Genomic DNA, 107,423 nt, shown 5'->3' with positions numbered 1-107,423 from the left:
CGTTATTGGAACGGGATTGTACCCCCGGCCGAAAGTTATCCACAAAGGATAAGTCTGTGGATAACCTGTGGAGCTGCTGTGAGTACCGGTGGACAACCGATTTTTCCCATTGGCCGCAAACCCAATTCCCGCAAGGTTTTGCGCAGAGCACACCAAGCCGCACAAGGCACTGGGGACAACTCATCACGGGGTGGATTATCGGCGCCGGACTTACGTTATCCCCAGTCAGTCATGCTTGACAGATGCGGAAAATGCCGCTTAAATGTCGGGTTCTGCGATGCGCAGCAGGGGAGCGCACGCTTGTTCGTGTCAGATGCGGGGCGAGGAACACTTCGTCGCGACTGATCCGGCTTAGGCCCGATGCTCTCGGTGCCCGATGTTCCGGTGACACCCTAGACCTGAACAACACAGCGCACGGCGGTCTGCGTGGGCGATTTCTCTGACTGAATCGACACCAGGCCGCGGGGGCAGCCCTAGGCCCGGCGCGTGCGGCGATGTCCGCACCACCCATTAACAAGAGAGTGCATCATGAAGCGTACTTATCAACCTTCCGTTACCCGTCGCAAGCGCACCCACGGTTTCCGTGTCCGCATGAAGACCCGTGGTGGCCGTGCCGTGCTGAACGCACGCCGCGCCAAGGGCCGTAAGCGCCTGGCCATCTAAAGACGGCCGCGCCGAGGGTGGCGGCTCATGGCCGTTGCCTATGGCTGTCGCGGCACACTGGCGATGGGCTTGCACGCCTACCCCAAGGCCGCAAGGCTGACAAAAACGGATGAGTTTTCATCCGTTTTTGCTTTGCGGCCGGTCCGGCGTAGTCGTCACTTCGTGCTGTATGTGCGGGCCAACGGGCATCCGCAAGCCCGCTTGGGCGTGGTGATCGGCAAGAAATTTGCCAAGCGCGCCGTCGAGCGCAATCTCATCAAGCGTCAGTGCCGCGAGTTGTTCCGCCTGCGGCAACCCTTGTTGGGCGGGCGCGACGTGCTGATCCGCCTGCAAGCCAAGTTTCCGCGCCAGGACGTGCCCACTGTGGCCGCCTTCAAGCGCATCTGCCGCGAGGAGCTGGTTCATCTCTTTGAGATTGCCACGCGCCCGCTGCCGGCACCGCCTGCCGCCGCTCCTTCCCAGTCCGCCGCTGGGAGCACGCCATGACGCGCGTGCTGCTGTTTCTGTTGCGCATCTACAAAGTGGCGTTCAGCCCGTTTGTGGGCGCGCAATGCCGTTTCCTTCCGACCTGTTCCGACTACGCGCGCGACGCCGTACTCACGCACGGGCCGGGTTACGGCAGTTATCTTGCGGCAAAACGTCTATGCCGCTGCCATCCGTTCGCACAAGGCGGGTATGATCCTGTGCCGCCCGCCGCTGGCGACGCTGTGCCCCGCTCCACCGATCCCGCATCGACCGACGCGACCGCAGCTGACTCCCAGCCTGCGCGGCCGTCGATTCACCTTCCCAGACCGTAATCCGACATGGATATCAAACGCACCATTCTCTGGGTGATCTTCTCGCTGGCGGTTGTCCTGCTGTTCGACAACTGGCAACGCGCGAATGGCCACCAGTCGATGTTCTTCCCGACGCCGCAAACGGCCACGACCACGGCCGCCGCACCGGGCAGCACACCCGCAGGCGATGTGCCGAGCAGCAGCGCCTCCACGCCGGCAGTTGCTGGGGCGCAAGCCGCCCCGGCCACAGGCGCCGCTTCGCAGGCACCGGCTTCGGAAAAGATCGTCATCTCGACCGACCTGCTGCGCGCCACCATCGACACCAACGGCGCCAGCGTCACCAAGCTCGAACTGCTCAACCAGAAGGACCACGACGGCAACCCGATGGTGCTGTTCGACCGCAGCGTTGAGCGCACCTACCTGGCGCGCTCGGGCATCATCGGCGGCGATTTCCCCAACCACACGACGGCGTTCACGGCATCAAGCGGCCCGCGTGATCTGGGCACGGGCAACGACGTCTCCATCACGCTGACGGCTGACAAGGGCGGCGCCAAGCTGGCCAAGACGTACGTCTTCAAGCGCGGCAGCTACGTGATCGACACGCGCTTTGACGTGACCAACGACGGCACCGCGCCGATCAACCCGACGCTGTACATGGAACTGGCCCGCGACGGCGGTGCGATTGAGCAATCGCGCTTCTACAGCACCTTCACCGGCCCGGCCGTGTACACCGACGGTGACAAGTTCCACAAGATCACCTTCGCCGATATCGACAAGGGCAAGGCGCACGTTCCGGCCGCGACCGACAGCGGCTGGGTAGCGATGGTGCAGCATTACTTCGCGTCGGCCTGGATTCCGGCCGACAACGCCCGCCGCGAGTACTACGTCAACCGCGTGGACACCAACTTCTATCGCATCGGCATCCAAGAGCCGCTGGGCACGGTCGCGCCAGGCGCCAGTGTGTCGACCACGGCACGCCTGTTCGCCGGCCCGCAGCAAGCGCGCATGCTTGAGGCCATCACCCCGGGCCTGGATCTGGTCAAGGACTATGGCTGGCTGACCATCGTCGCCAAGCCGCTGTTCTGGTTGCTCGAAAAGATCCATGCGCTGCTGGGCAACTGGGGCTGGTCGATCGTGGCGCTTACGGTGCTGATCAAGCTGGTGTTCTTCCCGCTGTCGGCCACGAGCTACCGTTCGATGGCCAAGATGAAGGACCTGCAGCCGCGCATGACGGCCATCCGCGAACGCCACAAGGGCGATCCGCAGAAGATGAACCAGGAGATGATGACGCTGTACCGCACCGAGAAGGTCAATCCCCTCGGCGGCTGTCTGCCGATCGTGATCCAGATCCCGGTGTTCATGGCGCTGTACTGGGCGCTGCTGTCGTCGGTCGAAATGCGCGGCGCGCCGTGGATCGGCTGGGTGCACGATCTGTCCACGCCTGACCCGTTCTACATTCTGCCGGTGCTGATGGCCGTGTCGATGTTCGTGCAGACCAAGCTGAACCCGACCCCGCCGGACCCGGTGCAGGCCAAGGTGATGATGTTCATGCCAATCGCGTTCTCGGTGATGTTCTTCTTCTTCCCGGCCGGCCTCGTGCTGTACTGGGTCGTGAACAACTGCCTGTCGATCGCGCAGCAATGGTCGATCAACCGCATGCTGGGCACCAACAAGAAGGCGGCTCCCGCCAAGTAAGGCGAACGCGCTTCAGCAGAAAGGGCACCTCCGGGTGTAATGCCGTTCAGTTAAGACCTGAACGGCATTTTTGTTTTTAGGGCTTGGAGTTGTAAACAGATGATCAACAGCGTGCCGCTGGATGGTTCGGCCACCTTTACGGTGTCGTACCACTAACCCCGGTGGGCCACCTGCGGCCTGCACCAATGAAAAGGCCGCCTTCACAAGAGGCGGCCTTTTTCCGTATACGCCGCTGGAATGTCGCGGCGTGGCACTGCGTTTTGCTTAATAGCGTGATGCTCCGGAGCCGCCATTCGCCAAACAAGCATGCGACATGGCAATGCCCGGGTTAGCCGGCAAACCCATAGTCGTACTCCACCTTGGCAATGCGCAGGTGGTACGACGCATACCACTGCTCACGCCCCATCTTCTGCGCGGCCAGGTGCTCGCTCTGGTTCTTCCATTCGCGAATGGCCTCCAGCGACGACCAGTACGACACGGTGATGCCTGGTCGCCCCTGGTCGCCGGCCAGCTCATCACGCACGGATTCGATACCGAGGAAGCCCGGCATATCGCGCGCCAGTTCCACCATGCGATCGGCCATCGCACCGTAGCCGTTGTCTCCATCGGTGCGCGTGGACGAGAAAATCACCGCGTAGTAGGGCGCCGGAGGTGTCTGCGCCGGAAACGGCAGAATGGCGGCGCTGTCGTCGAGAACGTCGTGCTGGTCAGCCATGTCGGGGGTCCGGAGTGGGTAACGTGGGTTGTTCAGTTTATGCGGCCGCGTGAAAACGGACGATGTCATCGGCGCTGGTCTCGCGCACCAGTTCGCCGCGATGCCACAGCGCATGCAGGTGCGCCAGCGCCTCGCCCATCGCAAACGTCATCTGATGCACATCAAACTGGCGCTTGAAGATGACGTTGACGATGTCGCGTGCGGATTGCGGTGCGGCCTTGCACGCGGCCAGCGTTTCAGCCAGCCGATCCGCATGGTGGTCACGCAGTTGCTGAATGCGCGTATGCAGCCCGCGGAACGGCCGCCCGTGCGACGGCAAGATCAGCACGTCTGCGGGCAGCGGCTCGTACTTGCCCAGCGAATCGAGATACAGCGTGAGCGAATCCGCCTCGGGCTCCAGGTCGAACACGCTCGCGTTGGTGGAGATGCGCGGCAAGACCATGTCGCCGGAAATGAGCACGTTGGCGTCTTCACTGTAGAGGGCGACGTGCTCGGGTGCGTGGCCAAAGCCGGTGATGACGCGCCAGTTGTGCTGACCGATGGTGATGACGTTGCCGTCCATCACGCGGCGATACTGGCTGGGCACGCCCGGCACGAGCGTGCTGTAGTAGTCCTTGCGATTGCGGATGCCTTCGATGGAGGCCGGATCCGTCAGACCATGGCGCTCGAAATGGCGCGCGGCAAATTCACCGCCGGCATTCGACGCACCGGTGCCGCCCACCAGCATGCGTGCGAAGGCGTAGTCGCCCAGGCTCATCCACAGGCGCACGTTCCAGCGTTTTTGATCGCCACCCTCGCACAGCCAGTTCGACAAGCCAACGTGATCCGGGTGGCAATGCGTGACCAGCACGCGCAGCACCGGCAGACCATCGAGGTGATTCGCGAAGATGGTTTCCCAGTAGCCGCGAATGGCTTCGTGGTTGATGCCGCAATCGATGATCGTCCAGCCGTCTTGCCCGTCCTGGTGATCGCGCAGCAGCCAGAGGTTGATGTGATCGAGTGCAAACGGCAGCGGCATGCGCAGCCAATAGATGCCGGGGGCGACTTCAAACCGCGTGCCGCCTTCGGGAAGCGTGTCGCCAAAGGGATAGTCGAGTTGGTGTTCGAGCGCGTTCATGAGGGTGTGGTCTCGGTCGCCGCCTTGATAGCAGTCATCGGGCGGTCTCTGCGATTGCGGTTTGGCGCCATTGACGCTAACGTAAACGTCAATTCGCCGCCGGTCTTCCATCTTAAGCGAAAACTTAATGGCGCTGCCCGGCGTGCTTCCGCCATCACTGGATTTTCCGCCGTATGCCTGCCTCCACCCTGTCTGCCACCGCTGCGCTTGCTACCGATCTCGAATCGGGCGACGCCGGCGACCAAGCCGACGCCAGCTACACCATTACCGATCTTGCACGCGAATTCGACATCACGCCGCGCGCCATCCGCTTCTACGAAGACCAGGGCCTGCTGGCGCCGGATCGCCAGGGGCCGGGCGGACGCCGCCGCGTGTATTCCGCCGGCGAGCGCACGCGCTTGAAGTTGACCTTGCGCGGCAAGCGGCTCGGGCTGTCGCTGGGCGAGATCAAGGAAATCCTCGATCTGTACGAGTCGCCGCGCGATACGGTGCCGCAGCTGGAGCGCTTTCTGGCGTCCCTGGCGCAGCACCGCGCCGTGCTCACCCAGCAACTGGACGACCTGAACGCTCAACTGGCCGAAATCGACCAGCACGAGCGCCAGTGCCGTCGCCTGCTGGAAGACGCTCAGGCAGGCACCGCCAAACAGCGCCCCACGCGACGCAAGACCGCCTGATTCCGCAAATCTACGTAATGGTCGATTATTGACGTTTACGTAAACGTCAATACAATACGCAACACCTCGTAGCACCCTCCCGGCACCGGTGTGCCCGGCACAAGCGATGCACACCTCACAACGCCACCACTGACCCAGAGACACGCGCGGCCGGATTTTTTCTCTGCACGCGCCCAAGGAGACCCACCATGATTGACCTGCCCGGCCTGAAATTCGACTTGGGCGAAGACATCGAGATGCTGCGTTCGGCCGTGCGCGACTGGGCGCAGGGCGAGCTGGCACCGCGCGCAGGCGAGATCGACCGCACCGACCAGTTCCCGATGGACGCCTGGCGCAAGATGGGTGATCTGGGCGTGCTCGGCATCACGGTGGCCGAGGAATATGGCGGCGCCAACATGGGCTACCTGGCGCACATGATCGCCATGGAAGAGATCAGCCGCGCCTCGGCATCGGTCGGCCTGTCGTATGGCGCGCACTCGAACCTGTGCGTGAACCAGATCCACCGCAACGGCACCGCAGCCCAGAAGGCCAAGTACTTGCCCAAGCTGGTGTCGGGCGAATGGGTGGGCGCGCTGGCGATGAGCGAGCCGAATGCCGGGTCGGACGTCGTCAGCATGAAGCTGCGCGCCGAACTCAAGGGCGACCGCTACGTGCTCAACGGCACCAAGATGTGGATCACCAACGGCCCCGACTGCGACGTGCTGGTCGTCTACGCCAAGACCGAGCCCGAGCTGGGCGCGCGCGGCATGACCGCCTTCCTCGTCGAAAAAGGCATGAAGGGCTTCTCTGTGGCGCAAAAGCTGGACAAGCTCGGCATGCGCGGCTCGCACACGGGGGAGTTGGTGTTCGACAACGTGGAAGTGCCGGTGGAGAACATCCTCGGCCAGGAAAACGGCGGCACCAAGGTGCTGATGAGCGGGCTGGACTACGAGCGCGCCGTGCTCTCCGGCGGCCCGATCGGCATCATGCAGGCGTGCATGGACGTGGTCACGCCGTACATCCACGACCGCAAGCAGTTCGGCCAGAGCATTGGTGAGTTCCAGCTCATCCAGGGCAAGATGGCCGACATGTACACCACGCTGCAGGCGTGCCGCGCGTACCTCTACACGGTCGGCAAGAACCTCGATTCGCTGGGCCGCGACCACGTGCGCCAAGTGCGCAAGGACTGCGCCGGCGTGATTCTCTATACCGCCGAGAAGGCTACGTGGATGGCTGGCGAAGCCATCCAGATTCTGGGGGGCAACGGCTACATCAACGAATTCCCGGTCGGCCGTCTGTGGCGCGACGCCAAGCTGTATGAAATTGGCGCCGGCACGTCGGAAATCCGCCGCATGCTGATCGGGCGGGAGCTGTACGCAGAAACGATGTAAGGCGGGCGTCAGGGCGCCGATGGCATGGAGCCATCGGCCAAACGGATAAGGAGGCGCAACGGTTTCAGGACGCGAACACGGCTGCGGAGGCCATACAATCTAGGTCTCCGTGGTTTGCTGGTTTTGTCGCTTTTCCGCCCTCCCCCGCGCACACGCCATGTCCCATTTTCCCAAGCTCCTCTCTTCGCAGATCGCCTTTGACGTCGCCCGCACGATGCTAGACGGCTTTGACAAGCACTACCGCTTGTTCCGCGAGGTGAGCGTGCAGGCCAAGGCCGCATTCGAGACCGGAGACTGGGCGGGCCTGCAGCAACTGCAGCGCGACCGCATCGCCTACTACGACGAACGCGTGCGTGAAGCGTCGGTCATCCTGGAAGACGAATACGACGCCGAGAACATCAATGACGAGATCTGGCGCCAGATCAAGCTTCACTTCATCGGGCTGCTGACCAATCATCACCAGCCGGAGTGCGCCGAGACCTTCTTCAACTCGGTGTGCACGCGCATCCTGCACCGCTCGTACTTCAACAACGATTTCATCTTCGTGCGCCCGGCCATCTCGACGGAATACATCGAGAACGAAGAGTCGCCCACCAAACCGACGTACCGCGCTTACTATCCCGGCTCGCGCGAGGGCCTGGGCAGTTGCTTCGAGCGCATCGTCCACAACTTCCAGCTCAACGCGCCGTTTGAAGACCTGGAGCGCGATATCGGCTACATCGTGCGCGCGGTGGGTGAGCACTTCGGCGATTTCCGCATCGCGCCGAATTTCCAGATCCACGTGCTGTCGTCGCTGTTCTTCCGCAACAAGGCGGCGTACATCATCGGGCGCGTGATCAACGGCGACAAGACGTTCCCGCTGGCCGTGCCGATTCTGCGCAATGCCGTGGGCCAGCTCACGCTCGACACGGTGCTGCTGCGGCAGGAGCAGTTGCTGATCCTGTTCTCGTTCACGCATTCGTACTTCATGGTGGACATGGAAATTCCGTCCGCCTACGTGACCTTTCTGCGTGACCTGATGCCACGCAAGCCGCGCGCCGAGATCTACACCTCGCTCGGTCTGCAGAAGCAGGGCAAGAACCTGTTCTACCGCGACTTTCTGCATCACCAGCAGCATTCGTCAGACAAGTTCATCATCGCGCCCGGCATCAAGGGCCTGGTGATGCTGGTGTTCACGCTGCCCTCGTACCCGTACGTCTTCAAGGTCATCAAGGACTACTTCCCGCCGCCGAAGGAAACCACGCGCGAGCTGATCAAGAGCAAGTACCAGCTCGTGAAGCGCCACGACCGCGTGGGCCGCATGGCCGATACGCTGGAGTACTCCGACGTCGCGTTCCCGCTCTCGCGCTTCGATGAAGAGCTCATCAAGGAGCTGGAGAAGCACGCGCCTTCGATGGTGGAGTACCAGCGCGCCGAAGACGGCAGCGAAGAGATCGTCATCCGCCACGTCTACATCGAGCGCCGCATGACGCCGCTGAACATCTGGCTGCACGAAGGCACCGACGCGCAGGTCGAGCACGGCATCATCGAATACGGCAACGCCATCAAGGAACTCATCGCCGCGAACATCTTCCCCGGCGACATGCTCTACAAGAACTTTGGCGTGACGCGCCACGGCCGCGTGGTCTTCTACGACTACGACGAGATCGAATACCTCACCGATTGCAACGTCCGCACCGTGCCGCAGCCGCGCACGGAAGAGGAGGAAATGTCGGGCGAGGTCTGGTACAGCGTCGGCCCGCACGACATTTTTCCTGAAACGTACCGCACGTTCCTGCTGGGTGACCCGCGCGTGCGCGAGGCTTTCCTCAAGCACCATGCGGACTTCTTCGAAGCCTCCATGTGGCAGGGATACAAGGAGCGTCTGCTCTCGGGGCAGATGCACGATTTTTATGCGTATGACGCAGCCGAGCGCTTCGTCAATCGCTACGGCACCACGGCGCCTGACAACGCAGCGCAAGACAGCACGACGCTGCAGCGCGCCGCCGCTTAACCAGCTCAACACGACAGAAAACCATGCCACATCGCATCAAAGAACTGTTTGAAAACAACCGCAAGTGGGTCGAGCGCGTCAACGCGGAAGACCCGGCTTTCTTCTCCAACCTTGCCAACCAGCAGAACCCCGAGTACCTGTGGATCGGCTGCTCGGACTCGCGCGTGCCGGCCAACCAGATCATCGGGTTGCCACCGGGCGAAGTGTTCGTCCACCGCAACATCGCCAACGTGGTGGTGCACTCGGATCTGAACTGCCTGTCGGTGCTGCAGTTTGCGGTGGAAGTGCTAAAGATCCGGCACATCACGGTGGTTGGCCACTATGGCTGTTCGGGCGTGAAGGCTGCGTTGACCAAGCAGCGCTTCGGTCTGGCGGACAACTGGATTCGTCACGTGCGTGACGTGGCCGAGCAGCACGAAACGTATCTCGGCACGGTGATCCGCGAGCAGGATCAGCATGACCGGCTGTGTGAGCTGAACGTGATCCACCAGGTGAACAACGTGTGCCTGACGACGATCGTGCAGGACGCCTGGGATCGTGGGCAGCCACTGACGATTCATGGATGGATTTACGGCGTGAAGGACGGGATGCTGCGCAACCTGGGCATGGCGGTGAATTCCAATGAGGAATTGCATGCTCAGCTTGCTGATGCCTGGTTGAACTATGGCAAGGAAGGGAGTGCGCCTACGCCGGTTGGGTTTTGATTTTGTTGCCTAGGGAAGGGCTTTGGCTTTGTGCTTTTAGTCCATCCCTTGTTTCACCCCCTGCCGGGGGCAAGAGGGAGATGGGCCAGCAAGGCCCACCCAAAGCAAGAGACACGCAAGCGCTGCACCACAAGTGCAGAACATGTCGACAGCACACCAGGAGATCACCATGTCCGACCGCATTGTCATCGCCTCAGCCGCCCGCACCCCCATGGGCGCCTTCCAGGGCGAACTCGCCAGCCTCACGGCTCCGCAACTCGGCGCCGCTGCGATCCGCGCGGCAGTCGAGCGTGCCGGCCTGAAACCCGAGCAGATCGAAGAAGTCATCATGGGCTGCGTGCTGCCCGCGGGCCAGGGCCAAGCCCCGGCGCGCCAGGCAGCGTTGGGCGCCGGCCTGCCGCTGTCGGTCGGCTGCACCACGGTCAACAAGATGTGCGGTTCGGGCATGCGCGCAGCGATGAATGCATACGACGCGCTGCTCGCGGGTTCAGTGGATGTGGTGGTGGCCGGTGGCATGGAAAGCATGACCAACGCGCCATACCTGATCCCGAAAGGCCGCGGTGGTTACCGCATCGGCCACGGCATGATCTACGACCACATGATGCTCGACGGCCTGGAAGACGCGTATGACAAGGGCCGCGCCATGGGCACCTTCGGCGAGGACTGCGCCGAGAAGTACAACTTCACGCGCGAAGCACAAGACCACTTCGCGATGACCTCCGTGCGCCGCGCGCAGGAAGCCACCGAATCCGGCGCATTCCGTTGGGAGATCACCCCCGTCACCGTGTCGGGCAAAACTGGCGACACCATCATCGACACCGATGAAGGCCCGCGCCGCATCAAGGTGGACAAGATCCCGTCGCTCAAGCCCGCGTTCAAGAAAGACGGCACGGTGACGGCCGCATCGTCTTCGTCGATCAACGACGGCGCGGCGGCGCTGGTGATGATGCGCGAGTCCACCGCGAAGCAACTCGGCATCACGCCGCTGGCGGTGATGCTGGGCCACACCACGCACGCGCAGGCGCCAGGCTGGTTCACCACCGCGCCGGTCACGGCCATCGAAAAGCTGTTCAAGAAGCTCGACTGGAACAGCAACAACGTCGATCTGTTCGAGATCAACGAGGCCTTTGCCGTGGTGCCGATGGCGGCCATGCACGACCTGCACATTCCGCACGAGAAGGTGAACGTGAACGGCGGCGCGTGTGCGCTGGGCCATCCGATCGGTGCATCGGGCGCGCGCGTGATCGCGACGCTGCTGGGCGCGCTGCAGCACCGCGGTGGCAAGCGCGGCGTGGCAAGCCTGTGCATCGGCGGCGGCGAGGCCACGGCTGTCGGCATCGAACTCTACTGAACGGAAAGGCCTGTACGACGATGACGATAGCGAACACAACATCGCGCCGCACGCGCACCGCACTCATTCTGGGTGCGTCGCGCGGCATCGGCCTGGAAACTGTCAAGCAATACCGTGCCGATGGCTGGCGCGTGATCGCCACCGCGCGCTCGCAAGAGGCCGCCCAGGCGTTGCAGGCACTGGGCGCCGAAACGCACGTGCTGGACCTGACCGACACCAACGCCGTCGCCGGCCTCGCCTGGAAGCTCGATGGCGAGGCGCTGGACGTGGCGATCTACGTGGCGGGCATCTACGGCCCGCGCACGCAGGGCGCCACGCCCGTCAGCCAGGCCGACTTTGATGCCGTGATGCACACCAACGTGTGGGCACCGATGGGCGTGCTGCCCGCCGTACTGCCGATGGTAGAAGCCGGCCATCATGGTGCCGGGGGCGCCGACGAGCCCGGCGGCGTGCTGGCCGTCATCTCCAGCCGCATGGGCAGCATTGGCGAGATGGGCGGCAACGGCGGGTGGCTGTATCGCGCCAGCAAAGCGGCGGTGAATGCCGTGCTGCGCGGGGTGTCGATCGATGCCAAAAACGCCACGTGCCTGACCTTCCACCCCGGCTGGGTGCAGACCGACATGGGCGGCGCCGACGCGGCCATCACGCCGCAGGAAAGCGTGGCCGGCATTCGCCGCGTGATTGCCAGCGCCACGCGCGCCGACAACGGCGGGTTCCGCAACTACGACGGCAGCCGAATCGAATGGTAAGTCAGTGCATGGAGAGGCCGGAACAATGTTGCTGACCCCCGAACAAGAGATGATCCGCGACGCCATCCGCACCTTTGTGCGCGAGGCGATCGTGCCGCACGCCGCCGCGTGGGACCGCGATGCCACGTTCCCGAAAGACGTGCACCGCCAGCTCGGCGAGTTGGGCGCGTATGGCGTGGCCGTGCCGGAAGCACTCGGCGGCGCCGGGTTGGATTACCTCTCGCTCGCGCTGATCCTGGAAGAAATTGCCGCGGGCGACGGCGGCACCTCCACCGTGATCAGCGTGAACAACTGCCCGGTGTGCAGCATGCTGATGGCGTTTGCGAACGACGCGCAAAAGCAGCAGTGGCTCGTGCCGCTGGCGCGCGGCGAGATGCTGGGTGCGTTCTGCTTGACCGAGCCGCATGTCGGCTCCGATGCATCGGCACTGCGCACAACAGCCACGCGAGATGGCGGCCACTGGGTGCTCAACGGCGTGAAGCAGTTCATCACCAGCGGCAAACATGCTGACGTGGCGATCGTCATGGCCGTGACGGACAAGGCCGCGGGCAAGCGCGGCATCAGCGCATTCCTGGTGCCGACCAACACGCCGGGCTACATCGTCGCGCGGCTGGAGGACAAGCTCGGCCAGCATTCGTCCGACACGGCGCAGATCGTGTTTGAAGACTGCCGCATCCCCGCCGATTGCCTGCTGGGCGACGAAGGCGCGGGCTACAAGATGGCGTTGTCGGGGCTGGAAGGCGGGCGCATCGGCATTGCCGCGCAAAGCGTGGGCATGGCACGTGCAGCCTTTGAAGCCGCGCTGGCCTATGCCAAGGAGCGCGAGAGTTTCGGCCAGCCGTTGTTTGCACACCAGGCCGTGCAGTTCCGCCTGGCGGAGATGGCCACGCGCGTGGACGTGGCGCGGCAGATGGTCTGGCACGCCGCCAGCCTGAAAGACGCGGGGCTGCCGTGTCTGAAAGAGGCGGCCATGGCCAAGCTCAACGCCAGCGAGATGGCCGAGCGCGTGTGCTCCGACGCCATCCAGGTCTTCGGCGGCTACGGCTATGTGAACGACTTTCCGGTCGAGCGCATCTACCGCGACGTGCGCGTGTGCCAGATCTACGAAGGCACCAGCGACATTCAGAAGATCCTGATCGCCCGCGCACTCGGATGACCATTCTGTAGGCATTTTTGGGCAAGCCGCAGCACAACAAGGGGGGAGCACATCATGAACGGGGCCATCGATTTCTACTTCGACTTCTCATCGCCGTACGGCTACTTCGCCAGCACGCGCGTGGAAGAACTCGCCAAGCAGTACAACCGGGCAACGGCCTGGCACCCGATCTTGCTGGGGGTCGTGTTCAAGACCACCGGCGGCTCCCCATTGCCGCAAGTGCCGCTCAAGGGCGACTACGCATGGCGTGACTTCGAGCGCACCGCGCGCTTTAACGGCATCGAATACCGCAAGCCGACGCATTTCCCGCTGCCCACGCAATACGCCGCACGTGCCACGCTGTGGGTGCACGACCACCACGGCGGCGACCGCGCGATTGACTTCGCGCGTGCGCTCTACCGCGCGCTGTTTGTCGACGACATCAACATCGGTGAGCCGACCGAGGTGATGAAGATTGCCGACGCGATGGGCATCGACGGCGCAGCGCTCAATAGCGGCGCGAGCAGCCAGCAGATCAAGGATCAGCTCAAGGCCGAGATCGACTTGGCAATGTCGCGCGGCGTGTTCGGCTCGCCATACGTGATCGTCGACGGCGAAGCGTTCTGGGGTTTCGATCGTTTTGACCAGATCGAAGCGTTGCTGCGCGATGGACGCATATAAGAACGCATCTAAGGACGCACAAGCCCACATCCACGGCGGCGGCCGATGTACGAGCCGCCGCTGACGAACCAACAACAACGACAGCATGACCGCAGTGACTTCCTCTGTTTCGAACCACCCGCGCTTTGACGCGATCCTCTTCGATTGCGACGGCGTGCTGGTCGACAGCGAACCTCTCGTCAACCGCCTGATCTGGGAGATGCTGACCGAGCTTGGCATCAGCATCAGCCAGGAAGAGTCGATCAAGCGCTTTCTGGGCAAAGCCATCCGCGAAGAACTGGATGCGATTGCCGAGATGCGCGGCGCGCCGCTGCCGCCGAACTGGCTATCCACCTTTCACTCGCGCCGCAACATGCTGCTCGAAGCCGAAGTGGAAGCCGTGCCGCATATCGCGCACGCCATTGACGTGCTCTCCAGGCTGGGGCTGCCGATGGCCGTAGCCTCCGGCGCCGATCGCACAAAGGTGGAACTGCAACTCAACCGCACTGGATTGATCGAGCACTTCCAGCCGACGGATGTGCGCATCTTTTCGGCCACCGAGGTCGAGCGCAGCAAGCCCGCGCCCGATGTGTATCTGCTGGCGGCCAGCAGCCTGGGCGTATCGCCGTCGCGTTGCCTGGTAATTGAAGACAGCCCCACGGGCGTGACCGCCGGGCACGCGGCCGGCATGACGGTGCTGGCCTACGCCGGCCGCAATGCACCGGGCCCGCTGATTGCCGCCGGTGCCACGCGCACCTTTACCGACATGCGCGAACTGCCGGAGCTGCTGGCCTGATGTCAGCCGCCCAAGCCAAGCCCATCGGCCCGACCGACGCCAGCCCGGAAGTTTGCCCGTGCGGCGGTGGCGCCTACGCGCGCTGCTGCGGCCCGTTCCACGCGGGCGACGCGATGCCGCCCACGGCCGAGCAACTCATGCGCTCGCGCTACAGCGCCTATGTGCTGGGCGACACGGCGTATCTGCGTGCCACGTGGCACCCATCCACCTGCCCCGCCGATCTGGAAACCCGCGAGGCAGATGCCGCAACCACACGCTGGCTCGGCCTGGACGTGAAACGCCATGTGCCACAGGACGCCACGCATGCGACGGTGGAATTTGTCGCGCGCTACAAGGTGGGCGGCCGCGCGCATCGCCTGCATGAAACCAGCCGCTTCGTCCGCCTGGACGCCAGCGGCGCTGAATCCGCCGAAGGCCGTTGGCACTACGTCGACGGCACCTTCCCTGACTGAACCGCACCGACCTTCCTGCACTGCTGCCATGCCGACGCTAGACACCAAGCTGAACCCCCGTGCCGAAGACTTCAAGGCCAACGCCGATGCCATGCGCGCCCTCGTTGCCGACCTGCGCGACAAGGTCGCCCGCATCGCCCAGGGCGGCGGGGACGACGCCCGCGCCAAGCACCTCGCGCGCGGCAAGCTGCTGCCGCGCGATCGCGTGCAGCAACTGCTCGACCCCGGCACCCCGTTCCTGGAGTTCTCGCAACTGGCGGCGACCGGCATGTACGACGACGCGGCACCGGGCGCCGGCATCATCACCGGCATTGGGCGCATCTCGGGGCAGGAATGCGTGATCGTCTGCAATGACGCGACCGTCAAGGGCGGTACGTATTACCCGATGACGGTGAAAAAGCACCTGCGAGCGCAGGAGATCGCCGAGCAGAACCACCTGCCCTGCGTCTACCTGGTCGACTCGGGCGGCGCCAACCTGCCGAACCAGGACGACGTCTTTCCAGACCGTGATCACTTCGGCCGCATTTTCTACAACCAGGCGAACCTGTCGTCCAAGGGCATTCCGCAGATCGCGGTGGTGATGGGCTCGTGCACGGCCGGCGGTGCGTATGTGCCGGCCATGAGTGATGAATCGATCATCGTCAAGGAACAGGGCACGATCTTCCTGGCCGGCCCGCCGCTGGTGAAGGCCGCCACCGGTGAGGTGGTGAGCGCCGAAGACCTGGGCGGCGCCGATGTGCATACGCGCCTGTCTGGCGTGGCGGACTACTTCGCCAACAACGACGCGCACGCGCTGGCGCAAGCGCGCAGCATCGTCGCGCACCTGAACCGCCGCAAGCCCGAGCAGGTGCAGATTCACGCGCCGGTCGAGCCGCGCTTCCCGGCCGAAGAACTCTATGGCGTGATCCCGACCGACACACGCAAGCCGTTCGACGTGCGCGAAGTCATTGCCCGCATCGTCGATGATTCCGCCTTTGACGAATTCAAGGCGCGCTACGGCACCACGCTGGTCTGCGGCTTTGCGCGCATCTGGGGTTACCCGGTCGGCATCATCGCCAACAACGGCATTCTGTTTTCGGAAGCCGCACTCAAGGGCGCGCACTTCATCGAGCTGTGCTGCCAGCGCAAGATTCCGCTGGTGTTCCTGCAGAACATCACCGGCTTCATGGTCGGCCGAAAATACGAGAACGAAGGCATCGCCAAGAACGGCGCCAAGATGGTGACGGCGGTGGCCACGGCGCAGGTGCCAAAGTTCACGGTCATCATCGGCGGCTCGTTTGGCGCGGGCAACTACGGCATGTGCGGGCGGGCGTATTCGCCGCGCTTCCTGTGGATGTGGCCGAACGCGCGCATCTCGGTGATGGGCGGCGAGCAGGCCGCAAGCGTGCTCGCCACCGTGCGCCGTGATGGCATCGAAGCCCGCGGCGGCCAGTGGAGCGCGGATGAAGAAGCCGCCTTCAAGGCGCCGATCCGCGACCAATACGAACGCCAGGGCCACCCGTACTACGCCAGCGCACGCCTGTGGGACGACGGCGTGATCGACCCGGCCGACACGCGCAGCGTGCTGGGCCTGGGGCTGTCGGCCAGCCTGAACGCGCCGATTGGCGACATGAACTTCGGCGTGTTCCGCATGTAAGCGGGCCACCCATCGAATAAGGAATTTGCAGTGAACAGCAACACCGCGCAAACGTGGCGCAGCGCCTGGGCAGCCGTTGGCTGCGCGCTGCTGCCGCTGTTGCTGCTGACGGCCGCGCATGCGCAGGATAAGCCGGCCAACCCGTCGACGAGTCCGCCGGGCGTCAGCGAAACGGTGGTGGAAGTGCCCAAGTCTGCGGGCATCTTCACCATCAAGCTGGAGACCACCATCTACAAGCCGACCGGTGACGGCCCCTTCCCGCTGATCGTGCTCAACCACGGCAAGTCGCGCGGCAATGCAGCCTTCCAGCCGCGCGCCCGCTACAGCGAGCAGGCGGCGGCACTGGTCGCGCGTGGCTACGTGGTGGCCATCCCGATGCGCCAGGGCTTCTCCAAGTCGGGCGGCGCCTATATCGGCAGCGGCTGCAATGTGGAATCGAACGGCCTCATCCAGGCCGAAGACGTAGTGGCCGCGCTCGACTACCTGACCGCGCAGCCGTATGTGGACCGCAACCACATCGTCGTCATGGGCCAATCACATGGCGGCCTGACCACGATGGCCTTCGGCACGGTGGGCTACCCCGGCGTGCGGGGCCTGATCAACTTCGCGGGCGGCCTGCGCAACGACACCTGCGTCGCCTGGGAAAGCAACCTTGTGCACGCCTTCGAGGCGTATGGCCGCCAGTCGCGCTATCCGTCGCTCTGGTTCTATGGCGACAACGACAGCTATTGGCCCAAGCCGATGCCCGAGAAGATGTTTGCCGCCTACACGAGCGCGGGAGGCAAGGCGCAACTGGTGGACTACGGCAACTTCAAGAGCGACTCGCACGGCATGTTTGCCAACCACGCGGGGCTTGCCATCTGGCTGCCAAAGGTGGATGCCTTCCTGCGCGAACTCGGTTTGCCCGCAAGCCCGGTCAGCCCCGTACAAGCGGGCGCCGCCTCTGAAGCCGCCGGCCCCGACGACCCCGACGGCCCCAAGGCCGACACCCACAAGGACACCGAATGAACGCCTTCGAAACGCTCGCCTTCAGCCAGCGCGGCGCCGTCGCCACGCTCACGCTCAACCGGCCCGACGTGCGCAACGCCTTTAACGAAACCGTCATTGCTGAGCTGACCGGCGCGTTCCGCGCGCTGGCAGATGAGCCCGGCGTGCGCGCCATCGTTCTGTCCGGCAACGGCCCCGCCTTTTGCGCCGGTGCCGACCTGAACTGGATGAAGAAGATGGCCGGCTACTCCGACGACGAGAACCGCGCCGACGCCCTGCGCCTAGCCGAGATGCTGCGCGCCATCTACACCTGCCCCAAACCCGTGATCGCACGCGTGCAAGGCGACACGTATGCGGGCGGCGTCGGGCTGGTCGCTGCATGTGACATCGTTGTCGCCGCCGACACGGCCAACTTCTGCCTGTCGGAAGCCAAGCTCGGGCTGATTCCGGCCACCATCAGCCCGTACGTGATCCGCGCATTGGGCGAGCAAGCGTCGCGCCGCTACTTCATCACCGCCGAGCGTTTCTCTGCTGCCGAAGCGCATCGCCTGGGCCTGGTGCATGAATTGGTGAGCCCGGACGCGCTCGACGCCAAGGTGGGCGACATCACCGCCGCGCTCGTCGCCAACAGCCCGAACGCCGTACGCGAGAGCAAGCGGCTCGTGCGCGAAGTGTCCGGCGCCGCCGTCAATGACGCGCTGCTGGCCGACACCGCAGAACGCATCGCCGCCATTCGCGCCTCGGAAGAAGGCCGCGAAGGCGTGCAAAGTTTCCTGGGCAAGCGCAAGCCAAACTGGCTGCTGCCGGCCTGATCCACATAACTACAGACATCACGAATCACTTGAAGGAAGTCCTCATGCAACACACGCCGCTCAACTTCGTTCCGAACGCCGCCAAGGTGCCCGTCACGCCAGGTCAATCGCCCGACGCGCGCTGGAGCCGCGAAGCCATCGAAGCGCTGTTCGCGCTGCCATTCAATGACTTGCTGTTCCAGGCGCAGCAGGTGCATCGCGCCAACTTTGATGCGAACGCGGTGCAGCTCTCCACACTGCTGTCCATCAAGACCGGTGGCTGCCCGGAGGATTGCTCGTACTGCCCGCAATCGGCGCGCTATGACACCGGCGTGGAAGCCGAGAAGCTGATGCCGATCGACGCCGTGCTTGAAGCCGCCGCGCGTGCCAAGCAAAACGGCGCCAGCCGCTTCTGCATGGGCGCGGCCTGGCGCAACCCGAAGCCGCATCAGCTCGATGCCGTGGCCGACATGGTGCGCGGCGTCAAGGCGATGGGGCTGGAGACGTGCGTCACGCTGGGCATGCTCAAGCAGGAACAGGCCACGCAACTGAAAGATGCGGGGCTGGACTACTACAACCACAACCTCGATACCGCACCCGAGTTCTACGGCGAGATCATCACCACGCGCACGTACCAGGATCGGCTCGACACCCTCGAGCACGTGCGTGATGCGGGCATCAATGTGTGTTGCGGCGGCATCGTTGGCCTGGGCGAATCGGTGCATGAGCGTGCGGGCCTGATCGCCGAGCTGGCGAACATGGAACCGTATCCGGATTCGGTGCCGATCAACAACCTGGTGAAGGTGGAAGGCACGCCGCTGGCCGGCAATGAAGCACTCGACCCGTTCGATTTTGTGCGCACGATTGCCGTGGCGCGGATCACGATGCCCCGCGCGATGGTGCGGCTCTCCGCTGGCCGTGAGGCGATGGACGATGCGCTGCAGGCGCTGTGCTTTATGGCGGGGGCGAACTCGATCTTCTATGGCGAGAAGCTGTTGACCACCGAGAACCCAGAGGCGGATGCGGACCGCAAGCTGCTGGCGCGATTGGGGATGCGGGTTGAGGTGCAGGATCACATGCATCAAAGCGCTGATGCTGGGCACTCGCATTCTTCGCATTGCCATATCGACATTACGCCTGCTGACTGAAGCGGTTGGTTTGGGGATGGTTTTTTGTTGGCGGTCCATCCCTTGTTTCATCCCCTGCCGGGGCTGACTCACTTTCTTTGTCTTGCCAAAGAAAGTAAGCAAAGAAAGGCGCGCCCGAGATGGCGAAAGACTCCTTGAATTTCTGTCGCAGGGAGGGGAAGGGAAAAACTCGCTGCGCTCAAACAGTTTCCCTTCCTTTTTCCTCCCTGCAACAGAAATTCAAGGCGCCATCAAGGGCAAGGTACGGCCACACCATCGATGCACCACCGCAGTAGTAAGTACAAGCAAGACGTAAAGCGAAGCAACACACAGCAACACACCGCAACACACAAGAGCCTGACGGGGCACGCAGACCAACGGTTTGGCCGTTGACGTTCCTGCCCTAGATGGCGCCTTGAATTTTTGTAAGCGGGCGGAAGAAAGATGGGGAACTGTTTGAGCGCAGCGAGTTTTCCCCATCTCCGCCCGGTTACGAAAATTCAAGGAAGGTGTCGCCATCTTGGGCGCGCCTTTCTTTGCTTACTTTCTTTGGCAAGACAAAGAAAGTGAGTCAGCCCCGGCAGGGGATGAAACAAGGGATGCACCACAAGTGCAAAAAATCGCCGAAGGACTGCCTGGAGACACACACCAAATGATCACCAAACTCCTCATCGCCAACCGAGGCGAAATCGCCTGCCGAGTCGCTGCCACCTGCCGCAAGCTGGGCATTCGCACGGTGGCCGTATATTCCGACGCCGACGCCAACGCCCGCCACGTCGCGGCCTGTGACGAAGCGATCCGCATCGGCGAGCCCGCCGCCCGCGACAGCTACCTCCGTGCCGAGCGCATTCTCGAAGCCGCACGCGCCACAGGCGCCCAAGCCGTCCACCCAGGCTACGGTTTCCTCTCCGAGAACGAAGCGTTCGCAAAAGCCTGCGCAGAAGCCGGCATCATCTTCGTTGGCCCGCCCGCCTCGGCCATCGAGGCCATGGGCAGCAAAAGCGCCGCCAAGGCGCTGATGGAAAAAGCCGGCGTGCCGCTCGTACCCGGCTACCACGGCGACAACCAGGACGCCGCCTTCTTGCGCACGCAGGCCGACCGCATCGGCTACCCCGTGCTCATCAAGGCCAGCGCTGGCGGCGGCGGCAAGGGCATGCGCGTGGTGGAGTCGGGCGATGCATTTGAAGCCTCGCTGGCCTCCGTCAAGCGTGAAGCCTCGTCCAGCTTTGGCGATGACCGCGTGCTGATCGAGAAGTACCTCACGCGCCCGCGCCATATCGAAATTCAGGTCTTCGCCGACAGCTTTGGCGATGCCGTCTACCTGTTCGAGCGCGATTGCTCCGTGCAGCGCCGTCACCAGAAGGTGCTGGAAGAAGCCCCCGCGCCCGGCATGACGCTGGACCGCCGCCGTGCGATGGGCGAAGCCGCCGTGGCTGCGGCCCGCGCTGTCGGCTACGTCGGTGCAGGCACGGTCGAGTTCATCGTCGATGAAGACGGCACGTTCTACTTCATGGAGATGAACACGCGCCTGCAGGTCGAACACCCCGTCACTGAAATGATCACGGGCGAAGACCTTGTCGAATGGCAATTGCGCGTGGCCTCCGGCGAGCCGCTGCCGCGTGCGCAGGACGAACTGCACATCCACGGCCACGCGTTGGAAGCGCGCATCTACGCCGAGAACCCGGACCGCGACTTCCTGCCCTCCATCGGCACGCTGAAGGTGCTGCGCACGCCAGCGGCGGTGGAGTTCACCGTCGGCGCGCAGGCCAATGGCGAACCCGCTGCCGTGCGCATCGACGCCGGTGTGCGCGAGGGCGATGCCATCAGCCCCTACTACGACCCGATGATCGCCAAGCTGATCGTCTGGGGCCGCGACCGCGAAGAAGCCCTCGCGCGCATGCTGCAGGCGCTGGGCAGCTTCCACTTGGTGGGGCTGTCGTCCAACGTGGCATTCCTGCGCCGCCTCGTGGCATCCAAGCCGTTTGCCACGGCGGATCTGGATACGGGCCTGATCGCCCGCAACCACAACACGCTGTTCCCCGCTGCGCCGGAGGTCCCGCAAGACGCCATCGCCCTGGCGGTGGCCGCGCTGCTGGCCCGCGAGGCGCGCAGCCTGCGCACGGACACGCGCGACCCGCATTCGCCGTGGGCGCGCGGCAGCGGGTGGCGCCTGAACGGCGCGGCCGAACGCACGCTGCGCTTCACGCAGGGCGATCAAGCCATCGACGCCACCCTCGTCTACGGCCGCGAGGGCTCGCGCCTGAAGACCAGCGGCAGCGAAGCCCCGTTCACCTCGCAGCGCCACGGCGAGACCTTTACCGTCTCGCTCGGCTCGCACAAGGCGACTGGCCACGTGCATGCCGATGGCGACGCCTTTCACGTCTTCACCGGCGGCGCGCACTGGATGCTGGAGCGCTACGACCCGCTCGCCCACGCTGGCGAAGCCGACGACGAAGGCGGCAAGCTGACCGCGCCGATGCCGGGCAAGGTCATCGCCGTGCTCGCCACGCCGGGGCAGAGCGTCACCAAGGGCGCGCCGCTGGTCGTCATGGAAGCCATGAAGATGGAGCACACGCTCACCGCCCCGGCCGATGGCGTGGTCGAGTCAGTGCTGTATGGCGTGGGGGATCAGGTGACCGAGGGCGTGCAACTGCTGGCGTTCAAGCCGGCGGAGTGAGGCCAAAGCGGGCTGCCACGCCATTTGGCAGCCCCTGCTACACTGCTTGACGTATACGTCAACTACGAACCGCGAAGTCGCCCCAGATGCACATCCAGATCTACACGCCCGACGGCAAACCCCAACCCTGGCTCGATGGTTTTGCGCAGGCGCTGCCTGAGGCGCGGTTGTCGGTGTGGGAGCAAGGGGCCGCGCAGGACGCGGACTATGCCGTGGTCTGGCAACCGCCCGCCGACATGCTGCGCGGGCGCCGCGACTTGCGCGCAGTGTTCAACCTGGGCGCGGGCGTGGATGCCATCCTGGGCCTGCGCGCGCAATCGCCCGATGCGTTGCCCGATGGCCTGCCGATCGTGCGCCTGGACGACGCCGGAATGGCCGCGCAGATGGGCGAGTACGTCACGCATGCCGTGCTGCGCTTCTTCCGTCGGCTCGACGAATACGAACGCCAGCAGCAAGCCAGGATGTGGCGCTTCCTCAAACCGTTCAACCGCGATGATTTTGTTGTTGGCGTGCTGGGCTTGGGCGTGCTCGGCACGCACATCGCGAAGACGCTGGCCGGCTTCGGTTTTCCGGTGCGCGGGTGGAGCCGGTCGGCCAAAGCCATTGATGGTATCGACTGCCGCGCAGGTACCGATGCGCTACCGGATTTCCTGTCCGGCACGCGCGTGCTGGTGAACGTGCTGCCGCTCACCGCCGACACCGAGAACGTGATTGACGCCGCGCTGCTCAATCAGCTTGGCTCCGGCGCGTTCCTGATCAACGTGGCACGTGGCAAACATGTGGTGGAAGAGGATCTATTGGCCGCCGTGCGCAGCGGCCACATTGCCGGCGCGGCGCTCGACGTGTTCCGCCAGGAGCCGTTGCCCGCCGATCACCCTTTCTGGACCGAACCGCGCATCCACATCACGCCGCACATTTCGGCGCTGACGCTGCGCGAGGTGAGCATTGCCCAGATCGCGCGCAAGATCCGCGCGCTGGAAGCTGGCGAACCCATCGTCGGCATCGTCGATCTGCAACGAGGTTACTGAGATGAGCTATCCGCATTTCGTGAAGATGGTCGAAGTCGGCCCGCGCGATGGGCTGCAAAACGAGAAAGCGCCGGTCTCCACCGATACCAAGGTCGAGCTGGTGAACCGGCTGTCCGATGCTGGATTTGTGAACGTGGAAGCGGCCTCGTTCGTGTCACCCAAATGGGTGCCGGCAATGGCCGACGGCGCCGAGGTGATGGCGCGCATCCAGCGCCGGCCAGGCACGCTGTATTCGGTGCTCACGCCCAACATGAAGGGTTTTGAGGGCGCCGCTGCGGCAGGTGCAGATGAAGTCGTGATCTTCAGTGCAGCCAGCGAGGCGTTTGCGCAGAAGAACATCAACTGCTCGATTGCGGAATCGATTGAACGCTTCGCGCCGGTCGCCAAGGCGGCGAAGGATGCGGGCATCCGTGTGCGCGGGTCGATCTCGTGCTCGCTGGGCTGCCCGTATCAGGGCGAGGTGCCAGTGGCATCGGTGGTGGATGTAATTAAGCGCATGGCCGACCTCGGATGCGATGAGATTGACATTGCCGACACCATCGGCGTGGGCACCGCCGGGCGCGTGAAGACGGTGATGGAAGCCGCTGCGGCAACGTTCCCGATAGACCGCCTTTCCGGCCACTTCCACGACACGTACGGCCAGGCGCTGGCCAACATCCTTGCCAGCCTGGAAGTGGGCATCAACATCTTCCATGCATCGGTGGCGGGCCTGGGCGGCTGCCCTTACGCCAAGGGCGCAACCGGCAACGTTGCGACTGAAGACGTGCTGTACCTGCTGCACGGCCTGGGCATTCGCACCGGCATCGATCTGGACAAGGTGGTGCTGGCGGGTGATTTCATCTCGCAGGCCATTGGCCGCCCGACCGCCTCACGCGCGGGCCGTGCGCTGCTGCTCAAGCTGCAGGACCAGATCGCCCAAGCCTGCATCTGACCCATCACGAAGAACAACGATGACCGCGACCGATACGAACGCCCCCCTGCCTGAATCCGCTCAGCGCGTGGCCGACCACCTGCGCTCGCTCGGCTACGAAAAAGCCATCGTGATGCTGCCGGCCACCGGCAAGACCTCCGCCGAAGCCGCCGCCGGTCTGGGCTGCTCGGTGGCGGAGATCGCCAAGTCGATCATCTTTCGGCGCGCCGAAGACGACGTGCCGGTGCTGGTAATTGCCAGCGGCACCAACCGTGTTGACGAAACCAAGGTTTCTGCACACGTGGGCGCGCTCGCCAAGGCTGACGCCAAGTTCGTGCGCGAGAAAACCGGCTACGCCATCGGCGGCGTATGTCCGGTGGGCCATGCCGTCAAGCCCGTCATGCTGCTCGACCAGGATCTGTTCCAGTACGACAGCGTGTGGGCCGCTGCGGGGCATCCGCACGCGGTGTTCAACCTCACGCCCGCCGAACTGGAAGCGATGACCGGCGCCCCGGTAGCCGATATCGCCCAGCGCAATTGATCGGACGCTTATGGACGCCTGCACGCGTGCGCAACTGAAGCAATCGCTCGGCAAACTGCGCAACAGCCGCGCGCAGGCCGAGCGCGCACAGCCGGTCACCTCGCCGTGCATCAACGTGTGCAAGATGAACGAAGCGCGCGGCCTCTGCATCGGTTGCATGCGCACGATCGACGAAATCGCAGCGTGGTCCACCATGAGTGACGCCGCACGCCTGGCAGTCTGGAAGACCCTGCCCGAGCGCGCCTGCAACTGGCTCAACGACACTCCCTGCGCCTGACCACCTCATCGCCTGACCGCCTCATCGCCATGGCCGAACACGACATCAGCACCTTGCCCGCGCATCTACCCAATTCGATGCGCGTGTTCGAGCGCGGCTGGCTGTCGTCCAACAACATCCTCTTCTTTGACGATGAGGCGCACGGCGGTTGCGCGCTGGTCGACTCCGGCTATCTCACGCACGCACCGCAGACTGTCGCGCTGGTCCAGCATGCGCTCCAAGGCCAGCCGCTGCGCCGTCTGTTCAATACGCACCTGCACTCCGATCACTGCGGCGGCAACGCGGCGCTGCAAGCGCTCTACGGCTGCCGCACACGCGTGCCTGCTGCACAAATCGACGATGTGCGCCGCTGGGATACCGACGCCCTCAGCTACGGCCCCACCGGCCAGGAATGCGCGCGTTTCACGCTGCCCGGCAGCGATACCGACGCCGGTCTGGCCAACGGCATGACCGCGCGCCTGGGCGGCTTCGACTGGCAAGTCATCAGCGCGCCGGGGCATGACCCGAACGCGGTCATCCTCTACAGCCCCGATACGCGCGTGCTGATTTCCGCCGATGCGCTGTGGGAGCGCGGCTTTGGCGTGATCTTTCCCGAACTGGAAGGCGAGAGCGGTTTTGCCGAACAGCAGGCCATTCTCGAACGCATCGCGCAGCTCGATGCGCGCGTCGTGATTCCCGGACACGGCAGGCCCTTCACTGAAGTCAATGCCGCCATTGATGCATCGCTCGGACGGCTGGCGTATCTGCGGGCCGATCCGCAGCGCAATGCCCTGCACGCCATTCGCGTGCTGGTGAAGTTCAAGCTGCTGGAGCAACAGGCGCTCCCGCATCAGGCACTGGCCGCGTGGTTCGGGCAGACCTCCCTGATATCGCGCATGCAGGCGCACTTCTTTGCCAGCCAGTCGATGACGCAACTGCTGGATGCCGCCATCGCCGCGCTGGTCAAGGCGGGAGCCGCCACGGTTGAGCAGGGGCACATCCGCAACCGTGATTGACCTGCTGGCGCTGCAATGCAGCGATGCTTTTGCTCGCCAGGCATGCCGAAACCCGTAGCGCCCCACGCCCCAACTCACCCAACGCGCCCGAATGCGCCCGAATGCACCGATGCGGCGCCGCCCCGCAAGCCGTTTGGTCAATGAGGCCGGCAAACTTCCAAGTCGGCATCAGATTCATTAAGCGATACCGGCAAAGCGATTCGGCCAGTCTCACGCAAAGAACGCCTGCATCTCCTCCAACAACGCCTGCGGTGCCTCCTCCGGCACGTAGTGCCCGCACGGCACCGTGCCACCGCTCACGTTATCGGCCACCGCGCTCCACAACTCCAGCGGCCTGAAGCACCCCTGGATCACGCCGTGCTCGCCCCACAGCACACGCAGCGGCACGCTCACGCGTTTGCCGGCAGCACGGTCGGCGCGGTCGTGTTCGAGGTCGATGGTGGCGGCGGCACGGTAGTCCTCGCACATGGCGTGCACGCAGGCGGGTTCGCGCATGGCGGCGGCGTAGGTGGCCATGGCCTCGGGGGCGAACGGTTCAAGCCCCGCGTGGCGCAGGCCCATCAGCTTGCCGATGTAGAAGTCAGGCGTGGCGTTAATGAGCGTCTCGGGAAACGGCGACGGCTGGATGAGGAAAAACCAGTGCCAATAGGCCGACGCAAATGCCATGTCGGTGTGCTCGTACATGGCCAGCGTGGGGGCGATGTCGAGCAGCATGGCGCGCTCAACGTGTACGGGGTGATCAACGCACAGGCGGTGCGCCACACGTGCGCCGCGATCGTGCGCGCACAGCCGGAAGCGGCCGAAGCCGAGTGCGCGCATCACCTCCACCTGGTCCTGCGCCATGGTGCGTTTGCTGTATTCCGCGTGCCGGGCGCTGCCGCCCGGTTTGGACGAGGCGCCATAGCCACGCAAATCCGTGGCGACGACCGTGTAATCGCGCGCCAGCTCACGTGCAACCTTGTGCCAGATCACATGGCTTTGCGGATGACCGTGCAGCAACAGCAGTGGCGGCCCGCTGCCACCGATCACACCTGCAATCTCCACGCCGTTGGCCGTCTGGCGGAACGGGCGGAAGCCGGGGAACAGCGCAGCATCTGCGGCGGCGGTAGCGGCATCGATGGAAAGCGGCGTGGTCATGCAAGTCTCCGGCGGTGAGCGATGAGCGATGAGTGAAGTGATGCGCAACGAATGCCCAGCATGCTAGCGCAGAGCAGGCATGCGCGTTGCGGGGCAATCCCCTGCTGTTCTCTTCTCTCGATTTCTCTGACAAGGAGTCCGCCATGACCCCGTTGCATGACATGCGCATCGCCATCCTCGTCCACGACCTGTTCGAGCAGGCCGAACTGGCCAGCCCCAAGCAGGCGTTGGAAAGCGCCGGTGCCAACGTCAGCATAATTTCGCCCACGGGCCCCAGCGTGACGGGCCTGCACCACGCTGCCAAGGGCGACGCCTTCAAGGTGGATCTGCCGCTCGATCACGCCAAGCCCGACGATTTCGACGGCCTGGTGCTGCCCGGCGGCGTGTTCAATGCCGATGCGCTGCGCCTCGTGCCCGCCGCGCAGGCGTTTGTGCAAGCGTTTGAGCGGGCGCAAAAGCCGATCGCGGTGATCTGCCATGGGCCGTGGCTCATGGTGTCGGCCGGGCTGGTGCGTGGGCGCACGCTGACGAGCTGGCCGACGCTGCAGGATGACATCCGCAACGCCGGTGGCGTGTGGGTAGACCGCGAAGTGGTGACCGACCGCAACTGGGTCAGCAGCCGCAAACCCGATGATCTGCCCGCCTTCAACCGTGCCTTCATTGAACTGCTTGCGCAGCACGCTCATGTCTGAACCCGGTCGGCAGATCGCACACGGCGGGGTGCGGGATCGTTCCTATAATCGAACGATATGCTCTGCCCCTGCCGTATGTGCTTTGCCAATCCAGGAGATGCCATGCCCGCCGCCAAGCATTTGCCGCCCGCGCTGCAACACCTGACGCTGCCGGTGATCGGTTCGCCCATGTTCATCGTCAGTTACCCGGAGCTGGTGCTGGCGCAGTGCAAGGCCGGCATCGTCGGTGCGTTTCCGGCGCTCAACGCGCGCCCGGCCGAGGTGCTGGACGACTGGCTCACGCAGATCAACGAAGACCTGGCCGCATATCGGGCCGCACATCCCGATGACGTGGTTGGACCACTCGCGGTCAATCAGATCGTGCACCACTCAAACGCCCGACTGGAGCAGGACGTGGCCACGTGCGTCAAGCACAAGGTGCCGATCCTCATCACCTCGCTGCGCGCCCCGGTCAAAGAGATTCTGGATGCCGTGCACAGCTACGGCGGCATCGTGCTGCACGACGTGATCAACCTGCGCCACGCAGAAAAGGCGCTCGAAGCCGGTGTCGACGGGCTGATCCTGGTGGCTGCGGGCGCGGGCGGGCACGCCGGCACGCTGTCGCCCTTCGCGCTGGTGGGCGAAGTGCGGCGCATCTTTGACGGGCCGATCGCACTGTCGGGCGCTATTGCCACGGGGGATGCCATTCTTGCCGCGCAAGCCATGGGCGCGGACCTCGCCTACATCGGCACGCGCTTTATCGCCAGCCAGGAGGCGCACGCGGCCGAGCGCTACAAGACCGCCATCCTGCGTGCCGCCGCGTCAGACATCATCTACACCAACCTTTTCACCGGCGTGCACGGCAACTACATCCGCGAGAGCATCGAATTGGCCGGTCTTGACCCCGCCGCCCTGCCCGAGGCCGACAAATCGAAGATGAACTTTGGCGACGGCAGCTCGCGCGCCAAGGCCTGGAAAGACGTCTGGGGCGCCGGGCAAGGTGTCGGGCAGATTGCCGATCTGCCGCCCACGGCGGAAATCGTGGCGCGCCTGAAGGCCGAATATGACGCAGCCCGGTTGCGCCTCGCGCTGCACCTGCGCCTCTGAGGCCATACCTGCTCCAAACCGGCGAGTATGCCCTCCTGCTCTTCAATTGACTTGCGCGGGCCGCACTCCTACATTCCAAAGATTCAAGACACGACATGCGCGGAGCCACCGGATCGGCCACCACGCTACCGTATGCGCAAGCATCCTTGGGGGGATGTCCGACAGGCGTCTGTTTTCCTGTTGCGCGCACCGACGACAGAGGAGAACAAGATGACGCACTGCCCCGCGCCCGCGCGCCCGCTTACCAAGCTGGCGGCCGTGGCGCTGAGCGTGACGGCCTGGGCGCTTGCCCTGAGCCTGGCCGGCTGCTCCACCCAGAACGCCAGTACCACGGCCACGGCGCCCATCGAGCAACGCTTGCCACAGCCAAACGAAGCGCTCGTGCGCGCGGCCTATGTGTACGCGTTTCCGTTGATGATGACGGACGCTCTGCTGCAGACCACCTCTGCGCTGGCGCCCGCCGGCACGTTCATGCACCAGCGCACGCCGGAAGACGAAGCCCTGCCCACCGGCGTGCGCGCCCGTGTAGACGTGCTCGCCAGCAGCGCCTTCGTCGACTTGCGTAACGGCCCAGTCGTCCTGAGCCTGCCCGATGCCGGCCGCCGCCACATCTGGGTGGCGCTGCACGATGGGTGGAGCGACGTGTTTGAATCGCTCGGCAACCGCACCACTGGCGCACGCGCAGCGCACTACGCCATCACCCCGCCGGGCTGGGAGGGCACCCTGCCTGCCGGCGTCAAGCAGATTGCCGCGCCGACCAGCCTCGTCTGGGTAGTGGCCCGCACGCAGGTGGCGGGCCCGCGCGACCAGGCTGCCGCGCGCCGCGTGCAGGACCGCTACCGCATCACCCCGCTGGATGCTTTCGGCAAAACCGCCCTGCGCGAGCCCGAAGCCGAAGCCAAGGTGGACGCAGACAAGGCCACCGACCTCGACGTCAGCCTGGATGCCGCGCGCCGCCGCGTGACCGCGCTCGACGCCAACAGCTACTTCACGCGCTTTGCCGAACTGCTCAAGAGCAACCCGCCGCACGCGGCCGATTCCACGATGCTGCAGTCGCTGCGCGATTTGGGACTGGTGCCCGGCGCGCCCTTTGACGCCAAGGCCGTGAGCACCACCAACCTGAAGGTGCTGGAAGGCGGCGTGACCGCAGCGCGCGACACGCTGGCGCTGGCCGTTACCCAGCCGCCCCTTACACAGAACGGCTGGTTCATCCCGCGCATGATCGGCGCCTACGGGCTGGACTACGCACAGCGTGCCATCGTGGCATGGAACGGTGGCGGCACTGATTTGCCGCAGGACATGCTCATCGGCACCGCCAAAGCCGACGCCAACGGCATGGCACTGGACAGCACGCACCGCTACGTGCTGCATTTCGACCGCGACCAGCTCCCGCCCGCGAACGCAGGCTGGGCCATCGCCGCCCTGAGCCCCACCGGGCAATCGCGCCGCACGGTTGAACGCCGGAGCCTGCGCAACGTGCTGAGCGAGGCGGACCACCCACGCCTGAACCGCGACGGCTCGCTCGACATCCTGATCCAGCGCGCGCCGCCCAAGGGCATGCGCAACAATTGGCTGCCGCCGCCCACCGGCCCGTTCCTGTTGCGCCTGCAACTGACTTGGCCCAAGGAAGCGGCACTCGACGCGTCGTGGCTGCCGCCTGGCGTGCAGCGCCACGACGCAACACTGCAATAGCGCGATCAAGCCTCGGCCACGCGCACCACGAGCTTGCCGAGGTTGCGCCCGTCGAGGGGGCTGGCCAATCCGCCCCCTCTCAAATTGGACGTCGCCGCTTGCGCCTTGGCACTCAGATCGTCAGCGTGCCGCGGCCGATTTCGATCACGCGGCCGCCCACATGGATCGTGCCGTCGGCATCCACGCGCAGTGTCAGGTGGCAAGGCCGGCCGACTGCGGCGCCCTGCTCAACGCGATAGCTTGCCGGCAACGCATGGCCGGTCGCACGCAGCCAGCCGCCCAGATTGGCGCACGCCGAGCCGGTGCCTGGGTCTTCCCACAGGCCGGTGCCGTATTCGAAGAAGAAGCGCGACACCACCGGATCATTGCTGCCAGGCCGGGGCATGGTGAAGACGTACGCATTGCGGCCATCGTTGCGGCTGCGCGGCCAGGCATCAAATGCGGTCGCGTCCGGGCGGGCACGCTCCACATCGGCGCGCGTCTTGACCGGCACCATCAGTTGCTCGATCCCGGCGTCGACCCACAGCGGCGGGCCCGCCAGCGCATCCGTGTCCAACCCCAGCATCCCGGCGATGGCGGGATCGGCTTCGCGCGTATTCAGCGCCCCTGAGCGCGGCGGCACGAGCGACCACCCCTCGTCCTGCGCCGTGAGCGAGACGATGCCCGACTCGCAGCGCAGCGTCAGTTCATTGCCCGGGCCGTACAGCTCGCGCACCACCTGCGCGGTGCCCAGCGACGGGTGGCCGGCAAACGGCATCTCATAGTCGGGCGTGAAGATGCGCAAACGCGCCGTGGCGCCATCGCCATCGCCATCGTTACCCTCGCCGGGAAAGATAAAGGTGATCTCGGACAGGTTGAACTGGCGTCCGATGGCCTGCATGGTGGCGTCGTCCAGGCCGCGGCCGTCTTCAAAGACGGCGAGCTGGTTGCCACCAAAGGTGGTTTCGGCAAAAACGTTGAGCAGACGGAAGGCGTAGCGCGGCATGGCGGTGTCCGGTGTATCAGCAAGAAAAAAGCGGTGTGGCGATGCGTCATCATCAACGCAGGGCCACACCGCCTCCATGCACACTTGCAGACAGTTCACGCGAATCCGGCCTGACAGTTGGCGGACAGCGCAAATGCCGCGCCGTTACTTGCGATAGTCGTACACACCACGGCCGGTCTTGCGGCCCAGGTAGCCGGCGGCCACCATCTCGCGCATCAGCATGGCCGGGCGGTATTTCGGATCACCAAACTCGGTGTACAGCACTTCCATCACGGCCAGCATGGTGTCCAGGCCGATCATGTCGGCCAGTGCCAGCGGCCCGATCGGGTGGTTGCAGCCGAGCTTCATGCCTTCGTCAATCTCTTCCGGCGACGCCAGGCCCTCGCCCAGCACGCAGAACGCCTCGTTGATCATTGGGCACAGGATGCGGTTGACCACAAAGCCCGGGCTGTTCTTGACCGTGATTGGCGTCTTGCCGAGTTGATGCGCCAGCGCCTCAACCGCGGCGTGCGTGGCATCGCTCGTCTGCAGCCCGCGGATGACTTCCACCAGCGCCATCATCGGCACCGGGTTGAAGAAGTGCATGCCGATAAAGCGGCTGGCGTCCTGCAGCACGGCGGCCAGCTTGGTGATCGAGATGGACGACGTGTTCGACGCCACGATGGCGTGCGGCGCAGCAACGGCTTCGAGCTGCTTGAGAATCTTCACCTTCAGGTCGAAATTCTCGGTGGCGGCCTCGATCACAAGGTCGGCGCGCTTGAGGTCGTTGTACGAAGTTGAGCCCTGGATGCGCGCGAGCGCGGCGGCCTTGTCGGCTTCGGTCAGCTTTTCCTTCTTGATCAGGCGGTCCAGGCTGCTTGCCACGGTGGCGATGCCCTTTTGCACGGCAGCATCGCTGATATCCACCATCACCACATCCAGCCCGACCATGGCACATGCCTGTGCAATGCCGTTACCCATTGTTCCGGCACCAACGATGCCGACCGTTTGAATTGCCATGCTTCTTCCTTAAAGATTAAGAAAAGCGAACGACCGTTCGCATGCGTACGAGATTGTACTGGCCCGAAAAAACGCGCGCTGCGCGGGGCACCTCACATATTCCGCCGATACTGCCCCCCCACCTCAAACAGTGCATGCGTAATCTGCCCAAGCGAACACACCCGCACGGCGTCCATCAACACAGCGAACACGTTCTGATCTTCGATCACGGCACGCTGCAGGCGCTGCAACATGGCCGGTGCATGCGCGGCGTGGCGCGCATGAAAATCCTGCAAGCGCGCAAGCTGGCTCCGCTTCTCTTCCTCGCTGGAGCGCGCCAACTCAATGTGCGGCGGCACCGCGCTCTCAACCTCCGGATTGCGGAACGTGTTCACCCCAATGATCGGCAGCGAGCCATCATGCTTGCGCTGCTCATACAGCATCGACTCCTCCTGAATCTTGCCGCGCTGGTAGCCAGTCTCCATCGCCCCCAGCACGCCACCGCGCTCGGCAATACGCTCGAACTCCTGCAGCACGGCCTCCTCAACAAGATCCGTCAACTCGTCGATGATGAAACTGCCCTGATTCGGGTTCTCGCATTTCGCCAGCCCCCACTCGCGGTTGATGACGAGCTGGATGGCTAACGCGCGCCGCACAGATTCCGCCGTGGGCGTGGTGATGGCCTCGTCGTAGGCATTCGTGTGCAGGCTGTTGCAGTTGTCGTAGATGGCGATCAGCGCCTGCAGCGTGGTGCGGATGTCGTTGAAGGCAATCTCCTGCGCGTGCAGTGATCGGCCCGAGGTCTGCACGTGGTACTTCAGCTTCTGGCTGCGCTCATTCGCGCCGTACTTGGTCGCCATCGTCACCGCCCAGATGCGGCGGGCAACGCGGCCCAGCACGCTGTATTCCGGGTCCATGCCGTTGGAGAAGAAGAACGACAGATTGGGCGCGAAGTCATCAATGTGCATGCCGCGCGCGAGGTACGCCTCCACATAGGTAAAGCCATTGGCCAGCGTGAACGCAAGCTGCGAGATCGGGTTCGCGCCGGCCTCGGCAATGTGATAGCCCGAGATCGATACCGAGTAAAAGTTGCGCACCTGGTGGTGCACGAAATATTCCTGAATGTCGCCCATCACCTTGAGCGAAAACTCGGTCGAGAAGATGCAGGTGTTCTGCCCCTGATCCTCCTTGAGGATGTCGGCCTGCACCGTGCCGCGCACGTTCTGCAGCACCCACGCGCGGATCTTCGCCTCTTCGTCGGCGGTCGGCTCGCGGTGGTTGTCGGCGCGGAACCTGACGAGATTCTGGTCGATGGCGGTGTTCATGAACATCGCCAGAATGGTCGGTGCAGGGCCATTGATCGTCATGGAGACGGAGGTGGCAGGGCTGGTCAGGTCAAAGCCGTCATACAGCACCTCCATGTCGTCGAGCGTGGCGATCGACACGCCCGAGTTGCCGACCTTGCCATAGATGTCGGGGCGCACAGCCGGGTCTTCGCCATACAGCGTGACGGAGTCGAACGCCGTGGACAAGCGCTTGGCGTCCATGCCTTCAGAGACGAGCTTGAAGCGACGGTTGGTGCGAAAGGCATCGCCCTCGCCCGCGAACATGCGCGTCGGGTCTTCGTTCTCGCGTTTGAAGGCGAACACGCCGGCAGTGTACGGAAACGATCCCGGCACGTTCTCGCGCATCAGCCAGCGGAGCACTTCGCCGTCGTCTTCGTACGGCGGCAGCACGACCTTGCGGATGGTGGTGCCGGAAAGCGTGGTGTGCGTGAGCGCGGTGCGGATTTCCTTGTCGCGAATTTTGACGACGTATTCGTCGCCGGAATAGGCGCGGCGCAGGTCAGGCCACATGGCGAGCAGCTTGCGCTCGGTGGCGCCGAGTTGCGCGTCGCGTTCGGCCGCGAGCTTGTCGAGCGCGGACAGCGTGTGCACGCTTGTGCCAGCGGCTTCCAGCATGCGATGACTGGCCTGCAATTGCTGGCGCTCGCGAGCGACGCGGCTTTGCGCATCGACACGGCGGTGGTAGCCGCGCACGGTGTCTGCCAGCTCCGCAAGGTAGCGCACGCGGGCAGGCGGCACGATGGCGGCATGGCTGGTGGAGCATTTGCCGGCCGGGCGCGGCAACATCCGTTCGGTCAACGCCATGCCGCGCTCAGTCAGCCGATCGGCCAGCGCGTGATACAGCGCCGTCACGCCGTCGTCATTGAAGTGCGAGGCCTGCGTGCCGAACACCGGCATGTCTTCGGGCCGGGCGTGCCACTGCTCGCGGTTGCGCTGCACCTGCTTGGCCACATCGCGCCACGCATCCTGCGCGCCCTTGCGGTCGAACTTGTTGATCGCCACCAGATCGGCAAAGTCGAGCATGTCGATCTTCTCCAACTGGCTGGCGGCGCCAAACTCGGGCGTCATCACGTACAGCGACAGATCGACATGCGGCACGATGGCCGCATCGCCCTGACCGATGCCGGAGGTCTCCACGATGATGAGGTCGAAGCCTGCCGCGCCACATGCACGACAGGCGGCAATCGCATCGGGCAACGCCTCGGAAATCTCGCTGCTCGCCTCGCGCGTGGCCAGCGAGCGCACGAAGATGTTCGGATGGTTGATCGCGTTCATGCGGATGCGATCGCCCAGCAGCGCCCCGCCCGACTTGCGCCGCGAGGGGTCGATCGAGATGACGGCAATACGCAGTGTGTCTTGCTGATCGAGCCGGAAGCGGCGGATCAGCTCATCCGTGAGCGATGACTTGCCCGCGCCACCGGTGCCCGTGATGCCGAGCACCGGCGTGGAGTTGGTGGCCGCGGCCGCGTGCACCGCCGCGCGCAAGGCCGGATCGATGCGGCCCGATTCCAGCGCGGTAATCAGTTGCGCAAGCGCCCGGCGGTTACCGTTGGCAACGGGCTCCAGCGTGGCGGGCGCAAAGGTGGAGAGATCGATATCGCAGCGCTGCACCATGTCGGCAATCATGCCGACCAGGCCCATGCGCTGGCCGTCTTCGGGGCTGTAGATGCGCGCCACGCCGTAGTCCTGCAGCGCGCGGATCTCCGCCGGCACAATCACGCCGCCGCCGCCGCCGAACACCTGGATGTGTTCGCCGCCGCGCGCGCGCAGCGCGTCGATCATGTATTGGAAGTATTCAACGTGGCCACCCTGGTAGCTGGACACGGCAATGCCCTGCACGTCTTCCTGCAACGCGGCGTTGACCACCTCGTCCACCGAGCGGTTGTGCCCGAGGTGGATCACCTCGCAGCCCATGGATTGCAGGATGCGCCGCATGATGTTGATCGACGCGTCATGCCCATCGAACAGCGAGGCGGCCGTCACGAAGCGCACCTTGTTGCGCACCGGCGCGGGTTCGCTGGCAGGCGTCTGGGCGGCTGCGCGGGCTGCGGAAAGATCGGTCATGTCTCCACCTTGTCTGAGTGGCACCGGCCTTGGATGTGTTGTGCGCCGCACAGAGCGTGGCGTGCCGGTCAAGCGTCGAGCAGACAGTATTTTCGGGGTTGACGTAAACGTCAACCTCACCCCCAAAAGAGCGGGCTGATCCACGCTGCGCGCCCCGTGCGGCCATGCAATGCCCCCGCAGCCGGAGTTGTCCAGCGACAACCCGATGGTGTCCGCCGCACCGACCTGAAGCGTCAGCAAATTCTTATTTTTAGGACCGATCTGACGGAAACGTCAGCCCATCTCGCCCAACATTCCCACACACAAAACGACATAGGGAATCACGTCGGCCCCAAGCAAGGGCTTCGCGAGCGTTTGGCTCGGACGTGTTCGCGTGGATATGGCTACTTTTTCTTCTTTGACTGCAAAGCTTCGCGGCGCTGCCATTGGCGCAGCGCTTCTGGCGGGCGCATCGCCTGCCTTTGCCGATATCTTCGAACCCGGCGACGAGATCTCCGTTCAGGCCAGCATCTACAACATGCACTACAGCCGGGACGATCACTACATCAAGTATTCGCCGCTGGTGGGCGTCGAATGGCGCCGCGACAACGGCTGGCTGGTAGGCGCGGCGGCATTCCAGAACTCGTTCGGCCAGTTCTCGCAATTGGCGTACGGGGGGTACCTGTGGAACCTTGGCAGCACCAATTTCTACGGCAAGCTGACCGGCGGCATCCTGCACGGCTACAAGGGCGAGTACCAGAACAAGGTGCCGTTCAACTACAAGGGCTTCTCGCCGGGCATCCTGCCGGCGCTCGGTTACAAGGCCGGCCAGTTCCGTGGCGAAGTGCAGTTCTTCTGGACCAGCGGGTTCATGGTGACAGTGGGCTACTCGTTCAAATAGGCGCCTCTGCCGCCCGGCAGATTTGCGCAAATACTGCGCGACAGGGCTGCCCGATCTCGGTGCAACCCCCGGCTTGCACTCAGTCGATACAACTCGTTAGAGTCAAGTTTCGGCCAGAAACGGGTCCGAACGGGTCCGGCCAGAGGGGGTGCTCCATATGCCAAGCCGCGCCACGATGCGCAGGTGTCTGATCGCCATGCTGGCGTGGTCTGGCCACGCGCTGGCGTGGGACTACACGCCCGGCGCCATCCCGGGGCTGATCAGCGTGCTTGGTTTCCTGACGGTGCAAACGCAGGCGCTCGACCGCGCCATCCAGCGCTTTCCCTCTCAGCGCGAAGAGCTGATTCGCGCCCGCACGCAATTCGACAACACCTATCCGCAAGCGCTGGCCCGTACGCGCCGCCTGATCGCGGGCATTCCGCTGGCCGACGATGAGCGCCAATTGCTGATCGAGCGCGCGCTCGATATCCACCAGCCCAGCGTGACGACCGCCACCCAGACGGCCCAGACCGCGCATTCCCTGGCCGAGCGCGTGGCCGAACGCGCGCAAGGCAGCCAAGACCGCGCCACGCTGCAGACGTTGCTGGCGGTGGTCTACGATGACCGCCCCGCCGATGAGCTGGGCAGCCGCTTTACCCAGGCCGTGACGCTGTCTGACTGGCCGAACGCACGCGGCGCGAGCCTCGGGCTGCGGCTGCCGCTCTCGTGGGAGCGCGTGCCGCCCACCGCGCCGCGCAAGCCCGACCCGGCGCGGGTGGCGATCGGCGCGTGGGCCAACCAGGGCGGCTCGGGCCTGTCGCGCATCGAACTGATCGTGCGCCCCACCGAAGGCGACCCCGAAACCCTGCCCGACAGCCGCGAGCCCCGCTGGATGCGCGATGCCATCAAGCAAGCCGTAGCGGGCCCCTGCAGGCTGCTCGACTGGGGCACGCAATCGTTCGACGGACGCCCCGGCGTGTGGGCCAGCTACATTGGCGAATCGCCCGGCCCGCATATGTCGCGGGCCACGGGCAACACACTGGTCGGCAGCGTGTTCATGGTGCCGACTGACGGCGCACTGCTGATGCTCCACATGCAATCTCCCGCCACCTCGCCCGAGCAGGCCAGCGCCGTGCGCCTGCGGTATGAACCGCTGTGGAACACCGTGGCGACGTCGCTCAGTGTGTCGGGTGCCAAACCCTAGCCTTGCGTAACCACCGGTACGCACCCGGACGCACCGGCACCCACCTGCACGCACCATCACGGCGCATACGCCGCGCCGGACGCACCAAATTCAGGCAATCACGCACCGATTTCGGGCCGCGTCGCACGCGCCGCCCGGCAATGATCCCGCGCGCACGGCCATGGTGCGCCATATCACCTTTTTGCACACAGTTGGAACAGGAATTGCATCTGTCGGCGTCTTTTGCGTCATTTGTGGGCACACGTTGCACCCGGATGGCGCTGACCCTCAACCCGCACGACAACCGCAATGAACTCCATCAAAACCGGGGGCGACGCGCTCTTCATCCTGCTAGGCGCGATCATGGTGCTGGCCATGCATGCCGGCTTCGCGTTCCTTGAGCTGGGCACCGTCCGCAAGAAGAACCAGGTCAATGCGCTGGTCAAGATTCTGGTCGACTTTGCCGTATCGACCATCGCGTACTTTTTCATCGGCTATTCGGTGGCATACGGCGTCAACTTCTTTAGCGGCGCCGACGTGCTTGCGCAGCAGAACGGCTACGAGCTGGTGAAGTTCTTCTTCTTGTTGACCTTCGCGGCGGCCATCCCGGCCATCATCTCGGGTGGCATCGCCGAGCGCTCGCGCTTTGAGCCGCAACTGGCGGCGACCTTCGTGCTGGTCGGCTTGGTCTACCCGTTCTTTGAAGGCATTGCCTGGAACGAGCACTTCGGCATCCAGCACTGGCTGCAGGCCATGACAGGCGCGGAGTTCCACGACTTTGCGGGCTCGGTGGTCGTGCACGCGGTGGGCGGCTGGATTGCGTTGCCGGCCGTGTTGCTGCTGGGCGCGCGCCACGGCCGCTATAAGGACGACGGCCGCATCGCCGCGCACCCGCCGTCAAACATCCCGTTTCTGGCGGCCGGTGCCTGGGTGCTGGCGGTGGGCTGGTTCGGCTTTAACGTGATGAGCGCGCAGACGCTGGACAAGATGAGCGGCCTGGTTGCCATCAATTCGCTGATGGCCATGGTGGGCGGCACGCTCACGGCCTGGTGGATGGGCAAGAACGACCCAGGCTTTTCGTACAACGGCCCGCTCGCCGGCCTGGTGGCCGTGTGCGCCGGCTCCGACGTGATGCACCCGCTGGGCGCGCTGGCTGTCGGTGGTATTGCGGGCGTGCTGTTCGTGTGGATGTTCACGCGCGTACAAAACGTCTGGCGCATCGACGACGTGCTTGGCGTGTGGCCGCTGCACGGGCTGTGCGGCGCATGGGGCGGCATCGCGGCCGGCATCTTCGGCCTGAAGGCGCTGGGCGGCCTGGGCGGCGTGTCGTTCTGGGCGCAGGTGGCAGGCACGGCCGGCGGCATCGTCATCGCGCTCATCGGTGGCACGGTGGTGTATGGCGCGTTGCGCAAATTCGTCGGCTTGCGGCTGGACCGCGAAGCGGAGTTCATGGGTGCCGACCTGGCCATCCACCGCATCTCGTCCACGCCTGAATCAGAAACGCACTGGTAAGTCTGTCGATTGGGCACCGAGCGCGGCGCTTGCTACAGTGAAGAGCATGCCTTCGCCCAACTGCAGGAGTGCCGCATGCCCGATATCGATCCGAATCACCCCATCACCGTCGAGGCGAATCCGCACAGGGTGACGGTCACCTTCAACGGTTTCACCATCGCCGACACGCGCATGGCGCGCACGCTGCGCGAGGCGTCGTACCCGCCGGTGCAGTACATCCCGCGCGACGACGTGCAGATGAACCACCTGGAGCGCACGCAGCATCACACCCATTGCCCTTACAAGGGCGATGCGTCGTACTACACCATCGTGGCCGACAACGTGCGCGCCGAAAACGCCGTCTGGACCTACGAAAGCCCCAAGCCCGTTGCGCGGGAAGTCGGCAGTTATCTCGCGTTCTATCCGGACAAAGTGACGATCAAGGAGGAATGAGCGCCAGCGTGCGCCGCTGTCATTCAGGTGACATGCCGGCTGTGCATCATGCGCGCGTTCCTCTTCTCACGGATCCTCGTCCGTGAAAGTTCCGACCCCGGCACGGGATGCACCTGTAGCCGGGCATTTTTTTGCCCTTTCGCCCTAATGTCGTTCTCCCGGCGCGGTGCTATCCTCGACCGATCATGCTGGACTTCCGCACTTACGGCCTCGCCGCGCCATCGCACTCGCACGACTTCATGCAGGTTGTGATGCCCGCCCGCGGCATCCTGGAGATGGACGTGGACGGCCGCGGCGGCCGCGTCGATACGCACCACGCCGCGCTCATTCCCGCCGGTGCCACGCATGCGTTTGAAGCCACCGGCGCCAACCGCTTCATCGTGTTCGACATTCCTGGGCAAACCGTGGAGGCCCCCAGCCTGGGCGGCTTGGCCGACCGCGTGTTCTTCCCGCTCACACCCGGCCTGCGTGCGCTGACCGCCTGGCTGCAGGACGCGCCCATCGTCGATGCTATGCTGGCGAATGCGTGGTCGTCGCTGGCGCTGGCGACGCTGGCCGCGCATCCGGCCAACCATTCCACGCAGATTCACGCCCGCCCCGATACGCGCCCCGATACGCGCGCCGAACGGACATGGCACGCCATCGAACACCGCTATGCCGAACCGCTCACCATCGATGCGCTTGCCGCAGAAGCGGGCGTGAGCGCACGTCGCCTCGCCACGCTCTTCCGCGCCGCATACGGCACCACGCTGCACGCGCACTTGGCCGGGGTGCGGCTGCGTCATGCGCTGACGCTGCTTGAGACCACCGCCCTGCCCATTGCCGAAATTGCCGCGCGCACCGGCTACTACGACCAAAGCGCCCTCACACGCCACCTCAAGGCCGCACACGGCATCACGCCCGCCGCCGTCCGGCGCTAAGCGCCACGTCCCACGTCATTTCCGTTTTTGCCAAAGCGCAGCCGTCTTCACCAAGACGCGCTGCGCTCACCCGCGCAGAGTGCCGGTTCGATTGATCTTCCGGACCAGGCGCTCCATGGCTGTCAGCGATACCTCCACCGCAACACACCTCGCGCATACGCAGCACAACACGCAACGCGATCACCTCATGGGCCTGGGCTACGGCGTGGCCGCTGGTGCGCTGTGGGGCGTCATCTTTGTGGCACCGAAGATGCTGCCGCAGTTCTCGCCGCTGGCGCTCTCAGCGGCGCGGTATGTGCTGTATGGCGTGCTCTCGCTGATGATGGCGATGCCGGTGTGGCGTGCGCTGTGGCGCAAGACCACGCGGCGGGATTGGGCGACGCTGCTGCTGTTATCGCTGCCGGGCAACCTTCTCTATTACCTGTGCGTGGCCGGTGGCGTACAGCGCGCGGGCGTGGCGCCCGTGTCGCTTATCGTCGGGCTGCTGCCGGTCACGGTCACGCTGGCCGGTGCGGCAGAGCGCGGCAGCTTGCCCCTGCGCCGATTGGCACTGCCGTTGTTGATGGCCGTGGCGGGCGTGGTGTGCATTTACCTGGATGCGCCAGACATGCATTCGCACGCAGGCGGCAGTGCCTACCTTATCGGTCTGCTTATGGCAGCGGGCGCACTGGCATGCTGGACGGTGTATGCGGTGTGCAATGCGCGGTACTTGCGCACCCACCCGCAGTTCACAAGCCGGGAGTGGTCGTTGTTGACTGGAATTGCCACGGGGGCATTGTCATTGGCACTGGCCGTGCCAGCGTTTGTTGTGCCGGGGATGGCAACTGCCTCCGCGCAGCCTGCATCGGTTTGGGGGAGGTTTTGGTTGGTGAATGCAGGCGTGGCGCTGGGGGCATCTGTGCTGGGCAATAGCCTCTGGAATGCGGCCAGCCGCAAGCTGCCTTTGACGCTGTCGGGGCAGTTGATTGTGTTTGAGACGCTGTTTGCGTTGCTTTATGGATTTGTTTATGAGGGCCGGTTGCCTCATGGGCTTGAGGTGGTGGCTGCACTGTTGTTAGTGGGTGGGGTTGGGCTGGCTGCACGGCGGCATGTTTAGTTTTTCTTGGTTGTGATCCATCCTTGCCAAACCCAGCAAAACCTCAAAGTCCGCCGTTTGACGCCCAAAAATTTTCGTGGATAACTGTCAGCCCATCCAACAAAAAACGAGCCCACCATGACCCTCCACACCTGGCTGGCCTTCATCGGCGCCAGCAGCATCATCCTGCTCATTCCCGGCCCCACCATCCTGCTGGTGATCGGTGATTCGCTGGCCAACCGTGGCCGCTCGGCGTGGAGCACGGTCGCAGGCGTGGCGGCCGGTGACACAACGGCGATGGCGGTTTCGCTGGCCGGTGCAGGCGCCCTGCTCGCGGCGTCCGCCACCGCCTTTACGGCCCTGAAGCTCATCGGCGGCTCGTACCTCGTTTATCTGGGCATCAAGTCCATCCTCAGCGCCCGCCGCCTGCAGGGTGACATACAGCCGGGCACGCCCGAAGCCACGATCCCCGTGAAGCAAAAGTCCGCTGGCCGCCGCTTCCTGTCGGCCTGGACGGTCACGGCCCTGAACCCCAAGAGCATCGTCTTCTTCGTCGCCTTCGTGCCGCAGTTCATGTCGGCCGACCAGACCTTCCTCTCGCAGAGCGTGATCCTGCTGCCAACGTTCGTCATCCTGGCCTCCATCAATGCATCGATGTATGCACTGGCCGCCAAGCTGCTCGCCAAGCGCCTGACCAGCGTGGCCGCGCAGCGCCGCTTCGGCTACACGGGCGGCGCGGTGATGGTGGGCGCTGGCACGCTCACGCTCGGCATGCAGTCGGCCTGATCCGTTAAGCCGCACCCAGGACCCCCGATGCCCCGCAGCTACCTGCGCCCCGCCCCTGTTTCGTCGGGTGGCGCCCACGGCCACCACCGCGTTACCAACATCGAGCTGCTCTTCGATCTGGTGTTTGTGTTTGCGGTGACGCAGCTCTCGCACCTGTTGATTGGCAATTTCACGCTGGAGGGCGGCGCGCAGGCACTGCTGCTGATGCTGGCGGTGTGGTGGGTGTGGATCTTCACGTCGTGGGTCACCAACTGGCTTGACCCGGAAAAGCTCGCCATCCGCGTCCTGATGCTGGTGATGATGACGGCGGGGCTGCTGCTATCGGCGTCGCTGCCTCAGGCGTTTGGCTCGCGCGGGCTGGCGTTTGCGCTGGCCTATGTGTTCATGCAGTTCGGGCGCACGGTGTTCTTCCTGTGGGCCGTGCGCGGCGAATCCGTCAGCATGCGGCGCAACTTCCAGCGCATCGGTGCGTGGCTCGGCATCTCGGCCGTGCTGTGGCTGACTGGCGGGCTGATGGACGATTCCGTGCGCTGGGTCTGCTGGATCATCGCGTTGGCCATCGAATGGCTTGGGCCCTCGATGGGCTTCTACACGCCCGGCCTGGGCCGCTCGACCACCAACGACTGGAAAGTGGAAGGCGGCCACATGGCCGAGCGCTGCTCGCTGTTCATCCTCATCGCGCTGGGCGAGTCCGTTACGGTGACGGGCTCGACGTTTGCCGGGCTGGACTGGAGCGCCGCCAACATCGCAGCGATGGCGACGTCGTTTATCGGCAGCCTGGCGATGTGGTGGCTGTATTTCGACACCATCGCCGAGCGCGGCGCACACACCATATCGCACTCGGCAGACCCTGGGCGCCTCGCGCGGCTGGCCTATACCTACATTCACGTCGTGCTGGTGGCGGGCATCATCGTCGGGGCGGTGGCCGATGAGTTTGTGCTGGCGCACCCCGTGGGCCATGCACACGCGGGTGCGGCCTTGGCGGTGCTGGGCAGCGCGGGGCTCTACCTGCTCGGCAACCTGCTGTTCAAGTGGGCGATTTTCGGGCGGGTGCGGCCGGCGCATGTGGTGGGGCTGATTGTGCTTGGCGTGACTGGGCTGGTGGCAGGCGGGCTGCCGGCGCTGGCCGTCTCCGCGCTCGCGACGCTGGTGCTGTGCGGCACCGCCGCGTGGGAAGGCTATGCGCGCTCGTGCGAACTGCCCGAGCCTGCGCAGGCGCACGGGCGCTGAACCGCGGGCACCTGAAGTGGCTACCTGAAATTTCCCGATTCTGGCGATTACAAAAGGCCACTCGCACGCCTACGCTGTCATCCAACATGACAGAACACGAGGGCCCCACCATGATCGACCTCTACTACTGCGCCACGCCCAACGGCTTGAAGATGGCGCTGTTCTTTGCCGAAACCGGCCTGCCGCACCGCGTCATCCCCGTCGATATCAGCCGGGGGGCGCAGTTCAGGCCCGAATTCCTCGCCATCTCGCCCAACAATAAAATCCCGGCCATGGTCGACCACAACCCGGCTGACGGCACGGAACCCGTGGTGCTGTTCGAGTCGGGCGCCATGCTGCTCTACCTGGCCGAAAAGTCCGGCCAACTGATGCCCGCCAACCTGCACGGCCGCATGGAAGTGCTCAAGTGGCTGTTCTGGCAGGTGGGCGGCCTGGGCCCGATGGCCGGGCAGATCGGCCACTTCAACGTGTATGCGCCCGAGCGCGTGCCCTACGCCATCGACCGCTACACCAAAGAGACCAACCGCCTCTACGGCGTGCTCGACCGCCGCCTGGCCGATCGCGCCTACATTGCGGGCAACGATTACACCATCGCCGACATCGCAGCCTACCCGTGGATCGTGCCGCACGCCGGGCACGGCCAGAACCTCGATGATTTTCCGAACCTGCAGCGCTGGTTCGAGGCCGTTGGCGCACGCCCGGCCACCGAGCGCGCTTATGCGGGCGTCGAACGCGCCTACTCGCGCCGCCGTGAAGACATCTCCGACGACGAGCGCCGCGTGCTATTTGGCCAAACCGCCAGCGCCACCGCACGTTGAGCCACGCGGGGCCACACGCTCCGCCCCCGCATTTTCATTATTCCCGCCGTCCTCTTCTGACAGGAGTTGACCATGCCGGCATCGCTGTGGTGGTTGTGCCTGGGCGCGTTCGCCATCGGCACGGAAGGCTTCATGATCGCCGGCCTGCTGCCGGTGCTGGCCGCAGACCTGGGCGTGAGCGTGCCGGCAGCAGGGCAGCTCGTCACTGTGTTTGCTGTCACGTACGCCGTGGGGTCGCCCGTAATGGCGGCGCTGCTTGGCAACGTTGACCGGCGCCGCGTGCTGATTGGGGCGTTGGCCATCTTTGCGTGCGGCAATCTGGTGGCCGCCAGCGCGCACGGTTTCGGCCAGTTGATGGCGGCGCGCGTGCTGCTGGCACTCGCCGCCGGCGTGTTCCTGCCGACGGCCAATGCGGTGGCAACCTCGCTGGCGCCGCCTGCACGCAGCGGCACGGCGCTTGCCATCATCACGGGCGGCGGCACGGTGGCGGTAGCGCTCGGCGTGCCGCTGGGCGCGTGGATCGCGGCGCAGGGCGACTGGCGCTCGACGTTCGTGGCGTGCGGGGTGTTGTCGGCGCTGGCCACAGCGGGTCTGGCCTTCGGCCTGCCGCGCGCGCTGCCGCACAGTGTGACCACGCTGGCGCAGCGCCTGAGCGTCGCCCGCCGGCCCGGCATGCCGGGCGCACTGGCCGTGTCCGCGTTGTGGGCGGCAGGCGGCTTCACGTTCTACACGTACGTCGCGCCGTTCTTTGTACAAGGACTCGGCTTTGCACCGCAGCACGTTGGCATCGTGCTGTTCCTGGTCGGCAGCTTTGCGGCGCTGGGCACCGGTCTGGGCGGACGCATGACTGACCGTGCGGGCGTGGCGCGCGTGCTGGCCGTGAGCAGCGCGGGGATCGTGCTGGCGTTCTCGGTGCTGTCACTGTCAGCCCAGGTGCTTCATCGGACAACCTCGGGCGCGGTGGCGGGTGCCATCGCCATCGGGGCGGTCGTGCTGTGGGGCATGGCGGGCTGGGGCTTTGGCCCGGCGCAGGCAACACGGTTGATCCGCCTCGCGCCCGATGTGTCGCCGATCACGCTGTCGCTGCATGCGTCTGCGGTGTATGCGGGGATTGCGCTAGGGTCGAGCGTGGGTGCGCTGGCACTGGCCCATGGTGGACCGGGCATGCTCGGCTGGGCAGCAGCGGCCTGCCATGTGGTGGCGGTGGTGCTGTGGCGCAGCGGTGGCCGGCATGCGCCGGTAGAGGCAGACGAACCGGCAGCCACGTCGGTTGCCCATTGACCACCGGGTGCGGAACTTTATGCCTCGGGGTTCTGAACCCGGCGGTCGAGCAAAAACACCTCGTGCACCGGGCTTGGCGCACGACGCGCCAGCCTCAAACCCGCGCGGCCGGGGCGTCAGGACTGGCGTACCCCGCACGCCGGGCGCTGCGCCGATCCATATACGGCAACGCAAACATGACCAGCCCCGTGATCAGCAACAGCGCCAGCGGCAACAACGGCGCATAGGTCATCCACGCCGGTGGCGGCCCCCAGGTCATGGCGACAAAGTTGGCGACGACCGTCAGCGTGAAGGCCATCGACACCCAGCGGTGGAACTGGCGGATACCGTTGCGGGCGTTCACTTTGCGCCTCCAGCGGCCTGGATCATCTTCCAGCCGTTGCCGGCCGGGTCGCGGAACCCGGCATCGACACTGCCAAAGCGCTCGACCGGTTCCTGCGTGAACTCCACACCGCGCTCGCGCAGTTGCGCGTAGGTGGCGCGGCAGTCGGCCACGGTCAGCACCAGCGGCGGCATCGCACCCTTGGCGACCATGGCGCGCAGCGTCTGCGCGGTGGCTTCGTCGTGGATGGGCGGCCCCGGCTGAAACAGGCCAAGCTGGAACGACGGCTGCTCCGGATGCTGCACCGTCAGCCATCGGTACGGCCCGTTGCGCACGTCCGTATGCACGCGAAACCCGAGCTTGTCGACATAAAACGCCAGTGCCGCGTCCTGGTCGTCCACATACAGCCCGACAACGTTGATCCCTTGGCTCATCACCGCTCCTTTGTGTTGGTTGGTGATGGATTTGTACCCTCCGCCAGTTGGCGGCGCTTCTCCGAAACTGCTGTGATGAGGTCGGGCCGCTGCGCCGCCTTCAGCACGCAGGCGGGCACGCGGTCGAGCTGTTGCCATGGCGCGGCGGCCTGGGCCTGCCGGCGCAGCGCGCTGGGGCTCTGCCCGGTGATGTCCCGAAAGATGCGGCCGAAGGTGCCCAGACTTTCCCAGCCGGTGGCGTAAGCAATTTCGATGATGGGCAGGTCGGTATCGCGCAGCAAGGTGGTGGCCTGCTCGATACGGCGCGTGAGCAGGTAGCGGTGCGGCGGAATGCCGAAGGCCTGCTTGAACGAGCGCGCGAAATGCGCCTCCGACACGCCGCTCACCTCGGCCAGCCGCCGGACGGGCCACGCCTCGTGCGAGGCGGCGTCCATGCGGTCTTTAGCGCGAAGCAGGCGGCGCAGCAGCGCCGGGTCCTGCAGCGGGTCGATCGGTGCGCCCGGAGTGTCCGGAATGCCCGGAATGCCCGGAATGTCCGGCGCTTCCGATACCTCCGGTGCTGTCACTGCGCGGGCTCCGGCGCCCTTGCCGATGCGCGCGCCGGTTCCATGCCGCTCTGCTGCACCGTCGGCGCGGCCGCTGGCGAGGCCAGGTAGCGAATCAGCTCATGCGCCGCCTTCGGGTGCGCCGCCCCCACCGGAATGCCCGCCGAGAACACCGTCACCTTTTGCAGCGACTCAGGAATCTTGCCGACAAAGTCCACGCCCGGCACCGGCAGCAGTTCGCTCACCTGTTGAAAGCCGATCGCGTAGTCGCCCGTGGCCACCAGGCTGGCAACCGGCGTCTTCTCAATCTTGTGTGCCTTGCCGCGCATCTGGTCTTCAATGCCGAGGCGCTTGAACAGCGTGGTCTCGATATACACGCCGCTGGCGCTGTCGGAATACGCCACGGATTTGGCCTGCAGCAGCGTGTTGCGCAGGGCGTCCTCGGTGCTGATATCAGGCTTGGGTGCGCCCGCCCTGACCACCATGCCGATGCGCGATTCGGCCAGATCGACACGGCTGGCACGGTCGACGATGCCCTTCTGGATCAGCCCATTGAGCGCCTCGCCCACCATGATGAGCACGTCGGCCTGTTCGCCCCGCGCGAGGCGGTTGGGGATGGCCTCGGGCGATGCACCCATCGACGGCCCCCATGCGGTGACGAGCGTATTGCCGGTGGCGCGCTCAAACGCGGGTGCGAGGCTCTTGTAGGCAGCGGTGAAGCCGCCCGAGTTCATCACGCGCACTTCGTCCGCACGGGCGGCGGCGGGCAGAAAACCCACCGACAGCGCGCTGAGGGCAAGCGCGGTGAAACGGAGCAGGCGAGGCAGTGGCAGCATGGGATGTCTCCTGTGTGTGCTTTTTATGGAGCCGCCAGCTTACCGCGTGAATGCGTGAATGCGTGAATGCGGTACATGGAGGTACATGGCGCGCGCCTCGCGTGATGCGCGGTACGCATCGGCGTGCTGCCCGATGCGTACCTGAGTCAGCGATGCACGTTCAGGCGCGCTTGCATTCGCTGATGGCGCCGGCCAGCTTGCGCACGCCCTCCTCCACCTGAGCGAGCGACGAGGTGGCGTACGACAGACGCAGCGTCGAGCGGTCCGGGTCCGCCGGGTAGAACGCCGCGCCCGGCACGAAGGCCACGCCGCGTTCGATGGCGACCTTGGCCACGTCACCCGCGTTGCGGCCCGGCAGGCTGCCCCACAGGAACATGCCGCCGCGCGGGCGGTTGAAGGTCAACTCGGTTTCGGGCAGCAGTGCGCGCAGGCCGTCGGCCATGGCGTGGGCACGTTCGGCGTAGGCAGCGCGCGTGCGCGGCAGCACGGCGTCCAGACGATTGCTGCGCAGGTAAGCGGCGGCCGTGGCCTGTGCAAACGTGGAGGTGTGCGCGTCGGCAAACTGCTTGACCATCACCGCGTTGCCCAGCACCGGCTGCGAGGCGATCATCCAGCCCACGCGCAGGCCCGGCGCTACCACCTTCGACAGGCTGCCCAGGTAGATCACGCGGCCCTGGGCGCCATCGGTCTGCTGGCTGAGTGCATACAGCGACGGTGGCGGGGGAGCGTCGAAATACAGCTCGCCGTAGGGGTCGTCTTCCACCAGCAGCAGGTTGTGGCGCACGGCCACGTCCAGCAGGCGCTTGCGGCGCTCCAGGCTCATCAGCGCACCGCTCGGGTTGCCGAAGTTGGGAATCACATAGAGAAACTTGGGGCTTGATGCGGCACCCCCGGCGGCGAGCGTTTTTTCCAGGGCGTCAATGTCCAGGCCGTCTTCGTCGGTCGGCACGCCGGCCACCTTGGCACCGTACAGCTTGAACGCCTGGATGGCGGCGAGGAACGTGGGCGCTTCGGTCAGCACGATGTCGCCTTCGCCGATCAGCACCTTGCCCAGCAGGTCGAGCCCCTGCTGCGAGCCGGTGGTGACGAGGATGTCGGTGTTGGCGACGTTGGCGCCGCGCACCTTCATCAGCGCGACGATGGCCTCGCGCAGCGGCTCGAAGCCTTCGGTGGCACCGTACTGCAGCGCGCGGGCGGCATCGGTGGCAAGTGCGCTGTTGGCAGCGGCGCTCAGGCCTTCTACGTCAAACAGGGCGGAGTCAGGAAAGCCGCCGGCAAACGAGATCAGGCCCGGCTTGCCGAGCACCTTGAACAGCTCGCGGATGGCGGAGGTTTCAACGTTTTGCAGGCGGGGTGCCAGCAGCGATTGCAAGAATTCCATGGCGTGCGTGTCTCTGTAGTTCGAGTGCCCGCCACTTTACGTGATGTGCGCCGCCCGCGCATGCCAACACGGCGTCACAGCCGTGACTAAAATGCCGCCACCACACCAAGTAAAAACGGAGCACAGCATGGCCGTCCGACGCATCGTTGCGAACCTGCATGCCCCCGATCCGGCACGCGCGCGCGCCTTCTATGCCGAGCTGCTCGACCTGGAAGTGGTGATGGACCACGGCTGGATCATCACCTTTGCCGATACGGCCCACACGATGACGCCGCAAGTCAGCATTGCCAGCGAGGGCGGCAGCCACACGCCGGTGCCAGCGCTGTCGGTGGAAGTGGACAACGTGGATGCCGTGCATGCGCGCGCGCTGTTGCTCGGCCTGGAAATCGTCTACCCGCTCGTCAACGAGCCTTGGGGCGTGCGCCGCTTTTACGTGCGCGATCCGTTCGGCAACGTGGTCAACATCCTCGCGCACCGATAGCGCTGCAGCCAAGAAAAATGCCCGCATGCCGATGAGCGATGCGGGCGCAGATGTGACTAGCGATGCGTACTGTTGTGGGTGCGCTTGTCGTGGTGTGCGTCTTTGTCTTTGTCCTTGTCGACAACGCGCGTGATACCGCCCGTGGCGGGCGGATCACTGGCCGGGAAGGTGTCTTCCACCGCCTTTTCCACCAGTTCCTCACGCTTGTGTGCGTGCGGATGCTTCTCTTTCTTGCCCTTCTCCATGGCGCCCTCCTGTTTCAAGCGTGGCTGACGACACGCAAGCGAATGGCGTGCCTGAGCTGATCAATACTCCTCCCAGTACGGACGCGAGCCGTAGTACTCATGCACGGACTCGGCCCAGGTCGGGTCGGCCATCGTGGGCCAATGGTCCTTGTCGAAGCCGGGGGCGGCTTCAAGGCGGTCCTTGTCGGCATCGAGCACGAAGCACTTGCGGTCAATATCGAGCGACATGGCACTCCAGGGCACGGCGAAGAGCTTGTCGCCAATGCCCAGAAAGCCGCCCACCGACATCACTGCATAAGCGATGCGGCCGCGCTGCACGTCGAGCATGATGTCGGTGATCTTGCCGAGGTCGTCTCCGTTGAGGTTGACGACGCGATCGCCCTCCAGCGTGTCGGCCCCCATCAGCTCGGGGCCTGGGCCGGGTGAAGCGACATCGGCGCGCCCGATGATGCGCATGCGTACGCTGGTGGCGGTTCCAACTCCGGTGCCCGTGCCTAGCGTGCCGCCGGTTGTCGTGGTTTGCATAGCAGTTACCTCCCATCAATTGGCGTTCAGGATGATGTGCGACACGCCACGCATCTGCGCGGTATCTGTCGCACGCAATCACCCCTGTCAGCACGAAGCTTGCCTGCGGCCCGCCGCTTTCAGAAGCAGGCCCGCACGGCATGGCGCTTGCTCGACGGTACGGCGTATCTGAAACAGAAAACGCCTACCGGAGAGCCCCATGAACAAAGCTGAAATCCCTGTGGCGCAACGCGCCGTGCTGTCGATGCTGCTGGACGATCACCGCGAGGTGAAAAAGCTGTTCAAGGCGTTTGCGCAGGAGAAGGACAAAGGCGCTTGCGAGCAGATCGTGCGCGAGGCGTGTGAAAAGTTGACCGTGCACACGCAGCTTGAAGAACAGGTGTTCTACCCGTTTGTGCGAGACAACGGCGGCGAAGCATTCAAAGACCTTGTCGACGAAGCCGTGGTCGAGCACGCCACCGCCAAGGATCTGATCCAGCAGTTGGACGGCATGCACGCGGGCGACGATTTGTTCGCGGCCAGGTTCACCGTATTGGCCGAGTACGTCTCACACCACGTGGAAGAGGAAGAAACTGAACTCTTTCCCAAACTGATCCACCAGCACGTTGAGCTGACGCCGCTGCAAGCGCCCATGACCGCACGCAAGGAAGCGCTGCTGGCCGAGACCACCGCCTGATCACCTGATACCGGACACACCATGCAAGCCACCGTCTGCGACTTCCTTGTCGCCCGCCTGTATGACTGGGGCGTGCGGCGCATCTTTGGCTACCCTGGGGATGGCATCAACGGCATGTTCGGTGCGCTGCAGCGCGCCGGCGGCAAGATCGAGTTCGTGCAGGTGCGGCATGAAGAGATGGCTGCCTTCATGGCTTCGGCGCACGCCAAATTTACCGGTGAGCTGGGTGTGTGCATGGCAACCTCCGGGCCCGGCGCCGCGCACCTCATCACCGGGCTGTATGACGCGCGGCTCGACCACATGCCTGTGCTGGCGATTACCGGCCAGCAGGCGCGCACGGCGGTTGGCGGACACTATCAGCAGGAAGTGGACTTGGTGGCGATGTTCCGCGATGTGGCCGGCGCGTTTGTGCACCAGGCCAGCATGCCGGCGCAGGTGCGGCATCTGCTGGACCGCGCGGTGCGCATTGCCATCGGGCAGCGCCGCGTCACGGCACTGGTGTTGCCGAACGACTTGCAGGAAATGCCCTACACCGCGCCGGCGCACGCGCATGGCACGGTGCACTCGGGCGTGGGCTACAGCGCGCCGAGTGTGGTGCCGCAGGCTGCCGACCTGCAGCGCGCGGCGGAGATTCTCAACAGCGGCCGCAGGGTCGCCATGCTGGTGGGTGCGGGCGCGCTCGGGGCCAGCGCTGAAGTGGCGGCGGTGGCCGAAGCGCTGGGCGCGGGCGTCGCCAAAGCGCTGCTCGGCAAGGCCGTGCTGCCCGACGAGCTGCCCTACGTGACGGGCGCCATTGGCCTGCTGGGCACTGAGCCAAGCTGGGAACTGATGAACCACTGCGACACGCTGCTGATGGTCGGCTCCGGCTTCCCTTATGCGGAATTCCTGCCCAAGGAAGGCCAGGCGCGCGGCGTGCAGATCGACCTGGACCCAGGCATGCTCGGGCTGCGGTACCCGATGGAAGTCAACCTCGTTGGCGACAGCGCGCAGACGCTGCATGCGCTGCTGCCGCTGCTTCAGCGCAAGGCCGATCGCTACTGGCCCGACCGCGTTGCCCGCTGGAATGAAAGCTGGTGGAAGACGCTGGAAGACCGCGCGCTGCAACCGGCCTACCCCGTCAATCCGCAGCGTGTGTTCTGGGAGCTGTCACCCAGGCTGCCGCACAACGTGATCGTCACAAGCGATTCCGGCACATGTGCAAACTGGTATGCGCGCGATCTCAAGTTCAGGCCCGGCATGATGGGCTCGCTCTCGGGTGGGCTGGCATCAATGGGCGCGGCGGTGCCGTATGCCATTGCCGCCAAGTTTGCGCATCCCGATCGGCCCGTCATTGCACTCGTGGGCGACGGCGCCATGCAGATGAACAACATGGCCGAACTCATCACCGTGTCGAAATACTGGAAGCGCTGGAAGTCGCCCAAGTGGATCTGCATGGTGCTCAACAACCAGGATTTGAACGAAGTCACCTGGGAGCAGCGCGTGATGGAAGGCGACCCGAAATTCCCAGCCTCACAGGACATCCCCGACGTGCCGTATCACCGCTTTGCAGAGTTGATCGGCTTGAAAGGGATTTACATCGACAACCCCGACCAATTGGCCGGGGCGTGGGACGAAGCGCTCAACGCCGACCGCCCCGTCGTGCTGGAAGTGAAGACCGACCCCGACGTGCCGCCGCTGCCGCCGCACGTCACGCTGCAGCAGGCGCGCAACTTTGCGACGGCACTGGCGTATGGCGACCCGGATGCCAGCGGTGTGCTGAGGGGAACGGCGCGGCAGGTGTTGTCGGCGTTGTTCCCGGTGCACCAGGACAAGGAGTGAAGCGCAACCAGGTTTGTTCTGCCAGGTTGTTCTGCCAGGTTGTTCTGCCAGGTTGTTCTGCCAGGTTGTTCTGCCTGCGGGTCTGCGCACCCTTCGCGCAACGCATGTCAGGTTGTGCACGGTACGTGCGTCGGCATGGTTGGGGCACCGGAGACGGCGTGTGAGTAAAGAAACGGCATGATAATCGCCGGTCTTCGTGTCTTGATCGGCAGTGTTGGCTGCCGGCACGCACAGCGTGCCGCGCAACCCCGTGCCGACGCATCAAACCTCGGCGCCGCAGCTTGCGTACGTCTCGTCGTGATCGTGCTCGCGCAACGCCCCCGGAATCCCGGTGCCAGCCAAGCCGTCCGCCGCCAGCCACGCAGCCGTGGCCGCCGCCGCGCGGTCGATCAGCTCGCCACAGCGGGTGTAGTCGTAGGGGGAAATATCGAGCGGGCACAGCGGTGGCACCACGGCGATGGGCACCTGCCCCGCCCAGCGCTCCAAGTCTTGCACAAGCTGACGCGCCACCAGCAGCGACAGCGCATTCAGCGCGTGTTCGATGGCGCTGCGCGGGGCGCGGCGATCGGCACAGGCAAAACCGGCGGGCAGCACCACCACGCGTGTGGCACCGAGGCGGATGGCGGCAGAGATGGGCGTGTTGTTGGCGACGCCGCCGTCGATGAGCAGGCGATCACCGATGCGCACGGGCGGGAACACGCCCGGAATGGCTGCGCTGGCCAGCACCGCCGGCACGATGGGGCCGGAAGACAGGATGACTTCGGCGCCGGTGCGCATGTCGGTGGCCACCACGTGCAGCGGGAGCGTTGCGGCCTCCACCAGGGTCTGCGCAAAATGCCGTGTCAGCAGGCGCTGCAGGCCGGAGGCCTCCACCAGATGCTCACGGCGGCGACCCAGCATGCCGAACATGGCGCGCCACGACCACGGCATCACGTCGGCGCGGCGCACACTCCGCCATAACGCTTCCAGTTGCACCGTGCCGGCCGCATGCGGGTTACACGCAAAGAACGCTGCGTTGATGGCCCCGGCTGATGCACCAACCACCATGTCCGGCACCACGCCCGACGCCACCAGCTCACGCAGCATGCCGGCCTCGATGGCGCCAAGGCTGCCGCCACCGGCAAACACAAAAGCCGTTCGCTCTGCTCTGTCCATGATCCACGCTGCACCGCAGCAAGGGAGTCCGCTAAAGACGACTGGAACTAGAGTAGGTCTGGGCGGCGGTTGTGGCTAGTCGTGCCCCTGCGGCGAAGCTCAGCGGGCACGCTGCGCCGCGTCGGCCATCGGTTTCCAATGCAGAAAACCAAACAGCAAGGTCAGCAGCACGCTGTCGAGCAGCGGCCCTTTGTGCAGGGTGACCTTGCTGAAGCAGAACACCACCTCCAGCAGATGTGCGGCCAACAAAACGATCGCGACGATGCGCACCCAATAGATGACGTCCGGTGATATGGGCAACAGCGTCACATAACTGGCCACCGCCACGCCATACACGACGAGCAATAGCACCTTGTTGACGAAATAGAGCATGGGGCAGCCTCCGCAGGGTGGAATCAAAGTCCCGGCAGCATACAAGCGCCATGCGCGCTGCCCCCGCTTTAAACGCCCTGTGTAGAGGCCGGAAAGACAACGTGTTGCCGTCTTGAAACAGCGTACTGGACAGCGTCACAGCACATCACAGGCGCATTGCTATGCACATAGTGAAGCCGTGGCTTGCCCATCCCCTGAACGCACGAACGCTCCAATCCTGCCGGGTAGCTTGGGGCATCGCGTCGGTGTGAGCGACTACTAGCCGACCATGTGCAATACGCATGTCGGCGCCATCCATCGCGGCGTGGGGCGCAGCGATACACGCTGTTCGATGACCCACCTGTTTCAGCCCTGACACAAAATTCGCTCGCAGAAGCACCGCAATGTGTCTTGAGCCGCCGGAATCTTCCGTAGAAACAGACGTTTAATCGCCATGGCACGGATGTCGCTCTGCTCACCGCCCGGGAGGGGAGAGTCATGTCAACAGCCACCTTGCAGTGCCGTGCTCGGCGCGGGTCGACGATTGTCCAAAACATACTGGTCGCAGGCCTTATGGCCCTGTTCGCCAGCGCATCGGCGCTCGCTGAAGACGGCGACATCGTCGTGCAGCGTGACGTCACGCCGCGCGTCGCGTATCGCGGTGTCCCGACCGAGTCCCTGCCCGTACGAACGGCCATCAGTCCGTTTCCTACGCGCGCATTCAACGGATCCATCGGCTCTGTGATGTCTGCGCTCTCCGACGGAGAGCTCAGCACGTCGCACGCCTCCGCCGGTAGTTCGCTCTCCGGGTTGCAACGCCCCGTCCCTGCATCGCTGGGCGGACTGCAGCCGGGGCCTGGCGCGCTGGCGACCGGGACGGCAACAGGCGGTGCTGCGGTGGCCGGCGTGGGTGGCCAAGTGGTACAAGCCACCGCCGGAATCGCATCCCAAATCAGCGGAGCGCTGATGCCCTTGTCCCGTGGAGGTCAGCCATGAGGAGCTTCGGCGCACGCCACGCCTTGGTTGCCTTTGCCACGCTGCTTGCAGGGACAGTCTGGGCGCAGGGTCTGTCACCGTCAGCCGTGATGGATGGCGAGTTCGCACAGCACACCGCAGGCCGCATCTCTGTGAATCAGGCAGCGGGCACGAGTCACGCACAGGCGAACGTCGCAACCCTCTCGACCGACCAGGCAAACGTGGTGTCGTTGCAGAGCGTCGGCTCTGCGCAAGCGGGGCTTTCTGCTGCGAGCCAGATGTCCGGCGCCGCCTTCAACAGCGCGTCGGGAATCGTTTCCATCAACCAGACCAGCGGTACCGCTAATGCACAGGTCAACGTTGCAGCGATTGCACCCAACGTTTCCGTTATGCAAAAGCAGGTCCGTCATATCGAGCCACTCGCTGACAACGCACTGTCAGGCGTAGCGGCACAACAGGGTCGTCGTCAGGACACCTCACCGGCAACGGAGGGACGGCAAGACGCATCGATTGCATCGACCGCGTTGCGCAATACCTCCGGCGTCGTGCAGGTGAACCAGACGGCTGGAACGGGGAATGTCACGTCCAACACTTTTGTGCTCCGTCCCCCGGCGGGCACTCTTTTTTAACAGCGATAACGGAAGGGAGATTTTCACCATGAAAGCCAAACTGACTGCCATTGCCGTACTGGCCCTGCTTGCCACAGGTGCCGCCTATGCCCACGACCGTGACGATGGTCCGCGCTCTTCCGGCGCGGTCATCAGCAACGTGACCGAAATCAGCAACGACATCCACGTGCAGGGCTATGGCCTGGCACTCGGGCGGATTCCGTTCTCGTCAGAGTCGTCCGCCGTGGTGGATTCCACGCAAAGCAGCAGCAACAACAGCGTCGACCTCCGGCGCGGTGACAACAAGGCCACCGTCAACGACCAGGCTCTGCAGGGCGCCCAGGGTGCAGTGGGCCTGAACGTGGCGGCCGGTGCAGGCAACGCCCAATCCAACGATGTTGCGCTGGCGGCGGTGGATGCCGGCAAGGTGTTCGCTTCCGCCCAGGTCTTTAACAACCAGTCGGACCCGGGTGAGTCGCTCGCTATCGGCAACGCTGTCAATATGGCGTCGCTCAGCGGTAACGCACTCAAAGGCGCCAAGGGCACCATTGGCGTGAACATCGCTGCCGGCGCGGGCAACCTGCAAGAAAACGGCATGGCGGCTTCCACCAACAGCTCGGGCCACATCGCCAAGGCCACGGACTACAACAAGCAGGCCGCAGATAACAACTCGCTGCGACTGAACGGCTGCGACCCGACCAACGTTGCATCGTTGAGCGGTTCCGCACTGATGAACGCCATGGGCAACATTGGCGTGAACATCGCTGCCGGCGCGGGCAACCTGCAACACAACGGTCTGGCCATCGCCACGGCCAAGGCTGCGAACTGAGTCGTGTCAGCCCGGCCCCGTCGCCACAAGCGATGCGGGCTGGGCCAACACCAGGGAGGGGAGCCATGCGAGCGGTGCCGCTATCGAAGGGTGTCGTCGGACTGTGCCTGGTCTGCGGCTGCATGTGGACCGGGCCGGTGGCTTGCGCGGAAGACGGTGCAATCGACCTGCGCGCTGATAACGAGATGCCACTGAGAAAGCCGGTGAAGAGCATGGCGGAGCTGCGCTATCGCAACGTGATGCGCCAGCAGCAGGATTTCAGTTGTGGTGCCGCTGCAGTCGGCACGCTACTGCGCTACGGCTACGGCATAGACATCGATGAGCGCAACATCATCACTGACATGATGAAGGTGAGCGACCCAAAGCAGGTCGCCGAGCAAGGGTTCTCCATGCTCGACATGCGCAACTACGTGCAAACACTGAACTTTCGAGGCCGTGGCTACCGGGTCGACATGACGGCCCTTCGCGACCTCGCGATTCCGGTGATTGTTTTGCTGAACTTGAACGGGTACCAACATTTTGTGGTCGTCAAACGCGCTGCCCAGGGACGAGTGTTCATCGCCGACCCGGCTCTAGGCAATCGCATCATGCAGGAATGGGAATTCGCGCCTGCATGGAATGGCCTCGTATTCGCAATCGTCGGCGAGAAATCGGTGCAGGCTGACTCCGGATTGCTGCAGACCAACGCACCCTCTCTGCGCGCGCGTGAGAACGCAGCGTTCGGGGGAGGCGCTCTGCCCATCCAGATGGAGTTCGGGCCTGCCCGCTGGGACTTGTTCTGATGAAAACCAAAACACTCGCATGGATTGTGCCCCTGGCGTGCGCCGGCTGGTGTGCAGGCGCGGGTGCTGCACTGCCTGGCACATTTGACGCGACTGACGCCCATGACAGTGCAGCGCTGTTCCATTCCGGCACCGTCGTGGAACTCGCCGGAGATGATGAACTGGCGCAGCAACGAGGCAAGTACCTGGGGGCCAGCGTGGTCAGCGGATTCATGGTCGAAATGGCCACGCACTGGCGCAATGAGGCCGGGCAGGCGTCGGCACAAGCTCGGCTGCTGGCCACCGACCTGGCCGGCCATCGCCCGAACGCCGCTGCAAACACGCAAGCGTCGGTGCAGATGGGTGCGGGCTCACTTTCCGGAGTGACCCCAGCCGCGAGCGTGTCGGGCGGTATCGGTGTCCAGGTGAACGGTGTCGGCCAGGTGACCCAGGTAGCAGGTGCCAACAATCTGGCCAGCAATAGCACATCCATCTCGATACAAACCGCATCGTTGCCTACACTGCCTTCTGGCAGCGCTTCAGCGATGGCGGCGCAGAACGGTTTTGTCGCTCAGGCTCAAGCGGGCCTGGGCGGCGTGCAAGTTGCCGTCACCAGCCCAATGGGCGTGGCCTCTCAGGCCGTGACGCCGGGTACGGCAGGGGCGGCGGGGAGCGTCATGCAGGTGGCCCAGATGGCAGGCAACGCGCAAGTGATTGCCAATCAGTTGTCGATTCAGTTGCAAGTACAGACGATGTCGCGCCAGCAATTGGCGCAGATTGGGGTGGCGCAGGCATTGCAATCGGTTGCGGGCTTGCGGCGGTAGCCCGGCATCAAGATGGCCCGAAAACAACGTAGCGCAATACAAGACAGGTATAGAGCAATGGCGCGCAGCAATTGAGCTCGCGCGCCGCTACCGAGACGCTTCAGTCTCAACCTAGCTTTCCGGGGGGAAACATGGAACACCGGCGCACCGCAGTGGCGTGGGCAGTGGCATGTTGGTCGTTGCTTCCAGCAGCGGCCTGGGCGCAAACGGGAGATGAGTCATTCGACGCTCGGCTGGCCAGGTTGTCACGCATCATCGAGCGGCAACAAAAGGTCATCCAGGCGCTTGAGGAGCGCGTCTCAGACCTGGAACTCGTGCGTGTGCGAGGGCGTGGGGTAAGCGGTTCGAGCGGCAGTACGGCAGCGGCAACGGCAGGCGCGGGCACTTCGACAGCACAACCCTCAGGCGCACTGCTTGCGCAATCGACCAACGGCACCGCGCCAGCCTCCGAAAGCACGCCCGCGGGAAGAACCGACCCGAACGAAAAGCCGCGCATCCAGAGCAAAGACCTCGTTTTCCAGTCGGAGCACGCGCCGCTTTTCGAGCGACGTTTCACGCTCGACACAGGCATCAGCTACAGCTACTACGACCGCCGCAATCTGGCGCTCTCCGGCTTTTTGGCCCTGGATGCCATCTTCCTGGGGCAAATCAACCTGGTCCAGACCAAGGCCAACGTGACAACGTTTGACGTCACCGGCCGCTATGGCTTCAGCGATCGCCTGAGCGCAGATTTCACTGTGCCAACTGTGTACCGCTCCAGTACGTTCTTCAGCGGCGGAGCGGGAGGTGCATCCAGCACGGTGAGCGAGGCCGACAAATCCTCCGCCGGTCTAGGCGATGTGAGTGCCGGTCTCTACTATCAACTGGTCAAGGAATCGGCTGACTGGCCTGATATCGTGGGCAGCTTCCGCGTACGTGCGCCGACTGGACGCTCGCCCTTCGGCATCAAACTGATTCAGCCCGACGCCAATAACAACAACCTCATCGTCGAGCAGCAATTGCCCACCGGCAATGGCGTGTGGAGCGGCACGCTGGGCTTCTCGTTCCTGAAGACCTATGACCCGGTCGTTCTGTTTGCCAATGCGAGCTACACGTACTACCTGCCGCGCTCGTTCGGTGACATCTCTTCAACTGCTGGCGTGGTGCAGCCTGGCAAGGTCAAGCTTGGCGACACCATCACCCTTGGCGGCGGCCTGGCCCTGGCGCTCAACGACCGCACGGCGCTTACGATGGCGTATAGCACGGCCGTATCGGGCAATACGCGCATTACGCCAGATGGCGGCGCCCAGCAATCGGTGGTGGGCAGCAAAACCAACGTGGGTACGATGACTTTTGGCATCAGTCATGTGCTGACCAAGAACCTGTCGATCAGTGCCACTTTAGCAATGGGCCTAACGCCAGACGCCCCGAACTATGTGTTCTCGCTGCGCTTCCCGTACACGTGGTAGCCCGAGCGCCGGTGCAGCCGCAGGACAACTACCCGGCGTTCAACTCTCGCTGGATTCGGCCTCCTCCGCGTCAGGGGGCAATACGGCGGCCATGCCGCAGGTCCGAAGTTCGGCCTCGCGCGTGCGAACGTCGAGGTCGGATTGCGCATGGCGCACTGTATCGGCAGCGCCTGTACAAGAAGTCTGCGTGGCCAGGTAGCGACCAGGCCGATGGTTCAACGCAATGCTGAGGTTGAGCGCCACAGCCCCCACCAGCGAGGCCGCCAGCGCCATCGGGCTGATCACGACCAGCGAGGCCAGCACGATGCCCACATCCACCGCCATCTGCAGCTTGCCAGCGCGAATGCCGCACTTGTCCTGCAGATACAGCGCGACGATGTTGACACCGCCCAGGCTGGCCTGGTGCCGAAATAGGACGATGAAGCCCACGCCCATCAACGTGCCTCCAATGACGCCCGCATACAGCGGATTGAGCGACCCCAGCTGTACGAAATACGCGTGCACCTCGCTCAGCCACGACACCAGCGCCACCGCACAGAACGTCTTGAGCGTGAAGCGCCATCCCATGTGCCGCACAGCCAGGTAATAGAACGGCAGATTGATGGTGAAGAACACCACACCAAAGGGCAGCGATGTGGCGTAGTGGATCAGAAAGGCCAAGCCGGCCGTCCCGCCTGACAGCAAACCGCCCTGCTTGAACAGCGTGATGCCGAGCGACACGAAAAGCGTACCGGTAACGATGGCGAGCACGTCCTCAAGCAGGCTATGCCGGGTGACACCGGGGACATTGTCGGGGGCATTCATGGGGGCTCCTTACGGACACCGTGGACACGGCGCCGACTATGCCGCCGGTACGGCCGCCGGTTCTTTGATCCAAGCCAACCCCGCGTGAATCAGATCCCCCCGAGATGTAATGACCCCGCGAAACCTGCACAGGTTAAGCGGCTACCTGCGCGCGATTGACGTGCCATGCGAAATGCCGGGCAAGACAGCTTGTGCCATCGCCAGACACAAAAAAGCCGCTGTCAACAGCGGCTTTTTCATAACAAGCAGTGCTGCGCTTATTCCACCGTCACGGATTTAGCCAGGTTGCGCGGCTTATCTACGTCCGTGCCGCGCGCCAGGGCGGTGTGATACGCCAGCAACTGCAGCGGCACCACGTGCAGGATCGGCGAAAGCTGCCCGTAGTGCTCGGGCATGCGGATCACCTGAATGCCGTCGCTCGACTGGATGTGCGTATCGGCATCGGCAAACACGTACAGCTTGCCACCGCGCGCGCGCACTTCCTGGATGTTGGACTTGAGCTTTTCGAGCAGCGCGTCGTTCGGGGCCACCGTCACGACCGGCATCTCGTCTGTCACCAACGCCAGCGGGCCGTGCTTGAGCTCGCCGGCCGGGTAGGCCTCGGCATGGATGTACGAGATTTCCTTGAGCTTGAGCGCGCCCTCCAGGGCGATGGGGTAGTGCAGACCACGGCCCAGGAACAGCGCGTTCTCGCGGCGAGCGAACTCTTCCGACCACGCGATGATCTGCGGCTCCAGCGCCAGCACGGCGTTCAGCGCAGAGGGCAGGTGGCGCAAGTGGCGCAGCGCGTCTTCTTCCTGATCGGCGTTCAGATGGCCGCGCAGCTTGGCAAACGTCAGCGCCAGCATGTACAGCGCCGCCAACTGCGTCGTGAACGCCTTGGTGGAGGCCACACCGATCTCGGTACCGGCACGCGTGAGGAACTTGAGCTGCGTCTCACGCACCATGGCGCTGGTCGCCACGTTGCAGATGGCCAGCGTATGCGTGTGGCCCAGTTCGCGCGCGTGGCGCAGCGCGGCCAGCGTGTCAGCGGTTTCGCCCGATTGAGAGATCACGACGACCAGCGCGTTCGGATTGGGCACCGTCTCGCGGTAGCGGTATTCGCTGGCCACCTCCACCTGGGTCGGGATCTTGGCGACCGACTCCAGCCAGTACTTGGCCGTACAGCCCGAGTAATAGCTCGTGCCGCAGGCCAGGATCAGCACGCTGTCCACCTTGGGCAGCACCTGGGCCGCTTCGGGGCCGAACAGGTCGGGGCCGAAACCCTGCACGCCTTCGAGCGTGTCGCCCAGCGCGCGCGGCTGTTCGAAGATTTCCCTCTGCATGAAGTGGCGGAACGGCCCAAGTTCCACGGCGGCGGCGTAGGTGCCGACTTCCTTCACTTCACGCTCGACGATCTTGTCGTGTGCGTCAGCCACGGTGAAGCCGTCGCGGGTGAGTTCCACCACGTCGCCTTCTTCCAGATAGGCCATGCGGCTGGCGGTGCCGGCCACGGCCAGCGCATCGGAGGCGAGGAACGATTCGTTCTCGCCAATCGCCACCACCAGCGGGGAGCCTGCGCGCGCGCCGACCACCACGTCGGGGTTGTCGCGCGCGAACACGGCAATCGCGTAGGCGCCGTGCAGGCGCTTGACGGACGCACGCACTGAGGCAAACAGGTCGCCGCGCGTGGCGCTGCTCGGATACGTGTAGGCCTGGTGGATCAGGTGTGCGACGACTTCGGTGTCGGTCTGCGATTCAAAGCCGTAGCCGACGGCCTTGAGCTCTTCGCGCAGCGCTTCGTAGTTTTCGATGATGCCGTTGTGCACCAGGGCGATGGTGTCGCCCGAGAAGTGCGGGTGGGCATTCACCGTGTCCGGCCGGCCGTGCGTGGCCCAGCGTGTGTGGGCAATGCCGATAGCGCCGTCCAGGTGGCTCGTCTGTGCCTGGGTATCCAAATCCGCCACGCGCGACACGGTGCGCGCGCGCTCAAGCTGGCCATCGCGCTGCACGGCCACGCCGCACGAGTCATAGCCGCGGTATTCCAGGCGGCGCAGGCCTTCGATCAGGACGGGAACGATATTGCGCGTGGAAACCGCGCCAACGATACCGCACATGTTGATTTCTCCAGTTGGGGTGGGCGGCACTGTCAATGTGCGCCGCACTCGGTAATTCAGTATCGATGCTCGTGTGCCGAAGCGGCATCCGCTGTTTGGCGCAGGAGAAAGCCTGTCAGCCTTCCTTCTTCTGCTTGACCGGGCGCTGCCAATTTTGAATGGTGGTCTGACGCGCGCGCGAAACCGTCAGCATGCCCTCCGGCGCGTCCTTGGTCAGGGTGGTGCCGGCGCCCAGCGTCGCGCCCTTGCCCACGCGCACTGGCGCCACGAGCTGCGTATCAGAGCCGATGAAGGCGTCGTCTTCGATGATGGTGCGGAACTTGTTCGCGCCATCGTAGTTGCAGGTGATGGTGCCCGCGCCGATGTTCACGCGCGAGCCGACCGTGGCATCGCCCACATAGGCCAGGTGATTGGCCTTGCTGTGGGCCGCGATCTGGCTGTTCTTCACCTCGACAAAGTTGCCGATGTGCACGTCTTCAGCCAGTTCGGTGCCCGGGCGCAAGCGCGCGTACGGGCCGATGCGCGAGTCGGCACCCACCTTGGCTTGTTCGATATGGCAGAACGGCAGGATCTCGGCACCGGCTTCGATGGCCGCATCGCGGATCACCGCATTCGCACCGATGCGCACGCCGTCGGCCAGCGTGACGCTGCCTTCGAAGATGCAGTTGACGTCGATCACCACGTCGCGGCCGCACGTGAGCTTGCCGCGCACGTCGATGCGCGCCGGGTCGATCAGCGTGACGCCGTCTTCCAGCAGTTGCTGCGCGAGGTTGCGCTGGTGAATGCGCTCCAGCTCGGCCAGTTGCACCTTGCTGTTCACGCCCAGCGTTTCCCACTCGGCCAGCGGGTGCGCAGACGTGATGGGCACACCTTCGGCGGCGGCGCGTTCAATCACGTCGGTCAGGTAGTACTCGCCCTGCGCGTTGTCGTTGGACAGCGTGGCGAGCCAATTCTTGAGCTTGGCTGTCGGGCAAACCAGGATGCCGGTGTTGACCTCGTGAATGACAAGCTGCGTTTCGTTGGCATCTTTCTGCTCGACGATGCGGGTGATGCGGCCCGCGGCATCGCGCACGATGCGGCCATAGCCGGTTGGGTCGCACAGGTGCACGGTCAGCACGCCCAGGTGGTCGCGGCCGGCGGCACCCACCAGTGCGTCCAGCGTTTCGGCACGGGTGAGCGGCACATCACCGTAGAGCACAAGGGTGGGCACGCTTTCGTCGAGCTGGTCCACAGCCTGCATGACGGCGTGGCCGGTGCCAAGCTGCTTGTCTTGCGTGGCGAAGACGACGTCTGGCGCGCCAACCATCTCGCGCACCCGGTCGCCGCCGTGGCCCACCACCACCACCAGCCGCGTCGGCGACATGGACCGCGCAGTTTCAATGACGTGCGCCAGCAGCGGTTTGCCGGCCAGGGGGTGCAACACTTTCGGCAGGGCGGAGCGCATGCGTTTGCCCATGCCCGCAGCAAGGATGACGATATTCACAAGGAGGTTCCTAGAGTGACTCGAAGTGATAGCCTGCGATGGGACCGCCAAGCACGCTGATAGCCGCCCGGAACCCATCGCCCGCCATCTCCCCTCAGGATGGCCGGACCGCCTGCCAACCCTTCTGCGGGGCGCTTTGCGGCGTATAAGACACAGTAAAAAATTTTAACATGCGCCCTCCCCCCCAACTGAACCGGTCAAACGGTGGAATTGTTGCAGTTACGCCATTGCCGGGCCGGCTAGGCCGCTGGCTGGTCGTACTGGCGGCGGTCAGCTTGTTGGCGTGGCTGCCGGCCTGCAGCACCCTGAAATTGGGCTACCAGCAGGGCGCACGGCTCACGTATTGGTGGGTCGATGGGCAATTCGACCTGCAGGACGCCCAGGTTGGCCCCACCCGCGACGCGATCGGCCGCCTTTTTGCCTGGCACAGGCAGGATCAGCTACCGCGCATGGCGGCCGTGCTGCAGCGCGCACAAGATGAGTTGCAGCAGCCCGTGACCGCCCCGCAAATACGGGTGTATCAGGACGCCTTCCAGCAGTTCGGGCGCGCCGCGTTCGACCAGGCCAGGCCCGACATTGCCCGCCTGCTGCTGAGCACCACACCGGCGCAGCTCATGCACGTGCAGAACAAGCTGGACGAGAGCAACGCAAAATTCCGCCGCCGCTATCTGGGCGACACCCCCGACGAACGCCTGCGCGCCCGCATCAAGAAAGTCATGAAAGATGCACGGCTGATGTACGGCAATTTCTCGGCGGAGCAGGAAGAGGCCATCCGGGTGGCCATCACCCCGATGGTGGACAGCACCCCCGCCCGGTATGAAGAGCGCCTCGCCCGGCAGCGCCTCTGGCTGTCATTGATTGCGCGAGTGCAGCAGGAACACCCGGATGAAGCGACCGTCGCGCAGTGGCTCGCTGCCTATGCCGACCAGTGGCAGCACGCGCCCGGCGAGCGCGGCAACCAGCAACGCCTGCGCCGCGAGGCCGACACGGCCATGCTGGTGACCATCGCCAACCTGACCACGCCGCGCCAGAAACAGCACGCACGTGAGCGGCTGCAAGGCTGGATCGACGACGTGCGTGACCTGATGCGCGACGCCAGAGCGAGATAGCGTTAAGCGTTAGCCCACGGCTGGCGCGTCGGCGGGCTGATCGCCGGGCTTGCGCTCGAAGCGCACGAACTCAATGCGGTCGTCGTGCGAGCCGGCAAACACCAGCGGCGCCTGGTCGTAGGCGGTCTGGCCGAACAGCGCGTCTTCGCCGATCTTCGCCAGGCCCGTGGTCAGACCGTTGAAATCAAACAAATCGGTATCGGCCAGGTGCGACGGCACCACGTTCTGCAACGACGCGAAGATGTTGTCGATGCGGCCCGGCGTCTGGCGCTCCCATTCCAGCAGCATCTCCTTGACCTTCTTGCGCTGCAGGTTTTCCTGCGAGCCGCACAGGTTGCACGGGATGATGGGGAACTCCATCGCGCGGGCGTAGGAAGCGATTTCCTTCTCGGCGCAATAGGCCAGCGGGCGGATGACGATGTGCTCGCCGTTGTCAGTGGCCAGCTTGGGCGGCATCGACTTCATCTTGCCGCCGAAGAACATGTTCAGAAAGAACGTGTTGACGATGTCGTCGCGGTGATGCCCCAGCGCGATCTTGTTGGCGCCCAGCTCCTTGGCGGTGCGATAGATCACGCCGCGGCGCAGGCGCGAGCACAGCGAGCACGTGGTCTTGCCCTCGGGCACCTTCTCCTTGACGATCGAATAGGTGTCCGCCTCAACGATCACGTATTCCACGCCCAGCTTTTTCAGGTAATTGGGCAGCACCTCGGCCGGAAAACCGGGCTGCTTCTGATCGAGGTTCATGGCAATCAGCTTGAAGTCGACCGGCGCACGCTTTTGCAGCGCCATCAGCACCGACAGCATCGTGTATGAATCCTTGCCGCCGGACAGGCACACGAGGATGGTGTCGCCGTCTTCGATCATCTTGAAGTCGCCGATGGCGCGGCCGACCTGCGACTGCAGACGGGTTTCGAGGCGGTGGAAGTTATTGGAAAACGTCATGGCATATCGACCCCGCTGGCGCTGAATAATGGCCGAACGGGCGTCAAATCGTGAGGAAAATCAGCATTTTAGCGCGCGCGGGCCAGCGTCTGCAGGGCTGGCCGAACAGGCCTAGAATCGACTGCCTATCTTCTGCTCGATGGAAACGAACCCAATGACGACAGCAATGCGGATTCTGGTACTCGGGGCCGGCGGCACCGGCGGCTACTTTGGCGGACGGCTCACCCAAGCGGACGCGGACGTCACCTTTCTGGTGCGCCCCGCGCGCGCGGCACGGCTGCGCGAACACGGCCTGGAAATCCGCAGCCCGTTGGGCGACGTGCGCTTCCCCATCCAGGTCATCACCGCCGACGAGGCTGCCGGATGGACCCAAGGCGGCCACGCCGACCTCATCCTGCTGAGCTGCAAGGCCTATGACCTGGATGACGCCATCGCCGCGGTCCGCCCCGTGGTGGGCGAGCGCACGATGGTGCTGCCGTTGCTCAATGGGCTGGCGCATCTGGAACGGCTCGACGCCGCCTTTGGCGAATCCCGCGTGCTGGGCGGGCTGTGCCATATCAGCGCGGCCAGCGCACCGGATGGCGCCGTGCTGCACCTGAACCCGCTGCACTCCATCACGTTTGGCGAGCGCACCCCCAACGCGCCGCGTGAACGCACGCAAGCCATCAAGAACGTCTTCGCCACCGCGCAGTTCGACTCGGTGCTGGCCGAGAACGTCATGCAAGACATGTGGGAGAAGTTCGTCTTCATCACCTCGCTTGCCTCGATGACGTGCCTGATGCGCGCATCGGTGGGCGAGATTGTCGCCACCAATGAAGGCAAGGCATTGAATGAGGCAATGTTTGCCGCGTGTGAAGCCGTGTCGGCCGCGTCGGGGTATCCGATCCGCCAGCAGGCGCGCACGCGCGGGCTCGAGTTCCTCACCAAGGCGGGCTCGCCGATGACCGCGTCGATGCTGCGCGACCTGGAGAGCGGCGGCCGCGTGGAGGCCGACCAGATCGTTGGCGACATGCTGCGGCGCGGGCGGGCGCTGGGCGCGGAGGTGTCGCTGTTGCGCGTGGCGTATGCGCACTTGCAGGCGTATCAGCAGCGGTTGTTGCGGCCCGCTGTTGGCTGAGCAGACAACGACGCAAGCTGCGCTAATTCATCCCATCGGACACCAGCATCGCGGCATACGCCTCGTTGGCGTATTCCATGCACGTCCACAGGTATTCGGCCTGCCGGGGCGCATCCAGTTCTCGGAAGTGCTCCAGGCCATTGGAATGCAGCATGCCCAGCATCGCGCGCAGCTTCGAGAGTTTGTCGAAGAGTTCGCCATGCGCTTCCAGGCGTTGGGGATCAAGGGGTTGGGGATCTGACAAGCGGGTCATCGGGCTTTCCTTTCATCGGATAAAGGAACCGTGCCACGCCCTTGGGGGAAGGGGGTGGGCGAGCACAGGCAGGGTGGAAAACCGATAAGCAACAATCGGCACGGCCGAAGCCGTTCAAGCCTGGCTCGCCCAGAAAGACGAAGCCAAGCCATAGTGGTTGAGGACAAGCACCTATGCTCGGCACTTGCCCGTTGCTTACGAGGTTTCCACACCTCGATCACTTCCTCTATGGCACCGAAAGCGATGGTAGCCAGTGTAATGACCGCCGCTTCGTCAAAGCAAGGCCGCAACTATAAATCAGAATTTGCTGATGCCCGCGGGATACCGAGCCCCTTCAAACACCCCGAATATCAACGGTGCGTTGATCGCTTTTAGCAAAACGGTATGGGCGTCTACTACCACCCACCACCCAGCGCCTGCATCAACGCAGCGGAATCGAGCAGACGATCAGCGCGGCTCTGCACCTGCTGCAGCGTGGCTTGGTCGAGCTGGCGCTGCGCATCGAGCAGCGTGAGCGTGCTGATGCCACCGGCAGCGTGGCGGGCTTCGGCGGCGCGCAGTGTCTGCGTGGCCTGATCGGTTGCCAGTGCGCGCGCCTGCAGCGCTTGCGCATCGTTGTGCACAGCGTGCAGCGCGTCCGCCACCTCCTGCAAACCCTGCAGCACTGCCTGCTTGTAAGCCGCGCCCGCTGCGTCGTACGCGGCTTCGGCCTCGCGCTTGCGGGCGCGCAGTGTGCCGCCATGAAAGATCGGCTGCGTGAGCGAGGCACCCAGATTCCAGATGCTGGACCCGGCGCCAAGCAGGTTGCGAAACCCCGTCGCCTCCGAACCCAGCCCCGCCGACAACGTGATGCGCGGATACAGGTTGGCCGTGGCAACGCCCACATTGGCGCTGGCCGCGTGCCACACGGCCTCGGCCGCGCGAATGTCAGGCCGGCGCTGCGCCAGCGTAGACGGCAGCAACACCGGCAGCGGATCAGGCAAGTGCAGCGCATCGAGCGCGGGCAAGTCTGGCAGCCCCGCGCCCGGCTCGCGGCCCAGAAGCACAGACAACCGATGCCGCATCTGCGCGGCCTGCTGATTGAGCGGCGGCAGCGTGGCTTCAGTCTGCGCGAGCAGCGTGCGTTGCGACATCACATCCACCTGCGCGATGCCACCCGACGCGAAACGGCGCTCGGTGATATCAAGCTGCCTGCGCTGCTCGGCCACCAGCCGTTGCGTTGTGGCGATCTGCGCATCGAGCGCAGCGACGCGCACCACCGCCGTCACCACATTGCCCGCCAGCGACAGACGCGCCGCCTCCAGTTCATAGCGCTGCGTATCGACCTGCGCGCGCGATGCCTCCAACGCCCGGCGCACGCCGCCAAACAAATCCAGCGCATACGACACCGACAGCGAAGCGGAGTACAGCGTGAACGGCCCCGGCTTGGGCGTTTTGAAGCCGAACGCCTCCGGATTGATCTGCTGACGCACCGCCGACACACTGCCGTCCACCGAGGGCAGCGCATAGCCGAACTGCGCTTCGGCTTGCGCCTGCGCCTGACGCAAACGCGCCTCGGTCTGCACGACAGTGGGGCTCGCGCGCAGCGCTTCATCCACCAGCGCATCAAGCACGGGCGACTGGAACAGGTGCCACCAATCGGCCGGCACATTCGCATCTGCCAGATGCTGTGCTTCGCCACCCGGCATCGGGGCCGACACGGTTTCAGCAGGCAACGGCTGCGCGGAATACTTGGGCGCAATGGGTGCGGCCGGCGTCTTGAAGTCCGGCCCGACGGCGCAGCCGCCCATCAACAACGCGGCGACAGACACAACGCAACAACCCGCCAAAGCTCGCTTGAACGCCAACACACGTCCCCAGACGGTTTGGCCGTACCTTGCCCTAGATGGCGCCTTGAATTTTTGTAAGCGGGCGGAAAAAAGACGGGGAACTGTCTGAGCGCAGCGAGTTTTCCCCGTCTCCGCCCGGTTACGGAAATTCAAGGAGGGGTCGCCATCTTGGGCGCGCCTTTCTTTGCTTACCTTTCTTTGGCAAGACAAAGAAAGTAAGTCGGCCCCGGCAGGGGACGAAACAGGGGATGCACCATCACCGCCATCACCGAGAAACATCAGAAGCCTATGCATGGCCGCCACCTCAATCCAGCGTCTTGCGATAAAACCGCAGCGCAACCCCCAGCACCACGACCGTAAACACCATCAACGGCCAGATGCTGGGCCACAACTCAAACCAGCCGTTGCCCTTGAGCAGGATGCCGCGCGTGAGCCGGTTGAAATACGTCATCGGCAGCAGGTTGCCGATCACCTGCGCCCACTTGGGCATGCCCACGAATGGAAACATGAACCCCGAGAGCAGGATGTTCGGCAGGAAGTAGAAGAACGTAAGCTGCGTCGCCTGCAACTGGTTTTGCGCGAGCGAAGACAACGTGATGCCCACCGTCAGGCTCGCCACGATAAACAGCAGCGCCGACACATAGACCATCCACACACTGCCCACAAACGGTACACGGAAGACGTAGAACGCCATCAACAGGATGATGGTCACTTGCACCAGCCCGATGAAGATGTACGGCACGATCTTGCCCGTCATCACTTCCAGCGGATGCACCGGCGTGGCGAGCAGGTTTTCCATGGTGCCGCGCTCGCGTTCGCGCGTCATGGCCAGGCCCGTCATCATCACCATGGTCATCGTGAGGATGGTGCCCATCAGGCCGGGGATGATGTTGTACTGCGTGATGCCTTCGGGGTTGTAGAGCTTGTGGATGCGCACGTCGAACGGCGGCGCATTGTTTCCCGCACCACCCGCGAGCGGTGACAGCGCCCCCTTCATATCCTTGCTGACGACGCCCTGCACCAATTGCGAAAGCGAGGCAACGGCCAGCCCGGTGGCGGCAGGATCGGTGGCATCGGCCTCCACCAGCAGCGAGGGCTTTTCGCCACGCACCAGCTTGCGCGTGAAATCCGGCGGGATGGACACGACGAACTGGAGCTGCCCTTTCGCCAACGCCTCGCGCCCGGCAGCTTCGTCGGCAAGCGTGGTGGTCAGGTCAAAGTAGTCGGAGTTGCGCAGGCTGGCGAGGAAGCTGCGCGTGAACTCGCTCTGGTCGGCCGCAATCACCCCGGTCAGCAGGTGCTTCGGGTCAGCATTGATGGCAAAGCCGAACAGGAACAGCTGCATGATCGGGATGCCGATCATCATGGCGAACGTCACGCGGTCGCGGCGCAGTTGCAGGAATTCCTTGAGCACCACGCTCCACCAGCGCACGAACGAGAAGCGGTTGGCGTTGCGGTTGGCGTTGCCGTTGGTACTCATGACTGCGCCCCGTAGTTGTCAGACGAGCGCTTCATCATGTGAATGAACACGTCTTCGAGCCCGGTGTTGATCGGCTCGGCACGCATGCCGGAACCGCCGGTGAGCTTGCGCAGCGTGCCTTCCAGCGCCTGCGCGTCGGCACCGGTCACGTGCAGCACGGAGCCAAACGCGACGGTCTGGTCCACGCCCGGCTGCCCTTCGAGCCTGCGGCCCAGTTCAACCAGGTTGCCGCCCGAGACAGACCACGTCGACAGATGCTGGCTGTCGATCACCTCATCCGCCGTGCCTTGCGCGAGCAACTCGCCATAGGCGATATAGGCAAGCTTGTGGCAGCGCTCGGCCTCGTCCATGTAGTGCGTGCTGACGAGCACCGAGATGCCCTCCGCGGCCAGCCGGTGCAGCTCTTCCCAAAAATCGCGGCGCGCTTTCGGGTCGACACCGGCGGTGGGTTCGTCGAGCAGCAGCAGCTCGGGCTTGTGCAGCATGCACGCGGCCAGCGCCAGGCGTTGCTTCCAGCCTCCCGACAGCGCGCCCGCCAATTGCTTGGCGCGTGATGCCAGCCCGAGATGCTCAAGCGCGTGATCAACCACCTCGCGGCGGTTGGGCATCTCGTACAGGCGCGCGACGAAATCGAGGTTCTCGCGGATGGAAAGATCATCCCAGTACGAGAACCGCTGCGTCATGTAGCCGACGCGGCGCTTGATCTGCGCAGACTGCTTGAGGATGTCGTAGCCCAGGCACGTGCCGCTGCCGCTGTCGGGTGTAAGCAGGCCGCACATCATGCGGATCGACGTGGTCTTGCCGCTGCCGTTGGGCCCGAGAAAGCCGAAGATCTCGCCGCGCGCGACCCGCATGGAGAGCGCTTTGACGACGTGCTTGTCGCCAAAGTGCTTGTTCAGGCCATGCACGTCGATGGCGTAAGCACCGTTACCAGTGTGATGCTGGCTGTTGGTGCGGTTGGTGTTGTTGGTGCTGGCGGCGTTCATGGCAACGTCACCCCGACGGGTTGGCCGGGACGCAGCTTCGGGCCATCGGCGGCGGTGGGCCGCGCCTCCACCATGAAGACGAGCTTGTCGCGCGTGTTGTTGCTGTAGATCACGGGCGGCGTGTATTCGGCCTCGGCGGCGATGTAGGTGACGGTGGCGTTAATGTCGGCGGCGCAGCCATCGCAGTGAAGACGCGCGGCTTGCCCCGGCTTGAGCGCACCCACCACGCCTTGCGGCACGAAGAAGCGCACCTTTACGTTGGCCGGTGGCAGCATGCGCACCACCGGGCTGCCAGCACCGACCCATTCACCTTCGCGATACAGCGTGTCGAATACAAGCCCGCCCTGCGTGGCCTTCTGCGCCTTCTGATCGAGCCGCCATTGCGCCTGCGCCACCGCCGCGCGCGCGGCCTCCACCTGCGCCGATTGCGCGCGAATCTGATCATTGCGTGCGGGCAACTGCGCAATGCGCAACTGATTGGTCAGTTCACGCACGCGCTGCCTGTTGGTCTGCGCGCTTGAGCGACTGGTGTCGAGCTGCGATTGCGCGATGCCCCCCGCGCGGAACTGCGCCTCGTCACGCGCAAGCTGCGTGGCCGAGAGCTTGTCGGCTGCCACCGCCTGCGCCAGTTGTGCGCGCACTGCGTCCACTTCGGGCACGCGCTTGCCGATATTCAGATCAGCGAGCTGGGCTTGCGCACCCTGCAGTTGTGCGGCAGCCTGCTGGCGGGCCGCAGTCTCGTCCACCGATTCCAGCGCGAACAACGGCGCGCCAGCATTCACGGTCTGTCCACGCTGCACAGCCAGGTGTTCCAACCGCCCGCCCACGGGCGATGCCACGTAGACAAACTCCCCTTCCACATAGCCTTGGTAGGTGCGGTTGTCTTGCCTGGTGCAACCTGCCAAGACCCATGCTGCGGCGGCTACCGCCAACCACCCTGCCCTGCCGATGTACAACGCTTGCCGCATACCGCCCTCCGCCGGATTCGATTGATGCGCGATTGACGCGATTGACGCGATTGACACGATGAATGCCGTGTTGCCTACTTGCGCCCCTTGCCCTTTGGTCGCGGCTTCACCTTCTTGACGCGGCTCTCCTGAGGCACGGCAACCGCGCTGATGCCGTGCAGCAGCAACGCCGCCACGTGTTGGCCGATGGCGTCGGCGTCCACCTGATCTGCCAGCGGCAGGCGCCCCCACAGCGAGCGCGTCGCAAACGGCAGCATCGCCAAGCCGATCACTGACAGCATCACCAGCGACGGCTGCAACGCTGGGTTCACCGCTCCCGCGGCCTGAGCGCTGGCAATGCGATCAACCATCAACGTAGCGCGTTCCAGCGCAATGCGCGCAAACACGCGCTCGCGCAACTGCCCGCCTTCGCTGGCAATCTCGCGGATCCACAAGGTCGGAAACCACGGCGTGGCCGAAGCAGCGGCCACCATGCGCTGGGCCACGCCCGCCACCGTCTGCGGCAGATCCGGCAGATGGCCATCGTCGGCAAGGAGCATGAGCGCCGGCCCCGTTACCTGATCGATCAGTGGGCGGATGCGCGCTTCCACCACTGCATCAAGCAACTGGTCGCGCGTCTTGAAGTGGTAATGCACCATCGGCGCCGTCACACCGGCCTCTCGAGCGATGGCGGCAAGCGTGGTGGGGCCCACGCCATCTCGCGCGAACAGCGTGACGGCCATGTCGAGCAGGCGGTCACGCAGGTCGTCCTGCGTTGAGCCTTTGGGACGACCGGGACCGCGAGGGGAAGGGTTGCAGGTTGCCATGCCGCAAATATTAATTGTCGAATTAATTAATTTCAAGGCAATGGTGTGCCTGCCCCAACCCGCGTGGCGCCCAACGCAACGTCGGGCGGGTGCAATCCGTGTTCCAGGCCGTAGGAGATGTGGCGTATTGAGACGCGGGCTACGCCTTGGCTGCCGCCGCATCGAGCTGCGCGAGGCGCACGAGCAGGCGGTCCTGCGCCTCGCTCGGAAAGCTCGACGTGCGGCGCACCGCGAATACCGTGTTCAGGCAGCGCCGCGCCATGATCGGGCGTACCACCTGCAAGCGTGCGCGCTCCACCGCATCCTGAATGGCGTGCAGCGGCAGTACTGACCAGCCCATGCCAGCTTCCACAAGGGTGCTGACCTCTTCGATATCTGACACGTGATGCGCGCTCACCGTCGTCTCTGGCAGACGCCGGAACAGCGCCTTGAACCACAGGCCGTACACCGCATCCGACTCGTCGTAGGTAACAAAGGGCAGCGCCGCGCAATCCGCCAGCGTGCGCGGCGAACCGTGCTCGCGCAGTGCACGCGCGCTGCAGGCCAGCACGAATTCCTCGGTGTAGACCGCGTGGTGCTCGAACAAGCGTGAGGTGCGCGGCGTGTAGACGAAGCCGAGATCAGCACGGCCCGATTCCACGTGGCTGAAGACCTCGTCGTCGCTGCCGAATGCAAGTTCGAGGCGCACCTCATCGAGCAATGGCGCGTCCGATTCGGGCGACGGTGTCAGCAGCGCTGGCATCAGCACGTAGCGCCCGAAGCTGGAGCCACTCGCCAGCTTGAGCGACACGCGCTCCATCTCGCCGCTGTGCAGTGCGGCACGCAACTCGTCCAACCCTGCAAACGCATCGCGGCACCACGCGCGCACCGACGTGCCGGCACGCGTGAGCACGAGCTTGCGCCCCGACCGCTCGAACAGCGGCACGCCCAGCCACTGCTCCAACTGCCGCATCTGGTACGACAGCGCCGGTTGCGACACGGCCAGGCGGTCTGCCGCGCGCACGAAGCTGCCTTCGTTGGCAACGGTCAGAAAACTATGCAGATAGCGCAATGGCGAATGCGACATGAGCGAAAAAGTGATGCCTTAATCCATCAAATTTTTGGATCGAAAAACCAAAATCATTCGATTTGATTTCAAGTCTGTCAGATCGCACAATCCGCCGCAAGTGAACGACCCACGCAAACGGAGGCCATCATGACGACCGCAATGCAACATCCGAGCTATGCATTGGAAGACCGTTACGGCGCACGCAACTACGCGCCCTTGCCGGTCATGCTGGAACGCGGTGAAGGCGTGTGGCTGTTCGATACGGATGGCCGCCGCTATCTCGACATGATGTCGGCATACTCGGCCGTCAGCTTCGGGCACTCGCACCCCAAACTGGTTGCTGCACTGATGGAACAGGCACAGCGCCTGACGCTCACCTCACGCGCGTTCCACAACACCGAACTGGGCCCCTTCCTGGCCGACGTCTGCCGCATCACGCGCATGGACCGCGCACTGCCAATGAACACCGGCGCCGAAGCGGTCGAGACGGCCATCAAGGCTGCCCGCAAATGGGCGCGCGATGTAAAGGGCCTGGCGCCCGAGGCGGCCGAGATCATCGTCTTCGAGAACAATTTCCACGGCCGCACGACCACCATCGTCGGGTTCTCTTCGCATGATCAATATCGCTACGGGTTCGGCCCGTTCGCAGCAGGCTTCCGGCGCATTCCGTTTGGTGACGCCGATGCGCTGCGTGCAGCCATCGGGCCCAACACCGGCGCGATCCTGATGGAGCCCGTGCAGGGTGAGGGCGGCATTGTCGAGCCGCCGCCGGGCTACCTGAAACGCGCGCGTGAGCTCGCTACGCAGCACAACGTCCTGCTCGTCTGCGATGAGGTGCAAACCGGCCTGGGCCGAACCGGCGATGTGCTGGCGAGCTGGCATGAAGGCGTGGATGCCGATCTGGTGGTGCTGGGCAAGGCACTGGGCGGCGGCATGGTGCCCGTATCGGCCATCGCGGGGCGCGAGGCGGTCATCGGCGTATTCCACCCGGGTGATCATGGCTCCACGTTTGGCGGCAACCCGCTCGCAGCGCACATTGGGCGGGCGGCACTGGCCTTGCTGATCGAAGAACAACTGCCGCAGCGTGCCGCGCGCGTGGGGGCCGCGTTCATCAACGAACTGAAAACGCTCATCGGCCACGGCGTGCGGCAGGTGCGCGGACGCGGCCTGATGATCGGCCTGCAGCTTGACGCCGACATCGACGCCCACGACTTCGCTTTCGCGCTGGCAGAGCGCGGCGTGCTGACCAAGGACACCTACGGCAACGTGGTTCGCCTCACGCCGCCGCTGGTGATTGGCGAGGCCGAACTGGCGCTGGCGCTGGAAGCCATCCGCCAGACGCTGGCCGGTTGGCCGCGCCGCAAAGTGGCTTGAGTAAAACTGGCAAGGGGAGTGACATGACCATCATCGATCTGATTGGCGCGGCCATCGGCTGCGGAGCGCAAGACGACGGCTGCAAGGACGGCCCGCGTGCGCTGCTGCGAGCCGGTGCGTTGGCGCGATTGCAGACGCCGGACACACGGGGCACGCTCGTGCACGACATCGAACTGGCGATGTCAGCAGGGCACAGCCGTTCGGCCCGTCTGGCGGTGCTGCCGGGCGTGGCCGGTTTCTCGCGCGCGTTGGCCGATGCGACCGCGCGCAGCATGCACGAGGGGCACGTGCCGATCATCCTCGGCGGCGACCACTCGTGCGCGATCGGCACGTGGTCGGGCGCGGCCAACGCGCTGCGTCCGCACGGCCCGCTTGGCCTGATCTGGATCGACGCCCATCTCGACAGCCACACGCCGCAGACGAGCGATTCCGGTGCCATCCACGGCATGCCGCTGGCGGCGCTGCTCGGCCACGGCGCGCCGGCCCTCACGCAAGTCCGCGATGCATCGCCCAAGCTGCTGCCGCAGCACGTGGTGGTGATCGGTGCGCGCAGCTATGAGCCTGCCGAACGCGCGTTGCTGGAGCGACTTGGTGTGCGCGTGATCGACGCCGCGGAAGTGGCACGCAACGGCCTGCGCGCCGTCATGGCCGAAGCCATTCGGTTGGTCAAAACAGGCACGGCGGCCTTTGGCGTGACGCTGGATCTGGATGCCTTCGACCCCGCCGTCGCCCCGGGCGTGGGCACGCCGGAAACGGACGGGCTGACCGCGCAGGGCATGGCGCAGGCCCTGGCGACCTGCGCACGCGATGCGCGTTTTGCGGCGTTTGAACTGGTGGAATACAACCCGCGCCACGACCAGCACGACAGCCAAGGGAGCGGGATCACGGCGCGCCTGGCGCTCGACCTGCTGGGCAGCGTCGCGGGCGCGTTGCACGCCCAGCGCCGTGAGTATGCGACGGCGGCTTAGTCCTTGATACGAAACACCTCAACCCCTACCGACTCACAATCCGGATACACATCCGGCTTCTCCGTCGACACGCGCGCCGCCAGCACGTGCGGGTGCTTGAGCATGGCCGTCAGCACGTCATCGCACAGCGTCTCCTGCAAGTGGATATGCCCTTGCGCCATGCGCCGCGCCACCGTCTCGCGCATGAAGTCGTAGTCCACCACCTCGTGCAGCTTGTCTTCCGTCGGCGACGAATACTCCAGCGGCACGTACAACTCGATGTTGATCAGCACGCGCTGCTCGCCCTTCTTCTCGAAGTCGTGCACGCCGATGTTGATCTGCACCTCGTAGTTGCGCAAAAACATGCGACGGCAGTTCGACAGGCGCGGGTGGGATAGCAGAGAGAGCATGGGGCGTCCGGAGGGAAATTATTCAGTGAGGAACATCACGTCGCGGGCCAGCGGCATCAGGTGCTGGCCTCCATCGACGAACAGCGTGGTGCCGGTCACGGCGCGCGCGGTGGCGAGGTAGCACACCGCCTCGGCAATGTCTTCCGGTGTGGACGACTGGCCCAGCGGCGTCATCTGGTGCGCACGCGCAAACCCGCCTTGCGACTGGTCGCCCGACACCATCGTGATACCCGGCGCCACGCCCACCACGCGCAGTGTCGGTGCCAGAGCCTGTGCAAGCTGCATCGTGGCCGTGGACAGTGCCGCCTTCGACAGCGTGTACGACAGGAAATCGGGGTTCAGATTGTCCAGCTTCTGGTCCAGCAGGTTGATGACTACGCCGCGATGCTGCGCATCACCGGCTGTGAGCGCACGGTGCAGCTCGCGCGACAGCAGCAGCGGCGCCGCCACGTTGGTGCGCATGTGCGTGTCGAGCGACGCATAGCTGAAGCTGGTCGCCACGTCGTACTGGAACAGCGAGGCGTTGTTGACCAGGCAAGTGGGCGTACCCAGCGCGGCGGTGCAATCGGCGATCAGGCGGCCGGCGGCAGCTTCGTCTGACAGGTCGGCCTGCAGTACGGCGGCGCGCCGCCCCATGGCGGTGATCTCGGCGGCCACGGTGTCGGCCTCGGCGCGCGAGCGGTGGCAGTGCACGGCCACATCCCAGCCTTGGCGGGCCAGCGCCAGGGCGATCACGCGGCCCACGCGGCGGCCAGCGCCAGTGACAAGGGCCACCCGTGTCTGTACAGGCGGTTGTGGGTTCAGTTCAGTCGGCGTCTGCGCCATTGTTTACAATCCGGCGATGAGCAAAACTGTGAGTTTACCGCTTCCCAGCGAAGCGGCGCAGGCGCAATCCACGCGCCTGTTCGCCCTGATCGCCGACGCCATTGCGGCCGCTGGCGGCTGGCTTTCGTTCGACCGCTACATGGAACTGGCGCTCTACGCACCGGGCCTGGGCTACTACAGCGGCGGCGCGGCCAAGTTCGGCCGCCGCGTGGAAGACGGTGGCGACTTCATCACTGCACCCGAGTTGACACCGTTCTTCGGCCGCACCGTCGCACATCAGATCGCGCAGGTGCTGCAAACGCTGCCCGAGGGCCAGCGCCACGTGCTGGAATTCGGCGCCGGCACCGGCAAGCTGGCCGCCGACATCCTCACCGAACTGGATGCGATGGGGGTGCGGCCCGATAGCTACGGCATCGTCGAACTGTCTGGCGAATTGCGTCAGCGCCAGCAAGCGCGCCTGACGGCACTCGGCGCCACGCTTGGGTCCGACCTGGCCACCATTGCGCAATGGCACGACACGCTGCCCGCGCCTTTCACCGGCGTGATGCTCGGCAACGAAGTGCTCGATGCGATGCCTGTGTCGCTGTGGGCGCGGCGCGGCGGCGTGTGGCACCGGCGCGGCGTGGTGCTCGATGCAGAACTCGGCCTGCAATGGGAAGACCGCCTGGCCGATCCGTCCGAGCTTCCGGCCAAGCTGGCCGCGCTGCCCGGCACGCACGACATCGTCACCGAATCGCACGAGGCCGCCGAGGGCTTCATCCGCAGCACGGGCGCGGCGCTGGAGCGCGGCCTGCTGCTGCTGATCGACTACGGTTTCCCGGCGGCCGAGTACTACCACGCGCACCGCGCCAGCGGCACGTTGATGTGCCACTACCGCCAGCACGCGCATGATGACCCGTTCTGGCTGCCGGGCCTGCAAGACATCACGGCGCACGTCGATTTTTCGGGCATTGCCCAGGCAGGCCAGGAGGCCGGGCTGGAGCTGCTCGGCTACACGAGCCAGGCGCGCTTCCTCTTGAGCACGGGCGTGGGCGAACTGCTGATGACGCTCGACCCGTCCGATCCGATGCAGTTCCTGCCAGCGGCCAACGCCGTGCAAAAGCTGCTGTCGGAAGCAGAGATGGGCGAGCTGTTTAAGGCCATCGCGCTGGGCAAGGGCATTGACGCGGCGCTGCCGCTGGCCGGCTTTGGCGATGCCGACCGCTCGAACCGCTTGGGTTAGTCAGTCAGGCTGACGCGGCCTTGGCTTCCAGGGCACGTTCGTTCTGCTCGGCTTCGTAGCGGCCGATCGTGCCGCGCATCCACCACAGCACCACGAGGCCGGGCAACGCAAACGCCACAGTCATCAGATAGAAGGCGGGCCAGCCATAGGCTTCCACAAGGTAGCCCGAGGTTGGCCCGACGTACACGCGGCCAACGGAGGCCAGCGCCGAGAGCAACGCATACTGCGTCGCCGAGAACGACCGGTTGCACAGTGCCATCAGCAGTGCCACGAAGGCTGCCGTGCCCATGCCGCCGCAGAGGTTCTCGATGCCGATGGCCACGGCCATCGTCCACAGATGTTGCGGCGTGACGGCCAGCACCCAGTAGCCCAGGTTCGACACCGCCTGCAGCGCGCCGAAGAGCAGCAGCGCGCGCACAAGGCCCAGCCGCACCATCAGCGTGCCGCCATACAGCGCGCCGACGATGGTGGCCGCCAGCCCCAATGTCTTGTTGACGATGCCCACCTCGCCGGCCGAAAAGCCAACACCCCGGATCAGGAACGTGGTCGACAGGCTGCCCGCAAACGCATCGCCCAGCTTGTAGAACACGATCAGCGCCAGCAGCGCCCACGCGCCGCGGCGCGAGAAGAAATCCTGCAGCGGGCCAACCACCGCTTCCTGCAGGCTGCGCGGCGGGCGCGCCGACACCTCGGGCTCGGGCGACCACAGCGTGGTGAAGATGCCCAGCGCCATCAGCCCGGCCATTAGCAGGTACATGTTGCTCCAGCCCATCACGCGATCAGCCAGATACAGCGCCAAGCCGCCCGACACCAACATCGCCAACCGATAACCAAGCACCTTCACAGCCGCACCGACGCCGCGCTCGCTCGTATGCAGCACATCCGTGCTGTAGGCATCAAAGACGATGTCCTGCGACGCTGACAGAAACGCCACCAGCACCGCCAACCCGGCCAGCGCCCACAGCGCGGCGTGCGGCGGCGTGAAGGCCATGGCGGCAATCGACGCCACCAGCCCAGCCTGCGTGAGCACCAGCCAGCCACGGCGCCGGCCCATCAGCGGCGGTGTGAAGCGGTCCATCAGCGGCGCCCACAAAAACTTGAAGATGTACGCCTGGCCCACCAGGGAAAACAGCCCGATGGTGCGGATGTCCAGCCCCTCCACCGTCATCCACGCCTGCAGCGTGCCCGAGGTGAGCGCCAGCGGCAGGCCGGAAGCGAAGCCCAGCAGCAACATCGCACCGATGCGGCGGTTGCGGAAGATGTCGAGATAATCGTGGAAGGTCATGCGGCGGGCCGGAGGCGAAGGCGAATGCGGGTTGCCACGTAGCGTGGCGCGGTGCGTTGGCCGATATTATGTCGCACGGATCCGGCCCTTCACTCATATGCCCCGCGTAACACGCTCTCTGCTGACTGCTATCGGCCTCGCGCTGTCGACGGGGTCGATTGCCATGGACGGCCCGCTGCCCGTGCCCGCCGATGGCGTCAAGCTCGAAGCGCCAACCACCACTTCGCCCAATATCCGCCTGGTCATTCCGGCGGAGGAAATCGACAAGCGCGCGCTGGCCGAATACAAGGGAATCATCAACAACGCCGCGCACGAAGGCGCGCTGGCGCCCGATAACGTGCCGGACCTCATCCGTATCCGCGGCATCGTCAAGCGCCTCACCCCGCAGGCGCCGCGCTGGAACCCCGACGCCACGCACTGGCAGTGGGAGGTCAACCTGATCGGCTCGTCGCAAGTGAATGCGTTCTGCATGCCCGGCGGCAAGATCGCCGTGTTCTCAGGGCTGGTCGAGCAGTTCAAGCTGACGGATGACGAACTTGCCATGGCGCTCGGCCACGAGATCGCCCATGCGCTGCGCGAACATGCCCGCGCCCGCGCCGGCCAGCGCGAGATCACCAACCTGGGTGCCAACGTGGTCTCGCAGCTGTTCGGCTTCGGCAACCGGGGCGATACGGACTTAGGTGAGGGCGCCAAAATGCACCTGCTGTCGTTCTCGCGCGCGGAGGAAACCGAAGCCGACCTGATCGGCATGGACATCGCCTCACGTGCCGGTTACGATCCGCGCGCCGCGCTCACGCTGTGGCAGAAGATGGGCTCGATCGGCGGCGTGGAGCAGAAGCAGTTTCTATCGACGCACCCGTCGGGGCGCACGCGCATGGTCGTGCTGTCGCGCCATTTGCCCGAAACGCTCACGCTGTTTGCCGACGCCATGCATATGACCATGGCGAAACTGCCGGAGTATCGATCGAACATGCAATACCTTGGGGCTGCGCCCATCGACAATGGCGACGAGGCACCTATGCGACCGATGGTCCGGCGGTAGAAACAACCCCATAAGCAAACGGGTCGCGCGCCCGGCCATTCCTCTTTACGATGGTTCCTCTCGTACGCGTGGCGCGCCAACCTGGAGGAACCTGTGAGCCTGACCATCCTGTGTGTGCTGGTGATCGTGGCAGCGGTGTTTGCCGCACGCGGCCGGCGTCGTGCTGCGCGCGGGGTGGCAGTGGTCTGCGGTGCGCTGGTCATGGCAATCGGCTGCGGGCCGCTACCGGCGTGGTTGCTCGATTCGCTGGAAAAGCCGTTCGAGAACGAGCCACGCATCCAATGGGGCGCGCGCAATGCCATCGTGCTGCTGGGCGCAGGCACGTTCCGCGTGGGCGACTCGGTTGAGCCGGGGCTGTTCTCGTATCCGCGCCTGGTGGAGGCCACGCAGTTGTATCAGGCGTGCCGCAAGGCCGATGGCGATTGCAAGATCCTCGTCAGCGGCGGCGACGCGCGCCACCACGGCGCGGCCGAAGCCACGGTGTATCGCCGCGAACTCGTCGCGCTCGGTGTCGACAATGCCGACGTGCTCATAGAGCCCAAGAGCATGAACACGTGGCAGAACGCGCAGTTCTCGCGCGGGGTGCTCGCGCAATACGCGGCTGATCGCACAGTGCTGGTGTCGTCGGCCATCCACCTGCGGCGCAGCCTGCTGTACTTCGCGCATTTCGGCATGGCGCCGATTCCCGTACGCGCCGACGATCTGCAGGCCACCGCATCACCGCTGCCGATGGCGTACAACTTTGCGCTAGCGGATTTCGCGCTGCACGAGTGGATCGGCATTGCCCGCTATCACGTGTACAACGCGCTCGGCTGGAACCCGGCGCGCATCCACCCCGGCGACGCCTGATCCGAGCGCTCACCGCCGACGCATTCGAAGCGCCGCTCTAGTGCTTCCGGAGGGGAGCAAAAATCCGGCGCCGGCCTATACTTTGTGCATCGCAACATCCGGGCTTTGCAATGCGGCACCTCGGTCGTATTGATGCTCACCACCTGATCACCATTGGCAAGCGCGCTTGCCACCACCCGCCCACCGGGCGCGGCCATCCCTGACGGGAATCGCTGACGATTCCTGCGCCAGCAGCGGGCCTCTGCGATTGCATTTGCAGCACACCCGCCCCGCCAGCCGACACCTCAGAGCAAATCAACAATCAAGGGGAACCTCATGCCTCAAGTCACGGCAAGCAAGCTGCCGATCAAACTGCTCGCGTTCGTCTTCGGCGCCCTGGCGGCGCTGGTGATCGCGCGCACCTTCCTGCTGAACTGGCAGATCATTCCGCCCGGTTACACGGGCATCAAGATCAACCGGCTGGTCGATCGCGGCATCACGCATGAAAACGTCGTCACCGGATTCGTGTTCTACAACCCGATACAAACGGCGATCATCCAATACCCGACCTTCGTGCAGCGCGTGATTTGGACGCACGACCTGAACGAAGGCCATGCGCTCAATGAAGAGCTGACCTTCAACACCAAAGATGCCGTGCCCGTGAACGTGGACGTGGCCGTCTCGTACCAGCTCGACCGCGACAAGGTTCCAGCGTTCTACACCAACTTCCGCGCGGACCACATCGAGACCTTCACGCACGGCTACCTGCGCGACACGGCGCGCAACGTGATCGTCGCTATCGGCTCGGAATACAACTTTGACGATGTGAACGGCGGCAAGAAGGAAGAATTCGTCGCGCGATTGACCAAGGAACTCGACATCCGGCTCGCGCCGCTGGGCGTGTCGATCAAGCAGTTCGGTATCGTCGGTTCATTGCGCCCGCCGCGTGCGCTGCTCGACGCGGTGAGCGCGAAGACCAAAGCCATCCAGGACGCCATCCGCACCGAGAACGAAGTGCGCTCCGCGCAGGCAGAGGCCAAGAAGAAGGTGGCGATTGCCGAAGGTGAAGCCGCCGCCAACCACGCGCTGGCCTCGTCGCTGGATGACCGGCTGCTGGCGTGGGAACGCCTGAAGCTGGAGCGCGCCGCCATCGAGAAGTGGAACGGCGTGACGCCGACCGTGATGGCAGGCGGCAATGGCGGCGGCATGCTGTTCAACATCCCCGCGACGGGGCAGAGCCACTAACGGTCAAGCCAATGCACCAAAGAAAAACGCGCCCAAGGCGCGTTTTTCGTTTCTGCTGTTTTGGCGATCAGCTTGCAAAACCCGGCGCGGCTTCGCGCACGGCGTGCTCGGCGCCTGCCGCGGGAATCGGCGCATCCACATGCAGGCTGGTCGCTTCATCCACGCCCAAGTGCACGTTCATGCATTGCACCGCCGCACCGGCTGCGCCCTTGCCCAGGTTGTCCAGGCGGGCGGTGACAACCATGCGCTCGTCCGAGCCGAACACGAACAGGTCGGCACGATTGGTGTCGTTGGCGCCCTGCACGTCGAAGAAGCCGTTGTCGAGCGTTGCCACGTTGTCGGCCGGGGCCACGCGGATGAACTGCTCGCCTTGGTAGTAATCAGCCAGCACCTTGGCTACATCCGCCGGGCTCACCTTGCGCGCCAGATGTTGCGGGTGCAGACCGATCGTCACGGCGAGGCCCTTGAGAAAGTTGCCTACCACCGGCGTGAAGATCGGCGACAGGCTCAGCTTGCTCTGCACGCGCATCTCGGGCAGATGCTTGTGCGCCAGCGCCAGCGCGTACGGGCGCGGGCTATCGAGCTTCGGGTTATTGGCCGCCAGGTAGTCGGCAATCATCGCCTTGCCGCCGCCGCTGTAGCCCGTGAGCGAGAACGCAGTGACCGGGTAATCGGCCGGGACGATGCCCGCTTCCACCAGCGGGCGCATCAGCAGCACAAACGCGCTGGCGTGGCAGCCCGGCACGGCGATGCGCTTGGAGGCACGCAGGCGCTCGCGCTGGCCGCGGGCCAGTTCCGGCAGGCCATAGACCCAATCGTCCGACGTGCGGAACGCGGTGCTGGCGTCAATGATGCAGGTGTTCGGGTTGTTGACCAGCGAGACAGCCTCGCGCGAGGCAACGTCGGGCAGGCACAGAAACGCGACATCGGCGGCATTCAGGAATTTGGCGCGCTCGGCCGAATCCTTGCGCTTGTCTTCGGCGATGCGCAGAAGCTCGATATCGTCGCGTTGCGACAGATAGTCGAGCAAGCGAAGGCCGGTGGTGCCTTCCTGACCGTCGACGAAAACCTTGCATGCCATGGTGATCTCGCTAAAAAAACTGTGGGCAAAACACAGCGCCAGCCTACGTTTTTGAATGAGCCTTGGCGCGTGAGTTTTGCATTGTAGCGGCTGCCACAGAAATTTCTGCGGCAGCGCAATAAAGTGATTTTTATGCCGCTTTACCAGTGCGGCTTGGTGTCGTAATCAATGATCAGCGGCGCATGGTCGCTGAACTTGATGTCCTTGAACACCGACGTGCGGCGCGCCGTGGCGGCAATGCCCGGCGTGGCGATCTGGTAATCGATCCGCCACCCGACGTTCTTCGCATACGCCTGGCCGCGGTTGCTCCACCACGTGTACTGCTCGGGGCGCTGGTCCAGCGTGCGGAACACGTCCACATAACCGACCTCGTCGAACAACTTGGTCAGCCATGCGCGCTCTTCGGGCAGGCAGCCGGAGTTCTTCTGGTTGCCCTTCCAGTTCTTGATGTCGATTTCCTTGTGGACGATGTTGACGTCGCCGCACAGCACGACCTCGCGGCCCTTTTCGTGGCGCAGGTCTTTCAGGTGCGCCATGAACAAGTCCATGAAGCGGAACTTGGCCTGCTGGCGCTCTTCGCCACTGGAGCCCGACGGCACGTAGACGGAAATGATCGACAGCTTGCCGTAGCGCGCCTCGACGTAACGGCCTTCGGCATCGAACTCGCCGTTATCGAAGCCGATGATGACCTCGTCCGGCTTGTGGCGCGTGTACAGGCCCGCGCCGCTGTAGCCCTTCTTCACCGCGTGCTGGAAGACGCCGTGATAGCCGTGCGGCGCGAGAAACTCGGGCGTCATGTCGTCTTGCGCGCATTTCAGCTCCTGCACGCAGACGAAATCGGCGTCCTGCTTGCCCATCCAATCGAAAAAGCCCTTGCTGGAGGCAGAGCGAACGCCGTTGAGGTTGGCGGAAATGATGCGTAACATGGCGGGACTTTTTTGCAGACCAGAGAAAAAAGATGAGCCAAAACAGCGAGTTGCGCCAATCCTTCATCCGCTTTGCGGTGGAAGCCGGCGTGCTGTCGTTCGGGGAATTCGTGACCAAGGCGGGGCGGACGTCGCCCTATTTCTTCAACGCCGGCAAGTTTGCAGACGGCGCACTGCTGGGCCAAGTCGCGCAATTCTATGCGAAAACCCTGCTGGACTCGGGCGTGGAATTCGACATGCTGTTCGGGCCCGCTTACAAGGGCATCACGCTGGCATCGGCCACCGCCGTGGCGCTGGCGGGCATGGGGCGCAATGTGGGCTTTGCGTACAACCGCAAGGAAGCGAAGGACCACGGCGAAGGCGGCAGCCTCGTCGGCGCCAAGCTGGGCGGGCGCGTAGTGATTGTGGATGACGTGATTTCTGCCGGTACCTCGGTGCGCGAGTCGGTAGAGCTGATTCGCGCCGCGGGTGCCACGCCTGCTGCCGTGCTGATCCTGATGGACCGGATGGAGCGCAGCGGCAATGCGGTGGATATCGGGGAGCGCTCTGCGGTGCAGGAGGTGCAGGCGCAGTATGGGATGCCCGTTGTGTCGATTGCCAATCTGGATGACTTGCTGGGGTACCTGGATGGGGCTGGCGATCCAGCGCTGGCGGGGTATCGGGATAAGGCTGCAGCCTATCGCGACAAATACGGCGTTAGCGCGATCTGATCCTTCTTATTGTTTTTGGTTTGAAGCCCCCGGTTGAGTGATCACCGGGGTTTTGTTTTTTGTTTGTTGGGTTTAGCCGTTATTTCGCGCCCGGCAGGGTACGAAAGGCGGATGGACCACGAGCAAAAAAAACCTTACTCAATCCTCATCGTCTCAAACGCCGGATTCCCCTCCGGATACTGAGGCTTCATCGCCTCAAACACCTGCAGCAAAACCTCCGCGACCATCACATTCCGATGCGTCTTGGAATCCGCAGGAACCACATACCAGGGGGCCTCCGGCGTCGCGGTGGCGTTGATGGCCGCCTCGTAGGCCTCCATGTAGCCATCCCAAAACTCGCGCTCTGCAATATCGGCCGGGTCGAACTTCCAGTGTTTGTGCGGATCGTCGATGCGTTCCTGCAGCCGCTTGCGCTGCTCGTCTTTCGACATGTGCAGGAAGCATTTGACGATGGTCGTGCCGGTATCGGCCAGCATCTGCTCGAACGCGTTGATGTGCCCGTAGCGGCGTTTGCATTCGGCCGCGTCGATGTCGCCATGCACACGCGTGATGAGTACGTCTTCGTAGTGGCTGCGGTTGAAGATGACGATTTCGCCGCGCGCCGGCGCTTGGGCGTGCACGCGCCAGAGGTAATCGTGTGCAAGTTCCTGCGGCGTCGGCGCCTTGAAACCAACTACGCGCAAACCGAGGGGGTCCATCGCGCGGAAGACACTGCGCACGGTACCGTCCTTGCCAGAGGTATCCATACCCTGCAGGATCACCAGCACCTTGCGCCGGTGCTCGGCATAAAACACATCCTGCAGCGCATCGAGCCTGGCAGATACCTCGGCCAGCCGCGCATTGTCATCCGCCTTGTTGCCGGTGGAGAACGGCTTGCTGGAGGCGTCCACCTTGGCAATCTTGAGCTTGTTGCTGCCGTCGAAACGATACTCGTCAATCAGGTTCTTGCCGTTCGTGCCCACGGGATCTCCTTGGTGTTCTGACGCATGCGGCAGCCCGCCGCCCGATGATCAATGCGCGGCGGCGTTCAGCTTGAGCGCATCCAGGTCCAGCGTCCCTTCAAAGACGGTCGTGGCGGGGCCGGTCATCATCACGGGCTGGCCGACGCCCGCCCAGGCGATGGTCAAGTCGCCGCCGTGCGTGGCCACCTTGACCGGCGAATCGATCAGGCCGCGGCGGATGCCCGCCACCACAGCCGCGCACGCACCGGTGCCGCAGGCGAGCGTCTCGCCCGCGCCGCGCTCGTACACGCGCAGGCGCACGGATTGACGATCGACGATCTGCATGAAGCCCGCATTCACGCGGCGCGGAAACACAGCGTGCGATTCGATCAACGGGCCGTCTTCCAGCACGGGGAAGGCCTCGGTGTCATCCACCACCTGCACGGCGTGCGGGTTGCCCATCGACACAGTGGACAGCCACTCTGTGCGGCCGTTGATCTGCAGCGCGTGCTGCGTGTCATCGCCCTCGACGCGCGTGGGCAGGCCTTCGGGCAGGAACGGCAGGCGCGCGGCCTCAAATACCGGCGCGCCCATGTCAACGCTCACCTGGCCATCGTCTTGCATCGTCAGCGTGGCAATGCCGTTCATGACCTCAACGCGCACGGTGCGCTTGGTCGTCAAACCGCGGTCGGTGACGAACTTGACGAAGCAGCGTGCGCCGTTGCCGCAGTGCTCTACCTCACCGCCGTCGTGATTGAAGATCCGGTAGCGGAAATCAACGTCGGGCCGCGTCGACCGCTCGACCAGCAGGAGCTGATCAGCCCCCACACCAAAGTGGCGATCCGCAATGGCGGCCCATTGCTCGGGCGTGAAGTCGATCGGGGTCTGGATGCCGTCGAGCACGACAAAGTCGTTGCCCGCGCCGTGCATCTTGGTGAAGTGCAGTTTCATGGCTGGCCGCACAGATGCGGCGATGAGCGTTCGGAAACACCCATTCTAAAGCGAGCCGGGCGGATGCGGCGGCCACTCAGTAGATGCCGGGCATGCCTTCTGGCCGGTGCTTGAAACGCTTGTGCACCCAGTAGTACTCGGTGATGCGCGGACGGATGGCGTCTTCAAAGAAGGCGTTCATGCGGCGCGTGTCGGCGGTCAGGTCACCGGTGGGGTAGTTCTCCCACGCGGGCAGGATGCGCAGTGCGTAGCCCTCGTAGTTGGGCAGGATCTCGGTGTACATCGGCACGACCTTGGCACCGGTCATCGACGCCATGCGCGGGATGGCGTTGAGCGTGAGCGCCGGCACGCCGAAGAACGGCACGAACTCCGAGTCGCGTTCACCGAAATCCATGTCGGAAATCAGTTGCAGCGCCTCGCCGCGCTTGATGGTGCGCATGATCTGGCGGATGTTCTCGTTGCGCGACACCATGGTCGCGCCAAAGCGGCTGCGCAGCGCCTTGATGGCATCGTCCAGCACCGGATTGGCCATGCGCGTGTAGAGCGAGCAACCGGCGTTGCCGACGTTCTTGCGCAGGTAGTCCGTGAGCGCCAGCGCGCCGATCTCCACGCCCGACAGGTGCAGCGTGACAAGGATGTGCGGCTGGCCGTGCAGCGCTGGCAGGTTGGCCTGGTCGTCGATCTTCACCACGCGGTTCAGGCGTTTTTCCGAGGCAAACCATGCAAACGAACGCTCAGCAAAGCTGCGGAAGACTTTGCGGAAGACTTCGTGCGCCATGGCTTCGCGCTCGGCGTCGGACTTCTCGGGAAAGCATGCCTTCAAGTTGGCCAGCACCACGCGGCGGCGGCCGTTGGGGATGCGGTACAGCAGCCCGCCCAGGCCCTCGCCAAAACGCGCGACGAAACCGTATGGCAGGAAAGACAGCAGCCACAGAAAGCCGAGTCCGAGATTGGCAGAGAAACGTTCCATAAAAGCGGCAGTGTCAGGTAGCGGGCGGAGCGTCCGCACCCTTCGGGTGCTTGTATCGGTTATAGCCCCAGAGATATTGCGTCGGCGCCAGCGCAATCAACTGTTCGATGGCGGCGTTGATGCGGGTGGCGGCCTGCGTTGCGTCTTCGGGCAGGTCGCCAATCTCATGCATGTGCAAGCGATACCCTGAGCCACGCGGCAGCCGCTCGGCGAACAACGCCACGATGGGCGCACCTGTAAGCCGATGCAAACGATGCACCAGCGTCATCGTATAGGCAGGCTTGCCGAAGAATGGCGCCCATACACCTTCACCACCGGTAGGCGTCTGGTCTGGCAGGATGCCGACGGCTTCACCACGCTTGAGTGCACGCACCAGCATGCGCACGCCGCGCGGGTCGGCCGGCGCCATGTGCATGTTCGGTCCCGTGCGCATGGTTTCGATCCAGGTGCGCAGGCTCTCCTTGCGCGGCGGCTTGAACAGCGACGTGACAGGATGCTCGCGCGCGTAGGCCTGCGGCAGCACCTCGAAACAACCTAAATGCGGTGTCAGAAAAATCAGCCCGCGCCCGTCGGCAAGCGCTCGTTCGACAGCCGGCCGGCAGACGTCGAACAGGTACGGAGCAACATCCGCCCCGTTCTTGCGCACCCAGAAGTACGGCATCTCGAACACCATGCGGCCGGCGGAACGCCCAGCCTCTTTGAGCATGGCGGGCGTGACATCAGGATAGGCGTGGCGGAAGTTGGCGATGAGCCGGTCGTGATAGCGGCCGGGCACCTTAGCGGCCAACGCCCCCAGCCAGCCGCCCAGCGCCTGCAGCACTGACAGGGGCAGGCGTGAAAACAGCCAGTAGAGGAAGGTCATGCGTGCGTACGCTGCAATGTGTTGGTCGCAGTCGACAGGGGAGCAGGGTCTTGACGGGCCTTGCTGCGGCCCCGAAAAGTGCCGCGTATAATAACGCGATTCGCCGACTTAACTGACAACTTGCGGGGCGAATCCTTGCTGGGCCTCAAACCTGAGTCCATCAATCAAGCAGGGTTGCTAAATTCCGCTAAAGCGTCGCCGGCCGTGGCTTAACGGATTGGCAACGTGATAGCCAATCTGGAGCTAACAGCCGTGTCAAACGACTTCCTCTTCACCTCGGAGTCGGTCTCCGAGGGCCATCCCGACAAGGTCGCCGACCAGATTTCCGACGCCATCCTCGATGCCATCCTGGCCGAGGACAAATATGCGCGCGTCGCAGCAGAAACGCTGTGCAACACCGGTCTGGTGGTGCTCGCGGGTGAAATCACCACGTCGGCCAATGTCGACTACATCCAGGTCGCGCGCGAAACCATCAAGCGCATCGGTTACGACAACACCGACTACGGCATCGACTACAAGGGCTGTGCCGTGCTCGTCGCTTACGACAAGCAATCGCCGGACATCGCCCAGGGCGTGGACCGCGCTTCGGATGATTACCTCAACCAGGGCGCCGGCGACCAGGGCCTGATGTTCGGCTACGCGTGCGATGAAACGCCCGAGCTGATGCCTTTCCCGATCTACTACGCACACCGCCTGGTCGAGCGCCAGTCGCAACTGCGCCGCGACGGCCGCCTGCCTTGGCTGCGCCCGGACGCCAAGTCGCAGGTGACGGTGCGCTATGTGAACGGCAAGCCGCACAGCGTAGACACCGTGGTGCTGTCGACGCAGCACGCACCGGAGATGTCGCAAGAGGCCATCCGCGAAGCCGTGATCGAAGAGATCATCAAGCCCGTGCTGCCCTCGCACATGCTGGCCGACACCAAGTACCTGGTGAACCCGACTGGCCGCTTCGTCATTGGCGGCCCGCAGGGTGATTGCGGCCTGACCGGGCGCAAGATCATCGTCGACACGTACGGCGGCGCGGCCCCGCACGGCGGTGGCGCGTTCTCGGGCAAAGACCCGTCCAAGGTCGACCGCTCGGCAGCCTACGCTGCACGCTACGTGGCAAAGAACGTGGTCGCCGCTGGCCTGGCACGCCAGTGCCAGGTGCAGGTGAGCTACGCGATTGGCGTGGCGCGCCCGATCAACATCACGGTGTACACGGAAGGCACGGGCGTGATCCCGGACGAGCAGATCGCCAAGCTCGTGCTGGAGCACTTCGACCTGCGCCCGAAAGGCATTGTGCAGATGCTCGACCTGCTGCGCCCGATCTACGCCAAGACGGCCGCGTATGGCCACTTCGGCCGCGAGGAGCCGGAGTTCAGCTGGGAAGCCACCGACAAGGCCCTGCTGCTGCGCGAAGCGGCTGGCCTGGCGGGCGAACCGGCCAAGGCGCTTGCCTGAGCCAGCGTTGGTGCCATCGCGCGTCAAAGAGAAACCGCCCTTCGGGGCGGTTTTTTGTTGGGCGTCTTGTTGGGCGTCTCAGTGCTGGGGCGTCGCGCGGAAACCGTACCACTTCGGCTTCGTGCCATAGCGCGTCCGGATACCCTCGCGCAGTTCGGCCGCCGAGGCGTATTGGAACAACCCTTCCTCGATATCGTAGAAAAGCAGCCGGCCCTCACGCGTATCCACCGCCATGGCGTGCGGACCATAGGAGATCCAATACACCCCCGGCGCGCTGAACGTGGTGCCCAGCAACGTGTCGAGCGAGACGTTCTTGCCCGCCGATGCACTGTTCAAGTTCAGATGCTCCAGCATCTGCTGTGCATCGGCGCCGCCCACAGCGTCGTCCCAGCGGTACTTCACCTGCAGGATGCCGGCGTGCAGTTTGGACGGGTCCGAATCCTTGGGTGCAATTGACGGGGCAAGCGCATTCTTGCACCAGACGGCGCTCGCGCCGGCGCACCAGCCTTCACGGCTTTCGATTTTGTTGTCGCCGGCTTGCCTTTGCAGGCTGGAATACTCGTTGTGAGATGCGAAGAGCTTTTGTTCTGCCATGATGTGGCCTCGTAATCCATCAGCGTGAAGCACCAGCACGGGTGCCGGTGCACCGCGAGGAACCGCCCCACGGCAAGCCTCACTCTAGGAACGCTGCCCCTGCGCCGATATGCAACGCATGTGCCCAACCACGCCCCTTGGCAGGCGGCACGGGCCAAAGCTCATGGCAAGCAACTGCGCAATTTCGGTCAGGCTCGGCAAGCCCGCCGGCGATACCGTGTCGACACCCAGGAGCCACGCATTGACCTTCGCCACCGACCGCTACCTCGCCCGCTTCCGTGCCGTGCTCGCGCACATCGACGCGCATCTGGAGGACGCGCTGGACGTGGACGGGCTGGCCGAGGTGGCCGCGTTTTCGAAGTACCACTTCCATCGCCAGTTCGCGTTGCTGTTCGGCATGAACATCCGGCGCTACGTGCAGTTGCTGCGCCTCAAACGCGCCGCGCACCAGTTGGCCTATCGCGACGATGCGCGCATCACCGACATCGCCCTGGCGTGCGGCTACGAAGGGCCGGAGGCATTTGCGCGGGCGTTCCGCAGGCAGGCGGGGCAGTCGCCATCGGCATTTCGGGCGGCACCGGTGTGGGCGACCTGGGCTGCCGATCTACAGGCGCTGCGCGCCCTCAGGAGCCAACACATGCCCATACAGCCGCAACACCAGTCCGTCGAGATCGTTGAACGCGAGGCCGTGCCCGTCGCGCTGATCGAACACCGGGGCGATCCGGCGCGCCTGGGCGAGACCATCCGCACCTTCATCGCCTGGCGACGCGAGCATCGGCTGCCCCCGAGCGTCTCGGCCACGTACAACGTCGTCTACGACAACCCCGATGATGTGCCGCCCGAAGCGTTTCGCATAGACCTCTGCGCCGCCACGCACGTGCCGGTTGCACCCAATGCCGCAGGCGTGACGGGCAGGACACTGGCGGGCGGCCGCTATGCCGTGCTGCGCCACACGGGCTCCGACGACACACTCGGCCAGAGCGTCGCCCACCTTTATGCCGATTGGCTGCCCGCCAGCGGCGAAGCGTTGCGCGACGCGCCGCTGCTGTTCCAGCGCATGCGCTTCTACCCCGATGTGCCCGAACACGAAGCCGTGACAGACATCCTGCTGCCGCTCAAGTAAGCGGCGGAGCGGCGGAGCGGCAACCCGGCGAGAGCGCTGGAGAAACGCAGCCGTCGCGGTACACACCATGAAGCGGATGTGACGCTTTGCTGGCAAATGCAAGCGCACCTCACACCGCTTTGGAGCACGCGCCGTCAGAACAGAGCAAACGGCGAGTTATGTCACGCCGTGATAGAATTCGCGCCTGCATTTTTTTGACTTTGGTGAAGCCTGGTCCGGGCAATCGCCGTCCGTCGACCATGTCCGTTTCATCTCTGCATCCCGCCCTGCGCCGCTGGCTCCACAGCTTCGTCCCTGCACCCGTCACGGTGCGCTGGAGCGAGCGCGTGCGCTCCGCCGTCGGCGCACTCGTCGGCATTCTCTTTATCGGCACGATCATGAAGATGGTGCCCGGTGCTTCCACGCAGATCCCGCTCCTGGTCGCGCCAATGGGCGCGTCTGCCGTGCTGCTGTTTGCGGTGCCGGCCAGCCCGCTTGCGCAGCCGTGGTCGATCCTTGGCGGCAATCTGGTGGCGGCCGCCGTGGGCGTGACGTTCGCGCTGCTGGTGGATGACCCAGTGATTGCGTCTGCGCTGGCCATCTCGGCGGCCATTGCCGGCATGTTTGCGCTGCGCTGCGTGCACCCGCCCTCGGGCGCGGTGGCGCTCACCGCCGTGATTGGCGGGCCGGCCGTGCATGCGCTGGGCTATCGCTTTGTGCTGGAGCCGATCCTGATCCAGTCAGCCCTGCTGCTGGTGGGCGCGCTGGTGTACCACGCGGCCACGGGCCACCGGTATCCGCACGCGCAGCGCCTGCCCGCTGCCGAGCGCCCGCCCACCGCGGCCGGTTTCACCCGCGCCGACATCGTGGCTGCACTGCGCCGCCAGAGCGAGCTGCTCGACATCGACCCCGAAGACATCGAAGCCGTGCTGCGGGAAATGCAGCTCCAGGCCTATACGCGCACCTTCCAGGCGCTCACCTGTGCGGACATCATGACGCGCCCGGTGGTGACAGTGATGGCCGGCACGTCGATCCCCCGTGCGTTGCAACTGCTGCGCCAGCACGGCTTCAAGGCGCTGCCGGTGGTGGATGACAGGTTGCGCGTGGTGGGCATCGTCACGCGCGCCGACTTGCTCGGCCTCGCGCCGGCGGATTTGCGCCAGACGCTGCGCCGCTGGTTCAGCATCGGTGCCCTCACACCACCACGCGTGGCCGATCACATGAAGACGCGCGTGCAGACCATCGCCGTCGGCGCGCCCATGTCCGATCTGGTGCCGATGTTTGCCAGCGCCGGTCACCACCATATTCCGGTGCTCGATGCCGATGGCCGCTTGGCCGGCATCGTCACCGAATCAGATCTGGTGGGCGGGCTGTACCGCCAGGCCAACATCGCGCCGCAGGTGGCCTGAACGGCAAGCGCAGCAATCAGGTCGCGTTGATGGGCGTCTCACGGAACACACCAAGCTGTTCCGCCGCCACCGAATACGCCACCAGACGCGGGTAATCCGCCGCCGGCACCCGGTCGGCCACCATCAACTGGATGAAGCCCCAGGCGACCGCCACCGACACGCCCGCCTGCGTGAGCTCACCCGCATCCACGGGTAGCGGCACTTCTTTCCATTCGGCCTCCAGCGCTTCCACGGCGGCCAGCAACTGGCTCTGGACGCGGTCGACCCACGGCCCGTGCACTTTCTCGGTCGGGCGCAGATTGTGTTCATAGACGATCTGCACCGCCTTCTCGCACGCGGCCAGCGCCAAGCCGATCACGCGCAGCGCGTGCTGGCGCTCGGCAATGGCGGCCGGCATCAGGCTGCGGCCCGCCAGCGTTTCTGCGTAATCGATGATGAGCGTGGAATCCATCAGCACCGTGCCGTCGTCGCACACCAGCGTGGGCGCCTTGACCACCGGGTTGATCTCACGAAACCGGTCGAAATGCCGGAACACCGACACCGATGCGTGCTCGAACGGCAGCCCGAGCAGCTTGAGCGAAATGGCCGTGCGGCGCACGTACGGGGAATCAAGCATGCCGATCAACTTCATGGAATCTCCTGAGTGGTGTGGGCGCGGTTTGGGTGCAGCGCGGGCACGGACGTTCATGATAGTCAGCCAGCGCAAACCGTGCCCGCGGTCAGGCCATCATCAGGCCCTCTTCACGCGCAGCGCGTCCGCTCAATCCAAAATAAAATCCTGCGCCCCCTTGGCACCGGCCAGACTCGGCTCGCCCATGATGTCGCGCACGGCATCTTCAATCATGGTGGACATCGCATTGAGCGCGAGGTCGTTGTCTTCCGTGCCAAACGGGTCTTCCAACTGCGAGGCGATGGCCTCGTGCGCCATGAAGGTGTACGCCACAAACACCGCAAACACCGGCGTGAAACTGCCGATGCTCTCTACCAGCCCGAACGGCAACGTCGCGCAGAAGAAGTACACCGTGCGGTGGATCATGACCGAGTACGCAAACGGCAACGGTGTGCTGGCAATGCGCTCGCACCCCCCGATGAGGTTCGACAGCTCGTTCAGGTTGCGGTCAAACGCCAGCGCGGCATACGGATCAAGCGCGCCGGATTGCGTGCGACGCTGCACCCATTCCCCCAGCCACAGCACGATGGCGATGGGCCGGTAGCGTGCGGCCATCACACGCTCGAGCAGCGGCGCGGGCAGACGGGCGGCCAGGTCATCACGCGCATCGGTGTGGCGCAATTGGTGGCGCAGCGCATGGGGCAGCGCGCCCAGCACCTGCGCGAACTCGCGCACATCGGCTTGCGCCACACCGCCGTTCGAGGCATCACCGCGCGGCAACGTCAGTGCCTGCCGCGTGAGCGAGCGCGAATCATTGAGCAACTGGCCCCAGAGCTTGCGCGCCTCCCAGTAGCGGTCGTAGCTCGCGTTGTTGCGAAAGCCCAGGAACACCGCCAGCGCAATGCCAACAAGCGAGAACGGCGTCGTGCTCAGATTGACGGTGAGCGGCAGCCAGTGCACATGCACTGCCATGGCCACCAGCGAGATACAGAAGATCAGGAACAGGCGCGGCAGAAGCTGCGGCAGAACGGAGCCGCGCCACGCGAGCAGCATGCGGAACCAGTGCAGGTGGGGGCGGACGACCATGGATTGCGCGCGGCGAAAGCTTGAGTGGCGCGATTATGGCAGACCGGCCCAAGTGCCCCGCCTGCGTGCGGTGTTGGTCTGACAGCAGTTGCAATGGGTCTGCTTCACCCGGCACGTATAGAAGGCAGAGACCGCCATCGGGCCAGCGCGCCCGTTGGGCAGTCAGGTGCTGCAGCACCGGCACCCCGCCCGTCGCGGGGAACCGTCTTGCTGTAGTTATTGGCTTTCACCAGCCCGCTCTATGGCGGAGATGCAACACACCGGAGCCTGCGCGACACAGGCCGCAGAACCGGGCCGCCGCGTGAGGGCAGGCCCGGAGCGAGCCAGCTACGCAGTTACCGCTTCATAGATATAGAGAACGGAGGTGTCGTCGTCAGGCATGAAGTAGCCGCGCACACCATTGGTGGTCAGTTCAAACGTGGTCGGATTGTTCGTCATCGCCCGCGCAGTCACCGGCGACCACAACTTGATAGGAACCTGATGAACGGCCAAGTTGGTCTCAAGATCGACAATCTCGAGGCCACCGAGGTTGAAAGGCACTGCCGACGAGTTGACCTTATATGAATTCAACCCGGTATAAAGCATTTCCTGATGACCGAGATATTTATTATCCTGGTAATCAATATAAAACTCGTGATTTATTCTCTTGAGTTCTGCTGGCGGTATTAGAGCGCTCGGGCTTGCCGTTTGCGAGTGGTTCAATTCAAATCGATAGAAACCGCGCGAACCCCAATTGACCGCATGCACTGAATTGTCGTCCGGGTTGCGCGAGCAGCCTCCGAGATGATCGGGGTACTCAAGAACCTTGACTGCTCTGAGTGACAGTGGATCGACACGATAGATGAACCCTCGGCTGTTCGGGCGATATTCCGCCGCCGGCACCCAGATGTTCTGACCGTCAAAATCGCAGCCACCTGGGTGATACACGCTTCCCTCGCCGATTGGCAGGTCAGCCAACAGGTTGCCGTTGAGATCGACCTTGAACAGGTGCCCTCGCCCCACACCGGTATCGCGGTCGTAGCCGTTCACGGGTTGCGGATACTTGACGGGCGCGACGATGATTTCGACCGACGATATGTAGTAGACACTGCCGATCCTCACCATCCCCTGCGGATGAAACGTCCTGAAGTTCATCGGCACTTCGCCTACCTTTGTCCAGGTCGTATTTCCGGTCAAGGTTTTCAGGCGCCGGCTCAGTTCGCTTTGCTGGCGACGATGCCCATGCTCATGCTCGCCCTCATTCCCCTGGTTTGCCGTTGATGCCGCGTTAGCTCGCGATACGCCCAAGGCGCCGGCGATTACCATTGAATTGCGCAAAAATTTGCGTCGATCGTCCATCCTGTACCTCCATATCGCGCTGTGAACACAGCAACCGGATGAGCCAACCGTAGTTCGACGCCGTTACAAAGCCATGACGCGTGCGATATGACCGTTCGCCGGTCGCAACTGCCGTCCGACGGCTGAGAGCAAATGGTGGATATCCGGTCCCGGTTGTACTCAACCCCAGCCAGGAATGAAACGCCGTTGCTGGCAACCCTCCGCAGCGCGGCGTCGGATGAGAGCCCTTCTTCATCGATAGCACGCCGAAGCAGGTCGAATTCCAGCGTGTTCCTGAACGCCGCCGAAATCATGGCGGCATCCGGGTCCAACTTGTCATGTTGCGCAACCGCATTTGGGTCAAAGCAGAAAAATCTGGTCCATTTATTGACCCTTAATATGCAGCCAGCCTTGATCGCACTGGACGCACTGGACGCACTGGACCAAGCAGCCTAGCAACGTGGCATAAAATGGGCACAAAAATTTACAGCCAATCCGGGGGGATTGCATGCTGCCCAATGTTGACGAAGGTGCCGCTGCGGCTGCCGATGCGCTACCAATCGAGATTCCCAGCTTCGTTGTTGGGAAGTCCTACAGCCGCCGAGAAGAGATCACCGGGAAATTTGGGGGAAGCGCCCAAAGCGGCATTGCGCCATCCCGGCAATCACCCGCGATCTTCCTATTCTTCGGCAACGGTGCGCAGCACGGCTACCACGACGCCTTTGATGCGTTCGGTTATCTGAGCTATGTCGGCGAAGGCCAGCTTGGTGACATGAAGATGACCAAGGGCAACCTCGCCGTCGCGTCACACGCAAAAGACGGGCGTGCGCTGCATGTCTTTGAAATGAAGGGCAAGGGCAAGCCCTGCGAGTACAAAGGGGAATACTCCTGTGACTCGCACTCTATCGAGCGAGGCCTGGACCGCAATGGATCGGAGCGCAACGTAATCGTGTTCCGGTTGATCCCTGTATCAAGTACGCTGCGACGCGAGCTCGACGATATGCCGGACGCAAACGACTCTGCGGCCACAGGCCAAGCAGGACAAAGCGATTTTCCGAAACTTAGGGAAGCCGCGATTGCGGCCTGTCAGCCAGGCACCCCCGTCCCGGACCCGAAAGAGACTGCTCGTATTGCGTACCAGCGCAGTGCGCAAGTGAAACGCTACGTGCTGGCGCGTGCGCAAGGACACTGCGAGCTCTGCGAAGAACCCGCGCCATTCAACCGCAAAAGCGACGGCACGCCATATCTCGAACCCCACCACATCAACCGCCTCTCCGACGGTGGTTTGGACCACCCGAAGTACGTTGGAGCCATCTGCCCCACGTGCCATCGGCTCATTCACTTCGGTGTGAACGGCCAACAGCGAAACGACGAGCTCCGAGGGCGGATTGCCGCCAAGGAAGCGGAGTTCGGCGGAGAAGACTCTCTGTAGTTGCTCCGGATACGCCCTCAGTTGAATAGCAGTGACCGATGCGTCGTGGTTTGAGACTCACGCACGGACCTCAAACACTCGATTTCGAAACTTTGTCCGCGGCACTGGGCTCTTTGACGGCCGGAGTCCGCGCCGTACGACTCGCATTCCGGTCTCAGACGGCCGACAAGTCGATAGTCTCAGGGCCGCCCTCCAGCGTTGAACATCCGAAATCGCCGAGGCGAAGCTCAAGCTCGGCTGTCAGACAATCGAAGTCGCCGGTCTGAGGTCAAAACTTTCGCCCTCAAACACTTGAATGCGCCGGTTTGAGATCCGCATTCCGCTTTCGGCGATTCGAGCTCGGAAACCGAACGGTCAAGTTCAGGACTTTGGCTCGCGTGATCGACAGTCTCAGCTTCGCTCTCCAGCCTTGAATATCGGAGCGCGACGGGACGATTTGCGCCAAACGCAGGCAATTCGCTTCTGTCAAAAGTGGTGTCCAGCCTTGCTATGGGGATTACGGCAGACCAATCTCACCCGGTCGCGTCGACCCGGCGCGATCTTGCCTACCCCAAGATAAGGATTGCAATGTCACAGAACCTGATTTCGCTTCAACTCAGCGCGAATGACCTGACTGCGGTGGACGCCGCGCTGAAGACACTGGAAGACAAGTTTGCTGGCCTGATTGATCTGTCGATCGAACAACGCAGCACGATCACGAAGATGGGCGACAAGTCCGAAGCGTTTTGCCGCAAAGCCGTGGAAGTACTGAGCAACAACCCGGGCGTACTCGCAGTGAACTACAACCTTGCAGAAGTCAAACGTGACCTAGCCGCCTTTGATACTCTGCGCCCTCGCCTGCTCCGCGTTGGAAAGCTCTACGAAAAAATGCAGGACTCGCAAATGGCGCTGGGTAGCGACTTGATGACGGCCTCGCTGGAAGGGTATGCCTTCCTGAAGGTGGCCGGCAAGGGCGAGGCGTTGGATACGGCCCGGGCGGCGTTGTCGGTGCGGTTTAGTCGGGGGCCGCGGAAGAAGGTGGAGGAAACTGCGCAGTAGCTTGATTGGTTGTTGATGATCTGAAGAAGCCGCCCTTGGGCGGCTTCTTCGTTTGACAGCGTGTCCTGTGCTTGCTTTTTGATGCGGAGCGCTCAAGCGCATAGCCTTCCGCATGGGTCAGTACAACGACGAACCGCTCAATCGTGTATGCAGTACCCAGCATTTTCATCGAGCCAACATAGAACAACAGCAAGACAAAGGCACCCGCATACCAAACTCCCGCGAATGCGCCGTTGCCGTAAACCTTCACCAATGCCACCAATGACGACACGGCGAGGGGGATGATTCCCACCTTGTCTAACGCGCCAATCATCAACCCAATTCTTGAGCGCATGTGCGCGCAGACAGACTGCAAATAGTCCTTAGCGAAAGCGATCTGCTTCTCGTCAAAGCGCTCGGCGATGCGCTTAGCGAGCACATAACGATTGCTCAAGCGTTTCGCCGCGCCGGAAAGCATTTCATGGTCAAACCGCTTGAGCTCTGCCCAAGTAGTTCTCGCACCTGAGAACGAGCAGATGACTGCACCAATCTCTCCAACAACCATCGCCCCTAATGCGAAGAAAACCAAAAAAGGCTGCTTCCACAGGTGGTCGTGGACAAGATATGCGCAGAAACCAATTGCCATCAGCGACAAGGAGAGACCGAGCCCCCACGTTTCCGCCCACGATGACTTTTCGTGGTCTTTGTCTGATTCTTGGAGTGCGTCGATGAGTAGCGCAATCGGCGTGTCCGCACTGAGCACGCTAGCTTGGTCGGTATTGGGCGAACGTATGTGGAGGTCTGCAAGCATCCTATTTGAGCGCAGTTGCCCACCTTCAAGGTGGTGGACAAAGCCTGCATAACGTGGATGGAAAATCCCCCCCTCAAAGAGGGGTCACTAGATAATGAAGAATAGGTACCCAACCAGAGCACCGCTCAAGAATGATCCGAGAAGGTCACCGCCGAAAAAAAACGCCGAGACTAAATCTCGGCGTTTTTCTCACAGAGGCTAGCCCTCAAACATCAATATTCCGCGCCACCAACGCATTCGTCTCAATAAAGTTCCGGCGCGGTTCCACGTCATCGCCCATCAGCGTGGTAAAGATCTGGTCCGCCGCAATGGCGTCTTCAATCTGCACACGCAGCAGGCGGCGCTGGGTGACGTCCATGGTGGTTTCCCACAGCTGCTCGGGGTTCATTTCGCCCAAGCCCTTGTAGCGCTGGCGGCTCACGCCGCGCTCGGCTTCGCTCAGAAGCCATGTCATGGCGGCGTGAAAGTCGGCAACGTTCTGCTCGCGCTGCTTGTCACCGGTGCCGCGGCGTACCTTTGCACCGTCGCCAATCAGGCCCTGGAAGGTGGCGGCGGTGCTTGACAGTGCGGCGTAGTCGGCGCCGGCCACAAAGTCGGCGTCGATGTGGGAGAGGCGCTGGTTGCCGTGCTGGCGGCGCACGACCATCACGCGGTACTTCTCGGTTTTTTCGTCGTACTGCATGAAGGCGTCTGCCGTGGCGCCGCCGTTGGCGCTGCTGGCGTTGCCTTGCATTTCCAGCAGGCGGGCCTTGAGGGCGCGGGCGCTGGCTTCTGCGGCGGCTTCGCTGGAGAGGTCCAGGGCCACGCCTTCGGCAATGGCGCGCAGGGCGTCTGCGTCAATCACGCGCGACAAGCGCTCGATCACGCCGCGGCTGAGCTGGTACTGGCGAGCGAGTTCGGCCAGGGCGTCGCCGGTAATCTCGCTCGTGTTGCCATCCTTGTCGGCACGCACGAGCACGGCGGTGTCCAGCGCCTGGCGCACGAGGTAGGCGGCCATTTCAACGTCGTCTTTGATGTAGCGCTCTTCCTTGCCGTGCTTGATTTTGTAGAGCGGCGGCTGGGCGATGTACACGTGGCCACGCTCGATAATCTCGGGCATCTGGCGGTAGAAGAACGTGAGCAGCAGCGTGCGGATGTGCGAGCCGTCGACGTCCGCGTCGGTCATGATGATGATGCGGTGGTAGCGCAGCTTGTCGAGGTTGTAGTCGTCTTTGCCAATGCCGGTGCCAAGGGCGGTGATGAGCGTGAGCACTTCCTGGCTGGAGAGCATCTTGTCAAAGCGTGCGCGCTCAACGTTCAGGATCTTGCCCTTGAGCGGCAGGATCGCCTGGAACTTGCGGTCGCGGCCTTGCTTGGCCGAGCCGCCTGCGGAGTCACCCTCGACGATGAAGAGTTCGGACTGTGCGGGGTCTTTCTCCTGGCAGTCGGCCAGCTTGCCGGGCAGGCCCATGCCGTCGAGCACGCCCTTGCGGCGCGTCATTTCGCGGGCTTTGCGGGCGGCTTCGCGCGCGCGGGCAGCTTCCACGATCTTGCCGCAGATGATCTTGGCGTCGACGGGCGTTTCCAGCAGGAAGTCGCCCAGCGCCTTGGCGACCACGTCTTCCACCGGCAAGCGCACTTCGGAAGAGACGAGCTTGTCCTTGGTCTGCGAGCTGAACTTGGGCTCCGGCACCTTGACCGACAGCACGCAGGTCAGGCCTTCGCGCATGTCGTCGCCCGAGGTTTCCACCTTGGCTTTCTTGGCGATCTCGTTGTCGACGATGTACTTGTTGATGACGCGCGTCATGGCGGCGCGCAGGCCCGTGAGGTGGGTGCCGCCGTCGCGCTGCGGGATGTTGTTGGTGAAGCAGAGCACTTGCTCGTTGAAGCCGTCGTTCCATTGCATCGACACTTCCACGCCCACGCCGTCTTTCTCGCCGGTGGCGAAGAAGATGGTCGGGTGCAGCACGCTCTTGTTCTTGTTGATGTACTCAACAAAGCCCTTCACGCCGCCCGAGAAGGCGAAGTCTTCTTCCTTGCCGGTGCGCTGGTCGGTGAGCTTGATGTGCACGCCGTTGTTCAGGAACGACAGCTCGCGGATGCGCTTGGAGAGGATCTCGTAGTGGTATTCGACGTTGGTGAAGATCTCTTCGTCGGCCAGGAAGTGCACTTCGGTGCCGCGCTTGTCGGTGGTGCCAGACACACGCAGCGGCGAGACCTCAACCATCTTGCCGTCCGGCGCTTCCATGGTTTCCAGCAGGCGGTTCTGCGGAATGCCGCGCGCGAAGTCGATGTGGTGGACCTTGCCGTCACGGCGGATGATCACTTTCAGCCATTTCGACAGGCCGTTCACACAAGACACGCCCACGCCGTGCAGGCCACCCGAGACTTTGTAGCTGTTCTGGTCAAACTTGCCGCCGGCGTGCAGCTCGGTCATGACGATTTCGGCGGCGCTGCGGCGGGGCTCGTGCTTGTCGTCAAACTTGATGCCGGTCGGGATGCCGCGGCCGTTGTCCACCACCGAGATGGAGTTGTCGGTGTGGATGGTGACCTGGATCTCGGTGCAATGGCCGGCCAATGCTTCGTCGATGGAGTTGTCGAGCACCTCGAACACGAGGTGGTGCAGGCCGGTGCCGTCGGACGTGTCGCCGATGTACATGCCCGGCCGCTTGCGTACCGCCTCCAGGCCTTCCAGGATCTGGATCGAGGCGGCGCCGTAGCTGCCGTCGGCGGGGGTGGATTGCGGTTTCTGCTCTTCGGTCATGTCGTTCTGCTCGCTGCCATGGGCACGGAAATACAGTTCTCAGCGCACACAGCGGGGTTGCTTAAAAACGGCGAAGGGGCGGATCGTTACGATCCAGCCCCTCGTCTTGCTCTGGGTGCAGCGGTGCGTCAAATGCGCATCGGCATGACGACGTACTTGAAGGTGTCGTCGTCGGGCAGGGTGATGAGCGCGCTCGAGTTGGAGTCGCCCAGGCTCACCTGCACCTTTTCGGCCTTGAGGTTGGCCAGCACGTCCAGCAGGTAGGTGACGTTGAAGCCGATATCCAGCGCATCGCCCTGGTAGTCGATTTCGAGTTCTTCCTGCGCCTCTTCCTGGTCAGCGTTGGTCGAGCTGATCTTCAGGACGTTGGTGTCGAGCATGCAGCGCACGCCCTTGAACTTGTCGGTGGTCAGGATGGCCGTACGTTGCAGTGCGCTTTGCAAGAACGTGCGGTCGATCGTGAAGCTGTTGCGGTAACCCTTCGGGATCACGCGCTGGAAATCCGGGAACTTGCCTTCGACCAGCTTGGAGATCAGCTCGATATTGCCGAAGGTGAACTTGACCTGGTTCGACGCCAGTTGCACCGAGACGGGATCGTCCACGTCTTCCAGCAGGCGTTGCAGCTCAAGAATGGTCTTGCGCGGGATGATGACTTCGTGGCGGCCACCGGCGCCTGCGGGTTGTTCGCCCGTTTCCACGCCGCAGTACGCCAGGCGGTGGCCGTCGGTGGCAACGGCCATGACTTGCTTGCCGTCCACCACCAGCAACATGCCGTTCAGGTAGTAGCGGATGTCCTGCTGGGCCATCGCAAAATGCACCATCGCCAGCAGGTGCTTGAGCGTCTTCTGCGGCAGCGTGATGCGCGCGCCGAAGTCGGTCGCCTCTGCCACCGTGGGGAATTCTTCGGCGGCCAGCGTCTGCAGCGCAAAGCGGCTCTTGCCGGATTGCACCGTCATGCGCTTGTCGTTGAGCGTGAGGGCGACTTCGCCGTCGGGCATCGCACGCAGGATGTCGACCAACTTGCGGGCGGCCACAGTGGTGGCCACATCGCCGGTGCCGGCGCCGCAATCGGCGTGCGTGGTGATCTGGATTTCGATGTCGGTGGACAGGAAGGAAACCCGTTCACCCTTCTTGGTGATGAGCAGATTGGCCAGGATGGGCAGCGTGTGTCGGCGTTCCACGATGCCGCTCACGATTTGCAGCGGACGCAGCAGGTTGTCTCGCGAGGTTTTGACCAATTGCATGAAGGCGATCCTTGGCTTGAGAGGTGACACCGCGCGCGCCCCAGTCCAGGCCACAAGGGCCGCTGCCAGCAGGAGCATTCGCGATTAACCCAAAGTTGTTGAAAATCAAGGGGTTAATCACAAATTATACCGCAAAAAAGGGGGCGCTGGATAGCGTCACGCGCGCGGCAAATGTGTCTATTGTGCATGAAAAGACGCCCGCATTGGAGCGGGCGTCTATGGAGGCTTGATTCAAGGCGAATGGCGTTGCCATGCGCTCTCGTGACCATCCTGCGGTCAACCCTTGAGCGTTTGCTCCAGCACGTGCAACTCGTGGTTGAGTTGGGCGTCTTTCGTGCGCTCGTCGGCGATCTTGCGCACGGCATGCAGCACGGTGGTGTGGTCGCGTCCGCCAAAGAGTTCGCCGATTTCCGGCAGGCTCTTCTGCGTGAGCTCTTTGGCCAGATACATGGCGATCTGGCGCGGGCGCGCGATGTTGGCCGGCCGCTTCTTGGAGTACATGTCGGCGACCTTGATGTTGTAGAAATCCGCGCAGGTCTTCTGGATGTTCTCCACCGAGATCTGGCGGTTCTGCACCGTCAGCAGGTCTTTCAGCGCCTCGCGCGTGACCTCGATCGTGATCTCTTTGCCGTGGAAGTTTGAGTACGCCAGGATCTTGCGCAGTGCGCCTTCCAGCTCACGCACGTTCGAGCGCAGATGCTTGGCCACGAAGAAGGCCACCTCTTCGGGCACGGTCACGTTCTCGGCCTGCGCCTTCTTCATCAGAATCGCAACGCGCATCTCCAGCTCGGGCGGCTCGATGGCTACCGTCAGCCCGGAGTCGAAGCGCGAGATCAAACGGTCGTCAATGCCGGTGATCTCCTTCGGATAGGTATCGCTGGTGATGATGACCTGCGCGCGGTTGGCGATCAGCGCCTCGAACGCGTAGAAGAATTCTTCCTGCGTGCGGTTCTTGCCCGAGAAGAACTGAATGTCATCGATCAGCAACAGATCAAGCGAGTGGTAGTAGCGCTTGAAATCATCAAACGCCTTGCGCTGGTAAGCCTTCACTACGTCAGAAACGTATTGTTCTGCGTGGATGTAGCGGATGCGCGCGCGCGGGTTCTCCATCAGCATGAAGTTGCCGATGGCGTGAATCAGGTGCGTCTTGCCCAGGCCCACGCCGCCGTACAGGTACAGCGGGTTGTACGACTTGCCCGGGTTGTTGGCGACCTGGATGGCGGCGGCACGCGCCAACTGGTTGGCCTTACCGGTGACGAAGTTGTCGAACGTGAGGATCTGGTTCAGGCGCGAGCGCTCGTGCACCGAGTCGTCCACGGGCGCCTGCGGCGGCGCGGCCGGACGCGCGACCACGGCGGGCGCTTGCGGCGGCACGCGGTACGACTGTGCACTGACCTCGGCGGCATCCATCACGGGCACGTCGATATCGGCGGCAACATGGCTGGCCGTAGCGAGCGCGGTTTCGCGGTACATCGACGGCGCTGGGCGCACGGTCGCGGCCTCATGCGCAACACCGCCGCCAGTCGACATGGCCTGCCGAGGTTGAATCGATAGCGCCCCCACAGGCTGCATCGGTACCGGTGCGAGCGCCGGCTGCAGGGCCGCCTGGCGCTGCCCGGCGGTCGGGTCGAGCACGAACTGCACGTCGACCGTCATCTCCCAGTAGTCGCACGCGAGCGACTGGATGCGGCCCGAGAACTGGCTCTTGACCCAGTCGAGCTTGAAACGGTTGGGCGCGGCTATCCGCAGCGTGCATGCCTGCTCGTCAAACGACAGCGGCGTCAGCGGCTTGATCCACGTCTTGAATTGTTGCGGCGTCAGCTCACTCTCGAGCTGGGCTGATGCCGCATGCCAGAAATCCTGCATCGTTATCGTTAGGTGTTTGGCCGGCGCCACATGCGTCTGACGACGTCCCCGGACGGGCCGACCGCCCAGGCTCTGGCACAGGCCAGAAACCGGGGGCTTT

Annotated in this window: 102 protein-coding genes and 1 pseudogene; 60 read left to right on the top strand and 43 right to left on the bottom strand. The window is 64.2% G+C overall.

Annotation, left to right across the window (positions count from 1 at the left end; all coding sequences use genetic code 11):
• Nucleotides 1-528 precede the first annotated feature (528 nt).
• The 4 genes from rpmH (at nt 529) to yidC (ending at nt 3,134) form a co-directional block, all read left to right on the top strand.
• Nucleotides 529-663, top strand: a complete 135-nt coding sequence (gene rpmH, locus PSUB009319_RS18845; RefSeq protein ID WP_003262958.1) for a 50S ribosomal protein L34 — start codon at nt 529-531, stop codon at nt 661-663.
• A 63-nt stretch (nt 664-726) separates the two neighbouring features.
• Nucleotides 727-1,149 (top strand): ribonuclease P protein component, encoded by a 423-nt coding sequence (gene rnpA, locus PSUB009319_RS18840; protein WP_124383730.1) that lies wholly within the window; start codon nt 727-729, stop codon nt 1,147-1,149.
• On the top strand, nt 1,146-1,460 hold the full coding sequence (gene yidD / locus PSUB009319_RS18835) for a membrane protein insertion efficiency factor YidD (RefSeq protein ID WP_124383720.1): 315 nt from the start codon (nt 1,146-1,148) through the stop codon (nt 1,458-1,460). Before rnpA ends, yidD begins: the two co-directional genes overlap by 4 nt.
• Nucleotides 1,461-1,466: 6 nt before the next feature.
• Nucleotides 1,467-3,134 (top strand): membrane protein insertase YidC, encoded by a 1,668-nt coding sequence (yidC, locus tag PSUB009319_RS18830; RefSeq protein WP_124383719.1) that lies wholly within the window; start codon nt 1,467-1,469, stop codon nt 3,132-3,134.
• 328 nt (nt 3,135-3,462) lie between these two features.
• Here yidC and PSUB009319_RS18825 read toward each other — a convergent pair whose 3' ends face one another.
• Nucleotides 3,463-3,849, bottom strand: a complete 387-nt coding sequence (locus tag PSUB009319_RS18825) for an antibiotic biosynthesis monooxygenase (protein ID WP_124383718.1) — start codon at nt 3,847-3,849, stop codon at nt 3,463-3,465.
• Nucleotides 3,850-3,886: 37 nt separating this feature from the next.
• Nucleotides 3,887-4,966: an MBL fold metallo-hydrolase gene (locus PSUB009319_RS18820; protein WP_124383717.1), complete on the bottom strand. Its 1,080-nt coding sequence runs from the start codon at nt 4,964-4,966 to the stop codon at nt 3,887-3,889.
• Nucleotides 4,967-5,139: 173 nt separating this feature from the next.
• Between PSUB009319_RS18820 and PSUB009319_RS18815 the strand changes: the two genes are divergently transcribed.
• From PSUB009319_RS18815 to PSUB009319_RS18715, 20 genes are all read left to right on the top strand, one after another.
• Entirely contained in the window at nt 5,140-5,640 is a 501-nt protein-coding gene (locus PSUB009319_RS18815) for a MerR family DNA-binding transcriptional regulator (protein WP_124383716.1), read from the top strand.
• Between the two features lie 188 nt (nt 5,641-5,828).
• The gene (locus tag PSUB009319_RS18810) at nt 5,829-7,010 is read left to right on the top strand and encodes an isovaleryl-CoA dehydrogenase (protein WP_124383715.1); all 1,182 of its coding nucleotides are present in this window, start codon (nt 5,829-5,831) and stop codon (nt 7,008-7,010) included.
• 157 nt (nt 7,011-7,167) lie between these two features.
• The gene (gene aceK / locus PSUB009319_RS18805) at nt 7,168-9,003 is read left to right on the top strand and encodes a bifunctional isocitrate dehydrogenase kinase/phosphatase (protein WP_124383714.1); all 1,836 of its coding nucleotides are present in this window, start codon (nt 7,168-7,170) and stop codon (nt 9,001-9,003) included.
• A 23-nt stretch (nt 9,004-9,026) separates the two neighbouring features.
• Complete coding sequence (gene can, locus PSUB009319_RS18800; RefSeq protein WP_124383713.1) at nt 9,027-9,707, top strand: carbonate dehydratase; 681 nt, start codon at nt 9,027-9,029, stop codon at nt 9,705-9,707.
• A gap of 169 nt (nt 9,708-9,876) precedes the next feature.
• The gene (locus PSUB009319_RS18795; RefSeq protein ID WP_124383712.1) at nt 9,877-11,058 is read left to right on the top strand and encodes an acetyl-CoA C-acetyltransferase; all 1,182 of its coding nucleotides are present in this window, start codon (nt 9,877-9,879) and stop codon (nt 11,056-11,058) included.
• A 20-nt stretch (nt 11,059-11,078) separates the two neighbouring features.
• Nucleotides 11,079-11,807 carry an SDR family oxidoreductase gene (locus PSUB009319_RS18790; RefSeq protein ID WP_124383711.1) on the top strand — a complete coding sequence of 243 codons (729 nt, stop codon included), beginning with the start codon at nt 11,079-11,081 and terminating at the stop codon, nt 11,805-11,807.
• Between the two features lie 25 nt (nt 11,808-11,832).
• Entirely contained in the window at nt 11,833-12,963 is a 1,131-nt protein-coding gene (locus PSUB009319_RS18785) for an acyl-CoA dehydrogenase family protein (protein WP_124383710.1), read from the top strand.
• Between the two features lie 54 nt (nt 12,964-13,017).
• Nucleotides 13,018-13,623 carry a 2-hydroxychromene-2-carboxylate isomerase gene (locus tag PSUB009319_RS18780; RefSeq protein WP_124383709.1) on the top strand — a complete coding sequence of 202 codons (606 nt, stop codon included), beginning with the start codon at nt 13,018-13,020 and terminating at the stop codon, nt 13,621-13,623.
• A gap of 85 nt (nt 13,624-13,708) precedes the next feature.
• Entirely contained in the window at nt 13,709-14,398 is a 690-nt protein-coding gene (locus PSUB009319_RS18775) for an HAD family phosphatase (RefSeq protein ID WP_124383708.1), read from the top strand.
• A complete protein-coding gene (locus tag PSUB009319_RS18770) occupies nt 14,398-14,850 on the top strand; it encodes a YchJ family protein (RefSeq protein WP_124383707.1) in 453 nt (150 codons plus the stop codon). Before PSUB009319_RS18775 ends, PSUB009319_RS18770 begins: the two co-directional genes overlap by 1 nt.
• A 28-nt stretch (nt 14,851-14,878) precedes the next feature.
• Nucleotides 14,879-16,486, top strand: a complete 1,608-nt coding sequence (locus PSUB009319_RS18765; RefSeq protein WP_124383706.1) for a carboxyl transferase domain-containing protein — start codon at nt 14,879-14,881, stop codon at nt 16,484-16,486.
• A 30-nt stretch (nt 16,487-16,516) separates the two neighbouring features.
• Nucleotides 16,517-17,494, top strand: a complete 978-nt coding sequence (locus PSUB009319_RS18760) for a dienelactone hydrolase family protein (RefSeq protein WP_124383705.1) — start codon at nt 16,517-16,519, stop codon at nt 17,492-17,494.
• Nucleotides 17,491-18,285 carry an enoyl-CoA hydratase/isomerase family protein gene (locus PSUB009319_RS18755; RefSeq protein WP_124383704.1) on the top strand — a complete coding sequence of 265 codons (795 nt, stop codon included), beginning with the start codon at nt 17,491-17,493 and terminating at the stop codon, nt 18,283-18,285. Before PSUB009319_RS18760 ends, PSUB009319_RS18755 begins: the two co-directional genes overlap by 4 nt.
• Nucleotides 18,286-18,329: 44 nt before the next feature.
• Nucleotides 18,330-19,412, top strand: coding sequence for a biotin synthase BioB (bioB, locus tag PSUB009319_RS18750; RefSeq protein WP_124383703.1), 1,083 nt, complete (start codon nt 18,330-18,332; stop codon nt 19,410-19,412).
• Nucleotides 19,413-20,043: 631 nt separating this feature from the next.
• Nucleotides 20,044-22,068 carry an acetyl/propionyl/methylcrotonyl-CoA carboxylase subunit alpha gene (locus tag PSUB009319_RS18740; protein ID WP_124383702.1) on the top strand — a complete coding sequence of 675 codons (2,025 nt, stop codon included), beginning with the start codon at nt 20,044-20,046 and terminating at the stop codon, nt 22,066-22,068.
• Between the two features lie 86 nt (nt 22,069-22,154).
• Complete coding sequence (locus tag PSUB009319_RS18735; RefSeq protein WP_124383701.1) at nt 22,155-23,096, top strand: glyoxylate/hydroxypyruvate reductase A; 942 nt, start codon at nt 22,155-22,157, stop codon at nt 23,094-23,096.
• Between the two features lies 1 nt (nt 23,097).
• A complete protein-coding gene (locus PSUB009319_RS18730; protein ID WP_124383700.1) occupies nt 23,098-24,027 on the top strand; it encodes a hydroxymethylglutaryl-CoA lyase in 930 nt (309 codons plus the stop codon).
• Between the two features lie 19 nt (nt 24,028-24,046).
• Complete coding sequence (locus tag PSUB009319_RS18725) at nt 24,047-24,547, top strand: YbaK/EbsC family protein (RefSeq protein WP_124383699.1); 501 nt, start codon at nt 24,047-24,049, stop codon at nt 24,545-24,547.
• 10 nt (nt 24,548-24,557) lie between these two features.
• Entirely contained in the window at nt 24,558-24,824 is a 267-nt protein-coding gene (locus PSUB009319_RS18720) for a DUF1289 domain-containing protein (RefSeq protein WP_124383698.1), read from the top strand.
• A 29-nt stretch (nt 24,825-24,853) separates the two neighbouring features.
• Entirely contained in the window at nt 24,854-25,819 is a 966-nt protein-coding gene (locus PSUB009319_RS18715) for an MBL fold metallo-hydrolase (RefSeq protein WP_124383697.1), read from the top strand.
• 210 nt (nt 25,820-26,029) lie between these two features.
• Here PSUB009319_RS18715 and PSUB009319_RS18710 read toward each other — a convergent pair whose 3' ends face one another.
• Entirely contained in the window at nt 26,030-26,956 is a 927-nt protein-coding gene (locus tag PSUB009319_RS18710) for an alpha/beta fold hydrolase (RefSeq protein ID WP_124383696.1), read from the bottom strand.
• Between the two features lie 143 nt (nt 26,957-27,099).
• Here PSUB009319_RS18710 and PSUB009319_RS18705 point away from each other — a divergent pair, with 143 nt between their 5' ends.
• From PSUB009319_RS18705 to PSUB009319_RS18695, 3 genes are all read left to right on the top strand, one after another.
• Complete coding sequence (locus PSUB009319_RS18705) at nt 27,100-27,648, top strand: type 1 glutamine amidotransferase domain-containing protein (protein WP_124383695.1); 549 nt, start codon at nt 27,100-27,102, stop codon at nt 27,646-27,648.
• Between the two features lie 102 nt (nt 27,649-27,750).
• Nucleotides 27,751-28,734 carry a nitronate monooxygenase family protein gene (locus PSUB009319_RS18700; protein ID WP_124383694.1) on the top strand — a complete coding sequence of 328 codons (984 nt, stop codon included), beginning with the start codon at nt 27,751-27,753 and terminating at the stop codon, nt 28,732-28,734.
• Nucleotides 28,735-28,944: 210 nt separating this feature from the next.
• The gene (locus PSUB009319_RS18695; protein ID WP_124383693.1) at nt 28,945-30,426 is read left to right on the top strand and encodes a DUF1254 domain-containing protein; all 1,482 of its coding nucleotides are present in this window, start codon (nt 28,945-28,947) and stop codon (nt 30,424-30,426) included.
• 112 nt (nt 30,427-30,538) lie between these two features.
• Here the strand turns inward: PSUB009319_RS18695 and PSUB009319_RS18690 are convergent, their stop codons facing one another.
• The 3 genes from PSUB009319_RS18690 to icmF form a co-directional block, all read right to left on the bottom strand.
• Nucleotides 30,539-31,411 (bottom strand): PhzF family phenazine biosynthesis protein, encoded by an 873-nt coding sequence (locus tag PSUB009319_RS18690; RefSeq protein ID WP_124383692.1) that lies wholly within the window; start codon nt 31,409-31,411, stop codon nt 30,539-30,541.
• Between the two features lie 144 nt (nt 31,412-31,555).
• Nucleotides 31,556-32,410, bottom strand: coding sequence for a 3-hydroxybutyryl-CoA dehydrogenase (locus PSUB009319_RS18685; RefSeq protein WP_124383691.1), 855 nt, complete (start codon nt 32,408-32,410; stop codon nt 31,556-31,558).
• 92 nt (nt 32,411-32,502) lie between these two features.
• A complete protein-coding gene (gene icmF / locus PSUB009319_RS18680; RefSeq protein WP_124383690.1) occupies nt 32,503-35,799 on the bottom strand; it encodes a fused isobutyryl-CoA mutase/GTPase IcmF in 3,297 nt (1,098 codons plus the stop codon).
• Nucleotides 35,800-36,196: 397 nt separating this feature from the next.
• On the opposite strand from icmF, the gene PSUB009319_RS18675 reads away from it, so the two are divergent.
• The 10 genes from PSUB009319_RS18675 to PSUB009319_RS18630 all read left to right on the top strand — a co-directional run bounded on the left by PSUB009319_RS18675 (nt 36,197) and on the right by PSUB009319_RS18630 (nt 45,895).
• Entirely contained in the window at nt 36,197-36,679 is a 483-nt protein-coding gene (locus PSUB009319_RS18675) for a hypothetical protein (protein ID WP_124383689.1), read from the top strand.
• Between the two features lie 157 nt (nt 36,680-36,836).
• Entirely contained in the window at nt 36,837-37,862 is a 1,026-nt protein-coding gene (locus PSUB009319_RS18670; RefSeq protein ID WP_124383688.1) for a hypothetical protein, read from the top strand.
• Between the two features lie 288 nt (nt 37,863-38,150).
• Nucleotides 38,151-39,353: an ammonium transporter gene (locus PSUB009319_RS18665; protein WP_124383687.1), complete on the top strand. Its 1,203-nt coding sequence runs from the start codon at nt 38,151-38,153 to the stop codon at nt 39,351-39,353.
• A gap of 75 nt (nt 39,354-39,428) precedes the next feature.
• On the top strand, nt 39,429-39,785 hold the full coding sequence (locus tag PSUB009319_RS18660; RefSeq protein WP_124383686.1) for a DUF427 domain-containing protein: 357 nt from the start codon (nt 39,429-39,431) through the stop codon (nt 39,783-39,785).
• A gap of 185 nt (nt 39,786-39,970) precedes the next feature.
• Nucleotides 39,971-40,705: an AraC family transcriptional regulator gene (locus PSUB009319_RS18655; protein ID WP_124383685.1), complete on the top strand. Its 735-nt coding sequence runs from the start codon at nt 39,971-39,973 to the stop codon at nt 40,703-40,705.
• Between the two features lie 115 nt (nt 40,706-40,820).
• The gene (locus tag PSUB009319_RS18650) at nt 40,821-41,801 is read left to right on the top strand and encodes a DMT family transporter (RefSeq protein WP_124383684.1); all 981 of its coding nucleotides are present in this window, start codon (nt 40,821-40,823) and stop codon (nt 41,799-41,801) included.
• Nucleotides 41,802-41,918: 117 nt separating this feature from the next.
• On the top strand, nt 41,919-42,566 hold the full coding sequence (locus PSUB009319_RS18645) for a LysE family translocator (protein ID WP_124383683.1): 648 nt from the start codon (nt 41,919-41,921) through the stop codon (nt 42,564-42,566).
• A 27-nt stretch (nt 42,567-42,593) separates the two neighbouring features.
• Complete coding sequence (locus tag PSUB009319_RS18640; protein WP_124383682.1) at nt 42,594-43,796, top strand: low temperature requirement protein A; 1,203 nt, start codon at nt 42,594-42,596, stop codon at nt 43,794-43,796.
• Between the two features lie 110 nt (nt 43,797-43,906).
• Nucleotides 43,907-44,614 carry a glutathione binding-like protein gene (locus PSUB009319_RS18635; protein ID WP_124383729.1) on the top strand — a complete coding sequence of 236 codons (708 nt, stop codon included), beginning with the start codon at nt 43,907-43,909 and terminating at the stop codon, nt 44,612-44,614.
• A 72-nt stretch (nt 44,615-44,686) separates the two neighbouring features.
• Complete coding sequence (locus PSUB009319_RS18630; protein ID WP_124383681.1) at nt 44,687-45,895, top strand: MFS transporter; 1,209 nt, start codon at nt 44,687-44,689, stop codon at nt 45,893-45,895.
• A gap of 94 nt (nt 45,896-45,989) precedes the next feature.
• Here the strand turns inward: PSUB009319_RS18630 and PSUB009319_RS18625 are convergent, their stop codons facing one another.
• The 5 genes from PSUB009319_RS18625 to PSUB009319_RS18605 form a co-directional block, all read right to left on the bottom strand.
• Entirely contained in the window at nt 45,990-46,238 is a 249-nt protein-coding gene (locus tag PSUB009319_RS18625; RefSeq protein WP_124383680.1) for a hypothetical protein, read from the bottom strand.
• Nucleotides 46,235-46,651 carry a VOC family protein gene (locus tag PSUB009319_RS18620; protein ID WP_045204995.1) on the bottom strand — a complete coding sequence of 139 codons (417 nt, stop codon included), beginning with the start codon at nt 46,649-46,651 and terminating at the stop codon, nt 46,235-46,237. The genes PSUB009319_RS18625 and PSUB009319_RS18620 overlap by 4 nt, the downstream gene beginning before the upstream one ends.
• Nucleotides 46,651-47,184, bottom strand: a complete 534-nt coding sequence (locus PSUB009319_RS18615; protein WP_374704213.1) for a helix-turn-helix transcriptional regulator — start codon at nt 47,182-47,184, stop codon at nt 46,651-46,653. The genes PSUB009319_RS18620 and PSUB009319_RS18615 overlap by 1 nt, the downstream gene beginning before the upstream one ends.
• Nucleotides 47,185-47,213: 29 nt before the next feature.
• Nucleotides 47,214-48,032 (bottom strand): substrate-binding domain-containing protein, encoded by an 819-nt coding sequence (locus PSUB009319_RS18610; RefSeq protein ID WP_124383679.1) that lies wholly within the window; start codon nt 48,030-48,032, stop codon nt 47,214-47,216.
• Between the two features lie 160 nt (nt 48,033-48,192).
• Complete coding sequence (locus PSUB009319_RS18605) at nt 48,193-49,413, bottom strand: PLP-dependent aminotransferase family protein (protein ID WP_124383678.1); 1,221 nt, start codon at nt 49,411-49,413, stop codon at nt 48,193-48,195.
• 127 nt (nt 49,414-49,540) lie between these two features.
• Here PSUB009319_RS18605 and PSUB009319_RS18600 point away from each other — a divergent pair, with 127 nt between their 5' ends.
• Nucleotides 49,541-49,894, top strand: a complete 354-nt coding sequence (locus PSUB009319_RS18600) for a VOC family protein (protein ID WP_124383677.1) — start codon at nt 49,541-49,543, stop codon at nt 49,892-49,894.
• A gap of 56 nt (nt 49,895-49,950) precedes the next feature.
• On the opposite strand, the gene PSUB009319_RS18595 is transcribed toward PSUB009319_RS18600, so the two are convergent.
• Both PSUB009319_RS18595 and PSUB009319_RS18590 read right to left on the bottom strand, forming a co-directional pair.
• A complete protein-coding gene (locus PSUB009319_RS18595) occupies nt 49,951-50,139 on the bottom strand; it encodes a hypothetical protein (RefSeq protein WP_124383676.1) in 189 nt (62 codons plus the stop codon).
• A gap of 60 nt (nt 50,140-50,199) precedes the next feature.
• Nucleotides 50,200-50,664, bottom strand: coding sequence for a PRC-barrel domain-containing protein (locus tag PSUB009319_RS18590; protein WP_124383675.1), 465 nt, complete (start codon nt 50,662-50,664; stop codon nt 50,200-50,202).
• Nucleotides 50,665-50,863: 199 nt separating this feature from the next.
• Between PSUB009319_RS18590 and PSUB009319_RS18585 the strand changes: the two genes are divergently transcribed.
• Entirely contained in the window at nt 50,864-51,340 is a 477-nt protein-coding gene (locus PSUB009319_RS18585; protein WP_124383674.1) for a hemerythrin domain-containing protein, read from the top strand.
• Nucleotides 51,341-51,361: 21 nt separating this feature from the next.
• The gene (locus PSUB009319_RS18580) at nt 51,362-53,158 is read left to right on the top strand and encodes a thiamine pyrophosphate-requiring protein (protein WP_124383673.1); all 1,797 of its coding nucleotides are present in this window, start codon (nt 51,362-51,364) and stop codon (nt 53,156-53,158) included.
• 261 nt (nt 53,159-53,419) lie between these two features.
• Here PSUB009319_RS18580 and PSUB009319_RS18575 read toward each other — a convergent pair whose 3' ends face one another.
• Nucleotides 53,420-54,313, bottom strand: coding sequence for a patatin-like phospholipase family protein (locus PSUB009319_RS18575; RefSeq protein ID WP_124383672.1), 894 nt, complete (start codon nt 54,311-54,313; stop codon nt 53,420-53,422).
• Between the two features lie 99 nt (nt 54,314-54,412).
• Nucleotides 54,413-54,685: a hypothetical protein gene (locus tag PSUB009319_RS18570; RefSeq protein WP_124383671.1), complete on the bottom strand. Its 273-nt coding sequence runs from the start codon at nt 54,683-54,685 to the stop codon at nt 54,413-54,415.
• Between the two features lie 477 nt (nt 54,686-55,162).
• Here PSUB009319_RS18570 and PSUB009319_RS18565 point away from each other — a divergent pair, with 477 nt between their 5' ends.
• From PSUB009319_RS18565 to PSUB009319_RS18540, 6 genes are all read left to right on the top strand, one after another.
• Entirely contained in the window at nt 55,163-55,660 is a 498-nt protein-coding gene (locus PSUB009319_RS18565) for a hypothetical protein (protein WP_260393041.1), read from the top strand.
• A gap of 23 nt (nt 55,661-55,683) precedes the next feature.
• Nucleotides 55,684-56,268 (top strand): hypothetical protein, encoded by a 585-nt coding sequence (locus PSUB009319_RS18560; RefSeq protein WP_260393040.1) that lies wholly within the window; start codon nt 55,684-55,686, stop codon nt 56,266-56,268.
• Nucleotides 56,269-56,296: 28 nt separating this feature from the next.
• A complete protein-coding gene (locus tag PSUB009319_RS18555; protein WP_124383670.1) occupies nt 56,297-57,076 on the top strand; it encodes a cell surface protein in 780 nt (259 codons plus the stop codon).
• A 65-nt stretch (nt 57,077-57,141) separates the two neighbouring features.
• Nucleotides 57,142-57,858, top strand: a complete 717-nt coding sequence (locus PSUB009319_RS18550; protein WP_124383669.1) for a C39 family peptidase — start codon at nt 57,142-57,144, stop codon at nt 57,856-57,858.
• Nucleotides 57,858-58,661, top strand: coding sequence for a hypothetical protein (locus PSUB009319_RS18545; RefSeq protein ID WP_124383668.1), 804 nt, complete (start codon nt 57,858-57,860; stop codon nt 58,659-58,661). Before PSUB009319_RS18550 ends, PSUB009319_RS18545 begins: the two co-directional genes overlap by 1 nt.
• Before the next feature lie 131 nt (nt 58,662-58,792).
• Complete coding sequence (locus PSUB009319_RS18540; protein WP_124383667.1) at nt 58,793-60,109, top strand: transporter; 1,317 nt, start codon at nt 58,793-58,795, stop codon at nt 60,107-60,109.
• 189 nt (nt 60,110-60,298) lie between these two features.
• Here the strand turns inward: PSUB009319_RS18540 and PSUB009319_RS18535 are convergent.
• The 3 genes and pseudogenes from PSUB009319_RS18535 to glmU all read right to left on the bottom strand — a co-directional run.
• Nucleotides 60,299-60,913: pseudogene (locus tag PSUB009319_RS18535) on the bottom strand (YitT family protein); the annotation flags it as partial.
• Nucleotides 60,914-61,170: 257 nt separating this feature from the next.
• Entirely contained in the window at nt 61,171-63,009 is a 1,839-nt protein-coding gene (gene glmS / locus PSUB009319_RS18530) for a glutamine--fructose-6-phosphate transaminase (isomerizing) (protein WP_124383665.1), read from the bottom strand.
• A gap of 115 nt (nt 63,010-63,124) precedes the next feature.
• Nucleotides 63,125-64,492, bottom strand: coding sequence for a bifunctional UDP-N-acetylglucosamine diphosphorylase/glucosamine-1-phosphate N-acetyltransferase GlmU (gene glmU / locus PSUB009319_RS18525; protein WP_124383664.1), 1,368 nt, complete (start codon nt 64,490-64,492; stop codon nt 63,125-63,127).
• A gap of 170 nt (nt 64,493-64,662) precedes the next feature.
• Here glmU and PSUB009319_RS18520 point away from each other — a divergent pair, with 170 nt between their 5' ends.
• Nucleotides 64,663-65,601, top strand: a complete 939-nt coding sequence (locus PSUB009319_RS18520) for a DUF6279 family lipoprotein (protein ID WP_124383663.1) — start codon at nt 64,663-64,665, stop codon at nt 65,599-65,601.
• 9 nt (nt 65,602-65,610) lie between these two features.
• Here the strand turns inward: PSUB009319_RS18520 and ttcA are convergent, their stop codons facing one another.
• Nucleotides 65,611-66,543, bottom strand: coding sequence for a tRNA 2-thiocytidine(32) synthetase TtcA (gene ttcA, locus PSUB009319_RS18515; RefSeq protein WP_124383662.1), 933 nt, complete (start codon nt 66,541-66,543; stop codon nt 65,611-65,613).
• Nucleotides 66,544-66,709: 166 nt separating this feature from the next.
• On the opposite strand from ttcA, the gene panE reads away from it, so the two are divergent.
• Complete coding sequence (panE, locus tag PSUB009319_RS18510; protein WP_124383727.1) at nt 66,710-67,660, top strand: 2-dehydropantoate 2-reductase; 951 nt, start codon at nt 66,710-66,712, stop codon at nt 67,658-67,660.
• Nucleotides 67,661-67,682: 22 nt separating this feature from the next.
• On the opposite strand, the gene PSUB009319_RS18505 is transcribed toward panE, so the two are convergent.
• The 7 genes from PSUB009319_RS18505 to PSUB009319_RS18475 all read right to left on the bottom strand — a co-directional run bounded on the left by PSUB009319_RS18505 (nt 67,683) and on the right by PSUB009319_RS18475 (nt 75,048).
• Nucleotides 67,683-67,913: a hypothetical protein gene (locus PSUB009319_RS18505; protein WP_260393038.1), complete on the bottom strand. Its 231-nt coding sequence runs from the start codon at nt 67,911-67,913 to the stop codon at nt 67,683-67,685.
• A gap of 395 nt (nt 67,914-68,308) precedes the next feature.
• Complete coding sequence (locus PSUB009319_RS18500) at nt 68,309-70,036, bottom strand: efflux transporter outer membrane subunit (protein WP_260393037.1); 1,728 nt, start codon at nt 70,034-70,036, stop codon at nt 68,309-68,311.
• A gap of 10 nt (nt 70,037-70,046) precedes the next feature.
• Entirely contained in the window at nt 70,047-71,222 is a 1,176-nt protein-coding gene (locus PSUB009319_RS18495; protein ID WP_124383661.1) for an ABC transporter permease, read from the bottom strand.
• Nucleotides 71,219-72,208, bottom strand: a complete 990-nt coding sequence (locus PSUB009319_RS18490; protein ID WP_124383660.1) for an ABC transporter ATP-binding protein — start codon at nt 72,206-72,208, stop codon at nt 71,219-71,221. The genes PSUB009319_RS18495 and PSUB009319_RS18490 overlap by 4 nt, the downstream gene beginning before the upstream one ends.
• Nucleotides 72,205-73,176: an HlyD family secretion protein gene (locus PSUB009319_RS18485; RefSeq protein ID WP_124383659.1), complete on the bottom strand. Its 972-nt coding sequence runs from the start codon at nt 73,174-73,176 to the stop codon at nt 72,205-72,207. Before PSUB009319_RS18485 ends, PSUB009319_RS18490 begins: the two co-directional genes overlap by 4 nt.
• 74 nt (nt 73,177-73,250) lie before the next feature.
• Nucleotides 73,251-73,982: a TetR/AcrR family transcriptional regulator gene (locus PSUB009319_RS18480; RefSeq protein ID WP_124383658.1), complete on the bottom strand. Its 732-nt coding sequence runs from the start codon at nt 73,980-73,982 to the stop codon at nt 73,251-73,253.
• Nucleotides 73,983-74,121: 139 nt separating this feature from the next.
• Nucleotides 74,122-75,048, bottom strand: a complete 927-nt coding sequence (locus PSUB009319_RS18475) for a LysR family transcriptional regulator (protein ID WP_124383657.1) — start codon at nt 75,046-75,048, stop codon at nt 74,122-74,124.
• Between the two features lie 129 nt (nt 75,049-75,177).
• On the opposite strand from PSUB009319_RS18475, the gene rocD reads away from it, so the two are divergent.
• Complete coding sequence (gene rocD / locus PSUB009319_RS18470) at nt 75,178-76,404, top strand: ornithine--oxo-acid transaminase (RefSeq protein ID WP_124383656.1); 1,227 nt, start codon at nt 75,178-75,180, stop codon at nt 76,402-76,404.
• A 23-nt stretch (nt 76,405-76,427) separates the two neighbouring features.
• Nucleotides 76,428-77,372: an arginase gene (locus PSUB009319_RS18465; RefSeq protein ID WP_124383655.1), complete on the top strand. Its 945-nt coding sequence runs from the start codon at nt 76,428-76,430 to the stop codon at nt 77,370-77,372.
• Here the strand turns inward: PSUB009319_RS18465 and PSUB009319_RS18460 are convergent.
• On the bottom strand, nt 77,369-77,761 hold the full coding sequence (locus PSUB009319_RS18460; protein WP_124383654.1) for a dihydroneopterin aldolase: 393 nt from the start codon (nt 77,759-77,761) through the stop codon (nt 77,369-77,371). The genes PSUB009319_RS18465 and PSUB009319_RS18460 overlap by 4 nt on opposite strands.
• 18 nt (nt 77,762-77,779) lie before the next feature.
• On the bottom strand, nt 77,780-78,586 hold the full coding sequence (locus PSUB009319_RS18455; RefSeq protein ID WP_124383653.1) for an SDR family oxidoreductase: 807 nt from the start codon (nt 78,584-78,586) through the stop codon (nt 77,780-77,782).
• Nucleotides 78,587-78,602: 16 nt separating this feature from the next.
• On the opposite strand from PSUB009319_RS18455, the gene PSUB009319_RS18450 reads away from it, so the two are divergent.
• Nucleotides 78,603-79,808 carry a class I SAM-dependent methyltransferase gene (locus PSUB009319_RS18450; RefSeq protein WP_124383652.1) on the top strand — a complete coding sequence of 402 codons (1,206 nt, stop codon included), beginning with the start codon at nt 78,603-78,605 and terminating at the stop codon, nt 79,806-79,808.
• A gap of 4 nt (nt 79,809-79,812) precedes the next feature.
• Here PSUB009319_RS18450 and PSUB009319_RS18445 read toward each other — a convergent pair whose 3' ends face one another.
• Nucleotides 79,813-81,093, bottom strand: a complete 1,281-nt coding sequence (locus tag PSUB009319_RS18445) for a muropeptide transporter (RefSeq protein ID WP_124383651.1) — start codon at nt 81,091-81,093, stop codon at nt 79,813-79,815.
• 97 nt (nt 81,094-81,190) lie between these two features.
• Here PSUB009319_RS18445 and PSUB009319_RS18440 point away from each other — a divergent pair, with 97 nt between their 5' ends.
• The 3 genes from PSUB009319_RS18440 (at nt 81,191) to PSUB009319_RS18430 (ending at nt 84,208) form a co-directional block, all read left to right on the top strand.
• Complete coding sequence (locus PSUB009319_RS18440) at nt 81,191-82,135, top strand: M48 family metallopeptidase (protein WP_124383650.1); 945 nt, start codon at nt 81,191-81,193, stop codon at nt 82,133-82,135.
• Between the two features lie 93 nt (nt 82,136-82,228).
• Nucleotides 82,229-82,984: a YdcF family protein gene (locus tag PSUB009319_RS18435; RefSeq protein ID WP_124383649.1), complete on the top strand. Its 756-nt coding sequence runs from the start codon at nt 82,229-82,231 to the stop codon at nt 82,982-82,984.
• Between the two features lie 315 nt (nt 82,985-83,299).
• Nucleotides 83,300-84,208 carry a prohibitin family protein gene (locus tag PSUB009319_RS18430; protein ID WP_124383648.1) on the top strand — a complete coding sequence of 303 codons (909 nt, stop codon included), beginning with the start codon at nt 83,300-83,302 and terminating at the stop codon, nt 84,206-84,208.
• Between the two features lie 67 nt (nt 84,209-84,275).
• Here the strand turns inward: PSUB009319_RS18430 and argC are convergent, their stop codons facing one another.
• Both argC and PSUB009319_RS18420 read right to left on the bottom strand, forming a co-directional pair.
• Nucleotides 84,276-85,289: an N-acetyl-gamma-glutamyl-phosphate reductase gene (gene argC, locus PSUB009319_RS18425; protein ID WP_124383647.1), complete on the bottom strand. Its 1,014-nt coding sequence runs from the start codon at nt 85,287-85,289 to the stop codon at nt 84,276-84,278.
• A gap of 140 nt (nt 85,290-85,429) precedes the next feature.
• Complete coding sequence (locus PSUB009319_RS18420; RefSeq protein WP_124383646.1) at nt 85,430-86,215, bottom strand: exodeoxyribonuclease III; 786 nt, start codon at nt 86,213-86,215, stop codon at nt 85,430-85,432.
• A 32-nt stretch (nt 86,216-86,247) separates the two neighbouring features.
• Between PSUB009319_RS18420 and pyrE the strand changes: the two genes are divergently transcribed.
• Nucleotides 86,248-86,925: an orotate phosphoribosyltransferase gene (gene pyrE, locus PSUB009319_RS18415; protein ID WP_124383645.1), complete on the top strand. Its 678-nt coding sequence runs from the start codon at nt 86,248-86,250 to the stop codon at nt 86,923-86,925.
• Nucleotides 86,926-87,059: 134 nt separating this feature from the next.
• Here the strand turns inward: pyrE and PSUB009319_RS18410 are convergent, their stop codons facing one another.
• The 4 genes from PSUB009319_RS18410 to PSUB009319_RS18395 all read right to left on the bottom strand — a co-directional run bounded on the left by PSUB009319_RS18410 (nt 87,060) and on the right by PSUB009319_RS18395 (nt 90,649).
• On the bottom strand, nt 87,060-87,887 hold the full coding sequence (locus PSUB009319_RS18410; RefSeq protein ID WP_124383644.1) for a polyphosphate kinase 2 family protein: 828 nt from the start codon (nt 87,885-87,887) through the stop codon (nt 87,060-87,062).
• A gap of 48 nt (nt 87,888-87,935) precedes the next feature.
• The gene (gene dapF / locus PSUB009319_RS18405; protein ID WP_124383643.1) at nt 87,936-88,817 is read right to left on the bottom strand and encodes a diaminopimelate epimerase; all 882 of its coding nucleotides are present in this window, start codon (nt 88,815-88,817) and stop codon (nt 87,936-87,938) included.
• Between the two features lie 76 nt (nt 88,818-88,893).
• Entirely contained in the window at nt 88,894-89,787 is an 894-nt protein-coding gene (locus tag PSUB009319_RS18400) for a lipid A biosynthesis lauroyl acyltransferase (protein ID WP_124383642.1), read from the bottom strand.
• A 13-nt stretch (nt 89,788-89,800) separates the two neighbouring features.
• Nucleotides 89,801-90,649 carry a lysophospholipid acyltransferase family protein gene (locus PSUB009319_RS18395; RefSeq protein ID WP_124383641.1) on the bottom strand — a complete coding sequence of 283 codons (849 nt, stop codon included), beginning with the start codon at nt 90,647-90,649 and terminating at the stop codon, nt 89,801-89,803.
• 252 nt (nt 90,650-90,901) lie between these two features.
• On the opposite strand from PSUB009319_RS18395, the gene metK reads away from it, so the two are divergent.
• Nucleotides 90,902-92,092 (top strand): methionine adenosyltransferase, encoded by a 1,191-nt coding sequence (gene metK, locus PSUB009319_RS18390; protein WP_124383640.1) that lies wholly within the window; start codon nt 90,902-90,904, stop codon nt 92,090-92,092.
• A 78-nt stretch (nt 92,093-92,170) separates the two neighbouring features.
• Here metK and PSUB009319_RS18385 read toward each other — a convergent pair whose 3' ends face one another.
• Nucleotides 92,171-92,686 carry a hypothetical protein gene (locus PSUB009319_RS18385; protein ID WP_124383639.1) on the bottom strand — a complete coding sequence of 172 codons (516 nt, stop codon included), beginning with the start codon at nt 92,684-92,686 and terminating at the stop codon, nt 92,171-92,173.
• Between the two features lie 241 nt (nt 92,687-92,927).
• Here PSUB009319_RS18385 and PSUB009319_RS18380 point away from each other — a divergent pair, with 241 nt between their 5' ends.
• Nucleotides 92,928-93,809: a GyrI-like domain-containing protein gene (locus tag PSUB009319_RS18380; protein WP_185453501.1), complete on the top strand. Its 882-nt coding sequence runs from the start codon at nt 92,928-92,930 to the stop codon at nt 93,807-93,809.
• Nucleotides 93,810-94,048: 239 nt separating this feature from the next.
• Nucleotides 94,049-95,197, top strand: a complete 1,149-nt coding sequence (locus PSUB009319_RS18375) for an HPP family protein (RefSeq protein ID WP_124383638.1) — start codon at nt 94,049-94,051, stop codon at nt 95,195-95,197.
• A gap of 16 nt (nt 95,198-95,213) precedes the next feature.
• Here PSUB009319_RS18375 and PSUB009319_RS18370 read toward each other — a convergent pair whose 3' ends face one another.
• The 3 genes from PSUB009319_RS18370 to PSUB009319_RS18360 all read right to left on the bottom strand — a co-directional run bounded on the left by PSUB009319_RS18370 (nt 95,214) and on the right by PSUB009319_RS18360 (nt 98,231).
• Nucleotides 95,214-95,828 (bottom strand): glutathione S-transferase, encoded by a 615-nt coding sequence (locus PSUB009319_RS18370; protein WP_124383637.1) that lies wholly within the window; start codon nt 95,826-95,828, stop codon nt 95,214-95,216.
• 129 nt (nt 95,829-95,957) lie between these two features.
• Nucleotides 95,958-96,893 carry a bestrophin family protein gene (locus tag PSUB009319_RS18365; protein ID WP_124383636.1) on the bottom strand — a complete coding sequence of 312 codons (936 nt, stop codon included), beginning with the start codon at nt 96,891-96,893 and terminating at the stop codon, nt 95,958-95,960.
• 327 nt (nt 96,894-97,220) lie between these two features.
• Nucleotides 97,221-98,231 carry a DUF6454 family protein gene (locus PSUB009319_RS18360; protein WP_221620969.1) on the bottom strand — a complete coding sequence of 337 codons (1,011 nt, stop codon included), beginning with the start codon at nt 98,229-98,231 and terminating at the stop codon, nt 97,221-97,223.
• A gap of 487 nt (nt 98,232-98,718) precedes the next feature.
• On the opposite strand from PSUB009319_RS18360, the gene PSUB009319_RS18355 reads away from it, so the two are divergent.
• Together PSUB009319_RS18355 and PSUB009319_RS18350 are read left to right on the top strand one after the other, a co-directional pair.
• Complete coding sequence (locus PSUB009319_RS18355; protein WP_260393032.1) at nt 98,719-99,642, top strand: HNH endonuclease signature motif containing protein; 924 nt, start codon at nt 98,719-98,721, stop codon at nt 99,640-99,642.
• A gap of 567 nt (nt 99,643-100,209) precedes the next feature.
• Nucleotides 100,210-100,680, top strand: coding sequence for a hypothetical protein (locus tag PSUB009319_RS18350; protein WP_185453500.1), 471 nt, complete (start codon nt 100,210-100,212; stop codon nt 100,678-100,680).
• Here the strand turns inward: PSUB009319_RS18350 and PSUB009319_RS18345 are convergent.
• The 4 genes from PSUB009319_RS18345 to dnaA all read right to left on the bottom strand — a co-directional run bounded on the left by PSUB009319_RS18345 (nt 100,637) and on the right by dnaA (nt 107,323).
• Entirely contained in the window at nt 100,637-101,470 is an 834-nt protein-coding gene (locus PSUB009319_RS18345; RefSeq protein ID WP_124383635.1) for a hypothetical protein, read from the bottom strand. The genes PSUB009319_RS18350 and PSUB009319_RS18345 overlap by 44 nt on opposite strands.
• Before the next feature lie 205 nt (nt 101,471-101,675).
• On the bottom strand, nt 101,676-104,213 hold the full coding sequence (gene gyrB, locus PSUB009319_RS18340; protein WP_124383634.1) for a DNA topoisomerase (ATP-hydrolyzing) subunit B: 2,538 nt from the start codon (nt 104,211-104,213) through the stop codon (nt 101,676-101,678).
• A gap of 128 nt (nt 104,214-104,341) precedes the next feature.
• Nucleotides 104,342-105,457 (bottom strand): DNA polymerase III subunit beta, encoded by a 1,116-nt coding sequence (gene dnaN, locus PSUB009319_RS18335; RefSeq protein ID WP_124383633.1) that lies wholly within the window; start codon nt 105,455-105,457, stop codon nt 104,342-104,344.
• A gap of 276 nt (nt 105,458-105,733) precedes the next feature.
• The gene (gene dnaA / locus PSUB009319_RS18330) at nt 105,734-107,323 is read right to left on the bottom strand and encodes a chromosomal replication initiator protein DnaA (RefSeq protein ID WP_221620970.1); all 1,590 of its coding nucleotides are present in this window, start codon (nt 107,321-107,323) and stop codon (nt 105,734-105,736) included.
• Nucleotides 107,324-107,423 lie beyond the last annotated feature (100 nt).

The sequence above is a fragment of the Ralstonia sp. SET104 genome (assembly GCF_003851545.1).
Classification (GTDB): Bacteria; Pseudomonadota; Gammaproteobacteria; order Burkholderiales; family Burkholderiaceae; genus Ralstonia.
The sequence above is the reverse complement of the archived record's forward strand: the minus strand, read 5'-3'. Positions and strand labels throughout refer to the sequence as shown.

What these genes read in the sequence shown, in the direction of transcription:
- PSUB009319_RS18520 (WP_124383663.1), top strand. Translation starts at nt 64,663, where the DNA reads ATGCGCCCTCCCCCCCAACTGAACCGGTCAAACGGTGGAATTGTTGCA.
- PSUB009319_RS18500 (WP_260393037.1), bottom strand. Translation starts at nt 70,036, where the DNA reads ATGCATAGGCTTCTGATGTTTCTCGGTGATGGCGGTGATGGTGCATCC.
- PSUB009319_RS18370 (WP_124383637.1), bottom strand. Translation starts at nt 95,828, where the DNA reads ATGAAGTTGATCGGCATGCTTGATTCCCCGTACGTGCGCCGCACGGCC.
- PSUB009319_RS18825 (WP_124383718.1), bottom strand. Translation starts at nt 3,849, where the DNA reads ATGGCTGACCAGCACGACGTTCTCGACGACAGCGCCGCCATTCTGCCG.
- PSUB009319_RS18700 (WP_124383694.1), top strand. Translation starts at nt 27,751, where the DNA reads ATGCCCGCCGCCAAGCATTTGCCGCCCGCGCTGCAACACCTGACGCTG.
- pyrE (WP_124383645.1), top strand. Translation starts at nt 86,248, where the DNA reads ATGAGCCAAAACAGCGAGTTGCGCCAATCCTTCATCCGCTTTGCGGTG.
- PSUB009319_RS18705 (WP_124383695.1), top strand. Translation starts at nt 27,100, where the DNA reads ATGACCCCGTTGCATGACATGCGCATCGCCATCCTCGTCCACGACCTG.
- yidD (WP_124383720.1), top strand. Translation starts at nt 1,146, where the DNA reads ATGACGCGCGTGCTGCTGTTTCTGTTGCGCATCTACAAAGTGGCGTTC.
- PSUB009319_RS18815 (WP_124383716.1), top strand. Translation starts at nt 5,140, where the DNA reads ATGCCTGCCTCCACCCTGTCTGCCACCGCTGCGCTTGCTACCGATCTC.
- PSUB009319_RS18545 (WP_124383668.1), top strand. Translation starts at nt 57,858, where the DNA reads ATGAAAACCAAAACACTCGCATGGATTGTGCCCCTGGCGTGCGCCGGC.
- PSUB009319_RS18695 (WP_124383693.1), top strand. Translation starts at nt 28,945, where the DNA reads ATGACGCACTGCCCCGCGCCCGCGCGCCCGCTTACCAAGCTGGCGGCC.
- PSUB009319_RS18580 (WP_124383673.1), top strand. Translation starts at nt 51,362, where the DNA reads ATGCAAGCCACCGTCTGCGACTTCCTTGTCGCCCGCCTGTATGACTGG.
- PSUB009319_RS18345 (WP_124383635.1), bottom strand. Translation starts at nt 101,470, where the DNA reads ATGCTTGCAGACCTCCACATACGTTCGCCCAATACCGACCAAGCTAGC.
- rnpA (WP_124383730.1), top strand. Translation starts at nt 727, where the DNA reads ATGGGCTTGCACGCCTACCCCAAGGCCGCAAGGCTGACAAAAACGGAT.
- PSUB009319_RS18795 (WP_124383712.1), top strand. Translation starts at nt 9,877, where the DNA reads ATGTCCGACCGCATTGTCATCGCCTCAGCCGCCCGCACCCCCATGGGC.
- PSUB009319_RS18455 (WP_124383653.1), bottom strand. Translation starts at nt 78,586, where the DNA reads ATGGCGCAGACGCCGACTGAACTGAACCCACAACCGCCTGTACAGACA.
- PSUB009319_RS18620 (WP_045204995.1), bottom strand. Translation starts at nt 46,651, where the DNA reads ATGAGCCAAGGGATCAACGTTGTCGGGCTGTATGTGGACGACCAGGAC.
- PSUB009319_RS18590 (WP_124383675.1), bottom strand. Translation starts at nt 50,664, where the DNA reads ATGCAAACCACGACAACCGGCGGCACGCTAGGCACGGGCACCGGAGTT.
- PSUB009319_RS18660 (WP_124383686.1), top strand. Translation starts at nt 39,429, where the DNA reads ATGCCCGATATCGATCCGAATCACCCCATCACCGTCGAGGCGAATCCG.
- gyrB (WP_124383634.1), bottom strand. Translation starts at nt 104,213, where the DNA reads ATGACCGAAGAGCAGAAACCGCAATCCACCCCCGCCGACGGCAGCTAC.
- PSUB009319_RS18400 (WP_124383642.1), bottom strand. Translation starts at nt 89,787, where the DNA reads ATGGAACGTTTCTCTGCCAATCTCGGACTCGGCTTTCTGTGGCTGCTG.
- PSUB009319_RS18820 (WP_124383717.1), bottom strand. Translation starts at nt 4,966, where the DNA reads ATGAACGCGCTCGAACACCAACTCGACTATCCCTTTGGCGACACGCTT.
- dnaN (WP_124383633.1), bottom strand. Translation starts at nt 105,457, where the DNA reads ATGCAATTGGTCAAAACCTCGCGAGACAACCTGCTGCGTCCGCTGCAA.
- PSUB009319_RS18585 (WP_124383674.1), top strand. Translation starts at nt 50,864, where the DNA reads ATGAACAAAGCTGAAATCCCTGTGGCGCAACGCGCCGTGCTGTCGATG.
- PSUB009319_RS18375 (WP_124383638.1), top strand. Translation starts at nt 94,049, where the DNA reads ATGTCCGTTTCATCTCTGCATCCCGCCCTGCGCCGCTGGCTCCACAGC.
- PSUB009319_RS18350 (WP_185453500.1), top strand. Translation starts at nt 100,210, where the DNA reads ATGTCACAGAACCTGATTTCGCTTCAACTCAGCGCGAATGACCTGACT.
- PSUB009319_RS18610 (WP_124383679.1), bottom strand. Translation starts at nt 48,032, where the DNA reads ATGCTGCCACTGCCTCGCCTGCTCCGTTTCACCGCGCTTGCCCTCAGC.
- PSUB009319_RS18480 (WP_124383658.1), bottom strand. Translation starts at nt 73,982, where the DNA reads ATGGCAACCTGCAACCCTTCCCCTCGCGGTCCCGGTCGTCCCAAAGGC.
- PSUB009319_RS18720 (WP_124383698.1), top strand. Translation starts at nt 24,558, where the DNA reads ATGGACGCCTGCACGCGTGCGCAACTGAAGCAATCGCTCGGCAAACTG.
- PSUB009319_RS18460 (WP_124383654.1), bottom strand. Translation starts at nt 77,761, where the DNA reads ATGCTCTCTCTGCTATCCCACCCGCGCCTGTCGAACTGCCGTCGCATG.
- PSUB009319_RS18710 (WP_124383696.1), bottom strand. Translation starts at nt 26,956, where the DNA reads ATGACCACGCCGCTTTCCATCGATGCCGCTACCGCCGCCGCAGATGCT.
- PSUB009319_RS18595 (WP_124383676.1), bottom strand. Translation starts at nt 50,139, where the DNA reads ATGGAGAAGGGCAAGAAAGAGAAGCATCCGCACGCACACAAGCGTGAG.
- PSUB009319_RS18465 (WP_124383655.1), top strand. Translation starts at nt 76,428, where the DNA reads ATGACCATCATCGATCTGATTGGCGCGGCCATCGGCTGCGGAGCGCAA.
- rocD (WP_124383656.1), top strand. Translation starts at nt 75,178, where the DNA reads ATGACGACCGCAATGCAACATCCGAGCTATGCATTGGAAGACCGTTAC.
- PSUB009319_RS18490 (WP_124383660.1), bottom strand. Translation starts at nt 72,208, where the DNA reads ATGAACGCCGCCAGCACCAACAACACCAACCGCACCAACAGCCAGCAT.
- PSUB009319_RS18365 (WP_124383636.1), bottom strand. Translation starts at nt 96,893, where the DNA reads ATGGTCGTCCGCCCCCACCTGCACTGGTTCCGCATGCTGCTCGCGTGG.
- PSUB009319_RS18670 (WP_124383688.1), top strand. Translation starts at nt 36,837, where the DNA reads ATGCCAAGCCGCGCCACGATGCGCAGGTGTCTGATCGCCATGCTGGCG.
- PSUB009319_RS18445 (WP_124383651.1), bottom strand. Translation starts at nt 81,093, where the DNA reads ATGACCTTCCACGATTATCTCGACATCTTCCGCAACCGCCGCATCGGT.
- PSUB009319_RS18810 (WP_124383715.1), top strand. Translation starts at nt 5,829, where the DNA reads ATGATTGACCTGCCCGGCCTGAAATTCGACTTGGGCGAAGACATCGAG.
- PSUB009319_RS18655 (WP_124383685.1), top strand. Translation starts at nt 39,971, where the DNA reads ATGCTGGACTTCCGCACTTACGGCCTCGCCGCGCCATCGCACTCGCAC.
- PSUB009319_RS18395 (WP_124383641.1), bottom strand. Translation starts at nt 90,649, where the DNA reads ATGACCTTCCTCTACTGGCTGTTTTCACGCCTGCCCCTGTCAGTGCTG.
- can (WP_124383713.1), top strand. Translation starts at nt 9,027, where the DNA reads ATGCCACATCGCATCAAAGAACTGTTTGAAAACAACCGCAAGTGGGTC.
- panE (WP_124383727.1), top strand. Translation starts at nt 66,710, where the DNA reads ATGCGGATTCTGGTACTCGGGGCCGGCGGCACCGGCGGCTACTTTGGC.
- PSUB009319_RS18650 (WP_124383684.1), top strand. Translation starts at nt 40,821, where the DNA reads ATGGCTGTCAGCGATACCTCCACCGCAACACACCTCGCGCATACGCAG.
- ttcA (WP_124383662.1), bottom strand. Translation starts at nt 66,543, where the DNA reads ATGACGTTTTCCAATAACTTCCACCGCCTCGAAACCCGTCTGCAGTCG.
- PSUB009319_RS18385 (WP_124383639.1), bottom strand. Translation starts at nt 92,686, where the DNA reads ATGGCAGAACAAAAGCTCTTCGCATCTCACAACGAGTATTCCAGCCTG.
- PSUB009319_RS18495 (WP_124383661.1), bottom strand. Translation starts at nt 71,222, where the DNA reads ATGAGTACCAACGGCAACGCCAACCGCAACGCCAACCGCTTCTCGTTC.
- PSUB009319_RS18740 (WP_124383702.1), top strand. Translation starts at nt 20,044, where the DNA reads ATGATCACCAAACTCCTCATCGCCAACCGAGGCGAAATCGCCTGCCGA.
- PSUB009319_RS18765 (WP_124383706.1), top strand. Translation starts at nt 14,879, where the DNA reads ATGCCGACGCTAGACACCAAGCTGAACCCCCGTGCCGAAGACTTCAAG.
- PSUB009319_RS18785 (WP_124383710.1), top strand. Translation starts at nt 11,833, where the DNA reads ATGTTGCTGACCCCCGAACAAGAGATGATCCGCGACGCCATCCGCACC.
- PSUB009319_RS18600 (WP_124383677.1), top strand. Translation starts at nt 49,541, where the DNA reads ATGGCCGTCCGACGCATCGTTGCGAACCTGCATGCCCCCGATCCGGCA.
- PSUB009319_RS18730 (WP_124383700.1), top strand. Translation starts at nt 23,098, where the DNA reads ATGAGCTATCCGCATTTCGTGAAGATGGTCGAAGTCGGCCCGCGCGAT.
- PSUB009319_RS18630 (WP_124383681.1), top strand. Translation starts at nt 44,687, where the DNA reads ATGCCGGCATCGCTGTGGTGGTTGTGCCTGGGCGCGTTCGCCATCGGC.
- PSUB009319_RS18360 (WP_221620969.1), bottom strand. Translation starts at nt 98,231, where the DNA reads ATGGACGATCGACGCAAATTTTTGCGCAATTCAATGGTAATCGCCGGC.
- dnaA (WP_221620970.1), bottom strand. Translation starts at nt 107,323, where the DNA reads ATGCAGGATTTCTGGCATGCGGCATCAGCCCAGCTCGAGAGTGAGCTG.
- glmS (WP_124383665.1), bottom strand. Translation starts at nt 63,009, where the DNA reads ATGTGCGGTATCGTTGGCGCGGTTTCCACGCGCAATATCGTTCCCGTC.
- PSUB009319_RS18790 (WP_124383711.1), top strand. Translation starts at nt 11,079, where the DNA reads ATGACGATAGCGAACACAACATCGCGCCGCACGCGCACCGCACTCATT.
- PSUB009319_RS18540 (WP_124383667.1), top strand. Translation starts at nt 58,793, where the DNA reads ATGGAACACCGGCGCACCGCAGTGGCGTGGGCAGTGGCATGTTGGTCG.
- PSUB009319_RS18565 (WP_260393041.1), top strand. Translation starts at nt 55,163, where the DNA reads ATGTCAACAGCCACCTTGCAGTGCCGTGCTCGGCGCGGGTCGACGATT.
- PSUB009319_RS18645 (WP_124383683.1), top strand. Translation starts at nt 41,919, where the DNA reads ATGACCCTCCACACCTGGCTGGCCTTCATCGGCGCCAGCAGCATCATC.
- icmF (WP_124383690.1), bottom strand. Translation starts at nt 35,799, where the DNA reads ATGACCGATCTTTCCGCAGCCCGCGCAGCCGCCCAGACGCCTGCCAGC.
- PSUB009319_RS18570 (WP_124383671.1), bottom strand. Translation starts at nt 54,685, where the DNA reads ATGCTCTATTTCGTCAACAAGGTGCTATTGCTCGTCGTGTATGGCGTG.
- aceK (WP_124383714.1), top strand. Translation starts at nt 7,168, where the DNA reads ATGTCCCATTTTCCCAAGCTCCTCTCTTCGCAGATCGCCTTTGACGTC.
- PSUB009319_RS18475 (WP_124383657.1), bottom strand. Translation starts at nt 75,048, where the DNA reads ATGTCGCATTCGCCATTGCGCTATCTGCATAGTTTTCTGACCGTTGCC.
- PSUB009319_RS18725 (WP_124383699.1), top strand. Translation starts at nt 24,047, where the DNA reads ATGACCGCGACCGATACGAACGCCCCCCTGCCTGAATCCGCTCAGCGC.
- PSUB009319_RS18420 (WP_124383646.1), bottom strand. Translation starts at nt 86,215, where the DNA reads ATGTTACGCATCATTTCCGCCAACCTCAACGGCGTTCGCTCTGCCTCC.
- PSUB009319_RS18505 (WP_260393038.1), bottom strand. Translation starts at nt 67,913, where the DNA reads ATGACCCGCTTGTCAGATCCCCAACCCCTTGATCCCCAACGCCTGGAA.
- bioB (WP_124383703.1), top strand. Translation starts at nt 18,330, where the DNA reads ATGCAACACACGCCGCTCAACTTCGTTCCGAACGCCGCCAAGGTGCCC.
- PSUB009319_RS18685 (WP_124383691.1), bottom strand. Translation starts at nt 32,410, where the DNA reads ATGGCAATTCAAACGGTCGGCATCGTTGGTGCCGGAACAATGGGTAAC.
- PSUB009319_RS18690 (WP_124383692.1), bottom strand. Translation starts at nt 31,411, where the DNA reads ATGCCGCGCTACGCCTTCCGTCTGCTCAACGTTTTTGCCGAAACCACC.
- yidC (WP_124383719.1), top strand. Translation starts at nt 1,467, where the DNA reads ATGGATATCAAACGCACCATTCTCTGGGTGATCTTCTCGCTGGCGGTT.
- PSUB009319_RS18605 (WP_124383678.1), bottom strand. Translation starts at nt 49,413, where the DNA reads ATGGAATTCTTGCAATCGCTGCTGGCACCCCGCCTGCAAAACGTTGAA.
- PSUB009319_RS18575 (WP_124383672.1), bottom strand. Translation starts at nt 54,313, where the DNA reads ATGGACAGAGCAGAGCGAACGGCTTTTGTGTTTGCCGGTGGCGGCAGC.
- PSUB009319_RS18755 (WP_124383704.1), top strand. Translation starts at nt 17,491, where the DNA reads ATGAACGCCTTCGAAACGCTCGCCTTCAGCCAGCGCGGCGCCGTCGCC.
- PSUB009319_RS18665 (WP_124383687.1), top strand. Translation starts at nt 38,151, where the DNA reads ATGAACTCCATCAAAACCGGGGGCGACGCGCTCTTCATCCTGCTAGGC.
- PSUB009319_RS18735 (WP_124383701.1), top strand. Translation starts at nt 22,155, where the DNA reads ATGCACATCCAGATCTACACGCCCGACGGCAAACCCCAACCCTGGCTC.
- PSUB009319_RS18355 (WP_260393032.1), top strand. Translation starts at nt 98,719, where the DNA reads ATGCTGCCCAATGTTGACGAAGGTGCCGCTGCGGCTGCCGATGCGCTA.
- PSUB009319_RS18430 (WP_124383648.1), top strand. Translation starts at nt 83,300, where the DNA reads ATGCCTCAAGTCACGGCAAGCAAGCTGCCGATCAAACTGCTCGCGTTC.
- PSUB009319_RS18550 (WP_124383669.1), top strand. Translation starts at nt 57,142, where the DNA reads ATGCGAGCGGTGCCGCTATCGAAGGGTGTCGTCGGACTGTGCCTGGTC.
- PSUB009319_RS18775 (WP_124383708.1), top strand. Translation starts at nt 13,709, where the DNA reads ATGACCGCAGTGACTTCCTCTGTTTCGAACCACCCGCGCTTTGACGCG.
- PSUB009319_RS18780 (WP_124383709.1), top strand. Translation starts at nt 13,018, where the DNA reads ATGAACGGGGCCATCGATTTCTACTTCGACTTCTCATCGCCGTACGGC.
- PSUB009319_RS18450 (WP_124383652.1), top strand. Translation starts at nt 78,603, where the DNA reads ATGAGCAAAACTGTGAGTTTACCGCTTCCCAGCGAAGCGGCGCAGGCG.
- argC (WP_124383647.1), bottom strand. Translation starts at nt 85,289, where the DNA reads ATGGCATGCAAGGTTTTCGTCGACGGTCAGGAAGGCACCACCGGCCTT.
- PSUB009319_RS18635 (WP_124383729.1), top strand. Translation starts at nt 43,907, where the DNA reads ATGATCGACCTCTACTACTGCGCCACGCCCAACGGCTTGAAGATGGCG.
- dapF (WP_124383643.1), bottom strand. Translation starts at nt 88,817, where the DNA reads ATGAAACTGCACTTCACCAAGATGCACGGCGCGGGCAACGACTTTGTC.
- PSUB009319_RS18440 (WP_124383650.1), top strand. Translation starts at nt 81,191, where the DNA reads ATGCCCCGCGTAACACGCTCTCTGCTGACTGCTATCGGCCTCGCGCTG.
- rpmH (WP_003262958.1), top strand. Translation starts at nt 529, where the DNA reads ATGAAGCGTACTTATCAACCTTCCGTTACCCGTCGCAAGCGCACCCAC.
- PSUB009319_RS18485 (WP_124383659.1), bottom strand. Translation starts at nt 73,176, where the DNA reads ATGCGGCAAGCGTTGTACATCGGCAGGGCAGGGTGGTTGGCGGTAGCC.
- PSUB009319_RS18770 (WP_124383707.1), top strand. Translation starts at nt 14,398, where the DNA reads ATGTCAGCCGCCCAAGCCAAGCCCATCGGCCCGACCGACGCCAGCCCG.
- PSUB009319_RS18555 (WP_124383670.1), top strand. Translation starts at nt 56,297, where the DNA reads ATGAAAGCCAAACTGACTGCCATTGCCGTACTGGCCCTGCTTGCCACA.
- PSUB009319_RS18640 (WP_124383682.1), top strand. Translation starts at nt 42,594, where the DNA reads ATGCCCCGCAGCTACCTGCGCCCCGCCCCTGTTTCGTCGGGTGGCGCC.
- PSUB009319_RS18715 (WP_124383697.1), top strand. Translation starts at nt 24,854, where the DNA reads ATGGCCGAACACGACATCAGCACCTTGCCCGCGCATCTACCCAATTCG.